The following is a 115,343-nucleotide window of genomic DNA, read 5'->3' as shown; positions in this document are numbered from 1 at the left end:
GCCTCGACGAGGTTGGGACCTTCGGCGAGGAAACGTGCGGCGTGGCGACGTCCCGCGGGACGCTGCAGCTTGATCGCGGCAGCTACCCGATTGGACTTTTCCGTGAGGGGTGTCAGGCGGCTTCGCCCGACGGTGCGTTGACATCCTCGGGCAGGGCTGCCTTGGCAACCTCGACCAGCGCGGTGAACGCGGCCGGATCGCTGATGGCGATCTCGGACAGGTTCTTGCGGTCCACCTCGACACCGGCGGCCTTGAGGCCCTGGATCAGGCGGTTGTAGGTGATGTCGTTGGCGCGGGCCGCAGCGTTGATGCGGGAGATCCACAGCTTGCGGAACTCGCCCTTGCGTGCGCGACGGTCGCGGTAGGCGTAGGTCAAGGAGTGCAGCTGCTGTTCCTTGGCCTTGCGGTACAGGCGTGACCGCTGGCCGCGGTAGCCCTTGGACGCCTTGAGTACTGTGCGCCGCTTCTTCTGAGCGTTGACTGCGCGCTTCACGCGTGCCATGAAAGTGTTCCTATTCGTACGGGGGAAAGTTGGTAAGAGCCACGGCTTTCGCCGTCGAGCCGAATCAGCCGTTCAGCATCTTCTTGACGCGGGCGGTGTCGTTGGCGGCAACGACGGTGCGGCCGTCGAGACGACGGGTCTGCTTGCTCGGCTTGTGCTCGAGCAGGTGGCGCTTGCCGGCCTTCTGGCGGACGATCTTGCCGCTACCGGTGACGCGGAAGCGCTTCGATGCGCCGCTGTGGGTTTTTGCCTTGGGCATGTGTCCTCAGTTCGTGTGGTGGATCAGTTCTGCGTGGGCTCGGTGGGCTGCGTCGGTTCAGCCTGTGCGGCCGGTGCCGCGGTGCCGCCGGAACGCGGTGTCGGGGCATCGGCGTCATGGGCCGCCTTGGCGCGGGTCTTCGCGCCGCGGTGCGGCGCCAGCACCATCGTCATGTTGCGGCCGTCCTGCTTGGCGGAGGTCTCGACGAATCCGTAGTCAGCGACATCGGCGCCGAGGCGCTGCAGCAGTCGGTAACCCAGTTCGGGACGGGACTGCTCGCGACCGCGGAACATGATGGTGACCTTGACCTTCGACCCGGCCTCCAGGAAGCGGACCACGTGGCCCTTCTTCGTCTGGTAGTCGTGATCGTCGATCTTCGGCCGGAGCTTCTGCTCCTTGACGACGGTCTGCTGCTGGTTCTTGCGAGACTCGCGCTCCTTGAGTGCCGTCTCGTACTTGAACTTGCCGTAGTCCATGATCTTGCAAACCGGAGGTTTGGCGTCTGGGGCTACCTCGACAAGATCGAGATCGGCGTCGACGGCGACGCGGAGAGCATCTTCGATGCGAACAATGCCTACCTGTTCGCCATTGGGTCCGATGAGACGGACTTCAGGTACGCGGATGCGCTCGTTGATGCGGGTCTCAGTGCTGATGGGGCCTCCTACGTTGTCTGCTCGTGCCACGACCGTATGGAGCGCCGGGCCAGCAGGGAGAAGCCACACCACCAGCATTTCCGCTCCGAAGAGCAGAACGGCCCTGCATGTAGCAGGGCCCGATGCCGACCGATCACGGCTTTCGCCGTCTGCGCGGATGCGCAGAACAGGACATCCGCAGATGCCTGTGACCGGACCGCTGGACCTGTACGGTCAACGGTGGGAGCGGGACTCCACTTGCTGTCCCTGGCGTTCGCCGGGACGGTCGATCGTGCAAGTCTAACAGGCATGACCGATGATCAGAAAACTCCTTCCGCCGCAGAGCCCCAGGTGAGGGAGCTCGCCGAGATTCCCGCCGTCGAGGTCATCACCCGTTCGGCCGTCATGCTGATGAGCGCGGCCGCCGAGAAGATCGGCCTGGGCGCCGAGGATCCCGACGACAGCCCGCACCGCGACCTCGACGAGGCCCGCCGGCTGATCACCGCCCTGGCCGGCCTGGTCACCGCATCCGCGGAGTTCCTGGGGCTGCACGCCGGCCCGCTGCGCGACGGTCTCAAGAGTCTGCAGCTGGCGTTCCGGGAGGCCAGTGCGGCACCCGACGAGCCCGGGCACGGCCCCGGGGAGAAGTACACCGGCCCGGTCTGGTGACCGCGCAGTCCTGGCCACACACCGCGCCCGGCGCAGGTAGAAGCGCACGATCCGGGCGTTGAGCGCATATTCTCGCGCCCTATGACGGTCACCACAGTCCCGCCCGCCAAGACCCGGCGTCCGTCCGGCTTCGCCTGGGTGCCGACCGCCGCGGGCTGGATCGTCGGCGTCATCGCGACGCTGTCCCTGGTGGCAAGCATCTCGTCGTTGGTGCGCTCGGCGATCCGGGTGCCCCGCGAGTTCGTCAACGACTACATCTTCAACTTCCCCGACACCAGCTTCGCCTGGGCGGTGGTGCTCGCCCTGCTGGCCGCCGCACTGGCCGCCCGCAAGAGCATCGCCTGGTGGATCCTGGTGCTCTACATGGTCGCTGCGGTCGGCGTGAACGTCGCCGACCTGCTCACCGGCGACGAATCGGTGCTGGCGGAGATCGGCGAGGTCATCGGGCTGGTGTTCCACCTGGCCGCCATCGGCTTCCTGGTGCTGGCCCGCCACGAGTTCTGGGCCAAGGTCCGCCGCGGTGCGTTGTTCAAGGCCGTCGGCACCCTGCTGGCCGGGATGGCGTTGGGCATCGGCATCGGCTGGGGTCTGCTGGAACTGTTCCCCGGCTCGCTGCAGCGCGACTACCGATTGGGCTATGCGGCCAACCGCGTGGTGGCCTTCGCCGGCGTCGACGCCGAGGTGTTCGACGGCCAACATCCCGGCGTCCTGATCAACGCGCTGCTCGGCCTGTTCGGCGCGCTGGCGCTGGTGACCGCCGCCATCGTGCTGTTCCGATCCCAGCGCGCCACCAATGCGCTCACCGGGCAGGACGAGTCGGCCATCCGGGGGCTGCTGGAACTGTTCGGCAAGAACGATTCGCTGGGCTACTTCGCCACCCGCCGCGACAAGTCGGTGGTGTTCGCCCCCAACGGCCGGGCCGCCATCACCTACCGGGTCGAAGTGGGCGTCTGTCTCGCCAGTGGAGATCCCGTCGGCGATCCGCGGTCCTGGCCGGCCGCGATCGACGCCTGGCTCAAGCTGTGCCGGTCCTACGGCTGGGCGCCCGGCGTGATGGGCGCCAGTGCCGCTGCGGCGCAGGCGTTTCGCGACGCCGGATTGAACGCGATCGAACTCGGCGACGAGGCCATCCTGTACCCGGACCGGTTCAAGTTGTCCGGCCCGGACATGAAACCGGTGCGCCAGGCCGTCACCCGGGCGCGGCGCGCGGGCCTGACGGTGCGCATCCGCCGGCACCGTGACCTGACCCCCGATGCGATGGCCGTGGTCATCGGGCACGCCGACGCCTGGCGCGACACCGAGACCGAACGCGGATTCTCGATGGCATTGGGCCGCTTGGGCGACCCCGCCGACGGTGACTGCCTGCTGGTGGAAGCGGTCCATCCCGGAGAGAACGGGGCCGACGATCAGGTGGTGGCCATGCTCTCGCTGGTCCCCTGGGGTTCCAACGGGGTGTCGTTGGACGTGATGCGGCGGTCGCCGCAGTCCCCCAACGGCACCATCGAGCTGATGGTCAGCGAGATCTGCCTGCAGGCCGAGGATCTCGGTGTCACCCGGGTCTCGCTGAACTTCGCGATGTTCCGGTCGGCATTCGAGCAGGGCGCCCAACTGGGCGCCGGCCCGATCGCCCGGCTGTGGCGCGCCCTGCTGGTGTTCTTCTCCCGGTGGTGGCAACTGGAGACGCTGTACCGGTCGAACATGAAGTACCAGCCGGAGTGGGTGCCGAGGTTCGCCTGCTATGAGGACGCCCGCGAGGTCCCTCGGGTCGGGGTGGCCTCGGTGATCGCCGAGGGCTTCCTGGTGTTGCCGTTCTCCCGCCGCAAGGAGCACACCGGCGAGCACGTCGCCGCACCGAAGAACCTCATCGACAGTGGACTGCTGCACCGGGACGGCAGTGCACCGGACTCCGCTGCGCTGCAACAGGATCTGCCCGCCGACGGGCGCAACCGGCTGCCCGAGCAGGTCCGGGTCCGGATGGCGAAGCTGAAGGCGCTGCAGGACAACGGCGTCGACGCCTACCCGGTCGGCGAGGCACCCAGCCACACCGTCGAACAAGCCCTGGCCACCACCGCCGCCGACGTCACCGTGACGGTCGCGGGCCGGGTCCTGCGGTTGCGCGACTACGGCGGCGTGCTGTTCGCGGTGCTGCGCGACTGGTCCGGTGACGTGCAATTGCTGCTGGACAATTCGCGGCTCACCCAGGGCAGCAACGCCGACTTCACCGGCTCGATCGACCTGGGCGACCTGGTCGAGGTGACCGGCACCATGGGGCACAGCCGCAACGGCACCCCGTCGCTGTTGGTGAACCGGTGGCGGCTGATCGGCAAATGCCTTCGGCCCCTGCCGGACAAGTTCAAGGGCCTGACCGATCCGGAGGCCCGGGTCCGGACCCGATATGTCGACCTGGCCATCAACACCGACGCCCGCGATCTCATCACCGCGCGCAGCCGCATCCTGCATGCCATCCGGGAGACCCTGGTCGGCAAGGGATTTCTGGAGGTGGAAACCCCGATCCTGCAGCAGATCCACGGCGGGGCCAATGCCCGGCCGTTCATCACCCACATCAACGCCTACGACCTCGACCTGTATCTGCGCATCGCCCCGGAGCTGTACCTCAAGCGGCTGTGCGTGGGTGGGGTCGAGCGGGTCTTCGAACTGGGTCGCGCGTTCCGCAACGAGGGCGTTGACTTCAGCCACAACCCGGAATTCACGCTGCTGGAGGCATATCAGGCGCACGCCGACTACAACGTGTGGATGCACGGCTGCCGCGAGCTGATCCAGCAGGCCGCCGAGGCCGCCAACGGTGCCCAGGTGGTGATGCGCCCCGGCCCGGAGGGCACGTTGACCCCGGTGGACATCTCGGGCGAATGGCCGGTGAAGACGGTGCACGGCGCGGTGTCCGAGGCACTGGGCGAAGAGATCGGCCCGGACACCGACCTGGACCGGCTGCGCGGTCTCTGCGACGGCGCGGGGGTGCCCTATCTGACGCACTGGGATGCCGGCGCGGTCGTCCTCGAGCTCTATGAGCGCCTCGTCGAGGGACAGACCGAGAACCCGACCTTCTACAAGGACTTCCCCACCTCGGTGTCCCCGTTGACCCGGCCGCACCGCAGCATCCCCGGCGTCGCCGAGCGCTGGGATCTGGTGGCCTGGGGCGTCGAACTCGGTACCGCCTACAGCGAACTCACCGATCCGGTGGAGCAACGCAAACGTCTGCAGGAACAGTCGCTGCTGGCCGCCGGCGGTGACCCGGAGGCGATGGAACTCGACGAGGATTTCCTGCAGGCTCTCGAGTACGCCATGCCGCCGACCGGCGGACTCGGGGTGGGGGTGGACCGGGTCGTCATGCTGATCACCGGCCGCAGCATCCGCGAGACCCTGCCGTTCCCGCTGGCCAAACCGCGCTAGAAGTCACAGCAACCTTTCAGCCGGGAGCGCCACCATGGTCTGGTGAGCGCGTGGGCATCGGTGTCGTTGACGCACGGCTGGGTGCCGGTGACCGCGCAGGTGCTCGCCGGACTGCTGCTGCTGACCGCGCTCCGGGTGCGCCGCCGCCGCACCGTGCGCCTGGGCCTGTCGGTGGCGGTCGGTGCATCGCTGGCGATGGCCGCGCACTGGTATGTCGACAATCAGGGGCTGGCCGGAGATCCGGCCCCGCACGCCCTGTGGTTGTGGATCGGGCTCACCGGATTCTCCGTCGCGGTACTGGTATCCGGCTGGCGCCGGGCCCGCTGGTGGCGGCGCGCCGCCGCGCTGACGGCCGTGCCGGTGTGCGCTCTGTGCGCGGCCCTGGCGCTGAACCTGTGGACCGGCTACCTGCCCACCACCCAGACCGCGTGGGACCAACTCACCGCCGGCCCGCTGCCGGATCAGACCGATGCGGCCACGTTGGCCGACTTCCACGTCGGGAAGGCATTGCCGCGCAACGGGTCCCTGATATCCGTGGATACCGGCGATGCCGGCTCCGGTTTCCGGCACCGCGGCGAACTCGTCTACCTGCCGCCCGCCTGGTTCGCCTCGGATCCCCCGCCGCGGCTACCGGCGCTGTTGATGATCGGCGGGGAACTGAACACCCCGCAGGACTGGGCACGGGCGGGGTCGGCGGTGCAGACCGCCGACAGCTTCGCCGCCACACACCACGGGAACGCGCCGGTGTTGGTGTTCGCCGATGTGGCGGGTGCCTTCAGCAACGACACCGAATGCGTCAACGGTGTCCGCGGCCGGGTCGCCGACCACCTCACCAAGGATGTTGTGCCCAGCGTGATCTCGAAGTTCGGGGTGAGTGCCGACCCGGCGGACTGGGGTGTGGTGGGCTTCTCGATGGGCGGCACCTGCGCGATCGACCTGACCGTCATGCACCCGGACGCGTTCTCGGTGTTCGAGGACATCGCCGGTGACCTCGCGCCGAACACGGGCACCCGGGAGCAGACCATCGAGCGACTGTTCGGCGGCAACGCGGCGGCCTACGCCGATTTCGACCCGGCCACCGTCATCGCCCGGCATGGTCGGTACACCGGCGTCTCGGGCTGGTTCGACGTCAACGGCGCCGGCGTCGCGCCCCCGCCGCCGCAGGCCGACGCCGCGCGGAGGTTGTGCGACCTGGGTACCGCGCACGGGATCGCGTGCACGGTGGTGACCAGGAAGGGCAATCACGACTGGCCCTATGCGGGAGCGGCCTTCGCCGATGCGTTGCCGTGGCTGGCCGCCCAGGTGCACACCCCCGCCGTCGCAAGCAGCCCGATGCCGGGTGCGTCACCGGGGCCCGCCACCCAGCCGGTCGCCCGATGGCGACCGGGTCAGTAGTCGGACTCGGCGGCCAACACCTCGGCCAGGAACGCGTCGTCGACCCCGGACAGCCGAGCCCGCGCGAAGGCCCGCAGCCGGTCGCGGAGCTGCGGATCCTCCCCCACGCCGGGAGCGCCGACGACCAGCTCTGTCGTCGTCCAATCCTGATTCCAGGCAGCAGATTCCGATATCCCCAGCGGCAGCGTCGCGGTGCCGTCGGCGGCGAGCACTCCGGCCGCGGTGATATCGGCGCACCGCAGCCGCACCTCGATACCGGCGGCGGAACCCCTGACCGCGGTGCGCACGGTGGCCACTGCGGAGCGGGTGCGGTCGGTGTGCACCGACCAGTCCACGTTGCCCTCGGCGGCTTCGAACACCGCAGGCGGCACCGAAGTCCAGGCGATTGTCGCGGTACCACCGGTAATCGCCGGCGGGGACGTGCCGTCGTCCCAGCCGTCGGTGAAGGCTTCCCAGCCGGCGACCAGCGCGTAGTCGTCGCGGCGCCGTTGGGTCGGCACCGCGTCGTCCACCGGTGCCGGCCAGTCCAGCAGTTCCGCACAGGCCTCGGCGAGTTCGGCCACCCGGGGGTCACCGTCGCGCCGGTAGGCGGCCAGGGTGTCGCGGTGCGGCTGCAGCAGCCCGTCGATGTCGGAGTCCAGGGTGTCCTCGGCGAAGAAATCCTGGGCAACCGTGGTCAGCAGCGCGACCTCGGCGTCCAGCACCGCCGCATCCAGGTCGACGATCGCATCCCCCACGCTGGCGGGCCACCACCGGCGCAGCCAATGCCCGAGCGCCAACCGCCGCAACGGGGCCGCGGCCTGCGCGTCCCAGGTCGCGTCCGGGATGTCGATGGTGGCCTGTGCGTCGGCCGGGACGCCGCGCACGGCGTCGAGCAGCGCGACGTGGCCGGCCTCGCCGATCAACCGCCACAACCAGTCGGCGGCCGCGATATCGGTGAACGTGACGTGTACCGGTGCCGCGGGCTCGTCGACCGTCCAGGCCAGCACGGCGCCCGCGACCTCGAGCACCGCCACGGCAGGCGGTTCGGCGAGCGGACCGCCGGTGGTCCAGAGTCCGTGTTCGGCGATCAGCCTCATCGAACCGCCTCCAACTCCAGCATCGCCTTGATGCGCTGCCGGTGATCCAGGCTGACCGACCGCGCCACACCCTCCAGCAGGGCGCGCATCTCGTCGACATCCGCGCAGCTTTCCTGCCAGACGTCCCGTCCGTGCAGCCGCGCCCAGAGTCGGCTCAGATACGGCCGGGCGAACGCGGCGAGCTCGTCGGTGACCTGCTGCTGGCGTGGGTGCAGCGGTTCGCCCGCGGCCAGATAACGGCGCGCGTGCAGCACATAGGCCTCCTTGCGCAGCCGCGCCTGGATCTGGGCGCCCAGCCGGTACGTCGGTGTCGTGGCCTCGGCCAGCGGCGCCAGCTCGACGGCCACCTCGATGCCCGCGACCAGCGTCGCCTGCATATCCTCGGCCAGCAGACCCCATGGGGCGCACGCCCGGTCAACCTCTTCGGAGCACAGCAACGGAACATCGGGCAGCTCATCACGGTCCAGGGCGCGGCGCAGGGTGGCCCGCACCCGGTCGACGACACTGCGGTCGAGTGGACGGTCCCCGTCGGTGCCACCGTGCACGGGCGGCGGCGGCTGCGGCAGCACCGAACTCAGCCCGATCTCGACGATCGACCAGGGCAGGTCTGGTGCCGGGCGCCGAGCCCGCGCACCGAGGTTGTAGGGCGTCGCGTCGGCGACCATCGCCGCCCAGACGCGTTGCCTGGCCGTCGACGCGTTGTGGCCGGCCGCGTCACCGAGCACGGTGGTCAGGCCGGCCAGGAATGGATCGGTGATGGCGGTCGACGGCCGCACATCTGACCAGCTGCGCTCGAGTTGGCGCGTCAACGCACCGAGCACCCGGTCGTCGGCGATGTACCGGTTGAGTACTTCGATGGCGGTGCGGTCGCGGTCGCTGTGTACCTCCCGCAGCACGGCTTCCGCGGTGGCCGAATCACCTTGTACTGGATGCCCTTTGGTGATCGCCAGCTCGAAGCACACCGGGAAGTACAACTCCTGCGCGTTGCCGGTGGTCAACCGCAGTTTGCGGCGGTGCGCCTTGAGCACCGCGAACCACGCTGCCGTGGCGCGCAGTTGGTCGCGGTGCGCCAGCAGGAGCTGGTGCATCTCGGCGGCGATCTCGCCGGACACCACCGGCGTCGAGTACTGCGGGTTGGACCGCAGCCTCAGTACCAGCGGGTCCAGGATGCGTTTCACGGTCCGGCTGAGCGGTCCGCCATCGGCACTGCTGAGCACCTGGACGCCCGGGCCGATGGCCCGCCAGGCCCGGTCGATGACGGCGCGGCGCGGCTGCGCCGGTGGCGCGTCGGCCATCCGCGGCGCGGCCTCCGGCACGGTGCTCACCCGCTCAGGATAGGCGGCAAAGTTGGGTTCGGTAGCCGGGTACCGGAGAGACGCTTGCGCCATGCCCGAGATGCTGTGGATCCTGCTGATGTTCGTCGCTGTGCACATCAGCGTGGCCGTGCTGCCCCACCGCCGATCCGTCCCCCCGCCCGCACCGGTGCCGATGGTCGGCGTCGGCACCGTCCGCACGATCACCGACCGGATCACCGTCGAAGTGGAAAGCGTGTGCGGGCAGCGGTTCACCGGCCGGCTGCGGGGCGGTCCGGATGACCCGGTGGTGGCCGAGATCCGGCCCGGCACCGTACTGCTGGTCACCTTCGACCCGGAGTCCCGCGAACAGCTGTCGCTGGCCGACGACATGATCGCCATCCGTACCGCATTCGACCGGATGCTGGTGGACAAGGGACTGGTCACCGACGCCCAGCTCGACCTCATCCGGCACGGCACCAAGGCTGCCGGACTGGTGACCGCGTCCCGCTGCACCGGTGCGGCGCGCGAGGACTACCGCGAGGTGGTGCTCGATCTGATGGTGCGCAGGCCCGAGGGCGGGCAGTTCCCGGCGCACGAGACCACCCTCATCCCCGCCACCTCGCTGGAAAGGGTCTGCCCCGGCAGCGTCGTCGACGCCTACTACCGGCGTGGCGACGAGTCCGCCGTCGCGGTCTCGGTGCCACCGGCCTGACCGGACACCGCGAAACTCACCAGCGCCGCCCAGTAGATCGGCGCGGCGGCAGTGTCCCCGGCCCGCCATTTCCGCAGCTGCGCACGCTGCCAGCGGTTGACCGCGCAGGCCGCGCCGAAATCGGTTTCGGACTGGTGCGCGGTGTCGATCGCGGTGACGACCTGCCCCATCGGGTCGTCGTGCTCGCCGGGCACGAACCGCCGGTAGCCGGCGCTGGTGGGCAGCGACCACAACGTGGCGGTGACGAGTTCGGCGCCGCCGAGCACCATCGCCGCGACCATGCCGGTGGCCTCGTCGAACCGGTAGTCGCCCCCGGAGGCGCAGGCCAGCAAGGCAACCCGGGTCGGGAACCGCAGTCCCGAGGCCATCAGGTCCGCCGCGGTCAGCGGGCGGTGATCCCCGACGGGATCGGCGTACCCGGGTGTCGAGGCGCGGCAGGACAGGTGCAGTGCGGCGCCCTCGGCGGTGCTGCCGCTGCTGGCGTGTCCGACGAACACCAGCCGCCCCGGTTCGGCGGCGAGCTCGCCGGCGAGCCACTGGCGGTCGGTGTCGGTGCGCCGGAACAGTTCGACCGCGGTCTCGGTGGGCGGCCGCACTTTTCGCCGGGTCATCAGGTCCGCGTAATGCCGGGCCACCACGGTGTCCGGGGCGGGCCGGCCCAGCACCGATCCGAGTGTCGAGTCGGCGCGCTGTCCGGGGACCCGCGGATCCAGGATGAGCAGCGGGTCCGCGTGTGCCCGGGGCATGGTGCGGCGCCGGGTGTGGGCGATGTTGGCCGGCACCGCCATCAGCGGCTCGACCAGTTCGACGAGCCGGAATCCTTCGGTGAGACCGCCGATCTCGCCGGACGGCCACGGGATCTGCGCGGGTTGTGGACCGTCGGCGGTGATGGCCTCCTGGCGGGCCACCAGCATCGCAGTCACCTCCGGACGCACCGCGGGCAACGCGAGTTGCCCCCACGGCACCCGACCGAGCCGGGCGCTGGGCGTCACGAACAATACCGCTCGCGGGTCGCTCACGGACTCCTGCAGCAGATCCCAACCCTCCGCGGAGATCAGCAGCACGCCCAGCCGGTAGGCCAGTGTCAGTTCGGCCTCGGCGCTGCTGAACGCGCCGTGCGACAGCGCGCGCTGCAGTGCCGCCACCGGCGTCTCGGCCTCGCGGGGGTCGGGCAGCGCGGCCGCGAGTTCCGCAAGTGCGGCCAGCAGGATCGTCTCCTCGACCACCCAGGTCACGGTGCGCTCGGGTTGCCCGATGACGCGCAGGCTGGCATAGGTGGCGATGCCGACGTCGGCGAAGCGCAGGACCAGGGTGGGCCGGTCGGTCGTCACCATGTGGGCCAGGCCGGGTCGTCGGTGGTGACGTGTCGCCCGTAGCGTTGCCGGGCCAGCGCCCGGTAGTGCCCGAGGATCGGATCGGCACCGGGTTCCATCTGAAGCGGCGGCAGCGGGCCAAGTCTGGTGAGCGTGGGAACGCCGGTGGAGATTCCGTACGCCACCTCGGCGAGTTCGGGTTCCTCGACGGTGGCGTCGAGAACGACGGCCGGGGCCGCCGCCCAGATCGGCGTTTCGGCTTCACCATTGCTGTCGGTGCTGAAACTTCCGCGGGCGCTGTGGTATTCGACCAGCTCGGCGGTCAGTGCGGTGTTCTCCCACTCCCAGGCGACCGCGAAGGCGCCGGCCAGCATGGGCGCCGAGACCCGGGCGGCCCACTGGGCGCGGGCATCGGCGTCGGCGATCGAGTACCGCACCGAGTCGACCGCCAGCGCGGCGGGAACCTTCAGCTCCGCGGCCTGTTCGAGCTTGGCCATCGCACGGCGGAAGGCGGGCGTGCCGGTTTCGGCGTCGGTGGTGCCCAGCGAGGCTTCGTGTTTGGCCGACACCTCGTCCCAACTGTCCTCGGGGTCACCGGATCCGTCGAATCCGAGATCGGCCAGGGCGTCCGCCCGCCACACCGTGCCCAATTGGTCGTCGAGCCGGGCATACTGCAACCAGGTGCTGCGCGGCCAGTCATCGAGCAGTGTGCGGGCCTGAGCGATCAGCTCGACGGCCTCCCCGTAGCGGCCGAAGAAGATCGGGATCCAGCTGCGCTGCAACAGTATCCGGTGCAGGTGGAGCGGTTTCCCGAGTTCGCGCCAGTGCCGCTCGGCGTGTTCCCAGCATTGGTCGGCCTCTTCTAGCTCAGCGACGGCGAGTCGGGTGTAGCCGCGGTAGAACCAGCACCGGGACACATCGTGCGCCCGTGCGTATCTGGCGATGACCGGGTATGCCGCGCCGATCAGCCGGTCCACGCCGTTGTGGTCACCGGCCGACCAGCAGGCGATCGCGCGTTCCAATTGCGTTCGGGCGGTGTCCAGTTCCCACCCGTGCGCCTCGGCGCGGGCACCGGCGCGGCGCAACCACGGTTCGGCTTCGGCGAGCCGGCCGGTCTGGATGCAGAAGCCACCGTATCCGATGCCGGCGAGCACCAGCAGCCGGTCATCGTGGCCGCCGTCGGCGGCGGTGAGGTCGAGCGCGTCGAGCACCTGTGCCCACAGCGGGACGGCGAGATGGTGCAGATCGTCGTCGGCGAGGGCGGTCGCGCACATCACCCGGGCATGGCCGAGCAGGTAGCGGTGCTCGTCGTCCAGGTCCTCGGGTCCATCCGAGTCGGCCAACGCCGTGAGCAGCACGGCCGCATCGTCGTGCTCGCCCCGGGCCGCGTGCAGACCGGCCTGCAGGAAATCGGCGCGGCGCGCGTACCGGATGAGCATGTGCTCGGTGTCCGGGCTGCGTTGCGGGAGTGCGGCGTAGGCGTCCAGGCAGTCCCTGATCCGCCGGATGCATTCGGCCACACCGTCGTACGCGGTGCGCACCAGATAGATCTCACCGAGCTGGGCGAAGACCTCCAGTGCCAGATCGTCGCGGTCGGCGGCTTCGATCGCCGGGAACAGCGACAGCAACAGTTCCTTTGCGCCCGTTTCGTCGGCGGCCCAGGCGAGCGTACGGGCCCGGTCCAGGTCGCCGGTGATCGACATCGCGTCATCATAGGACGGACGAAGACGGCGGACGCGTTTCCGCGTCCGCCGCTTCCCCCGTTCTCTGCGTCAACTAGCTGCAGCTGACCTTGATCTCGTACTTCTTGCTGATCATGCCCGCCATCGGGTTGGCCAGATCGGCACCGACGGCCTCACCGGTGATGGTGTACGTGCTGCCGTCGACCTCGACCTCCGCCGATCCGGAGTTCGCGCCGGCCATCGAGGCGACCGCGAGCGCGTTGCCGTCGACCACCAGGCCGAGCGACTCCACCTTCGGGTTCGCCTCGTCGGTCATGACCACGCCGAGACCCTGCTGACCACCGATGGCGCCGCTGGCCACGTTGATCTTGCCGCCCTGCTTCACGCAGGTCACCGAGTTCAGGTCCAGGCCGGCCAGGTCCTTGCCCTCCACCTTGACCTCGGAACCGCCTCCGTTGCTGACCTGCGTGGCGGGTTCGGTGGCCGTGGCCTTGTCGTCGGAGCATCCGACCAGCACAGCCGCGGTGGCGAGCATCCCGATCCCGGCGGCCAGAACGCGATTCTTCGTCATGTGTGTGTCCCCTTCATTCGCCCGCCGCCCCAGTGGCGCCGTCGTGCGGTAAGTACATCCGCGCCGGATTGCTACCGATCCCAAACTTCTCAGCGGGTACCGTGGCGTCATGCCCGATGACCAGCAGCCTTCCGAGGCCGACCCGCTCGATGCCGAGGTCGTTCCGGTCGAGCCGGCGCATGCCGAACCAGTGCCGACATCCCCCCGGACGGGCCACACCGAAACCGGCTATACCGAGGCCGGTGTGCCGACCTTCGACGCGGTGCGGGAGAAGATCGAGACCCGCTACGGCACCGCGCTGGGCGCGGCCGAACTCGCCGAGGAGACCCCGCAGGGCCGCTCGGTGGCCGAGCAGTACGAGGCCCGCCAGCAGGCCGCGGCCGAGAAGCTGAAGCAGATCCGCGAATCGATGAACCGCGACTAGTGCGCTCGTTCACCGTCGCCGAGCGGCGCGCCCGGCTGGCCCGGCGGCACTTCCTGGGCGCGCACAGCACCGATGTCACCGCGGTGACGGCCGACCTGGTCGGCCTGCACGCCACCGACCCCGCGACGCCGTATCTGTCGCTGTGGGCCCGCATTCCCGGTTTCGAGCGCACCGATCTGGACGCCGCGCTGTACGGGGACCGCACGGTGCTCAAGCACCTGGCGATGCGACGCACCCTGTGGGCCATCTGCACGGACTCGCTGCCCGCGGTACAGGCGGCCGCCAGTGACCGGGTCGCCGACAACGAGAGCCGCAAGCTGATCGCCGACGTGGAGAAGGCCGGTGTGGCCGCCGATGGCGCCGCGTGGCTGCAGACCGCGTGCACGGCGGTGCTCGCCTATCTGGAGGCCAACGGTCCGACCGGTGCGGCCCAATTACGCACTGCACTACCGGAATTGGCGGGGTCCTGGGACCCCGCACCCGGAAAGCCGTGGGGCGGCGCAACTCCCCTGTCACCGCGGGTGATCACGGTGCTCGCCGTTCGCGGAGCGGTCGTGCGCGGGCCGAATCAGGGCGGCTGGACGTCATCGCGTCCGCTGTGGGTGTCGACGGGTTCGTGGCTGGACGGTGCCGAGGCAGCAGGCCGGCCGGAACCGGATGCGGGCGGCGCGGAACTGGTGCGCACCTGGCTGCGGGCGTTCGGCCCGGCCACCGTGGCCGACGTGAAGTGGTGGTTCGGTCACACCCTGACCTGGACGCGGCGGGCGCTGGCCGATATCGGTGCGGTCGAGGTGGATCTGCACGGCACGCCGGGGGTGGCGCTGCCCGATGATCTGGAGCCCGAACCGGACGCCGAGCCGTGGTGCGCGCTGCTGCCGGGCCTCGATGTCAGCACCATGGGTTGGGTGGACCGGGACTGGTACCTCGACGGGCTGCGCGACCGGGTGTTCGACAACCGCGGCAACGCCGGCCCGACCGCGTGGGTGAACGGCCGCGTCGTCGGCGCGTGGCGCCAATCCGACGACGGCCGGGTGCTGCCGCGGATCGTGGCCGACGTGGACCGTGGAGCCCGACAGGAGTTGCAGCGCAAGGCCGATGCCCTCACCGAGTGGTTGGACGGCACCGTGGTCAAGCCGCGGTTCCCGTCGCCACTGACCAAGAATGCGGCGGTGTCCACGCACTGACTCAGGCCGCGCTGACTCAGGCCGCGCGGTGGATCGTGACCACATGGACGTCGCGGGTCAGGATGCGCATTCCGCCGGCGATTGGTGGCGCGGTGGAGCGGTAGACGGCCCCGGTGGGGGTGGTGTGTTCGGCGACGTGGCGCCCGCCCGGATCGAACAGGGTGCGGACTTTCCAGCCGGGCTGTTCCTTGACGTAGTTGCAGCGTTCGCAGCGGCCGTTGCCGTTCCGCGCGTTTGTCGGGCCGTGGTGGGCGTGCGGTTCGGCATGATCGATGTGACGGATCGGCGCATCGCAGTACGGCGTCCGACAGGTCTGATCGCGTAGCCGGATGAACTGGGTCAGTCCGGTCGGGAACGCCCGGGCCCGCGATTCCATGGCCACCAGTGCGCCGCTGTCGGGGGCGGCATAGAGGCGGCGCAGTTCGACCCAGCCCTGCTTGTCGATGGCGGCGGTAATGATCTGGCGGGCCACCGCGGCGGGGATCGGTTCGTAGTCCTGGATCGTCGCAGCGGCGTCACTCTGCCCGAGCAGGGCCTCATCGGGAAGCACCACGTTGACGGTGATCGGCACCGGTTCGGTGGCGGAGCGGCCGGTGACGCGTTCGTACAAGGTGTCGGACATGGTCTGCCCGCGCGAGCGTCCGTCGGGGTTGATATCGGCTTCGCGTTTGAGGCTGGCGTAAACCGAGATGCCCTGCGGCAGAGGCATCAGTGCGGTCACGTAGACCATGTTGTCGGGTGCGGGCCGGGTGGAGACGTTGCGGTCCTCGGGGGCCTTGGCGGCGCGATCCACGATGGCGTGCGGATCGAGCTCGTAGGCGATCTCTTTGGCCTTGGCGGTGATGCGCTTGTCGCCCAGACCGTCGAGAGCGGCAGGGTCGCCGCACATCCGATGGTCGAGCCGCCGACGATCCTCGACGGTCAGGCAGGCCGATTCCCGGACGATGAGGGTGGCCCGCCATTCCGAGAGCACACCGGCCTCCAGGGCGGCCAGGGTGTGCGGCATCTCGTTGGCCAGAGCCTTGGCGAACCCCAAATGCTGGTCGCCCTTCTTGGTCGAATCGCGGCGAGCCAACGCAATTTCCGAGGAGAGCCCGCTGCCCCGCTTCTTGACCGGTATCCCGGCCACGGCCTCGGCCGCCCGCCGTGTCGCCCACCACTGTGCGGTGGCCCGCGCCTGAGCGGCAGCGGCCGCGGACTTCATCCGTTCGAGGCGCTCGATCGCGTCCCGCAGCTCCTCCTCGGATGCCGCGGGATCGACGTCGAACAAACTTTCGAACATGCCTTGACAGTACACCTCGCCACCGACAAGCTGATGCGAAGAATGCGCCGCTACGCGCTGACCTTGCTGCGGCGTTTGCGCACCTTCGGTGCGGGCTCTACGGGAGCCACGTCGAGCATCTCGGCGAGGAACTGCCCGGTGTAGCTGCCCGGCGTCGCGGCGACATCCTCCGGGGTCCCGGCGGCCACCATGGTGCCGCCACCGGCGCCGCCCTCGGGCCCCATGTCGATGATCCAGTCCGAGGTCTTGATGACGTCGAGGTTGTGTTCGATGACGATCACCGTATTGCCCTTGTCGACAAGGCCGTTGATCACCTTGAGCAACTTCCGGATGTCCTCGAAGTGCAGACCGGTGGTCGGCTCGTCGAGGATGTAGACCGTCCGACCCGTGGAACGCTTCTGCAACTCCGCGGCCAGTTTCACGCGCTGCGCCTCACCGCCGGACAGTGTCGGCGCCGGCTGGCCGAGCCGCACGTAACCGAGGCCGACGTCGACCAGCGTCTTGAGATAGCGGTGGATCGAGGTGATGTTCTCGAAGAACTCCGCGGCCTCCTCGATCGGCATGTCCAGCACCTCGGAGATGGTCTTGCCCTTGTAGTGCACCTCCAGGGTCTCCCGGTTGTACCGGGCACCGTGGCAGACCTCGCACGGCACGTACACATCGGGCAGGAAGTTCATCTCGATCTTCAGCGTGCCGTCACCCGAACAGGCCTCGCAGCGACCACCTTTGACGTTGAACGAGAACCGACCGGGCTGATAGCCGCGGACCTTCGCCTCGGTGGTGGCGGCAAACAGGGTGCGGATCTTGTCGAATACGCCGGTGTAGGTGGCCGGGTTGGACCGCGGGGTGCGCCCGATCGGCGACTGATCCACGCGCACCAGCTTGTCGAGCTGGTCGATACCGTTGATCCGGGTGTGCCGGCCGGGCACCTGCCGCGCACCGTTGAGCTTGTTGGCCAGCACGGTCGCCAGAATGTCGTTGACCAGCGTCGACTTACCCGACCCGGACACCCCGGTGACCGAGGTGAGCACCCCGAGCGGGAACGCGATGTCGACCTCTTTGAGGTTGTGTTCGCGCGCGCCGACGACGGTGAGCTGACGCTTGCGGTCCACCGGGCGGCGGATGGCCGGGACCTCGATGCTCTCCTTACCGGAAAGGTAAGCGCCGGTGAGGGATTCCGGGTTCTTCAGCAGATCCTGGTAGGTACCGCTGTGGACGATGCGGCCGCCGTGCTCACCGGCGTACGGGCCGATGTCGACGACCCAGTCGGCGTGCGCGATGGTGTCCAGGTCGTGCTCCACCACGATCAGGGTGTTGCCGAGGTTGCGCAGCCGCACCAACGTGTCGATCAGCTTGCGGTTGTCGCGCTGATGCAACCCGATGGACGGCTCGTCGAGCACGTAGAGGACGCCGACCAGACCGGAGCCGATCTGGGTAGCCAGCCGGATGCGTTGCGCCTCACCACCGGACAGTGTGGCCGCCGCCCGGGACAACGACAGGTACTCCAGGCCGACGTCGAGCAGGAAGCCGAGCCGGGACTGGATCTCCTTGAGCACCTGCCCGGCGATCGCCTGTTCCCGCTGCCCCAGCGTGAGCGCATTGAGGAACACCGCGCAGTCGGCGATGGACAGTTCGGCGACCTCGGCGATGGACTTCTCACCGTGCACGCCCGCGGCCAGCGTGACCGCCAGGATCTCGGGCTTGAGCCGGGTCCCCTCGCACTCCGGGCAGGGGATGTCGCGCATGAAGCCCTCGTAGCGCTCCTTCATCTGCTCGGAGTCGGTCTGCTCCATCCGGCGCTGCAGGAAGGCCAGCACACCCTCGAAGTCGGCGTAGTAGGACCGGGTGCGGCCGTAGCGGTTCTTGTACCGGACGTGCACCTGATGGTCGGAACCCTCCAGGATGGCCTTGCGTGCCTTGGCGGGCAGCTTCTTCCACGGGGTGTTGACGTCGAAGCCCATCTCGTCACCGAGACCGGACATCATCCGGGTGAAGTACTCCGAGGTGTGACCCATCGACCAGGGGGCCACGGCGCCCTCGGCGAGGGTCAACTCGGGATCGGGCACCACCAGGTCCGGGTCGACCTCCTTCTTGATGCCCAGACCGGTGCACTCCGGGCAGGCGCCGTAGGGCGAGTTGAAGGAGAACGACCGCGGTTCCAGGTCGTCGACGGCCAGGGCGTGTCCGTTCGGGCAGGCCAGCTTCTCGGAGAACCGCTGTTCACGGTGCGGATCGTTGTCATCCCGGTCGACGAAGTCGAGCACCAGGATGCCGTCGGCCAGCCCGAGCGCGGTCTCCACCGAGTCGGTGAGCCGCTGCTTGCTGCTGGCCTTGACGGTGAGGCGGTCCACGACCACCTCGATATCGTGCTTCTCCTGCTTCTTGAGCTTGGGCGGATCGGTCAACGGGTAGACCACCCCGTCGACGCGCACGCGACTGTAGCCCTGGGTGTTGAGCTTCTCGAACAGGTCGACGAACTCGCCCTTGCGGGTGCGCACCACCGGTGCGAGCACCTGGAACTTGGCGCCCTCCTCCATGGCGAGCACCTGGTCGACGATCTGCTGCGGGGTCTGGCGCGCGATGCGCTCCCCGCAGACCGGGCAGTGCGGCGTGCCGGCCCGCGCGTAGAGCAGACGCAGGTAGTCGTACACCTCGGTGATGGTGCCGACGGTCGACCGCGGGTTGCGGTTGGTCGACTTCTGGTCGATGGACACCGCCGGGGACAGGCCCTCGATGAAGTCCACGTCCGGCTTGTCCATCTGCCCGAGGAACTGCCGGGCGTACGCCGAGAGCGACTCGACGTAGCGGCGCTGGCCCTCGGCGAAGATCGTGTCGAAGGCCAGCGAGGATTTCCCGGAGCCGGACAGGCCGGTGAACACGATCAGGGCGTCACGCGGCAGATCAAGATCGACGCCACGTAGATTGTGCTCGCGCGCGCCCTTGACGATCAGACGGTCAGACAACGGGGTTTCCTCCCAAGACAGAATTCACGGCCCATGCTAGGTGCCCCCACCGACAAGCTCGATAACGTGGCGGTATGAGCACCCTCGTCGAGAACTACACCGGCCACGTCGACCCGGGCAGCGCGGCACGACGCACCCTGCCGTCCGCGAGCATCATCAAGGCGTCGGTCGGCCAGATGGACAACAACGCCTACCTCATCACGTGTTCCGCGACCGGGAAGACGCTGCTGATCGACGCCGCCAACGACGCCGACCGGCTCATCGAGCTGATCAGGGAATATGCCCCCGATATCGCGCTCATCGTGACCAGCCACCAGCATTACGACCACTGGCAGGCGCTGACGGCTGTGGCCGGGGCCACCGGCGCACCGACCGCCGCGCACGCCTTGGACGCCGAGCCGCTGCCGGTGAGCCCGGACAAGATCCTGGCCGACGGGGACACCGTCACCGTCGGCAACCTCACCTTCGACGTGATTCACCTCCAGGGTCACACCGAGGGCTCGGTCGCGCTGGCGCTCACGGGCGCCGACGGGGACGTCACCCACCTGTTCACCGGGGACTGCCTGTTCCCGGGCGGGGTCGGCAAGACCTGGAAGGAGGGTGACTTCGACCGGCTGCTCGGCGACGTGTCGAACAAAGTGTTCGACGTATACCCCGATTCGACGGTGGTCTACCCGGGCCACGGCGACGACACCACCCTGGGTGCGGAGCGCCCGCACCTGACCGAATGGCGTGAGCGGGGCTGGTGAGGCGTCAGAGTTTGGCGATCACCTGCTCGCCGAACTGGGCGATCTCCTCGGTCGCGTGCGCCAGGCTGTCGCCGGGCACCTGCACCTGGATCCAGGTCACCCCCAGCGCGGCCAGCTGCTGCACACCGTCCAGGTAGGCCGCCGGGTCGAAGGAGTCCGCGCCGGGCACTCCGCCGACGGCGTTGCTGAAGGTGACGTCGACCGTCGCCGGATCCCGGCCGGCCTCGTCCAGGCGGCGGCGCAGATCATCGATGCCCGCCTTCAGGGTGTCCAGGGAATCCATCGGGTCGGTGCGGGCGGTCTGCGCCAGCACGCCGGCGGCCGGGAACGGGCACCATCCGTCGCCGTGCTGGGCGACGCGGCGGCGGGCGGCGGCGGTGTTGCCGCCGATCCAGATCGGCGGCGGCTCGGTCGGGCGGGGGTGCGCGGTGATACCGGCGGCGGTGAAGTGCCGGCCCTCGAAGCTGACATCGTCACCGGTCCAGATGGCCCGGATGACCTGCAGGGCCTCCTCCACGAGAGCCCCGCGTTCGTCGAAATCGACTCCGAGCGCGGTGAATTCACGCTTGAGATAGCCGACGCCGACGGCCAGGGTGAACCTTCCCGAAGACAACAGCGAAAGCGTCGCACCGGCTTTGGCGACCACGAACGGGTTCCGGTACGGCAGTACCACCACATTGGGTATCAAGCGCAGTGTGGTGGTGTGCGCGGCGGCGAAGCCCATGGCCACAAAGGGATCCAGCGCATCGTGCCCGCCGTGGTCGAGCCACTTCTGGGTGGGCGCAGGGTGATCGGTGAACCCGAAACCGGCGAACCCGGCGGCCTCGGCGGCGGCCGCCACCGCGGCGACCCCGGCCCCGTTGACCAATTCCGGGTTGTAGGGGTGGCTGTGCATCGGGTGGGTGAATGCGAATTTCATCGAGCTCCCTTCGGGGGCGCATAGACCGGCCGCGGCAATCCGAGGGCCTGCGCGGCAATCATGTTGCGGAACACTTCCAGGGTCCCGCCGTAGATACCGGTCGGGGACGCCAACCGGTAGATGTACTCGGCTCCCCCGCCATCGACGGCGCCGGCGGCACCGTCGGGCAGCGCGCCGGCCGTTCCGAGGATGTCCATCAGATCCGGCGCGATGTCGCGCATCGTCTGCGCGATGGCGACCCGGCCGTACATGTCCGGTGAACTCATGGCGGCCTCCAGTCGCGCCACGGCCCGGCCGAGCCGGAAGTCCGGTTCGGCGATACCGGCGATGCGGTCCACCGCGGTGGCCGTCAGCGTGATGTGCTCGGTCATGGTGGCCAGCTTCTGCAGGCCGCTGTCGTCACGGGCGACGGTGCCGTGCTCGACCTTCAGCGCCTCCCGCAGTACCGCCCAACCACCGTTGACCGGGCCGATGCGGTGATCATCGCCGACTCGGACGTCGGTGTAGAAGGTGATGTTGGTGCGGTCCCCGTCCACCGTGCGGATGGGCTGGATCTCCACACCCGGGCAGTCCAATGGCACCAGGAACATGGTGAGGCTCTGGTGCTTCGGGGCGGCCGGGTCGGTGTTGGTGATCAGGAAGACGTACTGGGCGTTGTGCGCGTTCGAGGTGAACATCTTGGAGCCGTTCACGATCCAGCCCGAGCCGTCTCTGATCGCCCTGGTCTTGCAGGTCGCCACATCGGAACCACCGTCGGGTTCGGTGTAGCCCAGGCAGAGACGCAGTTCGCCGGACAGCACACCGGGCATGATCCGCTCGACCAATTCGGGGGGCCCGAAGGCCTCTACCGATCTGGCCACCATCGCTGTTGTGCCCCAATGGAACCAGGGGGTGCCGGCCCGCCCGATCTCCAGTTCCCAGATGCGGCGGCGCACCGCGGTGAAGCCGCCCTCGGCCTCGGACCGGTAGTCGGCAGCGAGGTATCCGGCCGCGCCCAGCGCCAAATGCACTGTCTCGTCGAAATTCTCGCCGGTCTCACGGTCGCGGCGGATCACCTCGTCGGTGACCAGATCGGCGAGGAACTCGCGTAGCTCCTGCTGGAACGCCAAGTCCTCCGCCGACAGCTCGACGCGCGAGAAATCCACCCGCATACCGTGACACTTTCACGGCTATTTGTAAAGCTCTTCAGGATGGCGTCAAACGCCGAGGCCCGGCGCCACCGGATGAGGGTGGCACCGGGCCTCGGTCTGGTTGTCTGATGAGGTCAGGACGTGTGCACGATGAGCACGTCGACCTTGGACCGGCGGGCCACGTTGGCCGGCACCGAGCCGAGCAGTCGGCCCGCGATGGTGCTCAGGCCGACGTTACCGACGACCAGCAGGTCGGCCTTCTCGGATTCGGCGAGATCGACCAGGGCGTCCACGGGGGCACCGACCACAGCCTTCTCCACCACATCGGTGGCGCCAGCGGCCTTGGCCCGCTCGGTCGCCTCGCGCAAAATGGCGTAGATCGGGGCGTTACCGGTGGCCTTGTAACCCTCGTCCTTGAGAATGTCCGCCGCGTGATGGTCCTCGCTCTGGGGGAAGTACGCGGTCGCGACGACGACCTTCGCGCCCGATCCGGCCGCGATCTCCCCGGCGCGGTCAACTGCCCGCAGCGAAGAATCCGATCCGTCCGTACCGACCACCACGGTCTTGTAGGCGCTCATTCATGCCCTCCCAATGTCGATTGCCACATCGAATTTCAAGCCACCCGAGACCCTATCCCGATGCGCGACGGCCTTGGGTCCGATTCACGAACACGCGGCGCGTCGAACGGCCGTTGGGCGGCGCTGTTCAAGTGTCGATGCTAGCTGGTAACAGGGCTCCGATGACCTTTCCGTGAGCTATGTGACGCTGCCGTTTCCGCCGCGACCGCCATCACAGATCAGGTACGGCAGACGCCGCGACGATGATGTTGCCAGGACGGCAATTTCGCCCCACATTCGAGTCCGGTGACGCCGGCTTTATGGTGAGGGGATGGCTGACGCACCCGGAACATACGCGATCACCGGTTCGGCATCGGGCATGGGCTGGCATGCGGCCCGCAAGCTTCGCGAACAGGGACATCGGGTGATCGGTGTCGACCTCAAGGATGCCGATGTCATCGCGGACCTCTCGACACCGGAGGGCCGCCGGGCCGCGGCCGATGAGGTGCTGGCAGCGGCCGACGGTGTGCTCGACGGGGCCGTGCTGGCGGCCGGGCTGGGCCCGGGGTCCGGCGCGGGACGCAATCAACTGATCGCGCAGGTGAACTTCCTCGGTGTGGTCGAACCGCTGACGGCGTGGCGGCCGGCCTTGGCCGCCGCGGACCGCGCGAAGGTGGTGGTGATCGCGAGCAACTCCGCCACCACGGTTCCGGTGGTGCCCCGCCGCACGATCAACGCCCTGCTCGCACACGATCCCGACAAGGCGGTCCGCAGCATCCGACTGCTGGGGCAACAGGGTTCGGCCATCATCTATGCGGCGTCGAAGATCGCGCTCAGCCGCTGGGTCCGCGAGCAGGCGGTGTCCCCCGACTGGGCGGGCGCCGGAATCCGGCTCAACGCTTTGGCACCGGGCGCCATCCTGACCCCGCTGCTGGAGGCCCAACTGGCCCAGCCCATGGAGGGCAAGGCGGTTCGCAAGTTTCCGGTGCCGATCGGGGGGTTCGGTGCGCCCGAGCAGCTGGCCGACTGGATGTGCTTCATGCTGTCCGACTCCGCCGATTTCCTTTGCGGCAGCGTCATTTTCGTCGACGGCGGGACCGATGCGTTTTTCCGCACCGGAGACTGGCCGCGGCCCGTCCCGCTGCGCGGGCTTCCGCGCTACCTGTGGAAGTTCGCGCGCGGGCCGGTGAAACGCTGACCGGCTACAGGTGCCGGCCCAGGAAGTCGGCGATACTGCGCCGGAATTCCGCCATCGCGGGCGCCTTCGTCATCAACCCGTCCGCCGCGTGGTACATGCCCGGGACGGTGACCACCTCGCACGGCACACCGCAGGCCCGCAGTCGCGCGGCGTACTCGACCGATTCGTCATAGAGCAGGTCCAGTTCCCCCACCCCGACCCAGGCCGGCGCCAGCCCGGACAGGTCGTCGCGGCGCGCGGGCGCGGCGTAGCGCGGCGCGTCGGACAATCGCGGGGCCCGGCCCAGATATGAGGTCCAGGCGAAGGTGTTCGACTTCGCCGGCCACAGGAACCTGCCCCGGCCCGGTTGGTCGCGCAGCGTGGTCCGGTCGTCGACGGCCGGGTACGCCAGCGCCTGGGCGCGCAGCGTGATGCCCTCGTCGAAGGCGCGCTGGGCGACGGCCGCCGCCAGGCCGCCACCTGCGCTGGACCCGGTCACCGCGATCCGGTCGGGGTCGATGCCGATCTCGTCGGCATGCGCGCGCATCCAATGCAGGGTGGCCATGCAGTCGTCGAGCGCCGCCGGGAACGGGTGCTCGGGCGCCAGCCGATAGTCGGGTGACACCACGACGGCCCCCAGTTCGCGGGTCAGCGTTCCGCAGGTCGCGGCCTCGTTCCTGGGGGACCCGAAGATGAATCCGCCGCCGTGGATATGGAGCACACCGGGACGTGCTCCGGAATCGCCGGAGCTTGTCGGCCTGGTGATGAGCACTCCGAATTCGGGCGACCCGATCCGGCGCTCGACGGCCTCGACGCCGTCGCCGGGCTCAGATTCGATGTTGTTGAACCACCGCGCCAGGGGCAGCGAGCGTGGCCCGTGGCTCGTGGTGAGCAGCGGCAGCAGCGGATTACGCAGTTCGGGCGCCACCCGCGAGAGCTCCGGGCGCAGGGCCTGGTAGCGCCGCAGCGCCGACCAGCCACCGAGTGCGGCGAGCGTCGCCGTCGCGAACAGTATCTTCCGCACGGGCGAAGGTTAGCCCCTCCGGGACGTCGACGCCGGGTATCGCGTACACCGCGGCACGGCGCCCCACCCGACCGTGCGGGGCCGGGATGGGAAACCCTGCGTGTTCCACGGGATTTGGCGGTACGCCGAACCTACGTGGTTGCTGGAGCGAGTGACGGGAATCGAACCCGTGTAAACGGCTTTGCAGGCCGGTGCCTAGCCACTCAGCCACACCCGCAGCAGTGACCAATCTGCCACGGGGTGACCGAGCCGTACATCGTTGCGATCGCCGTGATTGCTATTCCGCGGACACCCGACGCGCCGCGGACTCCCGCCGTTCGGTGGCCGCGGTCCCGGCCGCGCGTACCTCGGATCGCCGCGGCCCGTCGTGATCGGCACTGGCCTTCGGGACCCCTGCGGTCCGCAACCGCGGCCCGGCCGTCGTGACCGAGCGGGTCGACTTCGACGGCGAATCCTGGCCGAGTTCCGGCGCCGACCCCTCGAAGGCCCCGGAGATGTCAGCCGGTGGATCCGACGGTGCGACGTCGCCGACGGTCCCGGTGGTGTCCTCGGTGTCATCGGTGGTCACCGGGTCGGTGGCGGGCACGTCGTCGGCCACCGGGGCGTCCACCACGGTGTCGGTCGGGGTCTCCTCGACCACCTCGTCCTCGGTGACGGTGTCATCGGACACCGGGACTTCGGACACGGGAACTTCGGTGACGACGTCCTCGGTCACCGGCACCTCGGTCACGACGTCCTCGGTCACCGGCACCTCGGTCACGACCTCTTCGGTCACCGGAACCTCCGTCACGACCTCTTCCGTCACGACCTCATCGGTCACCGGAACCTCGGCCACCGCCTCGTCGGCGACGACGACGTATTCGGTGACGGGCACCTCGGCCGCCACCACCTCCGCGCCGACGCTCACCTCCTCGGCTACCGGCTCGGCCGGCACCTCGGGAGCAGGTGCAGCACCGCTTTCCGGTGCCGCCGCCTCAGCTGCCGCTGCGTCCGCCTCCAGATCCGACGTCGCCGACATGGCCCGCAGAGAAGCCCCGATCGAAGCCCCGGAGGCCGCCGGCGTGCCGGTCAGCGCGCCCGTCAGCCCGCCCAGAACCGATCCGATCAGATTCGTGACCGCCTGCACGACGCTGGCCACCAGGTTCGGCACGACGCTGAGGATCTGCGTCACCACCTGCTGGATCGCCTGCAGCAACGCCGACACGGGGTTGGTCGGGTTGCCCGGCGCACATCCTTCCTGCAGACACCGGATCAATTTCTTGAGCTGCGCCAGCGCTTCGGCGTCCTTGGGATTCCCGAATTGATCGAAGATCCCGAAGAAACGCTCATCCCCCGCCGCATCCGGATCGTCCTGGATCGAGTAGAGGAATACCGGACCGGCCCCGGCGATCGATTGCCACGCAGTGAGAATGTCGCGCATGAATTCCAACTGGACCGCGGCCGACACCTGACTGGTGGGCAATCCGTATTCGGTGATCCAGATCTTCAGTTGCTCTTCACCCGGCTGCAGATGAGCATCCATCATTGCCCGGATCTGCTGAATCTGGAGCAGCGGCGAGAGCATATTCGCCTCCTGCTCGGAGAACTTCGTGACGAAGTCATAGGGATGGAAGGAGATTGCGTCGAAATAGCCGTGCGCACCGGCGGCGTACATCGCCGCGACGAACTCGACAGGACTCTTGGTCCACTCACCGATGGTGATACCGGGGCCGACGACCGCTCCGACCACCGTGATGTCGGGGCTGACCGCCTTCAGCGCGGTATAGGTGGCCTTCAGCATCTCGGTGTACTCCACCGGATCCACCGGATTCCAGAACAGCACGAAGTTCGGCTCGTTCCACACCTCATACGCGGTGATCTTGTTGAGGTACCGAGAGGCGACCGCCCCGGCGAAATCGGCGAGATACTGCGGATCCGAGGGATGACCACTGCCCGGAGGCCCATCGGTCGCCCAGGCCGGCGTCCACTGCAGCACTCCGAGAATGCCCAGCCCCAGTCGGTCCGCCTCGGCGACGATCGTGTCCAGCTTCGCCCAGTTCAGGTCGCTTTCCCAGTCGACAGGCTGACCGAGCGGGTCCTGCGTCTGGATCTGCCACCACGGCACCAGCAGGCGGATGTTCTTCACCCCGAGCGAGGCGGTCAGGGAGAGGCGGGCCAGCACCTCGTTGAGATCGTCGGCGAAATAGATGTTCGAGTCGGAGATCCCGACGGCCGTCGAGGAATCGTCGACCGCCGCAACATTGGTCACTTCATAGCTTGCGACGCGTTTCACCTCGGGCACCGAGAGGTGGCTACCGGTGGTCGCGACCACCGCGGCCGCGGTGACGCCGATTACGACCCGGCTCGCAATACCGCGAATCGGCCGCCGGACACAACTCCACATGTTTAACCACCGTTTCTGACACCGTGACGTCGGGCCTTCCCCAGCCCGACACTGCTAGAAAATTAGCCACAGTGAAGAGAAATTACGAAATCTACTTGTGAGTAAGAAAAGCCTTTTCCAAATGGCTTTTCCGGACAGATTCTTGGCAAAGAATTTACCGATCGGAAATATAAATATCCGCACCTGGTACTGCGATTCTGGCAAACGCCGTAAGTTTGCCGGTCAGGGGGATAGCCCCGGACTCAGCCTCCACAGGAGGCACATCGGTCCAGATAGGCATCGTTTCTCTCATCGGCAACAGTCATTGCCCCCAGCCACTCCAGCGCCCCAGCGCCACATCAGCCAGTCCTAGCAAATATTGGCTCAACAGTACGTTCCGCGAACAGAAGCCCCAGGCGTCGCTGCGGACAAGAGTTGTCCCGAGCGTAAATTCAGGTGCTCTCACCAGTGCTATCCCGAAATGTGGGACGGTCGGCCGGTCGGCTACTGATGGGGCATGCCGGCCGCGACCCCGCTCTGAGGCCAGCCGGCCGGCGAATCTTCCCACGGCTCCTGACGTCCGTAGGGAGTCAGATCCAGGAACGGGTATCCGACCGCGGTGTGGTCGAGTCCGCGGGCGTAGGTGGAATAGGTGTGGAAGACCTCGGCCCCGCGGCGCAGGAACACACTGGCGCCGGGCCAGTCCCCGCGCAGGTCGGCATCGGTCCAGCCGTCGCGGCGCAACTCGTCATAGGACTTGTAGTTGTATTGCACCGCAGCGCGGTTCGGGTCCAGCGTGACGTGAAAGTCATAACTGAAGTCCCCGTTACGGGTCGAGTACCAGGGGAAGCTCCAGCCGTGCGCCGCCCGGTACCGCTCGATGCTGGTGAACGGCGCCCGGGACACGCAGGCAAACGTCACGTCCTTGGCGTTCAGTAGGGTCCGATCGGAGTCGGTGAAGGTCAGATCCGCGGCGGCGGTGCAGCTGGGGCATCCTTGATCGATCTCGTCGAGCCACATGAAGTGATGGATGTAGAGCTGGGTGCGGCCCTCGAACAGATCGACCAGCCGGACCAGCCCGCGCGGACCCTCGAACAGGTAGTCCTTGTCCACCTTCACCATCGGCAGCCGTCGCCGTTCGGCGTTGACGGCGTCGCGCAGGTGAGTGGCCGCACGCTCGGCGGCCAGCAGCCGCAGGCGCGCCTGCAGCCACTGCTCGCGGGACACCTCGTCGGGGTAGGCGCTGGGCTGCGTCATCGGATGGCTCCTCACCGGATCGAAGGGGTCTACCGAGGCAGACTCCCCCGCGCCGGAAAACTCAGCGCCGCCCGGCGCGGAAGGAGGCGATGGCACCGAACGCCACCAGCACCGCGAATCCGCCGAACAACCACCGAGCCGCAACCGCGTCGCCGGTGGGGACCGTGTTGACCACCACGCCGGCGATCCCGGCGCCGAACGCGCCGCAGATCAGCTGCACCGTGTTGATCGCCGCGGCCGCCACCGGGCCCTCGGCCGGATCATCCACTTCGGTCATCGCCCACGCCGACAGATGCGGCCAGGCCATCCCGACCCCGAGACCGGCCACCACCATCGCCAGTCCCCACGCCACGGCCAGCCAGGCCGGCATGCCCTCGCGGACCAGCAGCGCGCAGGCGCCCAGGCCGACCGCCATCACCACCGGCGCGACGCCGACGATGCGGGCGACCACCGCACGTCGATCGACCGAGGCGCTGACGATCTCGCTCACCGTCCAGCCGATCGCCAGGGCCACCCCCAGGATGCCGGCCGCCGCGGGCGCCAAACCAGCCAGCTTCTGGCCGAACAACGGGACGTACATGACCACCATGGTTGCGGCCATCAGCGCGCCCAGCGTCAGGTAGATCCGCTTCAACGGACCCGGCCGGAACACGGTGGGCGGCAGCACCGGGTGTGCCGTAGCCCGGTCCACCACCAGAAACACCACGACCAGCGCACCGGCGAGCACCAGCAGGATCGTGGTCACGACGGCGTGCCGAGGCACACCGGCCACACTGACCACCAGCGCGGCCGCGCCGAGCAGTACCAGCGACCACACCGGAACCCGGATCGCCACCACCTCACCGGCACTCGACCGCGCCGGCAATGCCATCGGCACCAGCACCCCGATAGCGACGGTGAGGACCACCAGTACGACGAAAGCCCAACGCCACGAACCGAACTGGGCGAACAAGCCGCCGATGGCCGGCCCCAGGAAGGTACCCACGCCCCACATGGCCGAGACGAGCGCCGACGCTCGGGTCCACAAAGACTGCGGCAGTGCGGTATTGATGACCGCGTAGCCCAGACCTGCCAGCAGCCCACCTGCGCCGCCCTGAATCACCCTGCCGACGAGCAGCACCTCCATGCCGGGCGCCAGCGCACAGATCGCACTGCCTGCACCGAACACGGCGAGCGCGCCGAGGTACGTCGCCCGGGGCCCGAACCGCGCCAACAGCGAACTGACCAGCGTGGCGCCGGCCACCGAGGCGACCAGATAAACCGTCATCACCCAGGCGTAGTACCGCTGGCCGCCGATCTCGGTGACCGCACTGGGCAGCAGGCTGATGGTGAGGAACTCGTTGGTGGCATACAGCGCAACACCGCCGGCCAGGACGGTCGAGGCGCCGACGTTCTTCGGCCCCAGCAGTTCGCGCCAGCTCCCGCCGGTCAACGCATGCGTGTCGGTCACCCCGTCAACCTAGAAGCTCAACCGCGGTTGAGTTCAAGAGCCGCTATTTCAGGCCGGCGGCATCCATCCCGCGCAGTTCCTTCTTGAGGTCCTGGATCTCGTCGCGGATGCGCGCGGCGAGTTCGAACTGCAGATCGCGTGCCGCCGTCATCATCTGCTCGGTGAGGTCCTTGATCAGGTCGGCCAACTCGGCCCGCGGCATATTGCTGGTGTCGCGGCCCTCGACGATGCCGGCACTGACCGCGCGGCCCGGCTCGCCCTGGGCGCGGCGGCCGCGCGAGGCATTGCGTCCGGAGCCGCCGACCTCGACGTTCTCGGTGTCGTCGGCCTCGCGGTACACCTGATCGAGGATGTCGGCGATCTTCTTGCGCAGCGGCTGCGGATCGATCCCGTGCTCTTTGTTGTAGGCGATCTGCTTGGCACGGCGGCGATCGGTCTCGTCGATGGCCTCCCGCATCGAGTCGGTGATCTTGTCGGCGTACATGTGCACCTCGCCGGACACGTTGCGGGCAGCGCGGCCGATGGTCTGGATGAGGCTGCGCGGGGACCGCAGGAAGCCCTCCTTGTCGGCGTCGAGGATCGCCACCAGCGATACCTCGGGCAGGTCCAGGCCCTCACGGAGCAGGTTGATGCCGACCAGTACGTCGTACTCGCCGAGCCGCAGCTGCCGCAACAACTCGACCCGGCGCAGGGTGTCCACCTCGGAGTGCAGATAGCGCACGCGGATACCCATCTCGAGCAGGTAGTCGGTGAGGTCCTCGGCCATCTTCTTGGTCAGGGTGGTCACCAGCACCCGCTCGTCGCGTTCGGTGCGCAGCCGGATCTCGCCGATCAGATCGTCGATCTGACCCTTGGTGGGTTTGACGAGCACCTGCGGGTCGACCAGCCCGGTCGGGCGGATCACCTGTTCGACGAACTCGCCGCCGGCCTGCGCCATCTCATAGTTTCCGGGCGTCGCGGACAGGTACACCGTCTGACCGATCCGGGCGGCGAACTCCTCCCAGGTCAGCGGCCGGTTGTCGACGGCCGAGGGCAACCGGAAGCCGAAGTCGACCAGGTTGCGCTTGCGGGACATGTCACCCTCGTACATGCCGCCGATCTGCGGCACGGTGACGTGTGACTCGTCGATGACGAGCAGGAAGTCCTCCGGGAAGTAGTCGATCAGCGTGGCCGGCGCGGTGCCCGGGCCACGCCCGTCGATGTGCCGGGAGTAGTTCTCGATGCCTGAGCAGAAGCCGACCTGCTTCATCATCTCCAGGTCGTAGTTGGTGCGCATGCGCAGCCGTTGCGCCTCCAGCAGTTTGCCCTGGCCCTCCAGTTCGGCCAGCCGGGTCTCCAACTCGGCCTCGATGCTGGAGATCGCGACGGCCATCCGGTCCGGCCCCGCGACATAGTGGGTGGCCGGGAAGATACGCACCGAGTCCACCTGCCGCACCACGTCACCGGTGAGCGGGTGCAGGTAGTACAGCGCCTCCACCTCGTCACCGAAGAACTCGATGCGGACCGCCAGTTCCTCGTAGGCCGGGATGATCTCCACGGTGTCGCCCCGCACCCGGAACGATCCCCGGGTGAAGGCGATGTCGTTGCGGTCGTATTGGACGTCCACCAGTAGCCGCAGCAGCCCGTCGCGGGGTACCTCGTCGCCGACCTTGAGCTCCACCGAGCGGTCCAGATAGGACTGCGGGGTGCCGAGGCCGTAGATGCAGGACACCGAGGCCACCACCACGACATCGCGGCGGGACAGCAGGCTCGAGGTGGCCGAGTGCCGCAGCCGCTCGACATCGTCGTTGATCGAGCTGTCCTTCTCGATATAGGTGTCGGTCTGCGCGATGTACGCTTCCGGCTGGTAGTAGTCGTAGTACGAGACGAAGTACTCGACGGCGTTGTGCGGCAACATCTCCCGCAGTTCGTTGGCGAGCTGCGCGGCCAGCGTCTTGTTGGGCGCCATCACCAGGGTGGGTCGCTGCAGCTTCTCGATCAACCAGGCGGTGGTCGCGGATTTACCGGTACCGGTGGCGCCCAGCAGCACGATGTCGCGCTCGCCGGACCGGACCCGGCGTTCCAGCTCGGCGATGGCGGCCGGCTGGTCGCCCGCGGGTTCGTACTCGCTGACCACCTCGAACCTGCCGCCGGTGCGCACGATGCCGTCGACGGCGTCGGCGGCAGGTCGGTACTCCGACTGCGCGAGCACGGGATGTTCGGTAGCGAAAGCCATGGTCTCCAGGTTAAGCGTGGGGGCCGACAAGTTCATTCCCGCTTCGCTGCGCGCGTAGCCGACCGGCACGCTACCGTGGCGCCGTGTCCGAACCCGTACGCGTCGCGTCGCGCCTACCGGGCCCGGTCGCCCGCCCGCCGTGGCGCGGACGGGGCGTCCTCGACCTGCGCCGGTGGCGATGACCATTCACCCGCCCAAGCAGGAGACCTTCGACCTCGACGCCCGCACCAACACCGATCCCAAGGGGATCGTCCGCGCCGTCGACATCTACACGGTGCGGCCGTGGGGGCTGTACATGGCCCGGCCCACCCCGGGACGCGCCCAGTTCCACTACCTGGAATCGTGGCTGCTGCCGGCGCTGGGACTGCGGGCATCGGTCTTCCACTTCAACCCGGGCCACGAACGCGACCAGGACTTCTATCTCGATATCGGGAGGTTCACCGCCGACGGCGCGGTCTGGCACGCCGAGGACCACTACCTGGACCTGGTGGTGCGCACCGGCGCCGGGGTCGAGATCACCGACGTGGACGAACTGATGGACGCGATCCGGCACGGTCTGCTCAGCCCCGAGGCCGGCGAGCAGGCGGTCCACACGGCGGTGGCGGCCGTCGACGGACTGGCCCGCCACGACTACGACCTGGACCGCTGGCTTGCCACCCGAGGCGTGCAGCTCACCTGGAAATGATCACGATCCGTCACCGAACCGGCATCCCGTTCCTGTCGTCGGTGGCAGCCGGTGCAGCCGAGTCGGCCCCCGGGGCGACGAGTTCGGCGAGCGCCAGCGCGACCCGCAGCTCCAGGGTGCGCTTCTCCAGTGATCGCCCCAGCAGCTCCTCTGCCTGACGAATCCGGTAGGCGACGGTGTTCTCATGAATGTGCAGCCGCTTCGCGGTGCGTCCGCGGCTGCAGTTCTCGTCGAGATAGGTGCGCAGTGTGGCCGCAAGGCGGCGCGTGGTTTCATCCGTCGACTCCAGCCGACCCAACTCACGTTGCACGAACACCCGTGATTGTTCGACGTCGACGGTGGCGATCGCGCGTAACGAGACGTTGTCGTAGTGGGTGACGCTACCGACCGGCCGGCCTGCCAGCCGCGCGATTCGTTGTGCCTCGACCGCTTCGAGGTAACTGGAGCGGAAGCCCGCGAGGCCGCTTGCGGGCTCACCGATCGCGACGCGCACCCCGGGCGCGTTGGCCGTACGAAACCGTAACTCGTCCAACACTTTCGACGGAACCACACTGTGCGAGCTGATCCAGGCCGCGGCCGACAGAATTCCGAGGGGATGCACGAGGGGCCTTTGCGAACCGATCGCGGAGGCGATGTCGCGGATGGCCGCTTCGAGCACGGCCTGGGTGTTGCGCCCTTCCTCGTGGGATTCGAGCCAGGCGATCGCACCGACGTGTACCCGGCGGACGTCGTGGCGGAGCCGCCGGGTGGCGATGTCGATGTCGATGGGTTGTCCGGCCAAAATGGCGCCGACGGTCTCGGCCTGGCTGGCGGCCGCGCTGCGCAACCACCGGTCGCGCTCGGCGGTGTACACCTCCTCGACCAGACACAGCGCGGCGTCGACGTAGGCGAACAGCCAGGCCGAGGCCAACTCGGAGGCGAGGTTCAATTCGTCGGCACTGCCGGCGTGGCGGTCCAGGATCGCGTTGAAGTGGCGAGATGTCGCGGCATGCGCGAGCCGATAGGCGCGCATCAGCGTGGTCAGCGGCACGTTGTGGCGCGCGCCGTCCCGCGCATAGGCGAGCGTCGAAGACGGCAGGTGTGCCGCCTGGGCGGGGTCGCTGCCGGCCAAGAGCACCTCTGCGAAGTCACGGATGCTGGCCTCGGTGCTGGCGCGGTTGACCTCGAGGGCCTCCGCGTCGACGAGTAGGTCGGGCAACCGCTCGCTGGTGTAGTCGTTCACCGCGTCCGCGATCTCGCCGGCCCGCTCGGCCAGGTCGGCGGCGGCAGGTCGGAGCACCGCCGACCACACCCTGCGCTGGTCATCGCCGTGCGCGCCCGTCCAGGCCGGCTCCATGCACTGCACGGTATCGCCGCACCGGATCGATGGTGCGGATATTGGACAACGGCCGGGTTCGACGTTGGCGCACTCAGACAAGAAAAAGCCTGCGCCGACGACGGACGATCTTCGCATGCGACAACTGACCAGCCTCGACGCACAGTTCCTGGCCATGGAGAACGACCGTGTCCAGGGCCACGTCAGCGTGCTCGGCATCTACGACTCCCACACCACCGCGGGCCAACCACTGGACGCGGAGCTCGTTCGCCGGATCATCGGCGAGCGCCGGCACCTGCTGCCCACCTTCCGCTGGCGGCTCGCGCCGGTGCCCTTCGATCTCGACTACCCGTACTGGGTCGACGACGGCACCTTCGACGTCGAATACCACGTCCGTGAGCTCGCCCTGCCGTCGCCGGGCACCCAGCGGCAGCTCGCCGAGCAGGTGGCCCGGATCATCGGCCGGCAGCTCGACCGGGCGCGGCCGCTCTGGGAGGTGTACGTCATCCACGGACTCACCGACGGCGGTGTCGCGGTGCTGACGAAAATGCACCACGCCGCGGTCGACGGTGTGTCCGGGGCCGAGGTGATGAGCATCCTTCTCGATGACACCACCCGACCCGAGCGGCAACCGGCCCCCGAGGTCGTCGCGGAGAACTTCCCGTCCGAGGTGGAGATGCTCGGCCGCGGTCTGATCGGCCTGATGCGCCAGCCGCTGCGGGTCCTGCGCGCGGGTCCCACGGCGGTGCCGCATCTCGACGATGTGCCGACGATCCGCCATCTACCCGGCGTGAAATCCATTGCCCGCGGCGGCCGGCTGCTCAAGCGGGCGCTCAGGGCCGGAGCGTCGCTGCCGGGCAGCGACGTCACGGCGCCCCGGACACGATTCCAGGCGCGCGTGTCACCGCACCGCCGCGTCGCATTCGGATCGTTGTCGCTCACCGAGGTCAAGACGATCAAGAACACCCTCGGCTGCACCGTCAACGATGTCGTCCTGGCGATCTGCACGGCGGGGCTGAGGACCTGGCTCGACGAGCGCGGCGAGTTGCCCGCCGAACCCCTCGCGGGCTTCGTCCCGATGTCGGTACGCACACCGGAACAGCAGGGAACGTTCGGGAATCGGGTGTCGGTGATGATCACCGGGCTCCCGACCGATGTCGCCGACCCGGTACAGCGCGTGCACCGGATCACGGAAACGATGAGCGCCGCCAAGGAGCGTCACCGCGCGCTTCCGGCGTCGTTGCTGCAGGACGCGAACCACTTCATTCCGCCGGCCCTGTTCGCACAAGCGGCGCGGGCCACGTCCCGGTTGGCCGGCCTGCGCGGCCTCAATCAGCCTGCCAACGTCATGATCTCGAATGTCCCGGGACCGTCGACTCCTCTGTATCTCGGGGGCGCCCGGCAACGCGCACAACTCCCGGTCTCCGGGGTGCTGGACGGGATCGGCATCAACATCACCGTGATGAGCTACCAGGATTCGCTCGAGTTCGGCATCGTCGTCGACCGAGAACTCGTCGATGACCCGTGGCAGATCCTCGACGCCCTGCGCACCGGCCTCAACGAACTGCGTGACGCCGCCCAGGCCGCAGCGAGAACCGTCACCCCCATCCACCGTGAGAGCCCCAGCACCCGAAAGGCAACGTCATGAACCCGAACATGCTCAGCAGCAACAGCATGGACGACTACCCGCTCACACTGACAAGCATCGTCGAGCGCGCGGAGCGGTTCCACGCCGGTAAGGACGTCGTCTCGCGGCGCCCTTCGGGGGCGGTCTCGCGCACCAACTACGGCGAATGTTCCTCTCGTGCAAGGCGTCTCGCGGGTGCACTCAGCGCGTTGGGGGTGCGCCAAGGTGACCCTGTGGCCACGTTGTTGTGGAACCAGAGCGAACACCTGGAGCTGTACTTCGCCGTTCCCGCCATGGGTGCGGTCATCCACACGCTGAACCCACGCTTGTTCCCCGACGAGCTGGCCTTCATCGTCGACGACGCCCAAGACACCGTGATCGTCGTCGACGAGTCCCTGTTGGAGGTGTTCGAAAGCTTCCGCGCCGGACGCGATTTCAACCACGTCATCGTGGTCACCCACGAGGGTGAGGCCCCCGCCGGAATGCTGGACTATGAATCCCTGATCGCCGGTTCCGAGCCGGTCACCTGGCCCGATCTCGACGAGCGCAGCGCCGCAGCGATGTGCTACACCTCGGGCACCACCGGCCGCCCGAAAGGTGTCGTCTACTCGCACAGGGCACTCGTCCTGCACTCTCTGGTCGCCGCCCTGCCCGACCAGCTGGCGGTGTCAGCAAGGGACACAGTGCTTCCCGTCGTCCCGATGTTTCATGCCAACGCTTGGGGGCTGCCCTACGCCGCGGCAATGGCCGGCGCACGCCTCGTTCTGCCGGGTCCCCGGCTGGAACCGGAAAGCGTACTCGACCTGTGTGCCGGTGAGCGGGTCACCATGACGGCGGGCGTGCCGACCGTGTGGATGGGGATGCTCGCCGCGCTCGATGCCGGACCGGACAGGTGGGACCTGTCCGAGCTCAACCGGCTGATCGTGGGTGGAGCGGCGGTACCGCGGTCGATGTTCGAGGGATTTGACCGGCACGGGCTGACGGTCGTGCAGGCCTGGGGCATGACCGAGACCGCCCCGCTGGGTTCGGTGTGCCGGCTTCCGGCGGCTCTCGACGCCGGCGAGCGCGACGAACAGTACGGCTTCCGCACCCGGCAGGGCGTCGCGAGCCCGTTCTTCGACATCCGCGCCCGTGACGACGACGGTGAACTCATCGCCTGGGACGACGCCGCCATGGGTGAACTCGAGGTACGCGGGCCGTGGGTGGCCGCCAGTTACCACGGTGGCCGCGGCGCCGACAGTTTCACTGCCGACGGCTGGTTCACGACCGGCGATGTGGTGCGCATCGACCCGCACGGATGCATCCGGATCTGCGACCGCGCAAAGGATTTGGTGAAGTCCGGGGGCGAATGGATCTCCTCGGTCGACCTGGAGAACCAGCTCATGGCGCATCCCGCCGTCGCTCAGGCCGCCGTGATCGCGGTGCCCGACGACCGTTGGGGCGAGCGACCGCTGGCCGTCGTGTCGCTGCGAGACGGCGCCCAGGCAGCTCCCGATGAACTCCGCGAGCACCTCGCCCGGGAGTTCGCCAAGTGGCAGTTGCCGGACCGCTTCGAGTTCATGGCGGCGCTGCCCTGCACGGCCACCGGCAAGTTCAAGAAATCCGAGCTACGAACCCTGTTCACAACAGCCTGAAGGAAACCGGACATGAGTCGCTACGACATCACGCAGACCAACCGCGCCGTGGAGCGTTTGATCGAGATCACCGACAATCCACGGCACCGCTACCTGCTGCACGCCTACAACCGGCACCGATACCTGGAGATGGCCGGCCGCTACGAGGAGATCTTCGCCCCGGACATGACGGTCGAAAACCCGGTCTACCACTTCAACATGCTCGGTAAGAGCGTGACCGTGGAGGGCACCCAGGCAGTCAAGGCGCTCTACCACGCGTGGTCGGAAACCGCGCAGTGCATCTTCTACGCCGACGAGGAGAAGCTGGCGATCAGCGACGACATGATCGTGTCGACGTCGTTCATCTATCAGCAGACGCCGGGCACCATCCTGGCCGCCGAAGGGGTGCCGGTCGACCCCGACGTCACCTATCTGGTGAAGACCGCCGAGCACATGATCTGGCCCTACCACAACGGCCGGCTGGTCGGTGAGGACGTCTGGGAGTACGACGAGACGGCGCGGGAATTCATCCCGCTCGATCCGGCCGACATCCTCACCGTCGAGCAGTCCGCGAAGTTGCTCGATGCCTTGATCAAGCCGCTCCCGGAGGACAACCCGTTCCTCGGGTTCTGATCGCTTCGGCCGCCTGTCAGGTACCCAGTGCAGCCGGCTGGTCACCCGGGTCTGGCCCGGCACCGCTGTGACCTCGGTCGCTGGTCGACGGTGCATGACGTGACGCTGACCTGGCGGGCGTAAAGTCAAGATCATGAGTGTCACCAGGCGCGCAGGGCTGGCGGCTGCCACGACGGCCGCACTGCTGTTCGCGGCTCAGCTGCTGCCCGCGGCGGCATCCGCCGAACCCGGAACCGATACCCAGCCCGAGCAGCCGCAGACCGAGGCCACCGAGCCGGCTCCCCCGTTGCTGCACAACATCACCTACCGGGTACGCGCGGACGGCACGTCGCGCCGGGCCGTGGTCGCCTACAAGGCCGACGACCACAACATCAACAGCGAGCAACCCAACCTGCTGCCCGGCCAGACGTTCGAGGTGAACACGGTGATGACCGACCCGAACCTGGCCGGTCTGGAGCTGTCCATCGACTGGCCCTACGGGTCGAACCTGCACTGCGAGATCCTGGTCGACGAGCAGATCGTGGTGCAGGCCGACCAGTTCATCGCTCCCCGGTTGCTGCGCCCCAAGGACGACCCGCTCTACGGGGTGCTGCACTGCGGCGCGCCGCTGGACAACCCGGGAGCGTCCACGCCGTCCATCCCGGCACTGCCCGGTTACCCGGGCGAGCCGGCGCCGGAGGCACCGCCGCAGGCCTGACCGGTCAGGGCTTCCAGCCGGTGGTGTGGGCCCACTCCCAGGCGCGGTGGTACGCGTCGAGGAACCACGGTTCCTTGGCCGCAACGTAGTCCGGCTCGCTGAGCGCCGCCTTCTTGGCGGCCAGATAGTCTTGCTGCACACCGGGATTGGCCTTCAGCCAGTCCACACACAGCAGCGCGAACTGCTGGTTCGGCCAGCCGTCCACCCGGATGTGCACATTGGTGGGCCGGCCCGGGTCCGCGGAGGCGTGGAATCGCTTGCGCCACTGCGCCGGATCCTCACCGTGCGCGACATCGGCCGAAATACGTTCCACCCGTGGGTATCCCGCGGCCAGCAGGGACTCGGCCAGTTCGTCGGCGACCTCCAGCGAGGCCACCGTCACCTGCACGTCGATGACGTCTTTGGCGTCCAGGCCCGGTACCGCGGTGGAGCCGATGTGGTCGATCCGCACCGCCCGGTGCCCGCACGTCGTCTGCAGCCGGGCCACGATGCGGCGGGCCTGATCCGGCCAGTCGGGATCGGCGGGCACCACGGCCGGTTCGACGTGCGCGGGCCGGCGCTGCTGCAGGTTGTGCGCGAACGGCAGAATCCGGTCGTGCCACAGGCCGCGGGCCTGCTCCACCAGGGCCCCGGCCGTACCCGAATTGTCCAGCCACACATCGGCCACCGCCCGGCGCTGCTCCTCGGTGGCCTGCGCCGCGATCCGGGCCCGGGCGTCCTGCTCGGTGAAGCCGCGGTACTCGATGAGCCGCGCGACTCGCAGTTCCACATCGGCGTTGACGACGATCACCAGCGGGAACATCGGCGCCATCTGGGATTCGACCAGCAGCGGGATGTCCTCGATGATCACGGAATCCTCGTGCGCGGCATCGATCAGCTCGGAGCGGCGCCGCGCCACCAGCGGGTGCACGATGCCGTTGAGTGTCTGGCGCTTCTCCTCGTCACTGAAGGCGACCGCCGCCAGGGCGGGCCGGTTCAGCTCGCCGGCCTGCGGCCCATCGGCGTGCAGGATGTCGTGGCCGAAGGCGTCGACCAGCTTGGCCAGTCCCTCGGTGCCCGGTTCCACGACCTCCCGGGCGATGACGTCACCGTCGACGACGATGCCGCCGAGGTCGCTGAAGGTCGAGGACACTGTCGATTTGCCGGCGCCGATGCCACCGGTCAGTCCGATACGAAGCACCGCCACAGTCTGTCAGGGCACTGAAACAACGAACGCCCCGGCCCAACGGGCCGGGGCGTTCGAAGAAACGAACTGCTAGGCGTTGCCTGCGAGCTTCTCGCGCAGGGCTGCCAGCTGGGCGTCGCTGGCCAGCGACCCACCTGCGGACTCACCCTCGGAGCGCGAAGAGCTGCTGGAGGTCGACGGGCGAGCCGCTTCCTCCGCCTCGGCAGCGGCGAACTTCTCCATCTGCGCGGTGTGCATCTTGTGCCGACGCTCGGCCTCGGCGTACCGGGCCTCCCATTCGGTGCGCTGCTTGTCGAAGCCCTCGAGCCACTCGTTGGTGTCGGCGTCGAAGCCCTCGGGGAAGATGTAGTTCCCCTGCTCGTCGTAGCTGTCGGCCATGCCGTACTTCGAGGGGTCGAACTCCTCGGTGTAGTCCTCGTTGGCCTGCTTGAGGCTCAACGAGATACGGCGACGCTCCAGGTCGATGTCGATGACCTTGACCATCGCGTCGTCGCCGACCTGGACCACCTGGTCCGGGACCTCGACGTGGCGCTCGGACAGCTCCGAGATGTGCACCAGGCCCTCGATGCCCTCTTCGACGCGGACGAACGCACCGAACGGCACCAGCTTGGTGACCTTGCCCGGCACGATCTGGCCGATGGCGTGGGTGCGGGCGAAGTGGCGCCACGGATCTTCCTGAGTCGCCTTGAGCGACAGCGAAACCCGCTCGCGGTCCATGTCGACGTCGAGCACCTCGACGGTGACCTCGTCGCCGACGGTGACGACCTCGGACGGGTGGTCGATGTGCTTCCAGGACAGCTCGGAGACGTGCACCAGGCCGTCGACACCGCCGAGATCGACGAAGGCGCCGAAGTTGACGATCGAGGAGACGACACCCTTGCGGATGGCACCCTTGGTGAGCTGGTTGAGGAACTCGCTGCGAACCTCGGACTGGGTCTGCTCCAGCCAGGCGCGGCGCGAGAGCACCACGTTGTTGCGGTTCTTGTCGAGCTCGATGATCTTGGCCTCGATCTCCTTGCCGATGTACGGCTGCAGATCGCGGACGCGGCGCATCTCGACCAGCGATGCGGGCAGGAAGCCGCGCAGGCCGATGTCGAGGATCAGGCCGCCCTTGACGACCTCGATGACGGTGCCCTTGACGGCCTCGTCCTTCTCCTTGAGTTCTTCGATGGTGCCCCAGGCACGCTCGTACTGAGCGCGCTTCTTGGACAGGATCAGGCGGCCTTCCTTGTCCTCTTTGGTGAGAACGAGGGCCTCGACCTCATCGCCCACGGAAACGACCTCGTTGGGGTCGACATCGTGCTTGATGGAGAGTTCACGGGACGGGATGACGCCTTCGGTCTTGTAACCGATATCGAGCAGAACCTCGTCACGGTCGACCTTGACGATGGTGCCTTCGACGATGTCGCCATCGTTGAAGTACTTGATGGTCTTGTCGATCGCGGCGAGAAAGTCCTCGGCCGAGCCAATGTCGTTGATGGCTACTTGCGGCGAGGTGATGGAGGGACTTGGCATGTGGTGGGTTGCTCCGGACAGGTTCAATCGTAGGGACATTTATTGGTCTTGTACTGCGGTTTTGCTCCCCGCAGCGATACTGGACAGTTCAGCTCCAGGATTTGTGCGGTGTGCCCGCGGGGCCCGGGACATGACTGGGCACACAGGTACTGGTCAAGGGTACTCGAACGGGTACACGCTGGACAAACCCGGTCCCCGCAGGCAGTAGCTGGTTACCCTCCTGGAGTGTCCGCGATGCCGCACCTGCCGCACCCCCACCTGCCGACCTGGCCACCCACCGTCCGCAAGGCCGCCGCACCTCTGACTGTGCTGATCGCGCTGAGCGTCGTCGTGGGTCTGCTGATGATCCTGCTGACCGCGACGAACCCGGTCGGCACCGCCATCGGATTCGTGCTCTCCAGCATCGCGATCACCGTGGTCGTGCTCTGCTACCTGTGGCTGGACCGCTGGGAACCGGAACCGCCCCGCCTGCTGATCCTGGCTTTCCTGTGGGGCGCGTCCGTCGCGATCATCCTGTCCCTGGCACTGGAGCTGTGGGCCGACGCGGTGTTCCTGCCGACCCCGGGGCTGCCCGAGGGGTTCGAGTCGACGGCGCTGCGCGCGCCGTTGATCGAAGAGGCCGCCAAGGGTCTGTTCCTGTTGATCATGATGACCGGCCGGCGCCGCTACGAGCTGAACTCGCTGACCGACTGTCTGGTGTACGCCGGGTTGGTCGGCGCGGGTTTCGCCTGGTTCGAGGACATTCTCTACATCTCCAGCGGGGAGACCCTGGGCTCCTCGCTGATGACCGCCGCGCTGCGCCTGGTGATGGCGCCGTTCGCGCACTCGCTGTTCCTGTCGGTACTGGCGATCGGCGTGTACTTCGCGCTCAAACAGCGCAATACGGCGGCCAAACTGGCCTGCATCGGGGTCGGTTACGCCGGCGCGGTGATCATGCACGCGCTGTGGAACGGCTCGTCCGTGATCGGCGTCGAGGCGTACTTCCTGGTCTATCTGGCGTGGATGATGCCGATCTTCGGGTTGGCGATCTGGTTGGCCGTCATCAGCAGGCGACGCGAGCAGCAGGTGGTCGCCGCCAAGCTGCCCAATATGGTGGCCGCCAACCTGGTCACCGCCAACGAGGCCAGCTGGCTGGGTTCCATCCGCACCCGCAAGCAGGCCATCGCCGAGGCCACCCGGCTCGGCGGCAGCGCGTCGGGCAAGCGGGTCAAGGCGTTCGCCACCCAGGTGGTCGAGCTGGCGTTCGTGCGGGACCGCATCGATCGCGGCTTCGGTGACGAGCGGGTGCAGGCGTTGCTGCACGAGGAGTCCTACCGGGTGCACGCCGCCCGCGAGGTCGCGGGACCGACGCTGCAGGCGCTGGCCGGCTACCGGGTGCCCTGACCGGCCACCCGGGTGGTGAAGGTGCCGTGGTAGCTCATCGGCTGGTGGAACGGTAGCCAGGCCTCGGCCACCGGACCGTCCGCGACGTGGGCGGCGTCGAACACCATGAGCCGGCTGCGGTGCCGGGACTCGTCGTAACCGACGGTCAGCACCCAGCCCTCGTCGGCGCTCCCGCCGGGGCGGGCCACGAACACCGGCTCCACCAGCACGTGGCCGGCCGGACAGAACAGTTGCGCGGCACCACCGCCGTGATCGATCCGCGCGATGCCCTGCCCGGTGGCCGGGTCCTGCACCGTGACGTAGGAGATGTCGTGCCGCAGCGATGATCGACGCTGATCGATCTGCGGGAACTCGCACCCGAAATCGACCAGCGGTTCGGTGTTCACCCGCCCGGCGGCGGTGATGCGGAACCGGGTGAGTACGACGCCGTCCTGGGCGCCGTCGGTGATCTGCGCACTGTCGGAGCGGATGTGCGCGGTATAACTCTTCACCCCGGCGTAGGTGCTGGGCGCGAATCGCGGCAGGTCGACCACGACGTCGTCGCCGTCGTCGTAGGCGTTGACGTAGTGCCAGTGGAAGAAGGTGTCGGTCGGTACGGTGCGCACCGGGCCGCCGTCACGCGGCGCGAGCACGAAATAGGACGGCGTGTCGGATTTGTAGATCATCGTGTCCCAGAACGAGGCATACCCGGTGAGCGACAACGGATTTATCCGGATCGGTGACACCACGAAGACCGCGTATCGGCGGGTGAGCGCCATATCGTGCACCAACGCCAGGCCGGGGAGCGGCACCGCGCGCAGGTACCGGGTGACACCGCGCGCATCGGTCTCGTACAGGCGCAACCGCGGACGCGGCACCGCTTCGGCCGCCAGCTCGCGCAGCAGCCGCCGGCGTTGTGCACCGCGGGCGCCGCGCAGCACCCGGGGCAGATCGATCCGGGGGAAGTACGGGTCGAACCCGAAGTTGACCCTGGTGTCGGAGACCGGGTCATAGGTGTAATGCGCCGAAAAGCAGCCCACCGGGCCCTTCAGCACGCCGCCCAGGTCTGTCAGACCGACCGTGTCCAGGGTGTCCGGGTCCAGCGCGTGCGGGCGCCCGCCCTCCCACAACGCCAGTAGTTGACCGGGATTCACCATCACGCTGGTGTTCGCGGTATTTGCGGGAAGGCGAAACATGTTGGCCCGCAATCCACCCGGACGTTGCGAGCTGAAGCCGCGGGCCGCGGGCGCACCGGTCTGCAGGGTCTTCAGATAGTGCTTGGTGCGCACGAACCGGTTGCGGAACCGCACCGTGCGCCCGTCCAGGATGAACGCGCTGACCATACCGTCGGCGTCGTAGACGCTCTCGATCTGAGATCCGCCGATGTTCCAGCGGCCCGCCCCGTTGCGGTACAGCGTGCCGACCAGGTCCGGAGGAAGCGTTCCGGTGATGTCGGTGACCTCGATGTCGAACTCACCCGGGATGTCGTCCCAATAGCGCGATGGTGCGTCGGTGGAGCTGCCCAGATCAACCATAAAAGACAGTGTGTCTTTTATGGTTGCCGGTTGTCAATGCTCGCGATCTGTTCGGATCCGAACGGCATCGCCGCACCGCCCTCCCAGCACAGCGCGGTCAGGTGTCCGACGAGTTCCTCGCGCGTCATGGTCCCGCTGCGGCACCACCATTCCCCCGCGGTCACCGCCGAACCGACGATCGCCCGCGACCACGGCGCAGCCGCCGCCACCCGGGGATCCTCCGGACTCATCGAGGACACCAGCAGAAACTCCACCGAGGCCGCGAGGTCCTCGAAAACCCCCGCGCCCCGGTCCACGCTCAAGGCGCTGTGCAGGTTCGGCTCATCCGCGATCCAGCCGATGATGACGTCGAAGAACAGCGACATGCGCTGCCGCAGGTCCACCGAACCCGCGGCGCGGCGGGTGATCTCGGCCAGCAGCCGGCCGGCCGTCCGCTGCCCCAGCGCCATGATGAGGGCACTGCGCTGGGGAAACATCGCGTAGACGGCGGACCGGACGAAACCGGCCTCGGCGGCGATCTCGGCCAGCCCGACTGCGGGTCCGCCGGTGCGGATCGCGCGTTCGGCGGCGTCGAGCAGTGCCGTCCGTCGCTCGGCGGGATCCACCCGCGAACCTGTCGGTCGTCCCCGACCGCGTTTCTCGGATGCCACGTGGGAAGCCTACGAGTTCCCGCAGCCGGCGGGCGGCAACCGCAGCCTCAGGGCGCGGGCCGCCTGCGGAACCGGATCAACTGCCACAACACCAGGCCGGCCTGCAGCCCCAGGGCCACCGAGATCATCGAGATCACCGTGGCGGGGAAGGCGGAGTCGCCGTCGGCGCCGAACAGTTCGGTCACCCCGATCAGGCCCATCGACCCCGGCACCAGCAGCCAGAATCCCGGCAGGATCATCGCAATGGCCGGCGGTGCCGAGGGGCGCCGGGAGATCGTCAGGGCCACGACCGTGAGCACCAGTCCCCCGCAGAATCCGCTGGCGTAGCTGCCGAAGACAAGGTCGCCGAGAAACTGCCCGGCGAAGGCGGTGTAGACGATCAAACCCAGCCACGGCAGGAAGGACAGCGGTGGCGCCAGGAACAGCATCACGCCGACGGCGTACACCGCGACCCCCACCCACGGTGACCACGGCCCGATCTTGTTCACCACATCCGAGCTCAGCTGGGTGCCGTCCGCGCCGAGCAGCTGAGTGGCGATCAGGATGCCGAACGCCAACTGAGCGATCTGCATGAAACCGCTGATCAGTCGGCTGGATCCGGATATGACATCGCGAGCGGTCAGCTCCACGACCGCCAGCGTGATCGCCGCACCGGGCAGGAACACCGCCAGCGGCGGAATCAACGCACGCAGACTCACGTGGTCCAAACCCATCCGCTGGGCGCCGGCGATGCAGATCGCCGAGACCGCGAACGCGCTCACCGCCGGAACGAGGTGCTGCAACATCGGCAGCCGCCGGCCGGCCACACAGAAGACACCCACCATAAAACCGAGCACCGTCGCGATCACCAGGTTCAGCGGGGTCGGCTCCATGACCAGCGCCAGACCTGCACTCTGGATCCCGTAACCGAGGACGGCGATCACACTCGGGTACCGGTTTCCCATGGCCAGGATGGCGTCGAGTCTGGCCTCGCCGTCGGCCGGTGACACCCGCCCGTGCCGGGCGTCCGAGATCAGTCGGGCCAGCGGGAACGTCTGGTCGAAGCGCAGGTCGTGGTCGAGGTTCGCCGCCTGGACCACCGTGCCGCTGTCGGTGGACGGACCGACCACCTGAACGTAATTGGGCAGCGCGATGTAGTTGTTGGGCAGCCCGTAGGCGGCCGATGCGCGGGCCAGCATCTGGCGGATCAGGGTGACGGGGTAATTCGCCGCACCCATCGCCGCCCCGAGCCGAGCGATGAATCGGATCTGCTGTGCAACAGCGTGCTCGGTCATCGCGGCCGGATTCAGTGCGCCCGTGGCTGTCCCGCCGCTAGTGAGCGGCGGCGTCCCAGCTGCGTCCGTACCCGACCGAGACCTCCAGCGGCACATCGAGCGGGTAGGCGTTGCCCATGTGTTCGCGGACCAGCGCCTCCAGGGTGTCGCGCTCCCCCTCGGCAACCTCGAACAGCAATTCGTCGTGCACCTGCAGCAACATCCGCGACTTGAGCCCTGCGGACTTGATCGCCTCGTCGACGTTGATCATCGCCACCTTGATGATGTCGGCGGCGCTGCCCTGGATGGGCGCGTTGAGGGCGGCGCGTTCGGCGGCCTCGCGCACGTTGCGGTTGCTGCTGTCCAGCTCCGGCAGGTACCGGCGACGCCCGAGAACCGTTGACGTGTAACCGTCCTTGCGGGCCTGGTCGACGACGTCACGCAGGTAGTCCCGGATCCCGCCGAAGCGGTCGAAGTACTGCTCCATCTGGGTCTTGGCCTCTTCGGTGCTGATCTTCAGCTGGGCCGACAACCCGTATGCGCTCAGCCCGTAGGCCAGCCCGTAGGACATCGCCTTGACCCGGCGACGCAGTTCGGGGGTGACCTCGTCGATGGGCACGTCGAAGGCCCGCGAGGCCACGAATGAATGCAGATCCTCACCGGTGTTGAACGCCTCGATCAGGCCCTCGTCGCGGGACAGGTGCGCCATGATGCGCATCTCGATCTGGCTGTAGTCCGCGGTCATCAGCTCGCCGTACCCCTCGCCCACCACGAATCCGTCCCGGATCCGGCGACCGGCCTCGGTGCGGATCGGGATGTTCTGCAGGTTGGGCTCGGTGGACGACAGCCGGCCGGTGGCCGCGATCGTCTGGTTGAAGGTGGTGTGGATCCGGCCGTCGGAGGCCACCGAGTTCAGCAGCCCGTCGACGGTGACCTTGAGCCGGGTCGCGTCGCGGTGCGCCAGCAGATGCTGCAGGAAGGGATGTCCGGTCTTGTCGAAAAGACCTTGCAGCGCGTCGGCGTCGGTGGTGTAGCCGGTCTTGGTCTTCTTGGTCTTGGGCATCTCCAGTTCGTCGAACAACACCACCTGCAGCTGCTTCGGCGAGCCGAGGTTGATCTGCTTGCCGATCACCGCGTAGGCGGCCTCGGCCGCATCCCGGATCATGTCGCCGAACTCGCTCTGCAATCCCTCCAGGAATTCGACGTCGACGGCGATGCCGGTGCTCTCCAGCTCGGCCAGCACCCGCTGCACCGGCAGCTCCATCCGGCCCAGCAGCGAGGAGGAGTCGATGCGCGCCAGTTCCTCATCCAGTGCATCGGCGAGGTCCATGACCGCACCGGCCCGCAGCAACAGGGCCTGCACCGCCTGCTCGTCGACGCCCTCGTTGTCGTCGAGCAATGAAAGTTGTTGCTGTTCAGGATTATCCGCACGCAACTCCCGCTTGAGGTAGCGCAGCGAGAGGTCGTCGAGAGAGAAGCTGCGCTGCCCGGGCCGCACCAGATAGGCGGCCAGCGCGGTATCGGAGGTCACCCCGGCCAGCTTCCAGCCGCGCCCCTCCAGATCGTGCATGGCCAGCTTGGCCTCGTGCAGGGCCTTCGGCGGTCCGGGATCGGCCAGCCAGGACGCCAGCGCCGCCTCGTCGTCGGGATGCAGGGTGGTGGTGTCGATGTACCGGCCGTCGCCGTCGTGGGCGACGATCGCCAGGGCCGTGGCATCCGCGTCGAAGGCCAGGTGGGTGCCGACCACCGCGACACCGAACCGGTTACCCAGGCTGTGTTCGGACAGCCAGGCCGCCAGTTCACCGTCCTGCAGCGCACCGCCGCGCACCTCGAAGCCCTGGTCGACCTCCGGGTCGGCCGAGGCCAGCGTGTCGAACAGTCGATCGCGCAGCACCCGGAACTCCAGGTCGTCGAACAGCCGGTGGATCTGATCTCGGTCCCAGGGCAGCATGCGCAGCGTGTCCGGTGTGTGCGGCAGCGGCACATTCTTCACCAGTTCGGTGAGCTCCCGGTTGAGCACGACCGAAGACAGGTTGGCGCGCAACGCATCTCCCACCTTGCCCTTGACCTTGTCGACGTTGTCGACCAGGCCCTGCAGTGAGCCGTGCTCGACGATCCACTTGGTCGCGGTCTTCTCCCCCACGCCCGGAATGCCCGGCAGGTTGTCGCTCGGGTCCCCGCGCAGCGCGGCGAAATCCGGGTACTGCGACGGGGTGAGGCCGTACTTGGTCTGCACGGCCTCCGGGGTGAAGCGGGTGAGCTCGCTGACGCCCTTGACCGGGTAGAGCACCGTCACGTCATCACTGACCAGCTGCAGCGAGTCCCGATCCCCGGTCACCACCAGCACGCGGTAGCCCGCATCCTGGGCCTGGGTGGCCAGCGTGGCGATGATGTCGTCGGCCTCGAATCCCTGCTCGGCCAGGACGGTGATGCCCAGCGCGTTGAGCACCTCCTTGGTGATGTCGATCTGCCCGCGGAACTCGTCGGGGGTGGCCGAGCGCCCCTCCTTGTACTCCGGGTACTTCTCCTTGCGGAAGGTCTGCCGGGAGACGTCGAACGCGGCGGCGATGTGGCTGGGCTGCTCGTCGCGCAGCAGGTTGATCAACATCGCCGTGAAGCCGTAGACGGCGTTGGTGGTGAGCCCACCCTGGGTCTTGAAGTTCTCCGCCGGCAGCGCGTAGAAGGCGCGGAAGGCCAGTGAGTTGCCGTCCAGCAGCATCAACGTGGGCTTCTCGTCGACGCCGGGCGTCGTGTCGGCTTTTCCAGCGGCAGTCTTGGCGGGGCTCACGCACCCAACTCTAGGCACCGGCTCCGACAGCCCGGCGATCACTACCCTGGGCGGGCGGTCAGCGAAACAACCGTCCACCAACAGAACGCTCAGCGACGTGTGAGGGCCCGCTCGCGGAACAGCCGTGCCGCCGGGTTGGTCTGATCGCGCTGCCACGCCCACACCAGCCTCCCGCGCAGTGCCGGCACCAATCGCAGCGCATGCAACCCAGAGGTGTTGCGCGCCATGGAGGTGGGCAGGACCGCGACCCCCAGGCCGTGCCCCGCGAGCGAGGCGAGTTCGGACGGGGTCGTCGCTTCGAAGGCGATACGCGGTGTCAGACCCGCTGCCACACAGGCGGTATCGAGGCGGGTGCGCAGGCCGGTCCCGATCGGTAGGGAGATCAGCGGATACTCACACAGCATCTCCAGCGGCAGGGTCGCACGTCGTGCCAGCCGGTGATCGAGGGAGACCACGGCCTCGATCGCTTCATCGGTGATCACGTGCACATCAAGATCCGCCGGTTGATCGTCCACGTCGATGGACACGATGGCCAGATCAAGCCGGCCATCGCCCAGATGAACCAGCAGGTCTGCGGAACTATCTGCACCCAGGGTGATCTCGACACCCGGGTGCTCGGCGTGGAATCCGGCGATCAGTCCCGCCATGTCGACCGGGTGCGATGTCACCGTGCCGATGGCGACCGAGCCTCTGACCACGTCGGTGATGTCATCGACCGCCCGTTGGGCGTCCCTGATCGCGCCGAGTGCGGCGCGGGCATGGGGTAGGAAGGCTGTCCCAGCCCCGGTGAGTCGCACGTCACGGCTCGACCGGGTCAACAGCGGCTGACCGACCTGACGTTCGAGCCGCCGGATCTGCGCGCTGACCGCGGGTTGCGCGACGCGTTCGCGCTCCGCCGCGCGGGTGAAGCTTCGTTCCTCGACGACCGCGACGAAATACTGCAGTTGACGGAACTCCATAAGCAATAATTATAGGAATCAGTTCAGGATGATCTTGGACTTATCTATGCATGTCGCGCACGGTGGACGTATGACCAATTACGTGCTGATTCCGGGGATGTGTCACGGGGCGTGGTGTTTCGACGATCTCGCCGCGGCGTTGCGGGCCGAGGGTCACCGGGTGCTCGCGCTCACGCTGACCGGCGTGGCCGAACGCGCGCATCTGCTCCCCGGCGGCGTCAACCTGGACACCCACATCGCCGACGTGCTTGCCGCGGTCGACGCCTACTACACCGCCGAGGACGAACTGGTGCTGGTCGGCCATAGCTATGGCGGCATGGTCGTCACCGGTGTCGCCGACCGCATCCCGGCACGCGTCGATTCGCTGGTCTTCCTCGACGCCGTCGTACCTCAGGACGGGGAGTCCTGCTGGGATCTCGTCAACGACGAGGAACGCCGGTGGTACCTCGGCGTGGATGACACGGGCTTCGGAGTGCCGCCGATGGCGTTCTTCGACCCGCGTGCCACAGCGCACCCACTGGCGACCCTGCTGCAGCGTCTGCGACTAGGGGTCGATCCGAAACGGTTTCGGCAACGCATCTTCGTCTACGCCCTGGACTGGCCAGGCGGGTCACCGCTGCGGGCCTCCTATGACCGGGTACGCGACGACCCGGACTGGCTCGTCCATGAACTCGACGGTAAACACAATCTGATGCGCGACAAGCCCGACGATCTGTTGCGCATCTTGCTTTCGGCCGGCCGGCGGTGAGCACCAGTTGATCAGTTTCGCCCAGCCGCTGGCGTGCCGGCGATCCTCAAACTGCAACACGTTTCAGTTTTGCCCTCGATCTGGGTATCCTGACCCTCGTGCCAGCAGCATCGACAGCGCCCGCGATCGAAGGGTGGTTCGCCACCGACGACGCCGGTGACACTCACCTCATCGGCGGCAAGTGCACCCAGTGCGCGACCTATGTCTTCCCACCCCGGGAAAACAACTGCCCCAACCCCGGCTGCGACAGCGACGAACTGGCCCTGGTGCCACTGTCGCGGCGCGGCACGGTGTGGAGCTACACCGAAAACCGCTACGCACCACCGCCGCCCTACCCCTCCCCGGACCCCTTCGAACCGTTCGCCGTGGCCGCCGTCGAACTCGCCGACGAAGGCCTCATCGTGCTCGGCAAAGTCGTCGAAGGCACCCTGGCCGCCGACCTCAAGGTCGGCATGGACGTCGAACTGACCACCATGGCCCTGTATGTCGACGACGAGGGCGTCACCCGCACCACCCACGCCTGGAGGATCGCCGACTCATGAGTGAACCCGTCTACATCCTCGGCGCCGGCATGCACCCCTGGGGCAAATGGGGCCGCGACTTCACCGAATACGGCGTCGTCGCAGCACGGGCCGCCCTGGCCGAAGCAGACCTGGACTGGAAACAAATCCAACTCGTCGCCGGCGCGGACACCATCCGCAACGGCTACCCCGGCTTCGTCGCCGGCGCCACCTTCGCCCAAAAACTCGGCTGGAACGGCATCCCCGTCACCAGCAGCTACGCCGCCTGCGCCAGCGGTTCACAAGCCCTGCAGTCCGCGCGCGCCCAAATCCTGGCCGGCTTCTGCGACGTCGCCCTGGTCATCGGCGCCGACACCACCCCCAAAGGCTTCTTCGCCCCCGTCGGCGGCGAACGCCGCAACGACCCCGACTGGCAACGCTTCCACCTCATCGGCGCCACCAACACCGTCTACTTCGCCCTGCTGGCCCGCCGGCGCATGGACCTCTACGGCGCCACCCTGCAAGACTTCGCGCAGGTGAAAGTCAAAAACGCCCGCCACGGCCTCAACAACCCGTACGCCCGCTACCGCAAAGAAGCCACCGTCGACGACGTCCTGGCCTCCCCCGTCGTCTCCGACCCGCTGCGCCTGCTCGACATCTGCGCCACCTCCGATGGTGCGGCCGCGGTCATCGTCGCCTCCAAGGCCTTCACCGAAAAACACCTCGGATCCGTCGCCGGAGTCCCCAGCGTGCGCGCGGTCAGCCTGCAATCCCCCCAATACCCCCAACACCTACCCGAACTGCCCGATATCGCCACCGACTCCACCGCCGTCATCCCCGGCCCCGAACGAGTCTTCAAAGACCAGATCCTCGACGCCGCCTACACCGAAGCCGGCATCGGCCCCGAAGACCTGTCCCTGGCCGAGGTCTACGACCTGTCCACCGCCCTGGAACTCGACTGGTATGAACACCTCGGCCTCTGCCCCAAGGGCGAAGCCGAACACCTCCTGCGCAGCGGGGCCACCAGCATCGGCGGCCGCATCCCGGTCAACGCCTCCGGCGGCCTGGCCTCCTTCGGCGAAGCCATCCCCGCCCAAGCCATCGCCCAAGTCTGCGAACTGTCCTGGCAACTCAAAGGACAAGCCACCGGCCGCCAGGTCGAAGGCGCCACAGTCGGCGTCACCGCCAACCAAGGACTCTTCGGCCACGGCTCCTCGGTGATCGTCGCCCGGTAGGGCATCAGCACCGCGTCACCCAGCGCGGGGTGATCTTGCGGCCGTGCGCCAACCGGTTGGCGCAGGGCTGCAAATGCCCGTACTCGCAATATGTGGGTCCGGCCACGGGTGCAGCCAGTTCGGCTTCCAGCAGTACGGTCAGCGTGTCCCGTGAAGTTGCTTCTGTAGACATGTAGGCCCCCCGGCTGGACATGTTGCGAAACAGTGGTTTTCGATCCGTGTGTCCATCCTGGAGTGGTACGGCCGCGACGGCCACCGTGCGCACAACACGATCGGGGGTGGTGTGCACACCCCTATGCCTCGCTGGTGGCCGGTTCGTCCACGGTGGCGATGATCTGCGTGCCCCGCCCGGGCGCGGTCTCGACGGTCAGTGTGCCGCCGATCGCCGATAGGCGGTCGGTCATGTTCGTCAGGCCGGTGCCCGCCGTGGCGGCGTCGAAACCCGGTCCGGTGTCGGCGATGACGAACTTCAGGCCCTGTCCGTCGGACCGCCCGGTGATCGTCACGGCCGTGCCCGGACCCCCGTGCTTGGCCGCGTTCTGCAACGCCTCACTGCAGCAGAAGTACAGTGCCGCTTCGGTTGTCCGCGGGTAGCGGCCTATCCCGTCCAGGTCGAGATGCACCGGTATGGATGACCGCGCCGCGAGCGTCGGGAGCGCTTCAGGAAGGCCGCCGCTGACCAGCAGCGGCGGGTAGATGCCCTGGGCGAGCCTGCGGATCTCCGCGATGGCGGTATCCACCAGCTCGCCCGCTTCGTCGAGCAGTCGATGTTGCTGCGCGCCATCGCCGTTGCGCGCCAATTGGATCAGCACCGACAGGGCGACCAGATGCTGTTGTGCGCCGTCATGCAGATCGCGTTCGATGCGACGCCGCTCCCGGTCCGCGGCGGCGCTCAGCCGGGCACGGGAGGCCGCGAGTTCGGCGGCCCGTTCGGCAAGGTGGCTTTCCGATGTCCGCAGGGCTGCCGCGTTGTTCCACACAATCACCATCAGGTTCAAGCCGGCGATCGCCAGACCGGCGATCACGAAGGCCGACTCCACCCAGCGCGGTGAGTGCAACACCGCATCGTTGGGCGGGGTGAAGCGGGCCAACATGCCCGCACAGAGCAGACAGATCCCGGTGATCCCGACGAAGACCAGACCGCGCTGCCATCTGACATAGGGTTCGGCGAACGTGACCGGCAGGAAAGCCGCGATCACCATCACCGCGAGAAGCGGTGGAGAGACGTAGACGACGACCAGCACGCCGATCCAGTTGCCGATGCAGACCAGCGTGATCGAGAGTTCGTAGCGTTCCCGCCGGGCAAGCCGGATCGCGTACACGATCACCGCGGAATGCACGACCGAGACGCCGGCCAGCACGAGGAACCACGGCGACCGGTACATCCAGACGTACTCCCACGCGGGCAGCAGCACCCCGGCGCCGAACCACATGGCGAAATGGCCGACGAGGAACACCTGGAATCGCTCGGCACGGAACTGATTGATCAGGTCGTGCCCGAATCCCGTGGAGGACCGGACGAGGGCAAGGATCAGGATTTCCGGCGCGCGCCACCGTGGCACCGATTCGGCTGCCGCGCCGAGCGTCAACCGTCGCGACGCCATATCCGTCTCAGTGCGTCCGGACTCAGGCGTTCCTTGCGCAGGTACGTGGCCGCACCGCAATCGGCTGCGGCGGCGGGCAGGTCGTCGGCGTCGTAGGTGGACATCAGCACGATCATCAGGTCGTCACGCGCAGAGTGGATCCGTCGGGTCGCCTCGATTCCGCCGATCCCCGGCATGTGGATATCCATCAGCACGACGTCACCGCCGCCGGCCGGGATCCGCTCGACGGCGGCCTCGCCGGTCTCGCACTCACCGGCCATCACGAAATCGTCCATGGCGTCCAGCGTCGCCGCCGTGGCGCGCCGGAAGCTGGCCTGGTCGTCCACCACCCAGACCCGGATTTGCTGCCTCACCACGTGGCCATCCTTGTCCGGTGCGCGCATCCCGCACCATGGTGTACACACCACTACTCGCCGGCCGTGCGATCCTCGATGAACATCAGCACCGCCTTGACCCGCCGGTCAACGGCATCATCCACGGTCAGTTCGAGCTTCGCGAATATCGAGTTGATGTGCTTTTCCACCGCCCGCTGCGACAACACCAACCGCGCCGCGATGGTGCGGTTGCTGAACCCGGTCGCAAGTTCGCTGAGCACCTCACGTTCACGTGGCGTGAGCCGACTCAGCAAATCGGTCGAGCGCGGCTGAGCCAGGAGCACGTCCACCACCACCGGGTCCAGTACGGTGCCCCCGGCGGCCACCTGACGGACCGCCTCGGCTAGTTCGTCGAACCGCGCTATCCGCTCCTTGAGCAGGTATCCCCGCCCGGCGGTGCCCCCTTCGAGCAGCCGCGCCGCATATCCCGGTTCGGCGAAGTTCGACAACACGATCACGCCGACGTCGCGGTGCGCGGTCCTGACCCACTGGGCCAACCGGATTCCCTCGTCGCTGGACGTCGGCGGCATCCGGACGTCGGTCATCAAGATGGCCGGCCGGTGCGTGTCGATGAGCGCGACCGCGGAGTCGTAATCCTCGGCGACCCCCACGACGTCGACTTCGGGGATGGTGGACAGAGCGCGCGTGACGCTGTCGCGCACCAGCAGAGAGTCCTCTGCGATGACGATCGAGATTTGCTCACCCACGGTGCCGATTATCGCGGTCGGACCCCGATGATGCGCTCAAATGCGCAGTCGGGCGGGCAAGCGCTTGCGTTCGCGGCAAACTGCTCAGGCGACACCCAGGTAGGCGGCCCGAATACTGTCGTCCTTCAACAGATCCCGTGCCACCCCGGTCCGGGTGACCTCACCGGTCTCCAGAATGTAGGCCCGGTCGGACCTGCTGAGCGCCTGCTGCGCGTTCTGTTCCACCAGCAGCACCGTGGTGCCCTGGCTGTTGATCTCGGAGATGATCTTGAAGATCTGCGAGATCACCATGGGTGCCAGGCCCATCGAAGGTTCGTCGAGCAGCAGCACCTTGGGCCGGGCCATCAGGGCGCGGCCGATGGCGAGCATCTGCTGTTCGCCGCCGGACAGCGTGCCACCGACCTGGTTGCGGCGCTCGGCCAGTCGCGGAAAGGTGGTCAGCACCCAGTCGAGCTTTTCGTCGTGTTCGGACTTGGACGGGAATTTTCTTCCATAGCAGCCCATTTCGAGGTTCTCGATGATGGTCATGCCGGGAAAGACGCCGCGCCCCTCCGGAGCCTGGATCAGGCCGTCGGCCACCCGCCGGTGCGCCTTCACCTTGCCGATGTCCTGGCCGTCGAAGAGCACCGATCCCGATGTCAGCGGTAGCAATCCGGAGATCGCCCGCATCATGGTGGTCTTGCCGGCACCGTTGGATCCGAGCAGGGTGACCAGTTCGCCTTCGTGTACCACCAGCGAAACCCCGTGCAGGGCACGGATCCTGCCGTAGTGCACGACGATGTCCCGCACCTCCAGCAGGACCGGACGGTCGTCGGCCTCAGGCGAGTTCGTCATCGGGTACTCCCAGGTAGGCGGCGATGACCTTGGGGTCCTCGCGGATCTCGGCGGGCAGACCGTCGGCGATCTTGCGCCCGAACTCCAGCACCACGATCCGGTCGGTCACACCCATCACCAGACGCATGTCGTGTTCGATGAGCAGCACGGTGTAACCGTCGTCGCGGATCTTGCGGATCAGGTCGATCAGCGCCGATTTCTCGCTCGGGTTGAACCCGGCGGCCGGCTCGTCCAGGCACAGCAGTTTGGGCTCGGTGGCCAGCGCCCGCGCGATCTCCAGGCGACGCTGATCGCCGTAGGGCAGGTTCTTCGCCTTTTCCTCACCGCGGTGGGCGATCCCGACGAAGTGCAGCAGTGCAGCCGATCTTTCGACGGCCGAGCGCTCCTCGCGCCGGTGCCGCGCCGACCGGAACAACGCACCGGGCACCGAGGTGTGGTGGCGTGCGTCGGTGCCGACCATGACGTTCTCCAGGGCGGTCATCTCACCGAACAACCGGATGTTCTGAAAGGTCCGGGCAATACCGAGCCGGGTGATCTGGTGCCGCTTGATCCGGCCGATCGGTGAACCGTCGAACGTCACCGAACCCGAACTGGGCCGGTACACGCCGGTGATGGCGTTGAAGCAGGTCGTCTTGCCGGCCCCGTTGGGCCCGATCAGACCGAGGATCTCACCGCGCTTGATGTTGAACGTCACCGCGTCGAGTGCGGTCAGCCCACCGAACTGGACCGTGAGATCGTTTGTCTGCAGCAGGACTTCGCCTTCGTCGGCCTTGATCTCGCGGTGCACACCGGCGATCTCGGCGACGTTCTCCTCGAAGATCTCCTCGGGCTGTTCGGGGGCGCTCATTTCGCCGGCTCCGTATCGGTCGGCTGCTTGCGCAGGAGCTCGCGCGCGGCTCTGGCATAGGTCAGCAGATGCTGGCGTGCGGGGAACAACCCCTGGGGTCGGAAGATCATCAGCACCACGAGTGCGAGCCCGAAGAACAGGTACTTCAGATTGCCCATGTCGATGCCCGCGAAGTGCACCCCGAGCAGCCGGTTGGGCAGGTACACGATGATGAACGCCCCGAGGATCACACCGAGTTTGTTGCCCTGGCCGCCGAGGACGACCGCGCACAGGAACAGCATCGAGTTGATGATGTTGAACGTCGGCGGTGCGACGTACTGCACCTGGCCCGCATACAGCGCCCCGGACAGCCCGCCGATCGCCGCGCCGATGGTGAATGCCCACAGTTTGAACTTGAAGGCGTTGACGCCCATGACTTCTGCGGCGTCCTCGTCCTCACGGACGGCGATCCAGGCGCGACCCACCCGGCTGCGCTCCAGGTTGCCGACCAGCAGCAGGATGCCCACGATCAGGATCAGGCCGAGCCAGAACCACCAGGTGCCGTAGTTGGCGTCACCGCCGGAGTTGGAAACCGAGAACACACCCTCGGGATGCTGCTCGCTCTCCAGGAAGTGCGGGAAGGCAACCTCGTTGAGGCCGCGGGGGCCGTTGGTGATGTCGGCCAGGTTGTCGGCGAGCAACCTGATGATCTCGCCGAATCCGAGTGTCACGATGGCCAGATAGTCACCGCGCAGGCGCAGGGTCGGGGTCCCCAGGATCAGCCCGCTCAGCGCGGTCACGGCCATCGCGATCGGGACACAGGACAGCCAGGCCCACGGGGTGCTGAAGAAGGCCGAAGTACCCATCTGGTTCCACGGACTCTCCGGGCTGGTCAGCAGCGCCACCGTGTACGCACCGACGGCGTAGAACCCGACGTAACCCAGATCGAGCAGACCGGCCTGACCCACAACGACATTCAGGCCGATCGCGATGATGGCGACCATCGCGAACTGGGCCATGGTGCCGCCGAAGCTGATGCCCGGGGTGTCCAGGAAGGCCGGGGTGAACAGCGGCGACAGCGCGATCCCGGCGAACAGCACCAGGCCGAAGACCCATTTCTGGGCCCGGGTCAGTCCGTCCCACCAGTCCATCACCTTGGCGCGTGCACCGCTCATACCCGTGCCTTCCCGAGGCTCTCCCCCAGTATTCCCGTCGGCCGGATCAACAGCACCAGGACCAACAACACGAAGGCGACGACATCCCGCCACTGGGTACCGAACACCGCCTGGCCGTAATTCTCCATGACGCCCAGCAGCAGGCCGCCGAGCAGCGCACCGCGCAGATTGCCGATACCGCCGAGGACGGCCGCCGAGAACGCCTTGATACCCAACAGGAATCCGCCGGAGTAGATGATGCCCTGCGGCACCTTCAAGGTGTAGAGCAGAGCCGCGGCGCCGGCGAGCAGACCACCGATCAGGAACGTGGTCATGATGACCCGCTCCCGCGAGACGCCCATCAGTGTCGCGGTATTGGCGTCCTGGGCGACCGCGCGCACACCACGCCCGAGTTTGGTGCGATTGAGCGCCACATCGGTGAGCAGCGCCAACACCAACGCCGCGCCGATGATGACGATGGTGGTGTTGGAGATCGCCACGCCGAACAGCTCGAACTGGGTTTTCGGCTGGACCAGCACGATGGGCTGTTGCGCGTTCGGGCCGCCGTATCCCGGTATCAGTTTGGGCAGGATGAACAGCACGAACTGCTGCAGCACGAAGGACATGCCGATCGCGGTGATCAGGAAGGTCAGTGCCTTGGCATTGCGTTTGCGTAGCGGCCGGTAGGCGATGAACTCCAGACCCACCGCGGCCCCGCCGGAGACCAGCATCGCGAACAGCATTGCCACGCCGAGATAAAGGATCGTCAGCGCGACCCCCTTGTTGTAGGCGTTACCGCTGGGGGTGAAGCCCAACAGGATGTCCAGCGCGAAGTAGGCGCCGAACATGCCGAGCATGAAGATCTCGGAGTGCGCGAAGTTGATCAGCCGCAGCACACCGAAGACCAGCGTGTAGCCGACCGCGACCAGGGCGTAGATCGCGCCCCAGGACAGGCCGTCGATCGTCAACTGCCAGAAGCTGTCGAACAACGCTCCGACATTGAAGTTGATGTTGGCGGCCAAGTTCATCCGGTGGTGAGCTCCTCGCTGACGCGATGATCGTCGCTGTGGCGGCTGCGAAGACGAAAGCGCGTCCGAGGCATGCGCACTCGGACGCGCTTCGTCTCAGCGCTTACTTGACCTCGTACATCCAGATGAGGGTCGTGGTGAGCTCACCCTGCGGGGTCCACTCGTACTCGCGCGCCACGCCCTGTCCCTTGTAGTTGCGGACGAACTCCAACAGGGCCGGCCGGGTGATCGCACCCGAGTCGATGCCCTTGAGCAGGATCGTGCCCAGGTCGTAGCCCTCGGTGCTGTAGGTGCCGGGCTCGGTGTCGAACTTGGCCCGGTACTCCTCGGCGAAGTCCCCGGTCGCCGGACCGCACGGGCAGGCCAGCAGCGCGCCCTCCGACGAAGCGCCCGCCTGCTTGACGAACTCGTTGTCCTTGCTGCCGTCGGCGCTGACGAAGACGCCCTCGAAGCCACCGTCCTTGAGCTGCTGCACCAGCGGAGCCGCCTCGGCGTAGTAGCCGGCGAAGAACACCGACTCCGGCGCGGCGCCCTTGATCTGGGTGACGGCGGCGGAGAAGTCCTTGTCACCCTTCTTCACCGAGATGTTGCATGCCGGATCGGCGACCGGGCCGAGCGTGTCACGCACCGCGGTGGCCAGGCCCAGGCCGTAGTCCGTGCTGTCGTCCACGACGCAGATCTTCTTGTGCCCCAACGTGTTCTTCAGGTAGTTGGCGACCGAGGGTCCCTGCACACCGTCATTTGCCAGGCCGCGGAAGAAGGTCTTCCAGCCGTTCTCCGACAAGGTCACGTTGGTGGCCGACGCCGTGGTGGCGACCAGGCCCGCCTGGTCGAAAACGCCACCGGTGGCCTTGGTCTCGCCGGAGAAGGCGGGGCCGATCAGGCCGATCGTGTACTGGTCCTCGACGATCCGCGGGGCGATGTTGGAGGCCTTCTGCGGGTCGCCCTCGGTGTCGAACGGCTTGAGCTGCACCTGGCATCCCGGGTTCGCCTCATTGTGCTGGTCGATGGCCAGCTGGATGCCGTTCTTGATGTTGATGCCGAGCGCCGCGTCCGGGCCGTTGAGCGCACCGGCCATCGCGATGGACACCGGCGGGCAGGTGGCCTTGCCGTCACCGGCCGGGTCGGCGGGGGTGGCACCCTCGGCGGGTTTGACCTCGGCGCCGTTCTCGTCGATCTGCACCTTCTCCACGATCGAGAGATTCGTCTGTGACGCCTCTTCTTCGGGCGTGCTCTGGTTGCAGCCCGCAATCGTCAGAGCCATCAGGCCCGCGCTTCCGAGAGCAAATGCCTTGCGTGCCACGTGACCGCGCACGTCTCACCTCCGGTTCCTTGTCCAGGTCGGCATCTCGAACCGGTCGGGACGGCCGGGGCGGGGATGCTTCGCGGAGAAAACCATAACCAACCCATCGCCGCATCGCGTGCTGTTGGACCACGCGTTGCGCAGATCGATCAGGCCAGCCGGTCAAACGCCGGATCCGGAAACGAAGTTGTAACCCGCCATAGTGGCCGGAGCGGCTATTTCTCCGCGCTGGAGGCGTCTCCGGCCGGTGCGTCGAGGGTCTCCAGCACCACCTCGGCAACCCGCCTCATGGTGGTGCGCCGGTCCATCGCGGCACGCTGAATCCACTTGAACGCCTCGGGTTCGGTCATCCCCTGGTTCGCCTGCAGCAAACCCTTCGCACGCTCGACCAGCTTGCGTGTCTCCAGGCGATCGGACAGATTCGCGACCTCGCCTTCCAGGGCCGCGATCTCACCGAACCGGCTGACCGCCACCTCGATGGCCGGGATCAGATCGGTGATCGAGAACGGTTTGACCAGGTAGGCCATCGCGCCGGCATCGCGGGCCCGCTCGACCAGCTCACGCTGGGAGAACGCGGTCAGGATGACGATCGGGGCGATGCGTTTGGAGGCGATCTCCGAGGCCGCATCGATGCCGTCGCGCCGCGGCATCTTGACGTCCATGATCACCAGATCGGGCTTCAGGCTCTCGGCCAGATCGACGGCCTCCTGACCGTCCCCGGCCTGTCCGACGACCTCATACCCTTCTTCGCGCAGCATCTCGGCCAGGTCCAGTCGGATGAGCGCCTCGTCTTCGGCGATGAGCACGCGGCGGGGTGCGGGGGCCTCTGTCATCCCGACATTGTCGCGCGATTGGCGACTGAGGGCGAGCCTGGGGTTATCTCGTGCCTGCCGGTGAGAGGCCGTGCAGGCATCCACTATGGTGGTAGACCGCGACCGAGTCGCAGCCACGCCCTCGTATCCCAACTGGCAGAGGAAACGGATTCAAAACCCGTGCAGTGTGAGTTCGAATCTCACCGAGGGCACCACGCGAGTGAATCCTCGCAGGTCGAGGACACGTTCGGCGCTGAGGTGGCCGGACGGCAGGACGGTCCACCGCGCTATCTCGGTCACCCGTAGGCGGGGTAACGGTTCTCCCAGAACACCAGTTGCTCGGCGCGATGTCCTTGCGTGATTCCGGTCTCGGGGCCGAGCAGCATTGTCGCCCCGGAGGTGCCGGCATAACGTTCCCACGGCTGTCCGCCGCGGATGAACTCAAGCCACCGGTCCTGAACCGCATCCGACATCCGGCGCGCCGCCTCGTCGTCGCCGGCGAGGGAGGTCGCCGCGTGCAGATTGCCGAAGACCAGGGGCAGGCACGTGTCGTGGCAGGCGCCCAGCCCGGCGCGCGGCGAAGGCCATTGCAGTTCGTAACGGAACACCGGGTTGCCACGCTCGGCATGCGCCCGGACGAACTGCTCGGTCGGCGCAGTGAAGTGGTAGTCGGTGACCATCGCACTGGCGGTATCCCGAAGGTTCTTCTGCTCGGCGCGGTACGCCGCCACCGCAGTGTCCGCGACGTCTCCGTCGGCCAGCAGTGTGCGCGCCCGCTCCCGCACGTACTGCTCGGTGAAGACCTCCTCGCCCAGCGCCGCGTCGAATATCCGCCACTCGTCACGCGTGGTGCCGGCGAGAACGGGCACCGGCGTCATCGCGCGGGTCCGGGCGGCCACCAGCGGATGCTCCTCGATGACGTCGCCATCGATGCACGGATGGAACGGGCCCTGCGGTGGCACGAACCCGGGATCGATTCGACGTTGTGCGGCAAGAATGTCCTCGACGGGTGGCTCGTCGGTCCCGAAAAGATCGACCAGTTGCGCGGCGACGGCAGCGGCGGCCTGTCGTGAACGCACGCGTTCCAGCCCACCGCTCTGCAGGATCACCCGATCGAAGAGGCGGCATCCTGCGGCCAGCATCGCCGATATCGCGACCGCCCCGGAGGACTGACCCGCCACCGTGATCGAGCTCGGGTCGCCGCCGAAAGCGCCGATCTCCTGGCGCACCCAGCCCAGCGCGTGGCGCTGGTCGCGCAGCGTCAGATTGGTGGCGCCCACCCCGAGCCGGTCCGGCGCGTACAGCGTGCCCAGCACGCCGAGCCGGAAGTTCACCGTCACCACCACGATGTCACCGCGGCCGGCGAGCCGCGCGCCGTCCAGGAGCGGAGCAGATCCGTGTCCCTGCGCCTGTCCGCCGCCGTGCAGGAACACCAGCACGGGGCGACGGTTGTCGTCGGCCGCGGGCGTCCAGATGTTGAGTGTGAGACAGTCCTCGCTCATGGTGAGGCCGCGCTTGGCGAGCCGCTCGGCCGAGATGTCCTGCGGTGCGATCGGACCGAACGCCGTCGCGTCCCGCACGCCTGTCCAACTCGGCGCGGGCTGCGTTGGGCGCCAACGCCGCTCGCCAGTCGGCGGCGCCGCATACCGCACGCCGCGGAAGGCGACGACGTCTGCCGCCGGGTCCCCGCGCAACGCACCGTACGAGGTGTGCGCGATGGCGGTCACGGGCGCTCTGACAAAGGGGAAGTCAGCGGATGGGCTGCCGCCATCTCACCGTCGAGCACGCGGGCCATGAAGTCGCGGCCCTTGAAGCTCACCACCTCGACGCGGAGCCCGCTGCTGGGGTCGCGCAGGAACGCAACTCCGGCACCCGTGCGCTCCAACTCCCAACCGTCGCCCTGCAACCTCGCGACATCATCACGCCAGCGCTGCGCGTAATAGCCGAGGTGATGCATGCCGCCCAACGCCGGTTCGGCGAAGATCGAGTCAGCGGCCGCAACGACCTCGATCAGCTCAAGGTAGGGCGGGCCGGACGCGGAGAACGCAATGCGTACGGTCTGGTCGTCAGCGGAGCCGTCCGGACGGACGAAGCCGCTACGCATTTCGAACGGCGGCGCCCAGCTGATCTGCATGGCGTCGCCGAGGGTCCGCATCGCGGCCGAGAGATCGGGGACGAGATGGCCGATGTGATAGACGTTGTCGAAGGCCGACGCAGCGAGCGTCTGCAATGTCGGGTCCATGTCAGATCCTGTACCTGCGGCGGATGGCGTCGAAGCGTGCGTGCAGTTGTCCGGCCCGTTCCTCGGGCGTGACGCGCCGGGTATCGGCCGGCAGGACGGTGTCCAACTCCGCGACGTCGACGACCGCGGTGCTGACCTCGGGCAGCTGCCGGCTCCCGATGACGCGCATCGTGAGGTAGCCCGCACGGAAACCTTGCGTGTCGATCCAGTTGTGCACACCAGGGTCGTTGTGGGCCATCACCATTCGCACACGACCATCGGAGTCGACCGCGGACCTGCTCGGCGTGTGGCTCACCGGCCGGTACAGGTAATCCATGCTGTTCCAGAACGCTCCCATGTTGGTCAGCATCCAGAACTGCCCGTCGTCGGCGAACTCGAAGATCAACGCTTGGTCCGGACCGAGACGCCACGGCATCGTGACGATGAGCCGGCCGCGACGGGTATCGCGTTGCTCCGCCGCGCCGGCGAAACGCGCGCCGGGAAACACGTTCGGCTCGGGCTCGCCATACAACGCGCCGATCTGCAGCTCACGGTCCGGCCAGTCCGTCATCACCCCGGTGAGGAAGTCACCGGCCCACCGCATCGAGGCGATCAGATCCGGCGGCGTCGGCACGGGACGTGGCTCGTCCATGTCGATGCGCTCGATACTGAATTGCGCGGAGCGTTCCTCCCAGGAGTCGAACCCCTGACGCATGAACAGTTTTCGCGACCCTGGGGTGGTCGGCAGCCAGTTCGTCTCCCGTGGCGCACCACCGATGTGAAGTTCGAAGCTACCGTCGGGCTCGACCACCAGGTCGTCACCGGTGATGTTCGCCTCGGGGGTGTCACCGAAGGGCTCGTGCAGGTTCGGGTGGTCGGCGCCGTAGTAGACGTCCTTGTCGGGCCGCGGGCCCTGGACGGTGAAGTTGATGAAGCGAGCAGTACCCCGGTCTCCCGTGATCCGGTACGTCGACGCGCCGTCGATCCATGCCTGCAGATAGACGAAATCGGCATTGTCGCCGCCGAGTTTCCGGTTCGGCCCGCAGAAGGGGTGGATCATCGGATACCGGGTGTTTTTGGTCTCCAACGCGAGATCATAGGCCTGGCCGAGGTTCTGGGTCAGGTATCGGAACGCATCGGCGCGCTGCAGCGCGTTCGCCGGCGAAGTGTCCTTGAACGCGAGATCTCCGGCGGCCTTCAGCCGGTCACAGAAGTCATGCCACGCCGCGCGCAGGGTCTCGTCGTGGTCGGTGTCACCGAAGGCCATCAGTGCCTCGTCTCGATGTCGATGCCGAAGCGCTCGCGATATGCGGCGAATTCGTCGTGCAGTTGCGCCACCGGCACCGGCAGGACATCGGTGGAATAGGTGAACTTGCCGTACCGGTCGCTGCGGTTGGTGGCGAGGTAGGTGCGCATGGCCTTCTCGGCGTCCGCGGTGAACGGCACGCCGGCGAAGTCGTAGAAACCACTGATCGTGGCGACCGGGTCGGTGACGAAGTCGCGGTAACGGACGTGGTGGATGCGCGCATCGTCGACAAGCGGGTCGGTCAAATAGGAGTGGAAGTTGACCCGCGACCCCTCGTAGGTGGCCTTGGCGTATTGCGTCCAATCCAGCGTCCCGGCGAGACATTCGTTGATCTGCCCGAAGGCCACGATCTGGGAGGCGAGGACCTGCACGGGTTCGCGGTGCACCCAGACGATACGGGCGTCGGGATAGGTGTCGAACAGCGCACGCAGTCGACGACCGTGAAAACCTTTGAGCACCCACCGTTTCGGCGTCCGGGCATACTGGATGTGTTGCAGCGTCATCCGATGCAGGGCGTACTGGGCGTGGTGATCCTGCGGAAAGTTCTGGATCGTGAGCGGTACCCGCCACCACGCACTCGGGTTCATCGCACGGAAGTCGAAGGCCCAGGTGCGCTCACACTCGGGCAGTCCGTCGCCGAGCAGATCGTTGTAGGGATGGCTGACGATCCACGGCGGGATGCGGTCGAGGATCTCGCGCCAGTCGCCGTCGGCCTGTGCGCGACGCGGATCGTCGGCGCGGGCAGGCCCGGGTGGCGGCGACGGGTACATCACCTCCCAGAACCGCAGGGCCCGCGAGTCCTCGTCCTCGGCAAGCAGCGCGTGCAGCAACGTCGTGCCCGATCGGGGCTCACCGGTGGCGAAGAGCGGGGCGGTGATTCGTTCTTCGGCGAGCGGCAGGCGGGTGCGGTCGGCCATGAAGCGCAGTCGGCTGATCAGCAGTCCGGTGATGGTGTGCGCCGCTGCCCGCGAACCTTCGTCGTGGAGGTCCGCGCTGTTGAGGCGGTCGACGACCAGCGCCACACGCGCGGAAAGGGTTTCATCACCGAAGTCCTCGAACCCCGCAGATGTGCGTGCCTCGGCGATGAGAATCTCGGCGTCCAAGAGTGTCATGTCCCGCTTCCTGTGAGCTGTGATAGGGCATCCTCGACCTCGCGGACCTTGCGCGCCGAAGACGTGGCGTAGTCCTGCCCGGCCATGCCGCTGTAGTCGAGCACGGCGACCACCCGGGCGCCGGCGTCGCCGAAGTCGGCGACCTGCGCCGCCACCTGCTTGGGCGTGCCGTGTGGGACGACCGACAGGATCGCGGCCGGTTCGAACTCCTCGAAGAGGGTCAGCAACCGGTCGCGGGTCAGCACGCGTGGGTCGATGTCCTGGATGCCGCGCCAGTCCGGCCCCATCGGATGACGGTGCCCAGCGGCTGCCAGGACCTCGGCCGTCAGCTGCAGCACCAGCGACTTCACCAGGGGGCGTTGCAGAATCTCGGCGAGTTCGTCGGGTTCCCCGATCAGGCAGACCACCATCTTCGCCGCCGTGATCGACTCCGGATCGCGCCCGGCCTGTTCGGCCGCCGCCCGGATGCATGTCAGCTGACGGGCATACGTCTCGGGTCCGGCGCTGCCCGTGGGCCACCAGCCGTCACCCAGTTCACCCACCAGTTGAAGCATGCGGGGGCCATCGGCGCCGATCCAGATCGGCGGTGCGCCGGTGCTGTGCAATTCTGCGTCCAGTCGCGCATGCTCCAGCGTGAAGAACCGTCCGGCGAAGTCGATCGGCCCCTCGGCGCTCCACAGCAACCGGATCAACCGGACCGCCTCGTCGAAACGGCTGACCGTGCGCCGGTGCTCGAAACCGTACGGGGCCAGGTTTTCTCGCTCGCCGGCGCCGAGACCCAGGATGAACCGGCCGTCGGAGATATGGCTGAGGGTCAGAGCCGACTGGGCCAGCATCACGGGGTGACGGCGAACGGTGTCGAGGACGCTCGTGGCCAGCCGGGTGCGTTGTGTGCGTGCCGCGACGGCTCCGGCCAGAGCAAGGGCGTCGAGATGGCGGTGCGGCGACGGCGAGGCCTTCGCGAGGTCGGTGAACTCGGGGGTCCAGATCGAGTCCGGCCAGAAACTCACCAGGTGGTCCGGCATCCAGATGGAGTGATATCGCGCGTCGTCGAGTGCGTCCAGCCTGCCGAGGTCCAGTGGCAGCGTGGTCTTCAGGAACGTGGCCAACTCCAGAGGCATGCAAGCCAAACTAGCGACGAAAAGCGTCTCCGTCCCCGTTTTGCTGTGCATCTGCACAGCACGATCTTCCGACTCCCCCGCGGAACCATCACAGCGACCGCTGTACTGTTTGCTGAACATCCGGTATCAGGCGCGCACGGCGCCCGGCAACGACCACGCCACGCAGCAGAAAGATCGGACGCGTCCGATGCCAAGGCCGCGAAAAACACATTCCGCTGCTGATATGCCGCATACCGACCCGACGTCCGCCGATCGGATGAACGCGAGAAAACCTCCGACCCATCGGCTGTGCTGTGGTAAGAAATCCTTACGACAACGTCAATAACTTCGCCAGATGGGTCCTGGCGAGCTTCGACTGCACACGGAGACAGCACTGCCAATGGGAGCCCATCACCGTCCCGGCCATGCCCGTAAGCGATCGGGATACCGGGGCCGCGGACGACATCGCGCCAAGACCCAACACACCTGGATGGTGCCCGTGACGGCCACCACCCTGTCGCTATCGCTGATGGCGCCGGTCACCGCGCATGCGAGCACGCTGATATCGATCGGCGCAACGGGGTCGTGGACCAACACCCCGGTGACCGGCCTGCAGCGATGGCCGGTCACCAACAATTTCGCCGACGATCCGGTGACCGCCACCGAGGTCGTGGAGTACCCCGCCTCGCTCGGGTTCGTCGGCATGTCCATGGAGGACTCGGTCCTCGAGGGCGCCGCCGCACTTCTGCAGGCCATCGGGTCGATATCCGGCAGGAAGATCGTTGCCTGTGAGAGTCAGGGCTGCCTGTCGGTCACCCAGCTGCTGATGCAGTTTGCGGCCGATCCCGGCATCGCTCCGGCCCGCGACGATCTGATCATCGTGATGATCGGCAACCCCGCCACCGCGGGCACCGGTGCGTCGTCCCAGAACGCCGGCGAGTACGAGCCGTTCTTCCGCATCACCTTCCCGGGCGCCACGCCCGAAACCCAGTACGAGACCGTCAATGTCACCCGGGAGTACGACTTCTTCGCCGATCGCCCGAGCACCGACCCGTCCGTGCTGGCGGTCCTGAACAACTTGGTGGCGTTCCTCGTCGTCCACCCGTTCTACGCCGATGTCGACATGGACGATCCGGACAACCTGATCAAGGTGGTGGGAAATACGACGTACGTCCTGATCCCGACCAAACAACTGCCGATGCTGCAGTCGCTCTACGATGCGGCCCGTGCCTGGCAGCGGCTGACCGGCCAGACGGACCTGCTCGAGGACGTGGAGGCGCTCGACGCACGACTGCGCGCCATCATCGACCGGGACTACGACCGCAGCGGCTATGTCCCCCAAGGCTCCCCGCAGGAGCCCGAGGACGCCGATGCCCCGGAGGCCGAGGACCAGACCACCGCCACGTCCGAGGACGCCGTGCCGGCGCAAACCATCGAGGACCAGTCCCGGCAAGTGGATTCCGAGTCGGCGAACTCGCCTGAGCCCGAACAGAACACGATCGACACCGAGGACGTAGACGCCGAATCGGCAGAGGACGAGACGTTGGCCGACGCCGAAGCCGAAACCAAGGACGAAGCCCAAGTCGAGGAATTGACCGAAGCCGAAGCCGAAGACGATGCCGCCGATCTTGCGAACGACAAGGACGAGCCGGACGACTCCGAGCCGGCCGGCACGCCGGCCCCGTCCGGTTCAGCGCCGGAGACGAATTCGACGTCCGACTCCGCGGGTGCCGAGTCCGGGAGCGGCGGCGCGGCTTCGATCTGACCTCACCGCGGCGGCCCCCAGACACGAAGCTGCCGCTGTGGGAATGTCCGAGTTCCCACAGCGGCAGTGCCTCGCCCCTACCGGCAGCTAGTCGTCGCTACCCGAGCCCGATCCGACCCCGGCGCTCTGGCGAGCCGGCGACCGTGACTCCTGGTTGCTCTCGCTGTCGGCCCGGACGGCCTTGCGCAGTCCACGTGGGGTGCGCGAGTTCAGCTCCTGACGGGCCTTCAGGCTCGGCCGGCTGGTCTCCCGCACCTCCGGGGAAGCGGTCTCCGTCGAGTCGGCGGCCGCGAGGTCGTGCTTGTCGGTGACCGACTTCTCCACCACGGTGCCGGCGTCCTCGGACCCCTCGGTGACCGTCTCGGTGACATCCGCCTCGGGCTGGGTGGCCGGTTCGGACACGACGTCCTCGGATTCGGTCACCTCGTCGGCCGGGACCTCGTCGGCGATCTCTTCGGTGACGTCCTCGACCGGAACCTCGACGGGAGCCTCCTCGGCGGGAACCTCTTCGACGACCGGCAGCTCCTCGACGACCTGCTCCTCGGTGACGACCTCGACGGCACTGTCCTGGACCTGCTGCACCGACTTCACATCTGCGACGGAATCCTTTGCATCAGTGACGGTTTCGAGCTCGGTGCCGACATCCTTGATGGCCTCGGCGGACCCATCGGTGACCGACTCCGCAGCCTCATCGGGCAGGGCCCCGGCAGCGGCCGTCCGAGCGCTGAGCGCGGTGGTGGTCGCGGTCTTCTTCTTGCCGAAGAGTCCACCGAACAGGTTGTTCAGGGCGCTGCTGAACGCGGTCGCCAGGTTCGGGAACACGTTGAACACTCCGCTGACGGCCTTCTGGATCGCCTTCATGAACGCGGCGACCGGGTTGCTGGTCCCGGCGCCCGCACCCGGCCCCTGGCCGGGGCCCGGGCCCGGGTTCTCCCCCGGATTGGTCAGCAGCTCGACCAGTTCCTTGATGATCTGCCCGACCGGCTTCATGGTGCCGTCCGGCCGGAAGATGCCGAAGTGGGCCTCGTTGTTGTTGGCCTCGCCGTTCAGCCAGTCCTTGATGGTGTAGAGGAACACCGGACCGGCACCGGCGATCGTCTGCCAGGTCTCGATCATGTCCTTGATGAACTCGGCCTGCTTGGCCTCGGTCATCACGTTGGTCGGCATGCCGTACTCGGTCATCCAGATCTTGATCTGCTCCTGGCCCGGCTGCAGTGCCGCATCCAGCAGCGCGCGGATCTTGTTGAGCTGCGTCAACGGCGCGTCCTGCCATGCGTTGCCCTGGGTCTGCGAGAACTTCCAGGTCATGTTGTACGAGTGGAAGGACAGCGCGTCGAAGTACCCGCTGGCGCCGGCTTCGAGCATCTTGCGGACGAAGTCCACCGGGTTCATGGTCAGACCGTTGATGCTCATCCCGGCACCCACGACGCCACCGACGACGGTGATCTCGGTGCCGAGTTGGGCCGCGGCCTGCTTCAGCGCGGTGTAGGTGACCTTGAGCATCTCGGTGTACGCGGTCGGGTTCAGCGAGTTCCAGAACTGGACCGAGTTGGGCTCGTTCCACACCTCGTAGGCCGAGATCTTGTCGCCGTAGCGCAGCGCCACCTTCTTGGCGAAGTCCGCGAACCGGTTGAAGTCCGTCGGGGTGCCGTTGATGGGCATGTTGGCGCTGGCCCACACCGGCGTCGAGTTCAGGACGCCGAGGATGCCGATGCCGCGCGACGCGGCGGCATTGACCACCAGGTCGAGCTGCTCCCACCGGATCCCGCCGAGCCCGAACGGGGTGTCCGGGTGCAGTGGCTGCATGTTGGCCCACGGCACCAGGATGCGGATGTTGGTCACGCCGAGTGACTGCATGAGGTCGAGGCGCTCGTTGATCTCTTCGAGGCTGCCGGCCCAGTACATGTCGGAGTCGGAGATGCCGATGGTCGACGGTGCCTCGTCGATTTGCGCGACCTGCATCACGTTGTATGACCGCTGTTTGGTCAGCGGCAAGACCTGTTGGCTTGCTGTAGCCGCGAAAAGTGATGCAGCTATCAAAGCGATCACTCCTCGGATGGCAACGTGACGGATCGGCTTACGCATCTGATCCCACATGGCGACTCCCGTTCTTACAGGCGCAAGTTCGGACCTTGACCTCGCGCTGAGCAAGAAATTAACCCATGCGGTAGCAAATTGCGAAACTTTCGAATAAGTCCAGTTTGGAGGCATTTTGTTACGCGCTATTACCTATTTCTAGCAAACTCGCGACAGGGGGTGTCGTAATCAAATCGAGACATCGGCGCGCGAAGCTGGCAAAGAATTTTCGGAACAAGATCGAGGCGCGCCCGAGATGCAACTGTGACCTGTTTCACATTGGTTTGCTGGTCGGAGGCCGTTTATCGCCCCGAAGCGACCGTTCGGCGATGCAGCCGCCGGTCGTTGGCGAATATTGACGACAACGTTAGCTAATATCCCGCCGTGTCCCCCGATTGGCGGACATTGCGCATCCGTCAATTTCTGGAGAAACATCGCCCACCCTCCGCGCAGATCAGCCCGATCGGGCCCTTTTGGTCAACCGACCGGGAGTACGCTCCGAAGGTGGCTGTCACGGGGCCTCGCGGGTGCCTTCCCGACCTTCCAGAAGGCCGTCTGGGCTATGAAGATGCGGCGAGCAGACGCCGCGCGACGCTGACGATCAGCACCCGGATCGCCGCCACCATCGTGGCGGCGTACGGCCTCGCCGAGATGATCCTGATACCGCAGGCGACCCACATCTGGCTGGTAAACCTGGGGACGGCCGCCGTTTTCACCGCCATCCCGTTGCTGTACCGCTTCGGCTCGCTGGTGGCCGCCACGGTTTTCGTGACGTTGGCGTACGCCTTCACCGCGTACGCGTGCAGCCAACTCGGCACCGACACCGGGTTGCAGTTCTACTTCTTCGTCGGGGCGGCGCTGATCATCCTCGTGATCGGCAGCGACCATCTGGCCATCGCGTCGGCAATGGCCGCGTCGGGCGCCGCTCTCGCGATCGCCCTGGAATGGCTCGTCGTCCCGAACACCGGGGTCTTTTCCGCCGCCCAGATGCAGGTCAGTTTCGCCGTCACGGTGGCCTCAGCAAGCGTGATGATGCTCATCGTGGTCGGGTCGGCGATGCTCCGGATCGACCGCGCCGAGAATGCGCTGAGGCTGGAGTTCGCGAAATCGGAGGCCCTGTTGTCGAATATCCTCCCGGGCACCATCGCCACCCGGCTCAAGGACCGCGACGACACGATCATCGCCGACGGGTACGAGGATGCCTCGATCCTGTTCGCCGATATCGCCGGATACACCAAGCGCGCCAGCGATACCGACCCGGCCGAACTGGTGTTGTTCCTCAACCGCCTGTACACCGATTTCGACGCCCTGGTCGACCGGCACGGTTTGGAGAAGATCAAGACCAGCGGCGATTCCTACATGGTGGTCAGCGGCGTCCCACAGCCCCGGCCCGATCACCTGGAGTCACTGGCCTGTCTGGCCCTGGACATGGCGGCCGCGGTCGACGGTCTGCGCGATCAGCAGGGTCGCGCGGTGCCGTTGCGGATCGGAATCGCCGCCGGCCCGGTGGTGGCCGGGGTGGTCGGCTCGCGCAAGTTCTTCTATGACGTTTGGGGTGACGCGGTCAATGTGGCCTCCCGGATGGAGAGCACCGACGTGGAGGGGCGCATTCAGGTGCCCCAGGACGTCTATGACCGCATCAACGCCAGTTATGTGTTCGAAGAGCGCGGCGAGGTGGACGTGAAGGGCAAGGGGCCGATGCACACCTGGTACCTCGTGGGCCGCCGCCCCGCGACCGCGAACGGTCGCGGGCCCTCCGCACCCGCCGCCCGCACCGACGGGATCACACCTTGTGGTTCTCGGCCCTGATCAACCAGGCCAGCTTCTCCAGACCCTCGATCAGCTGGTGCAGGATGTCCGCGGTGGTGGGATCCTCGGCATCCACCCCGTCGTGCACGGCACGCAGAGTGTCCACCGCGGCATGGATACGGGCGCTGATCAAGTCGACGACCTCGGCGGTATTGCGTTCGTAGGGCGGGAACTGCGGCAGCGTGGTGGTGGCCGCCACGGTGTCGGTCCGGCCGTCCGCGGGTGCCTGTAGCGCCCGCATCCGCTCGGCGATGGTGTCGCTGCCTTCGCGCGCGAAGTCGACCAACTCGTCGAGTTGCAGATGCAGGTCGCGGAAGTTGGTGCCCACCACGTTCCAGTGCGCCTGCTTACCCTGCAGATGCAGTTCGATCAGTTCGACCAGAACCTGCTGCAGACTTGCCCGCAGCTCGGGCGATGCCTGGAAGCCTTGGATGTCGGAATCGGTGCGTCGGGTGCTCGGTGAAGTGGTCATGCACGGTCCAACCAGATCTTTTCTGGAATCATTCCAAATTAAGTTGTTCTCTTCGCTGCTCGTCCTGCTGGCTCAGCAGCCGGGCATAGCCGGCGCCCATCCCCAACAGGACCAACCCGACCACGATGAACACCGCCACCCGGAAGATGCCGTCGAGAGTGCCCAGATCGAACAGGAACAGTTTGGCCACCGCCGCCGTCACCCACGCCATCCCGCCGCCGAGGGGCACCGACCGGTCCGCCCGATCCAGCCTCGCCGCGGACCAGAACAGCCACGCCGCCAACATGATCCAGCAGATGGTGGCCGCCATGTGGCCGGCCAAAAAGCCGCCTCCGGTACCACCGATCAGGACGCCCGCGGTCACGGTGAACACCGTTACCGCGTAACCGATCACCACCGCGGCGGCGGCGATCAGCAGCCGCCCGGTGTCCGCGTCGCCGCGGCGGCTCAGCGCCCAGGCCTGCGCCAGCGCGTAGAGCGTCAGCAGCACGCTGGACACCAGCACCGAAACGGCTTCCGGGTTCGCCAGGACGGTCGGTGACGTCAATGTCCGCGGGGATGCCAGCGCGAGGTAGTAGGTCCCGCCGACGGCCCCGAAGGCCAGTGCCGCGCACTGCGCCGGGACGCTGTGCCGACCGGCGACGGCCACCACGACCGCCAGCGCCAGCAGCATCGGGCCGGCCACCTCGCCGTCGAAGGCGACGGTGACCGCGACCAGTGCGGCGACCGCGGCCAGCGCCGACCAGACCTGCCGGACACCGGGTGTCACACCCGGCCATCGCCCGGCCGACAACACGACGGCCAGCACGGCCGCTGCCATTGCCGCGATGGTCATCGCGGCGGGCGCCCGGCCGACGGCCGCGGACACCCCGAGCACGGGCGCCGCCCCCGCCGCCGCGAGCAGCGCGAGACCCGTGCGATGGGTGGAGTGCGGCAGCAGGACGAATGCCGAACCGATCGACAGCAGTGCCGCGATGGCGGCCGCTGCGGCCAGCCAGGGGCGGTGGTCGGACCCGAACGCCGCGGCGAGCAGGGCCAGTAGCACCGGCCCGCTGCCGGCCGCGACCCGCGCGGCGAACAGCGCGGTCCAGTCCCGGCCCAGTTGCACCGGCAGGGTGACCGCCGAGAGGGCCAGCATGAAACCGACCAGGAGCAGCGTGATGTCGCCGGTGACCACCGGTGCGAGGACGGTCAGCGGCACCAGCACCAGCAGACCGAGATGTTCGGAGTTCCAGCGCCGGGCCAGTGTCAGTCCACCGCCGGCAATCACCGCCGAGATCGATAGCCCGGCCACCGGAGGCACCCACGCGTAGATGGTCGTGACCGCGATGACATCTATATAGGCGGCGGCGATCCCGGTGGCGGCCAGCGCGATGGCGCCGACCCGCCCGCCTGGGCGGGTGACCAGTCGCAGGGCAACCCCGACGAGCCCGCCGGCGAGCACCGCACCGGCGAACACCCGGATGGGCGGGGCCAGCAGGCCGGCCTGGGCGGCGAGTACCACGAGCAGGACAACACCGATCAGCGTCACTGCGACACCCGCCGCGGCCAACGCCTTGCCGATCCAGTTCTGCGGGGGCTGGTCCGGGCGCTGCGCGGAGGCCGCCTGGGGCTGGGCCGCCGAATGCACGGGAGCGGGCTGGGCCGCGGGCTGGGGGTACTGGGCCTGTGGGTACGGGGCCTGCGGGTACTGGGCTTGCGGGTACTGGGAGTAGTAGTACTGCGCGTACTGCTGGTATTGCGCCCCGGTCCAGGCCGGCTGCACCGGGGCCGGGCCGGTGACCGGTGGTGTGGCCTGCATGGTGCCGGCCAGTTGCGTCAATTCGGCCGACGCCCGGGTCATCATCTGTGACAGCGTCACGAACTCCGCGGACAGCCGCGCGAGCACCTGCTGAGGTTCGGTCATGGGCTCATCGTCGCGTATCGGGATGCCCGAGGAGATGAGTAGGACTACTCGACTATCTGACCATCTACTGGTCGAGTCCGTGCTCGATGGCGTACCGGGTCGCCTCGACCCGGTTGGCGACCTGAAGCTTGCGGAAGGTGGCCTGCACGTGATTCTCCACCGTGCGGTGGCTCAGCGACAGCCGCTGCGCAATCTGCTTGGCGGTCAGGCCCTTCGCGACGTGACGCAGGATCTCGGTCTCCCGATCGGTCAGGCTCGGCACGGCCGAGGTGCCGGAGTCGGCGTCCCGGCCGGTCCGGGCGATCCGCCGGTACTCCCCCAGAACCAGTCCGGCCAGCCCGGGTGTGAAGACCGCCCGTCCCGCGGCCGTCGCCCGAACCGCTTCGCTCAGTTCGGTTTTCGAGGCGCTCTTGACGAGATAGCCGGTCGCGCCGGCCTTCACCGCCTCCAGCACGTCGGCGCGCTCGTCGGACGCCGAGAGCACCAGCACCCGCGAGGACGGGGAGACCGCCAGCACTTCCACGGTGGCCTCGGCCCCGGTCCCGTCGGACAGCTGCATGTCCATCACCACGACGGCGGGCCGCACCACCTCGGCCCGGCGGCGGGCGGCGGCCACCCCGTCCGCGGTGGCCACCACGTCGAAACCGGCCTCGGCGAGATCCCGGGCCACCGCATCGCGCCAGATCGGGTGATCGTCGACCACCATCACGGTGGTCATCGCGTCCCTCGCGGCACCGTCAGCTCCCATTCGGTGCCCCCGCCCACCGAGGTGGTCAGCTCGGCCCGGCCACCGAGCGCCGCCATCCGGCCTCGAATCGATTTGCTCACGCCCACCCGTCCCTCGCCGACCGCCTCTTCCAGTCTGCCCGGCGGGATTCCGGGCCCGTCATCGCGGATGCTCACCACGACCTCGTCACCCAGATCCTCCAACAGCACATAGGCGCGCGCCCCCGCACCGGCATGGCGTTCGACGTTGGTCAGCGCGTTGATCGTGGCGGCCTCGACTTCCGCGGCCACCCGGGGATCGAGGTGAACCGCGTCGGCCGGCACGCTCACCGATACCCGGTCGGTGGCGTGCCGGCGCAACAGCAATCCGAGATCGCTGTCGGCGGCCGCCGGTTCGGTCTCCACGGCACTGAGCAGCCGCCGCAACGCGCGCTCCTGCTCGCCGGCCGCCTCAGCCAAATGAGCTGTCTCGCCACCGATCTCGCGGCCCCGGCGGGCGACCATCGCCAGCACCTGCAGCACGCCGTCGTGGACATGCCGGGACAGCCGCTCCCGCTCGGCCAGCACCGCACCGAGCCGGGCCGCCCGTTCCACCTCGGCGTGCGCCCGGCGCGCGGTGTTGGCTGCCATGCCGATGGCCAGGCCGACGCTCAGCTCGATGAGGATGGTCGGACTGCGCACCAGATCCACGGCGATCGCGCCCTTGAGCGCGGCGGCGGTCGCCATCACCGCCAGCCCCATGCCCATCCCGGCCACCGGCCCGGCCAAGACCGCCGCCGACACCACCGCGTTGGTCGCCCACAGCGTGGTGGGCCACGACTGGTTGGCCAGTGTCCACTGCGGTGACGCGACCAGTACGGTGCTGCCCATCAGCGCGATGACCAGCGCGGCCTCGGCCAGCACCCAGGCCCGCCGGCGGCCGAACCCCAACAGGTAGGCCGCCCCGCACGCCGCGGTACCCACGGTGAGCACCCCGAACAACACCCAGCCCAGCACCGGGCGATCGAGCTCGGCGTTCTTCGACACCTGGAAGTACAGCGCGTAGATCCAGCTGAGCAGCCGAAAGACCTGCGCGGCCCGCCACAACGGCGCCACCGGGTCGACCGGTTGTTGCGTGCGCACCGCCCTACATCACCTTGGACAGAAAGGCTTTCGTCCGCTCGTGCTGCGGGTTGGACATCATCTCGCGCGGGTCGCCGCTCTCGACGATCACGCCGCCGTCCATGAACACCAGCTTGTCGGCCACCTCGCGGGCGAACCCCATCTCGTGGGTGACCACCACCATCGTCATCCCCTCGGCGGCAAGCTTCTTCATCACCGCGAGCACCTCGCCGACCAGTTCGGGGTCCAGCGCCGAGGTCGGCTCGTCGAACAGCATCAGCTTGGGGTTCATCGCGAGTGCCCGGGCGATCGCGACCCGCTGCTGCTGCCCACCGGACAGTTGCGCCGGATACGCGCCGGCCTTGTCCGCCAGTCCGACCTGGGTCAGCAGGTCCATGGCCCGCTCGGTCGCCTGCTTCTTGTTGACGCCCTTCACCTGGATCGGGGCCTCGACCACATTGCCCAGCGCGGTCCGGTGCGGGAACAGGTTGAAGTGCTGGAACACCATCCCGACGTCGCGGCGCTGCTTGGCCACGTCGCGCGGCTTCATCTCGTGCAGCTTGCCGCCCCGCTCGTGGTAGCCGACCAGGGCCCCGTCGACGTAGAGCCGTCCCGCGGTGACTGTCTCCAGGTGGTTGATGCAGCGCAGGAACGTCGACTTGCCGGAACCCGACGGCCCGACGAGCACCAGCACCTGTCCTTTCCGGACGTCCAGCGTGACGCCCTTGAGCACCTTGAGCGGGCCGAAGTTCTTACAGACCAGCTCGGCCTTGATCATCGGGTGATCAGCGTTGTCGGACATCACACACCCGTACCCATCTGGGCCTTCGCCAGCGCCTCGAGTTGTTTGGGGCTCAGCTTGCGCGACGCGCCCCTGGCGAAGTACCGCTCCAGGTAGAACTGACCGACCATCAGGATGCTGGTGATGATCAGGTACCAGGTGGCGGCGACCAGCAGCAACGGCACCGGCTCGAAGATCCGCGCGGCGATCTCACGGGTGGCGATGCTGTACAGATCCAGGGCATAGGGCACGGCCGTCACCAGCGAGGTGGTCTTCAACAGGCTGATGACCTCATTGCCGGTCGGCGGGATGATGACGCGCATCGCCTGGGGCAGCACCGTACGGCGCATCGCCAGACCCCACGACATACCGAGTGCGGTCGAGGCCTCCAGCTGGCCCTCCGGCACGGAGGTGATGCCCGCCCGGACGATCTCGGCCATGTAGGCGGCCTCGTTGAGCGCCAGGCCGATGACGGCCAGTGCGAACGGGAACGACAGGTTCTGCAGATCGAAGTGCAGCAGCGACGGACCGAACGGCACACCGAGCGCAATGTTCTGGTAGATCGTCGGGATCAATCCCCAGAACGCAAGCTGGACGTACACCGGTGTGCCACGGAAGATCCAGAGGAACACCCAGGCCACCGCGCTGAGCACCGGATTCTCTGACAGTCGCATCACGGTCAGCACGACGCCGAGCACGATGCCGATGACCATCGAGTAGACGGTCAGTTGGAGTGTGTTGAACACCCCGAGCAGAATCCGTTCGTGGAACATGTATTCCGCGAATGTCGACCACCCGTAGGCCGGGTTGGTGGCCGCCCCGTACAGGAACAGTCCGACCAGGACGATGATGACAGTCGCCGCCACCCACCGCCAGGGATGTCGCAGCGGAACCGCATCGATCGTCTGCGGGCTGCTCGATCCTGGCGAGGGCTGCGGTGACGAACCGGCGTCACTCATTGATGCTGCGATCTCCTACGAGACCGCGCCGTTGATCACCGGTTTGTCGATCATGCCTTCTTCAAGACCCCAGTTCGCCGCGATCTCCTTGTACTTGCCCGTGTCGATCAGGTGCTGCAGGGCCTGCACCAGCGACTGTGCCAGCGGTGAATTCTTCTCGACCGGCCAACCGTAAGGCGCGGAATCAAAGGTCTCACCGGCCTGCTCGAGCTTTCCGTTGGTCTGCTTGATCGCGTACAGCGTCACCGGGGAGTCCGCGGACATGGCGTCGGCCTGCCCGAGCACAACGGCGTTGGTGGCCGCGTCCTGGCTGTCGAACGGGATGATCGTGATGCCGGGCTTGCCCTCATCGACGCACTTCTTGCTGCGGGCCGGCAGTTCTTCGGTTTCCTGGACCGTGGTGGCCTGCACCGCGACCCGCTTACCGCAGGCATTCTCGGGGTCGATGTCACCACCGGCCGGCTGCGCCCACAAGGTGCCAGCGGAGAAGTAGGTGACGAAGTCGACCTGCTGCTCACGCTCCTTGCTGTCGGTGAAGGAGGACATGCCGACGTTGAACGTGCCGCCCTGGATGGACGGGATGATCTTGGCGAAGTCGGACTCGCGGTATTCCGGTGCCAGACCGAGGGTCCCGGCGATGGCGTTCATCAGGTCGACGTCGAAGCCGACGATCTTGCCGCTCTCATCCTTGAACTCGTTGGGGGCGTACGGAATGTTCACACCCACGATGAGTTTGCCAGAGGACTTGATCGCCTCGGGCACGGTATTGGCGATGGCCTCGACCTTCTCGGCGGATGCAGCGGTGGGGCTCGTCGTCGGCTCCGCGCTATCGGTGTTGCTCGAGCAGCCGGCCGCGAGCAGGGCTCCGCTCGCCGCGAAGGCCGCTGCCAGACGCCACGTCCTGCTCCGGCGGTTCTTACATCCAGCTGACACGGTTGCCTCTTTCTCGTGGGATCGGGCGTCATCCACCGTCACGTCCGTCATCTTCAAACCGAGATGACGATAGTGACCCTGGATCAAGCGCGCACTGTCGTAATCGAAGATTAACGACGTTCTGATCACGGTGTGTCGATATCGCCCAGTGGCATTTGACGCTGTGGGACACTTCGCGCATGACGACTTTCGCTCCCCCAAGCCTGTTGCCCCAGCTGTGGAAATCCACATTGATCTCGGGCGTTTTGGCGGTGGCACTCGGCATCGCGGTGTTGGTATGGCCGGGTAAGACCATCCTGGTGACGGCGATCTTCTTCGGCGCCTACCTCCTGGTCACCGGAATCGCCCAGATCGTGCTCGCCTTCAGCCTGAAGGTGGCCAAAGGTGGTCGGGTGCTGCTGTTCATCAGCGGTGCCGCCTCCGTGGTTCTCGGGGCGCTGGCGCTCATCCGGATCACCGACGCGGTGCTGCTGCTGGCCATTTGGATCGGCGTGGGCTTCATCTTCCGCGGGGTGGGCACCGCGGTCTCGGCGATCAGCGATCCGACGCTGCCCGGACGGGCGTGGAACATCATCGTCGGCGTCATCAGCCTGATCGCGGGCATCATCGTGCTCGCCGCGCCGTTCGAGTCGCTCGGCACCCTGGCCCTGGTCGGCGGGTTCTGCCTGATCTTCATCGGTGTCTCGGAAATCATCACCGCGTTCGGCATCCGGTCCGCGGCCAAGAAGGTGTCCTCCGCCGCCTCGGCACCGGTGGCCGGGGATCCGACCGATCCGCCGACTCCCCCGGTGGCCGCACCCGCCAGCTGAGTAATTCGCGCCACGATTTCTGGGCTGCGGACAGGAGGACTACTACACTCTGTCGTAGTTGAGCAATGAGGCTCTGCCCGCATCCCAGGAACTGGTGCACATGGACGCTCTGGATGTCGCACGGTGGCAATTCGGAATCACCACCGTCTACCACTTCATCTTCGTGCCGCTCACCATCGGTCTGGCCCCGCTCATAGCGGTGTTCCAGACCCTGTGGGTGGTCACCGACAACACGGCGTGGTATCGGCTCACCCGCTTTTTCGGCAAGCTGTTCCTGATCAACTTCGCCCTCGGCGTGGCCACCGGCATCGTCCAGGAGTTCCAGTTCGGCATGAACTGGAGCGAGTACTCCCGGTTCGTCGGTGACGTCTTCGGCGCACCGCTGGCCATGGAGGGCCTGGTCGCGTTCTTCTTCGAATCGACCTTCCTGGGGCTGTGGATCTTCGGCTGGACCCGGCTGCCCAAACTGGTGCACCTGGCCTGCATCTGGATCGTCGCGTTCGCGGTCAACGCCTCGGCGTACTTCATCATCGCCGCGAACTCGTTCATGCAGCATCCGGTCGGCGCGCGGTACAACCCGGAGACCGGGCGCGCCGAGCTGACCAGCATCACCGAACTGTTCACCAACAACACTGCGCTGGCCGCCTTTCCGCATGCGGTGGCCGGGGCATTCCTGGTGGCCGGAACGTTCGTGGCGGGCATCTGTTCCTGGTGGATGGTCCGCGACCCGGACAACCCGGACGCGGCCACCATGCACCGGCCGGCCACCATCCTGGGTTGCATCATCGCCTTCGTCGCCGCCGGCGCGCTGGCCTGGACCGGTGACGTGCAGGGCAAGCTGATGTTCCAACAGCAACCCATGAAGATGGCGTCCGCGGAATCGCTGTGCCACACCGAAACCGATCCCGACTTCTCCGTGCTGACCGTCGGCACGCACAACAACTGCGACAGCGTCACCCACCTCATCGAGGTGCCCTATGTGCTGCCGTTCCTGGCCGAGGGCAAGTTCAGCGGTGTCGAACTGCAGGGTGTGCAGGATCTCCAAGCGGAGTACGAGCAGAAATTCGGACCCGGCGACTACCGGCCCAACCTGTTCGTCACCTACTGGTCGTTCCGCGCGATGATCGGCTTCCTGGCGGTGCCAATGCTTTTCGCCATGGCCGCACTGTGGCTCACCCGCGGCGGCCGGATACCCCGGCAGCGCTGGTTCGCCTTATTTGCGCTGGCCACCCTGCCCACGCCCTTCCTGGCCAACAGTGCCGGCTGGGTGTTCACCGAGATGGGCCGCCAGCCATGGGTGGTCGCACCCAACCCGACCGGTGATCCGGTACTGCGGCTCACCGTTTCGCAGGGGGTCTCGAACCACTCCGCGGGCATGGTGCTGATGTCGCTGATCATCTTCACCGCGATCTACGCGGTGCTTGCGGTGATCTGGTTCTGGCTCATCCGTCGCTACGTCGTGGAGGGCCCGCTGGAGCACGACACCGAACCCATCCCTCCGGCACCACCCGGCGAGGACGAGGTCAAACCGCTCTCGTTCGCGTATTAGGAGGCGCGCCATGGACCTTCAACTCTTCTGGTTCGTCACATTGGCCGTCCTCTTCGTCGGCTTCCTGGTACTGGAGGGCTTCGACTTCGGCGTCGGCATGCTGATGTGGTTCTTCGGCCGCAGCGCCGCACGGGTCGCACAGGGTGATCCGCCACGAGACCCGGAAAAGCACCGCCGTGCCGCGCTGAACACCATCGGCCCGGTGTGGGATGGCAACGAGGTCTGGTTGATCACCGCGGGCGGCGCCATGTTCGCGGCGTTCCCCGGCATGTACGCCACCCTGTTCTCCGGCCTCTACCTCCCGCTGCTGGCCATCCTGGTGGCCATGATCGTGCGGGTCTGCGCCATCGAATGGCGCGGAAAGGTCGACGACCCGGTCTGGCGGCGGCGGGCCGACATCGCCATCGCGGTCGGGTCCTGGGTGCCCGCGGTGCTCTGGGGGGTCACGTTCGCCGCGCTGCTGCGCGGGCTGCCCGTCGACGCCGATCACCAGATCGCGCTCCGCGTCGGTGATGTGCTCAACCCGTACACGATTCTGGGTGGCCTCGCCACGTGCGGATTGTTCCTGTTGCACGGTGCGGTGTTCCTGGCTCTGAAAACCGAAGGCGCCGTCCGCTCCGATGCGCGTCGCTACGCGATCCGGCTGGCGGTGCCGGTGACCGTGGTGCTGGCCGTCTTCGGTCTGTGGACCCAACTGGCGCACGGTAACGACTGGACCTGGCTGGTCCTCGGTTTCGCGGTGGTGGCCCAGCTGACCGCGGTGATGCTGGTGCTCGCCGACGCCGGGGACGGATTCGCCTTCGCATCCACCACCGCCGTCGTCATCGCCGTGGTGACCCTGGTGTTCGGCTGCCTGTACCCCGACCTCATCCCGTCCACGCTAGACCCGGCCTGGAGCCTGACCATCGAGAACGCATCGTCCTCGCCGTACACCCTCAAGATCATGACCTGGGCGGCGCTGGTGGTCACTCCCCTGGTTCTGGTGTACCAGGGCTGGACGTACTGGGTTTTCCGGCAACGCATCTCGGCCGAGCGGATACCTGATCCGGCGGGTTTGTCACCGCGGATACCGTGAATTGGCACTCGTCGCCGGGCATGCGCCGCTATCTCGGCGCGGCGGTGCTGTGCGGTGCGGTGATCAGCGCGGCGACGGTGGCCGGTGCCGTCGTGCTCGCGCGTGTGGTCGCCGGGGTGATCACCGATCCGGCCACCCGCACCCTCGGCTACTGGAGTACCGAACTGATCGGCCTGGCCGTGCTGTGGGCGGTCCGGGCTCTCGCCCAATGGATGCAGGCCGGCCTGAGCCAGCGGGCAGCCACCAGACTGATCGGTGATCTGTCCGCGCAGGTCCTGCGGGCGGTGACGACGCTGCCGCCGCACCGGTTGCACGGTGTGCGCGACGAGGCCACCGTGGTCGTCACGCGCGGCCTGGACGGGTTACGCCCCTACTTCACCGGTTACCTGCCCGCGGTGATCCTGGCCGGGATCCTCACTCCGGCAACGGTGGTCGTGATCGCCGCGACGGATCTGCAGTCCGCGGCCGTGGTGGCCGTCGCGCTGCCGCTCATCCCGTTGTTCATGGTGCTCATCGGCAAGCTGACCGCGGACCGGTCCGCGGCGGCGCTGACCGCCATGACCACGCTGCAGTCCCGGCTGTTGGACCTGGTGGCCGGAATTCCGACCTTGCGGGCTCTGGGCCGTGCGGCCGGGCCCGCCGGTCGTATCGCCGAACTGAGTGCCGCGCACCGTCGTTCGGCAATGCAGACGTTGCGCATCGCCTTCCTGTCCGCCGCGGTGCTGGAGTTGATCGCCACCCTGGGCGTGGCGATGGTCGCGGTGAGTGTGGGCCTGCGTCTGGTCTTCGGTGAGATGAGTCTGGTCGCGGGATTGACCGCGCTGCTGCTGGCCCCGGAGGTGTTCTGGCCACTGCGCCGGGTGGGCGTGCAATTTCACGCCGCCCAGGACGGCAAGGCAGCCGCCGATGCCGCACTGCACCTGTTGGACGCCGAACCGGCGCCGACCGGCGGGACCGCGCTTCCCGCCGAGCGTGGCATCACCATCCGGCTGGAGGACCTGTCGGTCGCCGGCCGGGACGGCAACGCGCCCGATGCGCTGACCGCCGATATCGCCCCCGGACGGGTGAGTGTGCTCACCGGGCCCAACGGAGCCGGCAAGAGCACTGCCGTGGCCGCCATCCTGGGACTGGCGGCACCGAGTTCGGGCCGGATCCGCATCGACGGGCGCGACCTCGACGAGATCGATCTGGCGCTGTGGTGGCGGCGCGTCGCGTGGTTGCCACAGCGCCCCGTGCTGCTACCCGGCACGGTGCGCAGCAACCTGGAACTGTTCGGCCCGCTGACCGATATGGACGACGCCTGCCGCGCTTCGGGATTCGATTCGGTGCTGGCCAACCTGGCGGGTGGCCTGGACGAAGTCATCGGGCGGGGCGGGACCGGCCTGTCACTGGGCCAGCGTCAGCGCCTCGGCCTGGCGCGGGCACTCGGCTCCGGGGCGCCGGTGCTGTTGCTCGACGAACCGACCGCGCATCTCGATGAGGCAGCGGAAGCCCATGTGCTGGACGCAATCTCGGCACGGGCCCGGGCGGGCGCCACCGTGCTGGTCATCGGCCACCGCGCGCCGGTGCTCCGCATCGGCGACACCGTGGTGACACTGGGAGCCGCACATGCCGTTCGGTGAGGTGTGGAGACTGTTGCAGCCCCGGGTTCCCCGACTGCTGCTTGCGGTGGCCTTCGGAGTGCTTGCCCTCGGCAGTGCACTGGCGCTGGCCACGGTCGCCGCTTGGCTGATCAGCCGGGCGTGGCAGATGCCGCCCGTGCTCGATCTGACGGTGGCGGTGGTGGCCGTCCGCGCGCTCGGCATCTCCCGCGGCGTGTTCAGCTACTGTGAACGGCTTGCGGTGCACGACACCGCGTTACGCGCCGCCGGGCAGGCTCGGGTGGGCCTGTACCGACGCCTGACCGAGGTCCCGCCGGAGACGGCGCTGCGTCTGCACAGCGGGGACCTGGTTGCCCGGGTCGGCGCCTCGGTGGATGATCTGGCCGATGTGCTGGTGCGTGCGGTCGTGCCGATCTGCGTGGCCACGGTGTTGTCCGGGGCCGCCGTCGTCATCATCGCGCTGATCTCGCCGCCGGCCGCCCTGATCCTCGCGCTCTGCCTGTTGGTGGCCGGCGTGGCCGCCCCGTGGTTGGCGGGCCGGGCCGCCGCCGCGACCGAAATGCTGGCAGCCCGACACCGCAGCGCCCGTGACACCGCCACCCTGCTGGCCCTCGAGCACGCCGCCGAATTGCGGGTGGCCGGTCGACTGGAGCGGGTCATCACCGAATCCGTGGCCGAGCACCGCGATCTGGGCCACGCGCAAGACCGTGCCGCGGCGCCGGCCGCGGCCGCGGGTGCGGTTTCGACCGTCGCGACGGGTGTTTCGGTTCTCGGGGCCGTCCTCGTCGGAATCATGGTCTCCGGCCACACCAGCCCGATGTCGCTGGCCATTCTGATGCTGGTGCCGTTGTCGGCGTTCGAGGCGACCGCCGCACTGCCCGGCGCGGCCGCGCAGCTGGTGCGTTCGCGCATCGCCGCCCGCAGACTCACCGACCTCACCGAGACGGCCCCGCCGAGGTCTCGGCCGGCGATGCCACCGGTGCGGCTGCAGCCGGGCGACCGGGTGGCCGTCCTGGGCCCGAGCGGCTGCGGAAAGACCACCCTGCTGATGAACCTGTCCACCGAGCACGCCGCCGACACCGGCAACCACGAGAAGCCGGTCACCGCAGCGTTCTTCGCCGAGGATGCGCATCTGTTCGACACCACGGTGCGGGACAACCTGCTGGTCGGCCGGGGGGATGCGACCGACGCGGAGTTGACCGAGGCGCTCGAGGCCGTCGGGTTGGGTGAATGGTGCGCCGCGCTGCCCGACGGGCTGTCGACCATGCTGCGCGGCGGGGCGGCGGCGGTGTCGGCAGGTCAGCGCCGACGGCTGCTGCTGGCCCGCGCGCTGATCTCCGATTTCCCGGTGGTGCTGCTGGACGAACCGACCGAGCATCTCGACGCCGACGACAGTGACCGGCTGCTCACCGCACTGCTGACCCCGGGCGCGCTGTTCGCCGCCGACCGGACCGTCGTGGTGGCCACCCACCATCTGCCGCCCGGCCTGCACTGTACCGAGATCCGCCTCGAAGACCGAGCCGCCGGCGCGCGGGTAACCTCACCGCCATGAGTTCCCCTGGTCCGTACCCGGTGCCGCCGCCGTACTACGCCGGGTACCCGGTGCCCCCGTCGGGGCCGCGTAACGGGCTGGGCAGCGCGGCGCTGATAGTCGCCGTGCTGGCATTGGTGTTCTCCTGGAGCGTCATCGGCGGCATCGCCGGCGGTGCGCTCGCGGTGGTGCTCGGCGCCGCCGGGCGTGGCCGGGCCCGGCGCGGTGAGGCGGACAACGTCCCCATCGCCAACGCCGGGATCGGTCTGGGCGCACTCGCAGTCGTCGTCGGAGCGGCCTTCGTCCCGATCTGGATCGCATTCCTGTCCGAGGCCGGGATGGGCGACTACATCGACTGCATGCAGCGGGCCGGCACCGATCGCCCGGCACAGGTGCAGTGCGAGAACACCTTTCGCGAGCGCGTCCAGCAGGACTACGGTCTGCCCGATGGCCTGTCCGGGCGTTAACGGCCCGGGAAGTACTTGACGATGCCCTCCTGGACCACGGTCGCCACGGCCTCGCCGGCCTGGTTGAAGAAATGCCCCGACCCCAGCCCGCGGGAATCGGCGGCCACCGGCGACGAGGTCGAGTAGAGCACCCACTCGTCGAAGCGGACCGGCCGGTGGAACCACACCGAGTGGTTCATGGTGACCGCGAAGATCCGGTCGAATCCCCAGGACAGGCCGTGCGTGGTGATGATCGAGTCGAGCACCGTGGTGTCCGAGGAGTACACCAGCGCCGCGGCATGCAGCACCGGGTCCTCGGGCATCGGGCCGTCGGCGGTCAGCCACACCCGGTTGTGCTCGAGTCGGCCGCCCTTGTCCCGCATCACCCAGGCCGGGTCGTTGGTGTAGCGCCACTGGATGGGCCGCAGCGCGCTGACGAAGTGCGGCACCGTCTCCTCGTAGCCCACCAGCAGTTCGTCGATGGTGGGCAGCGAGTCGGGTGCCGGCACCTGCGGCGCGGGGAGATTGTGTTCCAGCCCGCGGCCGCCGGCGAGATGGGAGACCAGTGCGGTGCCCAGCAACACACCGTCCTGGGTGACGTCGACCCGCCGGTTGGCGAACCGGCGCTCGTCGCGTAGCCGGACCACCTGGAACTCCAGGTCCCTGTCCGGGTCGCCGCCGGCGATGAAATGCATCGACAGGGTGCTCGGCGGCAGCTTTTCGCTCACCGTGCGGCTCGCGGCGACGAACGCCTGCGCCATCATCTGGCCGCCGAAGGTGCGGACCGGGTTCCGGCTCGGGTGCGTTCCGGTGAACGCATCCTCGCCCACCCGGGTCAGGTCGAGAACCGTCAGCAGTTCCTTCAGATGCTCCGCCGACAACGTTGTCCCCCGGTCCGCCCCGCAGGGCTAGTGGTCGTCCTCCCCGATCCGGTGCACGTGGATCAGGTTGGTCGAGCCTACTGTGCCGGGAGGCGCACCCGCGACGATGACCACCAGGTCCCCGCGCTTGTAGCGGCCCAGTTCCAGCAGCGACTTGTCCACCTGGCGGATCATGCCGTCGGTGGTGTCCATCTTGCCGACGATGAACGTCTCGGTGCCCCAGGTGAGCGACAGCTGGCTGCGGACCTCGGGCAGCGCGGTGAACGCCAGCAGCGGCAGCGGCGTGTGCAGCCGGGCCAGCCGGCGCACGGTGTCGCCGGACTGGGTGAACGCCACCAGGGCCTTGGCCTCCAGTCGCTCGCCGATGTCGCGGGCGGCGTAGGAGATGACGCCCCGCTTGGTGCGCGGCACGTGGGTCAGCGGCGGAGCCTCTGTGGACACCGCCTCGACGGCGCTGACGATGCGCGCCATGGTGCGCACCGCCTCCAGCGCGAACTTGCCCACCGACGTCTCACCGGAGAGCATCACCGCATCGGCGCCGTCGAGCACCGCATTGGCCACGTCGGAGGCCTCCGCGCGGGTGGGGCGGGAATTCTCGATCATCGATTCGAGCATCTGGGTGGCCACGATGACGGGCTTGGCGTTCTCGCGGGCCATCTGGATGGCGCGCTTCTGCACCAGCGGTACCTCTTCGAGCGGGAGCTCGACGCCGAGATCGCCGCGGGCCACCATGATCGCGTCGAAGGCCAGCACGATGGCCTCGAGGTTCTCGATGGCCTCCGGCTTCTCCAGCTTGGCGATCACCGGCACCCGGCGCCCCACCCGGTCCATCACCTCGTGGACGAGTTCCACGTCGGCGGGCGAGCGGACGAAGGACAACGCCACCAGGTCCACGCCGAGTTTCAGCGCGAACTCCAGGTCCTCGATGTCCTTCTCCGACAATGCCGGCGCCGAGACGTTCATCCCGGGCAGCGACATGCCCTTGTTGTTGCTGACCTTGCCGCCCTCGGTGACGGTGCAGACCACGTCGTCGCCGTCGATGTGTTCGACGACCAATCCGACGTTGCCGTCGTCGACCAGCACCCGGTCACCGGGCTTGGCGTCCTGGGCCAGCCGCTTGTAGGTGGTGCCAACACGGTCGTGGCTGCCGAGGCAGTCCTCGACGGTGATGCGGATCGTCTCGCCGTTCTCCCAGACCGTCGGCCCGTCGGCGAAACGGCCCAGCCGGATCTTGGGTCCCTGCAGGTCGGCGAGCACGCCCACGGCATGGCCGGTGGCGTTGGACGCCGCCCGCACCCGCTGGTAGGACTCCTCGTGGTCGGCGTACTCACCGTGGCTGAAGTTCAGTCGTGCTACATCCATTCCGGCCTCGACCAGGGCCCGCACCGATTCATCGGTGGAGGTCGCCGGGCCGAGCGTACAGACGATTTTTCCGCGTCTATTCACGTCTCACGAGCATAGTCGTTAATCGATTCAGATGACGGCCAGAGGTAGCGCGCCGGGCCGGACCGGCGCCGGCAGCTCCGACTCCCCCATCAGGTAGGCGTCCACCGCGTGCGCGGCGCTGCGCCCCTCCGCGATGGCCCACACGATCAGCGAGGCGCCGCGGTGGGCGTCCCCGCAGACGAACACGCCAGGCTCCTCGGTCTGCCAGTCCGAGCCACAGGACAGCGTGCCGCGGCCGTTCAGCTTCAGCCCCAGCCCGTCCAGCAGCGGCATGTGCTCGACGCCCTCGAAACCGATCGCGAGCAGGGCGAGATCGCAGGGGATCTCGATCGGCTCGCCGACCGGCTGGATGTGGCGCCGGCCGAACTCGTCGCGTTCCACCTTGACCTCGGCGATCTGCATGGCCCGCAGCTTCCCGGTGGTGCCGTCCGGTCCGTCACCGATGAACCGCTGCACGGCCACTTCGAAGCGCCGTGCCCCGCCCTCGGCGTGTGCCGGTGAGGTACGCAGCAGCAGCGGCCAGGTGGGCCACGGGGACACCGAGTCGTCCCGGGTCTCCGGCGGCTCCGGGTTGTAGTCCAGCTGGGTCACCGACAGCGCGCCCTGCCGGTGCGCGGTCCCCAGGCAGTCCGCGCCGGTGTCGCCGCCACCGATGATCACCACATGCTTTCCGGCTGCGGTCAATTCGGCGGGACCGTCGCCCTCGCACTCCTTGTTGGCCGGCACCAGGTGCTCCATCGCCAGGTGGACACCGTCGAGGTGTCGGCCCTCGACGTCGTTGTCCCGGCCGCGCAGCGCGCCGACGGCCAGCACGATCGCGTCGTGCTGGGCGCGCAGCGCCTCGATGGACAGGTCGACCCCGACCTCACACTCGATGACGAATCGGGTTCCCTCGGCCCGCATCTGCGCCAACCGCTGGTCCAGCGTCGCCTTCTCCAGCTTGTACTCCGGGATGCCGTACCGCATCAGCCCGCCGATGCGGTTGTCCCGTTCGTACACGGTGACGTGGTGCCCGGCCCGGGTCAGCTGCTGGGCTGCGGCCAGCCCGGCCGGACCCGAACCCACCACCGCCACACTGCGACCCGAGGCGATGGCGGCGGGCTGGGGCTCCACCGATCCGGTCGCCCACGCATGGTCGGCGATGGTCTGCTCGATGCGCTTGATCGTGACGCTGCCGCCGGTGGTCTCCTCGGCGATGGACAGCACACAGGCCGCCTCGCACGGCGCCGGGCACAACCGGCCGGTGAACTCCGGGAAGTTGTTGGTGGCGTGCAGCCGGTCGATGGCGGCGTCCCACCGGCCACGCCGCACCAGGTCGTTCCACTCCGGGATCAGATTGCCCAGCGGGCAACCCGCCGAACCCGAGTGGCAGAACGGGATCCCGCAGTCCATGCAGCGTCGGGCCTGCTGGGACACCTCACCGGCCCGGGCCCGGGGGTCCCGGCTCTCGTACACCTCACGCCAGTCCCCGATGCGTTCGTCCACCGGCCGCTTGGCGGCCTCCACCTTGGGAACCCTCAAGAATCCGTTCGGATCAGCCACGGCTGGCCTCCATGATCGCGGTATCGACATCGCGCCCTTCGGCTTTCGCCATCCGGGTGGCGCGTAGCACCCGTTCGTAGTCGGTGGGCATGATCTTGGTGAACTGGGCGCTGCGCCGTGGCCAGTCGGCCAGCAGCGAGCTCGCCACGGTGCTGCCGGTGACCTGCGCGTGCCGCGCCACCACATCGTGCAGCCAGCTGAGGTCCTCGGCCTCCAGCCGCTGCAGCTCCACCATCTCGGTGTTCACCTTCGCCGGGTCGAGGCCGAGCACGAACGCGATACCGCCGGACATCCCGGCGGCCATGTTGCGTCCGGTGCCCCCGAGTACGACCACCCGACCGCCGGTCATGTACTCACAGGCGTGATCGCCGACACCCTCGACGACGGCCAGCGCGCCGGAGTTACGGGCGCAGAACCGTTCTCCGACCCGGCCGCGCAGGAAGACCTCCCCGGCGGTGGCACCGAACACCAGGGTGTTGCCGGCGATGACGTTGTCCTCGGGCAGGAACAGCACATCGTCGGGTGGGCGCACGATCACGCGTCCACCCGAAAGGCCCTTGCCGACATAGTCGTTGGCGTCACCGATCAGATCGAGGGTGATACCGCGGGGCAGGAAGGCGCCAAGTGACTGGCCGGCCGATCCGGTCAGTGTCACGTGGATGGTGTCGTCCGGCAGTCCGGAGGACCCGTAGCGGCGGGTCACCTCCGAACCCAGCAGCGTGCCCACCGTGCGGTTGACGTTGCGCACCGGCAACTCCAGCCGCACCGGGTGGGCATCCTCGAGCGCACCCTCTGCCAGCGCCACCAGCGTCCGGTCCAGTGCCTCGGCCAGACCGTGGTCCTGTTCGCGCACCCGGCGACGCTGGGTCGGTTCGGCGCCGTGTGCGTCGGTGGGCACCGCGAAGATGGGGCTGAGGTCGAGGCCTTGACTCTTCCAGTGCGCGACACCGGCCGCGGTGTCCAGCAGATCGGCGTGCCCGATCGCCTCGTCGAGGCTGCGGAAACCCAACTCGGCGAGCATCTTCCGGATGTCCTCGGCGATGAACTGGAAGAAGTTCTGCACGAACTCCGGCTTGCCGTTGAAGCGGGCCCGCAGTTCCGGGTTCTGGGTGGCCACTCCGACCGGGCAGGTGTCCAGATGACACACCCGCATCATGATGCAGCCCGCCACCACCAGCGGCGCGGTCGCGAAACCGTACTCCTCGGCCCCGAGCAGCGCGGCCACCATCACGTCCCGCGCGGTGCGCAGACCGCCGTCGCACTGCACGGTGATGCGGTCCCGCAGTCCGTTGAGGACCAACGTCTGCTGGGTGTCGGCCAGCCCGATCTCCCACGGGGCCCCGGCATGTTTGAGGCTGGTCAGCGGCGCCGCACCGGTGCCCCCGTCGGAACCGGAGATCAGCACCACGTCGGCGTGCGCCTTGGAGACGCCCGCCGCGACCGTGCCCACGCCCACCGAGCTGACCAGCTTGACGTGGATGCGGGCCTGGTCGTTGGCGTTCTTCAGATCGTGGATCAACTGGGCCAGATCCTCGATCGAGTAGATGTCGTGGTGCGGCGGCGGCGAGACCAGACCCACGCCCGGGGTGGAATGCCGCGCCTTAGCGATGTTCGGATACACCTTGTACCCCGGAAGCTGACCGCCCTCACCGGGTTTGGCGCCCTGGGCCATCTTGATCTGGATGTCGGTGGCGTTCACCAGGTAGTCGCTGGTGACACCGAACCGCCCGGAGGCGACCTGCTTGACCGCGCTGCGCCGCTTCGGGTCATAGAGCCGGTCGGTTTCCTCGCCGCCCTCACCGGAGTTGGACCGGGCCCCGAGGCGGTTCATGGCGATGGCCATCGTCTCGTGTGCCTCGGCCGAGATCGAGCCGTAGCTCATCGCACCGGTGTTGAACCGGGTGACGATGGCGTCCGCGGACTCCACCTCCTCCAGCGGCACCGGGGGGCGCACCCCCTGCTTGAACTCGAACAGGCCGCGCAACGCACCGCCCTCCCGGGACAGCCGGTTGACTTCCTCGGAGTATTGAGCGAACACCTCGCTGCGCCCGGTCCGCGTCGCATGCTGCAGCAGGAACACGACTTCCGGTGTGAACAGGTGTAGTTCGCCGTCGCGGCGGAACTGGTATTCGCCGCCGACCGAGAGCCGCCGGTGCGCCCGCTCGGTCGGGTTCTCCGGGTACGCGCGGCGATGCCGGAACCGGACCTCTTCGGCGAGCACATCGAGGCCGACCCCGCCGAGCTGCATGGGGGTGCCGGTGAAGTACTGGTCGATGACGCTGCGGTCCAGCCCGATCGCCTCGAATGCCTGCGCGCCGGTGTAGGAGGACACCGTCGAGATGCCCATCTTGCTCATCACCTTCATGACGCCCTTGCCGAGCGCCTTGAGGTAGTTCCGCACCGCGGTGGACGCCTCGATCCCGGTGAGTTCACCCTCGCGGATCAGATCCTCGATCGATTCGAAGGCCAGGTAGGGGTTGACCGCGGCCGCGCCGAAGCCGATCAGCATCGCGATGTGGTGCACCTCGCGGGCGTCGCCGGATTCCACCACCAGCCCGACGCTGGTGCGTTGTTTGGTGTCGACCAGATGGTGGTGCACCGCGGAGACGGCCAGCAGCGACGGGATAGGGGCCCGGGTGTGGTCCGAGTCTCGGTCCGAAAGTACCAGCGTGCGAGCGCCTTTCGCGATTGCCTCGCCGGCGCGGATGCACAACTCCTCCAACGCCTCGGCCAGACCCTCGCCACCGCGCTCGACGTCGTAGAGCGCGCGCAGCACCGCGGTGCGCAGTCCGGGCTGCTCACCGTCGTCGTTGATGTGCACGAGCTTGTTCAGATCGTCGTTGTCGAGAACCGGCCAGCCCAGCCGGATCTGGCGACACGAGGCTGCGGAAGGTTCCAGGAGATTTTCTTCGGGACCCATCACCCGGGCCATGGAGGTGACCACGGCTTCCCGGATGGCATCCAGTGGCGGATTGGTGACCTGCGCGAACAGCTCGACGAAGTAGTCGTAGAGCAGCCGGGACCGCTTGGACAGCACCGCGATCGGGGTGTCGGTGCCCATCGAGCCCAGCGGCTCGCTCCCGGAGGCCGCCATCGGCGTCAGCAGGACCCGCAACTCCTCCTCGGTGTACCCGAACGCCACCTGCCGGCGCACCACGGATTCGTGATTGGGTTGCACCCGCGCGCGATCCGGCAGCGTCTTGAGGTCGAGCAGCCCCGAGTGCAGCCATTCGCCGTAAGCGTGCGCATTGGCGAGGTCGTCCTTGATCTCATCGTCGGGGATGACGCGGTGCGCGGCCGTATCGACGAGGAACATCTTGCCGGGCTCGAGGCGCCCCTTGGCGACCACCTCGGCGCTGGGCACGTCCAGCACGCCGCTCTCACTGGCCAGGATGATGCGGTTGTCGATGGTGCGCCACCAGCGGCCGGGGCGTAATCCGTTGCGGTCCAAGACCGCACCCACCACGGTGCCGTCGGTGAACGTGACGCAGGCCGGGCCGTCCCACGGCTCCATCAGCGATGCGTGGTACTGCCAGAACGCCCGGCGAGCCGGATCCATCGTGGTGTTGTTCTCCCACGCCTCCGGGATCATCATCAGGACCGCATGCGGCAGGCTGCGCCCACCGAGGTGCAGCAGCTCGAGCACCTGGTCGAAGGATGCCGAGTCCGAACCGTCACGCGGGCAGATCGGCGAAAGTCGGCTCAGGTCACCGGGAATGAGTTCGCTGGCGAGTTTGGCCTCGCGGGCGTGCATCCGGTTCCGGTTACCCCGAACGGTGTTGATCTCGCCGTTGTGCGCGACGAACCGGAACGGGTGGGCCAGCGGCCAGGACGGGAAGGTGTTGGTGGAGAACCGGCTGTGCACGATCGCGATGGCGCTCATACACCGCTCGTCGCGCAGATCGGTGAAGAACTGCGGCAGCTGCATCGTGGTGAGCATGCCCTTGTAGGCGATGGTCCGGCTGGACAGGGTCGGGAAGTAGACGCCGAGAGTCTCGTCCTCGGCGGTCTCGGCCCGCTTGCGCAACGGATACACCCGGCGGTCGAGGTCGACACCGCCGCAGCGTTCGGGCGCGGCGACGAACAGCTGGGCGAAATACGGCATGCAGCCCAGGGCCGTGGCGCCCACGTCGGCACCGTCCGGGTCGATCGGAAGGGCGCGCCAGCCAAGGATTTCCAGGTCCTCCTCGGCGGCGATGGCCTCGATGCGTGCGCAGGCAGCGGACCGGTTGTCCTCGTCCTGCGGCAGGAAGCAGATGCCGGCCGCGTAGGTGTTCAACCCGTCGGCGGTGGGGGCGGGCAGGTCGAAGTCGACGGCAGCGGCGAACAGTTCGACCGGAAGCTGCAGAAGGATCCCGGCACCGTCACCGCTGGTGATCTCGGCGCCGGCCGCGCCGCGGTGCTCCAGGTGCTCCAGGGCGGTGAGGCCGTCCACCACGATGCTGTGCGAGCGACGGCCCAAGATATCGGCGATCATGGCGACACCGCATGAATCCGACTCGTTGTCCGGGTCGTAGAGCCCTTGGGCGTTGGGAAGTGCCGAGAACAGCAAGCGAATCTACCTCCGCAGTCTCCGTACTGATGTGTGGAGGGACTGCACCGGCCCGAAACGCCACTATATCAGCGCGTCCGCGCAGGTATCCAGCAGCGCGAACGTGCCGCTAGCCAGACAGGAGGGTGGGCACCAGCGGGAACCCCGGCCAGTTGCGCAGCACCGTCCAGGCCACCGCGGCGGCGACGACGGTGACCGACGCGGCCACCGGCATCAAGGGTCGCCCGCGTCGCCACCGCACCAGCAGCCACAACGCCAGCAGCGGCAGACCGACCAGCAGGAACACGTTGTCCATCACGGCGGCGCCCAGATCGCCGTGCAACAGGTCGTGGGTCATCCGCAACCCGCCGCACGCCGGGCAGTCCAGGCCGGTGAGGGCCTTGAACGGGCAGGCCGGGAACAGGAACCCGGGCCGGTGTGGGTCGGCCAGCCCGATGTAGGCCAGCGCACCGGCCAGGGCCACCCCACCGCCGATCAGCGCGGCGCGGCCCGAGGCGGCCTCAGGTGCCATCGCGCAGCGGACGGCCGTGCGGGTCGCGCACCCTGTCGGTGAGGATGAGGACCGCGTCGACGATGCCCCAGATGATCGCGCCGATACCGCAGGTGATCAGCCCGACCAGCAACTGGGCGATGCCCAGGCCGGTGTAGCCGAGGTAGATCCGGCCGACGCCGACCAGCCCGAACATTCCGAGCAACTGGAGCAGACCCGCGATCACCTTGGACTTGTCCGAGAACGGTTCGCCGGTGATCGGGTGGCGACCGTACGGGGCGAAGGGGTCGGGATAGCCACCGGGATAGGCGGGCGGCGGATACGCGCCGCCGCCCTGCGGCGGCGGCGGGGGCACGTTGGCGCCCGGCTCGAAACCGTAGGGCGGCTGCTCGCTCATGAATTCAGGATGCCAGAAGGTCGGCGGGAACGCGGTGACTCCAGGTGGACTCCCACTGCTGCGGAAAACAGCGCTGCAGCAGGTCGATCATGATCGGCACCGCCGTGGACGCACCCGGTGAGGCGCCCAGCAGACCGGCGATGCTGCGGTCCGCCGAGACGACCAGCTCGGTCCCCGACCGCAGGACCCCGCGGCCGCCGACATCCCGGGTGACCAGCTGGGCGCGCTGCCCCGCGCCGATCAGCTCCCACTGGGCCGGGTCCGCGTTCGGGTAGTACCGGGTGAGGGCGGCGTGCCTGCGCTTGCGGGTGGCCAGCAGTTGGCCGATCAGATAGCGGATCAGGGCGAGGTTCGACCATGCCGCGGTCGCCAGCACCGTGACGTTGTGCCAGCGCACGGTGGCGAAGAAATCGGTGAGCCGGCCGTGTTTGAGCAGTTTGGTGCTGAAGGTGGCGTACGGGCCGAACATCAGGTGTCCGGTGCCGTCGACGATGCGTTTGTCCAAGTGCGGCACCGACATCGGCGGCGCACCCATCGGAGCCTGTCCGTAGACCTTGGTGTCGTGCCGCGCGACGATCTGCGGGTCCGAGCACCGCAGGAAGGCCGCGCCGACCGGCAGCACCCCGTAGCCGCGCACCTCGGGGAGCTCGGCGCGCTGTAGCAGCCGCAGCGCATTGCCGCCTGCCCCGACGAACACCATGCGGGCGCCCAGCTCGAAACGCCCGTCCCGGTTGCGGCCCGAGACCTGCCATGTCCCGTCGGCGTCCCGGCGCAGTCCGCGCACCTCGTGACCGAGCAGCACCGCGCCGCCCCGGTCGGTGAGGATGTGCACCAGGGCGTGGGTGAGCGCGCCGAAGTCGACGTCGGTGCCGGCTGGATGCCGGGTGGCGGCGACCCGTTCGGCCGGGTCGCGGCCCTCCATCACCAGCGGCGCCCACTGCGCGATGGTGGCCGGGTCCTCGGAGTACTGCAGTCCGCGGAATCGCGGGTTTGCCCGCAGGGTCTCGAAACGCCTACGCAGATAGGCGATATCGCGCTCTCCGAACACGACATCCATGTGCGCAGCGGTGTGCAGGAAAGCGTCCTGGTCGAGTAGGCCCTGCGCGCTCAGGTAGTCCCACCAGCGCCGCGACACCTCGAACTGTTCGGCGATGCCGGCTGCGGCGGACCCGTCGGCCGGGTCGGGCATGTAATTCAACTCGCAGTACCCGGAATGCCCGGTCCCGGCGTTGTTCCAGGCCTGGCTGCTCTCGGTGGCCACCTCCTCGGCGCGTTCCACCATGACGATCCGCCATTCGGGTTCCAGCGACGCCAACATGGCGCCCAGCGTTGCCGACATGATGCCACCGCCGATCAGCACGACATCGGCCGTCTCGTTCTCGTTCATGCCTCCACGATCGTCGCTGCGGATCTATGCGTCCAATGAATGTTTGGAGGAATATGATCCGAATATGGATCAATGGTTGAGCCTGCTCGCGCCGCAGTTGCGCGCGTTGGACGAGCTGGCCGCCCAGGACGGACACATGACCCGGGCCGCCGAGCGGCTCGGGATCCCGCAGTCGTCGATGAGCAGGCGCATCCACGCCTTGGAGAAGACCCTCGGGATTCGCCTGCTGGTCCAGGACGGTCGCATCGTACGGCTGACACCGGCGGCGGCCCGGCTGGCCGAACGCGCCCGAGATCCACTGCACGCGTTGGAAGCCACCATCGAATCGATCGCCGGAGAGGCCGATGCCGAACACGGCACCGTCCGCCTCGGTTTCCCACTCACCATGGGATCTGGCCGGCTGCCGACGCTCCTCGCGGAGTTCCATCGCCGGACACCGGGTATCCGGTTACAGATCAAGCAGGCTCACGGATCCCAGCTGACGGCCGACCTGAAGGCCGGTGAGCTCGACGTGGCGGTCATGATCCCGGCGTCGGATGAGCTGCGGCACACGGTCATCGGGACGCAGACGATCCATGCGGTGCTTCCGGCGTCACATCACCTCGCGGCCCGGAAGCGGCTGCGACTGTCCGAGCTGCGCGACGAGCCGTTCATTGCGAATCCGGTGACCTACAACCTGCGGCAGCTCACCGAAACATGGTGCAGAAAGGCGGGATTCGTCCCCCGCATCGCGGTCGAGATCACCGAGTTCGCCACCATGCACGAGCTGATCGGCCGCGGGCTCGGCATCGCGCTGCTCCCCCACGACGAACGTCTGCCACCCGGCACCGTCGAGGTGGCGCTGACGCCGTCGGGGTACGAGCGTGAGATCGCGCTGGCCTGGGGCCCGACGGCGGTCACTCCCGCCGCGCGGCGACTGCTGGGGTTCCTGCGGGAACGGTTCTGATCAGCTCGGAACGTTCGCCTTGACCGTTGCCAGTGCCGCGCCGGCCAGCCGGGCGAGCTCCTGCGCTTCGGCCGGATCGAGCGCCTCTTCGACCAGTTCGGCCATCCGGCGGTTGGTGGCCCGCTCGGCGTCCTCGTACCGGTCCCTCTTGTCCGCGCCGTCGGCGTAGGGTTCGGGCCAGCCGAACATCGCCGCGTACTTCGGGCCCTTGTTGAGCATGTGCGCCTCGATCGGGCTGACACCCGACAGACTGAGCGCGTTGAAGTGCAGGCCGGCACGCAGCTCGCGGAGCACGAACATCACCTGCAGGGCACGCGCCGGCGCATCCTCGGCCAGCGGCATCGCCCGCCAGCCCGCGTACAACGGTGCGGCCGCGATGGGCGCCACCGCGATGAGCTTCTCGCCGAGCGCGGCAATCCGGTCCACACCCTCCGCGTCGGCCAGGTACTTGCGACCGAATTCCGCCGCCTGGTTCCAGTAGACCTCGGCGGCACCGGCGGCACCACGCACCGCGATGCCTTCCTCCCACATCGCCGACAGGCCGGTGGGCTCGAACACCGCGAAAGCCGCGCTGACGGTCGCCCCCGTCGCGTCCCCGAGCACTCCACCCCGGCCCGCCACGTAGCCGGCCAGCGGGTTCTCGTAGCCGGCGGCGACGCTTTCCCCGTAGGTCTGCGGGTGCAGCATGAACACGGCCACGGCCTGCTCGATGGCTGCTCCCGCAGTCGCCGTGGCTTCAACGAGATCGGGATTGCTCATTCGGTGTCATCTCCTCGGTGGTCCGGCAGCGTCAGCAACGAACACTAGTGGCCCGCCGGAATCGAATGGGTGACACCGTGAACATTCCGGGTCCGCCTCGCCGCTGCGTCGGGCGGGGATATGAAAGTGCCTACCTCGCAGCGACATTCGCGCGACTTCTTGTCTCAGAAATTTCTTTGACCCCTTTTGTCTCTGGTGTCACATTCTGCCGTTTTCTGTCGGTGGTCGAACGTATGTTCTAGCCATGAAGATCGATGTGGTGGCGAGCCGGGAGACGGTGCAGCACGCCCTCTCCGATCACGCCGCGTCGGTCAAGGCTCTGTTGGATGCCGATTTCACGGTGTTCGACACCGCGGAGTTGTTGGCCATCCAGTCCGAACGCGAACTGCGCGCCCGCGCCGAGGCGGTGATCGACCACCGCATCCAGGCCGCGCTGATGGACCGGGCCACCCCGCACGAGATCGGCGGGAAATCCTGGATCGATGTGCTGGCCACCCGGATGCGGATCAGCCGCGCCGAGGCTGCCCGCCGCGTCCGCGACGCTGAGGTGCTCGGGCCGCGGCACGCGATGAACGGCGACGTGCTCGCCCCGGTGTTGCCGGCATGCGCGACCGCGCTGGCCGAGGGCAGCATCGCCGCCGGGCACATCGCGGTCGTGCGCGCGACATTAAAGTCCGCGTCGGAGCGGATGAGTGGTAGCGACCTCGCCGATTTGGAGGCCAGCCTGGTCGCCGCGGCCAAGACCACCAGCCCGGAAACGTTGAAAGAAGCCGCCACCCGGGTGCTCTACAAACTCAATCAGGACGGTGACGGCCCGGATATGGCGAAACACCGGCGCGGGATCACCCTGGGCGCGCAGGACGCCGACGGGCTGGTCCGCATCACCGGCTGGGTGGATGCCGAGTTGGCCGCCTATCTGGGCACCGCGCTAGAAGTCTGGGGCCGGCCCGGGATCAACAACCCCGACGATCCCGAACCCAAGCTCAACCCGGACCCCAACCCACTCGACGAGGTCGTGCCGGAGGCCGATCCGGCCGGCGACGTAGAACCCGCAGATGCTGAAGGCGAAGAAGCACCCGCGGACACCACCGGCGGCGGCGAAGACCCCCGCCCCGCCGATTTCGGGGCCCTGGCCGATCTGGCCACCGGCGATACCCGCACCCGCGCCCAGCGCCACCACGACGCCCTCAAAGCAATCCTGCGCGATGCCCTGATGGCCAAAAACCTCGGCCAACACAACGGCATCCCCATCACCGTCGTCGTCTCCACCACCCTCGCCGAACTCGAAGCCGGTGCGGGGATCGCGGTCACCGGCACCGGCACCCTCATGCCCATGCCCGACCTCATCCGCCTCGCCGAGCAGGCCTACCACTACCTGGTGGTCTACCGAAAACACACCGCCGAACCCCTCTACCTCGGCCGCACCCGACGCCTGGCCAGCAAGGCCCAACGCCTACTGCTCTACAACCGCGACCGCGGCTGCACCCGCCCCGGCTGCACCCAAGCCGCCTGCCACTGCCAGGCCCACCACGCCCAGCCCAGCTGGAACAACGGCGGGCGCACCGACGCCCCCACCCTGGCCCTGGGCTGCGGACCCGACAACCGACTCGCCGAAATGGGCTGGACCACCCGCATCGACCCCGACACCGGACGCACCCACTGGTACCCACCCCCACTCATGGACACCGGCCAAGACACCCTCAACCACCACTTCCACCCCGAAAACATACTCAGGGTGGAAGCGGAGGACGACGATGGCTGAGGCGGATCAGAACTCGGAAGGCTTCACCGCCAGAACGGGTTTCGGGCATTCCAGGATCAGCTTCTGTGCAACGCTGCCGAGTAGCAGCTTGCCGACCGGGCTCCGGTGCCGGATACCGATGACCAGGAGTTGTGCGGTCGGACGCTCCATGGCCGCCAGCAGTTCCTCGGCCGCGTCCACACCGACCGGCTGGGTCAGCTCGAAGGCGACACCGCACTCCTCCAGGAGCGCCTCCAGGTCGTCGACCTCGCCGGCACCGGCGAAACGCGAGTCGACATAGGACTCCCCCGCCGTGGAATTGATGACGAGCAGGTGCAGCTTACGCAGTTTGGCCTCGTCGATCCCTTGCCGCAGGGCGGCGTAGCCGAACGCATCTGCGGTGTACCCCACGACAACCATCGGTGTATCGGTCACAGCTGGCCTGCCTTCGTCTTCTGGTCCCGATCGTCCTCCACGATCAACAACGATTCCTCACTGCGATGCATCAACCGCAGCACCAGGGGCGCCAGCAGCAGCAGCGCCATCAGCACATAGGTGACGATCGCCACCGGCTCGGTGAACAGGTTGCTCCAGTCCCCACCGCCGAGCTGCAGACTCTGCCGCAACTGCCGTTCGATCCGCGGCCCCAGGATCACCCCGATGATCAACGGCAGCACCGGAAGTCCGAACCGGCGCATCATCAAACCCATCAGTCCGAAGACCAGCAGCAGAGCCAGATCCAGCGGTTGCAGGTTCACCGCGAACGCGCCGAGCGCGGCGAAGAACAAGATGCCCGCATACAGGTACGGCCGCGGAGTACGGAGCAGCTTCGCCCACAGCGGCGCCAGCGGCAGGTTCAGCGCCAGCAGCATCGCGTTGCCGATGAACAGGCTCGCGATCAACGTCCAGATCAGCAGCGGTTCCTTATCGAACAGCGTCGGCCCGGGCTGGATGCCATACGACACGAACGCGGTCAGCATCACCGCGGCGGTGGCATTCGTCGGCAGACCCAGCGACAACATCGGCACCAAAGTCCCTGCGGCCGAGGCATTGTTGGCGGCCTCCGGACCGGCGACGCCCTCGATGGCGCCCTTGCCGAACTCCTCGGGATGCTTGGACAGCTTCTTCTCGGTGATGTAGCTCAGGAAGGTCGGCAGCTCCGCGCCGCCCGCGGGCAGCGCGCCGAACGGGAACCCGTACGCCGTCCCGCGCAACCACGGCTTCCAGGACCGCTTCCAATCGCTGCGCCCCATCCACGGCCGTCCGACCGGGATGACATCGGCGGGCCGACGACGCAGATGCGCCGACACCCACAACGCCTCACCGACCGCGAACACCGCCACCGCGATGACGACGATGTCGATGCCGTCGGCCAACAGCGGCACCCCGAAGGTGGCGCGCGGTTGACCGGTCAGCGAGTCGATGCCGACGATGCCGATCGCCAGCCCCAGCAGCAGTGAGATCAAGCCACGGATCTTCGAGGATCCCAGCACGGCTGTGACCGCGACCAACGCGAACAGCATGATCGCCAGATAGGACGGCGCACCCAGGGTGACCGCGAACCGGGACACCGCAGGCGCGAAGGCGGCCAGCAGCACTGTGCCGATAGCCCCGGCCACGAACGAGCCGATGGCGGCGGTGGCCAGCGCCTGCGCGGCCCGGCCGGCCTTGGCCATCTTGTTGCCCTCGATCGCGGTGATCACCGACGACGATTCTCCTGGCGTATTGAGCAGGATCGACGTCGTCGACCCGCCATACATACCGCCGTAGAAGATTCCGGCGAACATGATGAACGCCGCGCTGGGGCTGACGTTGTAGGTGATCGGCAGGAGCAAAGCCACCGTCATCGCCGGGCCGATACCCGGCAACACCCCGACCGCGGTCCCCAGCAGCACACCGATCGCCGCGTACAGCAGGTTCATCGGAGTGGCCGCCTCGGCGAACCCCTGGAGCAGCCAGTCGAAATTCTCCATCTACAGAATCCCATCCAAGATGCCTGCGGGCAGCGGGATTCCGAGCCCGGAATAGAACGCATAGAAGCTGGCCAGCGCCAGCACCACACCGATCGCGATGTTGCGCACGTAATGCCGGCTGCCCAGCACGGTGGCGCACCCGGCGAAGAACAGCGCGCTGGTGATCGCCCAACCGAGCGGGTTGACCAGGACGATCAGCATGACGAACAACCCGATCAGCAGGCCCACGGTCCGCCAGTCGCTGGGCATGTCGGGGTCGATATCCTCCCCGGCGTCCGCCTCGCCGGTGGAGCCACGCGGAATCGCGATGGCCAGGACGACCGCCATCACCAGCAGTCCCACCCCGATGACGATCGGGAAGAACCGCGGCCCAACGGGATCCACTTCGGCGTAACCGCCCGGCATGGTCAGCGCGTCGTAGAGCAGGAACGCACCGACGGCCACCATCACCGCACAGACGACGTACTGCGCGTAGTCGGGCCGAACCCGCTCGGCCACTTCCGGTTCGGTACTCACACCAGCCCCAGATCGGTCAGCGTCGTCTCGACGCGCCGGTCCTGCTCGGCCAGGAACTCCTCGAATGCGGGGCCGGTCAGGAAGGCATCGGTCCAGCCGTTCTTCACCAGCGCCTCCTTCCATGCGTCGGTTGCGTGCAGCTCTTCCAGGATCCTGACCATGGCCGCCCGGTCCTCGTCCGAAATACCAGGCGGGGCAAGGATTCCGCGCCAGTTGGTGAAGGTCAGGTCGATCCCCGCCTCGCGCAGGGTGGGCGCGTCGACACCTTCGACCCGTTCGTCGCCGGACACCGCGAGCACCCGAACCTGTCCGGCCTCGATCTGGTCGACGTATTCGCCGAGACCCGACGTGCCGGCGGCGATCTTGTTGCCCAGCAGAGCCGTCAGCAGGTCACCGCCGCCGTCATAGGAGACGAAGTTGACCTTGGTCGGGTCGACGCCGACGGCCTTGGCGGTCTCCATCGGGAACAGGTGATCGGGGCCGCCGGGGTTGGATCCGCCGCCGACGGTGACCTTGGCCGGATCGGCCTTCCACGCGTCGACGAAGTCCTGCACCGTCTTGAACGGTGAGTCGGCGGGCACCAGGATGCCCTCCTGCTCCTCGACCACCTTGGCCAGCGCAGTGGCGTCCGAGGCCCGCGCCGTCGACCCGTTGGTGAACACCGCGCCGACCACGCCGAGACCCATCATCATCATGAGATCGCCGTTGCCGCGCTCGTTCATCAGCCGCGCCATCGCGACGGTGCCGCCGGCGCCGATCACGTTGAACACCTCGACGCGACCGGTGATCTCGTCGTCCTCCATGATCTTGACCGCGGTGCGCGCGGTGAGGTCGTAGCCACCACCCGGGCTGTTGGGCACCATCATGCGCAGACGGTGCAGGCCGGTTTCCTCGCCGCGGGTCACGCCGCAGCCGGCGAGCAGGAGCGCAGCGATCAAGGCGATCAGGACGCCCTTCTTCGCGTGACGCCGATCGAACATGTCGTCCCCAATCACTTGTGTGTGATGCTCAGCAATACTGGACCCGGCACGTGACTCAGGTCACTCATGTGGACGCAAAGGAAGTTGTGGTCATTAAGAACACGAGCTGGAGCCGCAGCCTCGCCGGGCAGTTCCTGGCGTTTCAGCTGATGGTGGTCGCCATCGTGTTGATCGCGGTGGCGGCCGTCTCGGTGGCACAGTCGACCAGCGAATTCCGCGAGGTCCGCGGCCTGCGGATGATCGCGGTGGCCGAGAACATGGCGTCCACCCCGATCGTGCGGGACCGGTACTCCGATCCGTTCGCGGAGAAGCTCCTGGCGCCCGAGGTCGACCGCGCGGTGGCGCTCTCCGGCGCCAGTCTGGCCGAGATCCTGGGCCCGGACGGCACCGTGCGAGCCTCATCCGACCCGTCCCGCATCGGGGCCCGGACCGACCTGGGGCCCAGCCGCGCCGACGAGGGACGGGCCTGGTTCGGCGACGCCGAGGTGGACGGGACGCACAGTCTGATCGGGCAGGTGCCGATCCTGTCCAGTGCCGGAGACGTGCTGGCGGTCGCCTCGGTCAGCGAGGGCTATCCATCGGTGTGGCAGTCGCTCGCGGGCGCCGGGGAACGCCTGGTGGTGTACCTGGGCCTGGGTGCACTGCTGGGCATGGCGGCATCCTGGCTGTTGTCGCGGCGCATCAAGCGGCACACCCGCGGACTGGAGGTCACCGAGATCGCCGGCCTGGCCGACCATCGGGAAGCCTTGCTGCACAGCATCCGCGAGGGTGTGGTGGCGGTGAACCCGGACGGGGTGATCACGGTGCTCAACGACAGCGCCCAGGACCTGCTGGGCATCGGAGCCGACGCCGTGGGCCGGCGCGCCGACCAGGTCGGGTTGGAGCAGGCCGTGGTGGATTTCCTGCTGTCCCAGGCGAACAACCCGAATGGGAACGGTGCCGACGAGAACGATGTGGTGATCGCCACCCGCAGCCGAGTACTCGCGCTGAATCGGCGTGCTGCCAGCAGCCAGGGGCGGCGGATCGGTACCGTGACCACGATGCGCGACAGCACCGAGTTGGCGGCCCTGCAGGCCCAGTTGTCCTCGCACCGTAGTGTCACCGACACGCTGCGGGCGCAGACCCACGAGTTCGCCAACCAGCTGCACACCATCTCCGGGTTGGTCCAGCTCGGAGAGTTCGATGCGGTGCACGAGCTGGTCGGCACCCTGACCCGGCGCCGCGCGGAGATCAACGATGCTGTCACGCAACGGGTGTCCGATCCCGCGGTGGCCGCGCTGTTGATCGCCAAGACCTCGCTGGCCGGGGAGAGCGGGGTGACGCTGACCCTCGACGAGGACAGCCGGCTGCGTGCCCTGCCACCCGCCCTGGCCACCGACGTGATCACCGTGCTGGGCAACCTGATCGACAATGCCGTGGACGCCTCGGTGGGTTCGGCACCGGCGCGGGTGACCGTTCGGATCGAGGACACCGACGGGCTGCTGATCGCGGTCACCGATTCGGGTCCCGGTGTGCCGCTGGAGCTTCGGGAATCGGTGTTCGCCCGCGGGGTGACCTCCAAACCGGACGGTGCCGGCGGGCCAGCGGAGAAGCGAGGGATCGGACTCGCGCTCGTCCGGCTGGTGACGGCCCAGCACGGCGGGCAGGCGCAGATCGGTGACGCACCCGGCGGTGGCGCGTCCTTCGTGGTGCGGCTGCCGGCATCGGCTCTGGCGGCGTCCCGTGCGTGAGGTGCTGATCGTCGACGACGATTTCATGGTGGCCGAGATCCACCGCCGCTTCGTCGAGCGCATCGACGGGTTTCACCCGATCGCGGTGGCGCGCACCGGAGCCGAAGCGCTGGCCGCCGCCCAACAGCACCGGCCGGACCTGATCCTGCTGGACGTGTATCTCCCCGACATGACCGGCCTCGACGTGCTGCACCGGCTCCGGGCCGAGGGTGATCACGTCGGCGTCATCATGATCACCGCGGCCCGTGAGTTGGACACCGTCCGCGATGCGCTGGACGGCGGTGCGGCCGACTACTTGATCAAGCCCTTCGAGTTCGACCAGTTGCAGGCCAAGTTGGTCGCCTTCGCCGCCCGGGCGGATGCGCTGGCGGCCGACGGCGGGGCCGACCAGTCGATGATCGACGCCCTGTTCGGCGGTCCGGCGGTAGCCCCCGCCGCGGATGCACTGCCCAAGGGGCTCGGGGCCGAGACCGGACGACTGGTGCTGGAGGCGGTCGGCAAGGCCGAGGAGGTTTCCGCGGCCGAATGCGCGGATCTGGTCGGCATCTCCCGGGTCAGCGCCCGCCGTTACCTGGAGCACTACCTCGCCGCCGGCCTGCTCGAACTGCGCCTGCAATACGGCGCGGGCCGCCCGGAACGCCGTTATCGCCCGGCCGGGTGCGCACAGTAGATTCATCGGGTGGCGCCGACAGTCCTGTTCCTCTACAACGATCCGATCGCCCCCGAGGCCATGCTCGGTGAGGCCTTCACCGACGCCGGATACGACGTCAGCACCTTCGAGGTGGTACCGGCCTCCCATGTTGGCCGCCCTGCGCTCGACGTCGATTTCCCCGACCCGATGGCCTACGACGTCATCGTCCCGCTGGGCGCACGCTGGTCCGTGTACGACGATGCGCTGCGCTCCACGTGGGTCGGCGCGCAGACCCGCATGCTGCTGGCCGCCGCCCAGTCCGGTGTGCCGACGCTTGGCATCTGCTTCGGCGGCCAACTGCTGGCCCAGGCCTTCGACGGCAGCGTGCAGCGCTCCGGCACGCCCGAGATCGGTTGGTACGACGTCGAATCCGATCGGCACGAACTGATACCGCCGGGCCCCTGGTTCGAATGGCACTTCGACCGGTGGACCGTGCCGCCGGGGGCCACCGAGATCGCCCGTACCCCGGGCGCCTCACAGGCTTTCGCGATCGGCCGGGCGGTGGCCCTGCAGTTCCATCCCGAACTCGACCCCGCCCTGCTCGAACTGTGGCTCGAGGATGACCTGGAGGCCGAGGAGGCCGCCATGGTCGGCCGTAGCCATGACGAATTGCGTTCGGCCACCGGGGAACTGCGCGATGATGCGGCCCGCCGCATCCGGCAGCTGGTGCGCGGGTTTCTGGCGTACACCAGCCGTCAGCCGTGCCCCAGTTCGTGAGCCAGCGCGGCCTCGATCTCCGGGCGCCGGAAGGTATGTCCCAGCCCCTGTAGTTTGGCCGGGACCACCCGCTGGTCGGCTTCGGCAAGCTCATGTGCCCCTTGCGAACCCAGCAGCAGCTTGGGACCGAAGGACGGCACCGGCAGCAGTGCGGGCCGGTTCAGCACCCGCCCGAGTGCCGCGGTGTACTCGGTGTTGCGCACGGGGTCGGGCGCCACCGCGTTCACCGGGCCGGTCAACCGGGTGTCATAGAGCGCACGGTGGTAGACGTCGAGCAGATCATCCAGACCGATCCAGGCCAGCCACTGGTCACCACTAGCCAGACGGCCGCCCAGTCCGGCCGCGAACAGCGGGCGCAGCAGCCGCAGCGTGCCGCCGCGCGCCGATTGCACCACCCCGGTCCGGACGTTGACCACGCGCAGCCCGGCGGCCGTGGCGGGTTCGGTCGCGGCCTCCCAGTCCGCCACCACATCGGCCAGGAAACCGTCACCGCGGGTGGCGTCCTCGGTGAGCAGCGAATCACCCCCTTCGTAGCCGTAGTATCCGATCGCCGACGCGCTGACGAACACCTTCGGACCGTCCGGCCCGCGCGCGGCGGCCTCGGCCAGCGCCCGCGTCGGCCCGATGCGGCTGTCCCGAATGGCTGCCCGGTGCGAGTCGGTGAAGCGCCCCGCGATCGAGGCACCGGCCAGGTGCACCACGGCGTCCACCCCGGCCAGCAGATCGGGTGCCGGACGCTGCGGATCCCATTGCCGCTCATCGGCATTCGCGGGCGCGCGACGCACCAGCCGGATGACGCGATGGCCGCCGGTGCTCAGGAACGCGGTCAACGCGTCGCCCACCAGGCCACTGGCGCCGGTGACGGCAACCACCATCGGGGACAGCCCCGCCGCTCGGTGCGCGGCGAGGTCCTGCGCCAGTTGGGTGTGCCGGTAGACGAACATCTGGCGCAGCGCCGCGGCCGGGACGACGGCGTCGATGCGGTCGTACAGTCGGGTACCGCTGCCCGCGGCGGCGAACTCGTGGGTATGGGTCCAGGTGCCGATCACCCGGGCGGGCCAGGAGGCGGGCCCGTCGGTCGACAATGTGTCGACGAAGCGGTGCGGCGGGTCGAACTCCCCCGGCTGGTGTGCAGCCACCCAGCGCAGCCTGCCGGGCAGCCCGAGCACGGCTCGACCGTCGGCCAGATTGTCGGCTTCGGCGATCACTTTCATCGGCTGCCAGGGCGGCACCAACCGGCGCATCGCGCCGGGCCTGGTGTGCCAGGCGAAGACCGCATCGAGCGGATGGTCGATGACGCCCACGTATTCGATACCCATGCGTGATTGCTCCCCTCCGCGCCGGGGTACCCCCGGGTCGTATCGCAGAAACTGGCCTGGAGACTGCCATGCCCAGACGACACCGTGGTGGCCACGCCACCATCTTCCGGAATCGCCGAACCGCCGGCCGGGTGCTGGCCGACGAGTTGTCGCATCTGGCCGGCGAGCCCGGATTGACGGTACTGGGGTTGGCGCGCGGAGGCGTCCCGATCGGCTGGGAGGTGGCGGCCGCGCTGAACGCCCCGCTCGATGTGTTCCTGGTCCGCAAGCTGGGGGTGCCGGGCTGGCCCGAATTGGCGATGGGCGCACTCACCTCCGGCGGTGCGGTGGTGCGCAATGAGGAGCTGGTCCGCAATCTGGACGTCAGCGAGAAGCAGTTGCAGCAGACGATCGACCGGGAAACCGGGGAACTACGCCGCCGCGAGGCCGCATACCGCGGGGATCGCCCGGGTCCGGAGATCCGCGGGCGCACCGTGGTACTGGTCGACGACGGGATCGCCACCGGCGCCAGCATGCTGGCCGCGGTGCGGGCGGTACGGCAGGGCGGTGCGGCCCGGGTGGTGGTCGCGGTACCGGTGGGTGCCGCGGCGGCGTGCCGCCGGATCGGCGCGGAGGCCGACGAGTTGGTCTGCCTCAGCCAGCCGGCCGATTTCCAGGCGGTCGGGCAGGTGTACGAGGATTTCACCCAGACCACCGACACGGAGGTGTGCGCGCTGCTGGGCGATCAGCCCGGACGTGCCGATCCGGACGGTTAGTCCTTGGAGGAAGCGTCCTTGGCCGGGACGTCGCCGGGCTCGGCGTCGGCGGGCGGGGCCTCGGGATCCGGTGAGATCTCCACCGCGCCGCCCTCGTTCTCGTCGGAGTCGGCCGGACCACCGTCGGTGTCGGTGACCCCGGTGGGTTCGACCGCTTCGGTCTCGGGTTCTTCGGTTTCGCTCACGGCGTCGGCTTCCGTCTCGGGCTCGGGGACGGTCTCGACCACCTCGGTCACCGGCTCGTCCGGGTAATCGTGCACCTCGTGCTGATCATGCGCGCCGACCCCTCCGCCATCGGCGTCGTCGGTTGCGGCGGCGGCGTCGTCACGGCGGGAACGCAGCGCATCGGCGATGAGCAACAGCACACCGATGACGCTGGCTCCGATGCACACCCAGGCAATCAACTCGTTGCTGGTGACGACGGCGGCCACCAGTGCGGTCAGACCGATGACGGCGAGGACGAGCGCGATGATCAGCATGGATCGTATTCAGCCGAGATACGGGCCGTCAGTTGTTGCCGCGGCTGAACTGGTTGAAACCGCCGCCCTCGTTGCCCGCCGAGGAATCGACCGGCGCGGCGGAACCGCGCTGGCCCAGCTCTTCGAGCTGCGACTCCAGGTAGGTCTTGAGGCGGGTGCGGTACTCGCGCTCGAAGGTGCGCAGCTGCTCGAGGCGGCCCTCCAGCACGGTGCGCTGCTGGTTGATGGTGCCCATGATCTCCGAGTGCTTGCGTTCGGCGTCGGCCTGCAGGGCGTCGGCCTTCTCCTGCGCCTGACGCAGCTGCGTCTCGGAGCGGGTCTGGGCGTCGGACAGCAGCGCGTCGGCCTTGGCGCGGGCCTCGGCGACCGTGGTCTCGGCGGTCTGCCGCGCGTCGCTGACCAGGGCGTCTGCCTGGGCGCGCGCATCGGCGAGCAGCTTGTCGGACTCGGCCTTGGCGGTGCTGGTCAGACGGTCCGCGGTGTCCTGGGCCAGGCTGAGCACCTTGGCGGCCCGCAGATGCGAATCCTCGGAGGCCGGGGCGGCGGGTGCCGCGACGGGCGCAGGGGCTTCGTACACGGGCTGAGCCGGTTCGGGCTCGGGCTCGGGCTGCGGCGCCTGGTACGGAGGGATGGTCTGCGTAGCGGCGACGCCTCCCCCGGCACGCGCCCCGGCCAGCTCCGAATCGAGCTCGGACACCCGCTGACGCAGGTCGGCGTTTTCCTCGATGAGCCTGGTCAGCTCGTTCTCGACCAGGTCGAGGAAGGCGTCGACCTCGTCCTCGTTGTAGCCGCGCTTGCCGATCGGCGGCTTACTGAAAGCGACGTTGTGAACGTCGGCTGGAGTGAGCGGCATTGTCTGCCCCCTTGGAGTCTGGACCGTCAACCGGTTTCAAAGTGTAGAGCGTCAGTAGGAAGTAACTGGCGTCCATCCTGTCACAGCAGACTCTACGGTTGCAGAGGAGGTTGGTAATTAAGAACGAATTTCAATGTTCTCGTGACATGCGGGAATGCCGCTCGACCCTGCCTCATCCGGCCCTGAGCACCGGATTCTCCACAGAAAACGTCAGTTGAGAGCGCTCGCGGCAGCCCCGAAAGCCAGCTGCATACCGATGAAGGCGAGCAGCAACAGGACCATGATCGACAGATCGAATCGCACTGCACCGATGGTCAGCTGCGGGATGATCCGGCGCAGCAGCTTCACCGGCGGGTCGGTGACAGTGAGGATGAGTTCCAGCACCACCACCGTCGCGCCCCTGGGCTGCCAGTCACGGCTGAACGAGCGGATGAACTCGACGACCACGCGGGCGATGAGCAGCAGCCAGAAGACGAACAGCACAAAACCCAGGATTTGGAAGACCATCGACAACTGAAGCCGACCTCACTACTGCTGAATCAGCGGGCAGGTACCACGCAGGTACGGGGACATTCGAGCAATCGGGACGGGGGTGCCGACCCTGGACCTCAGCCTACCTGGCAGGTCGCAGGGCTCGGCCGGCCCGACTCCCGGTCGCCGGCCGCCCGCTACTGGTAGGAGTAGAACCCGGCCTCGGCGATGCGGCGACGCTCCTCGGCGCTGACGTCGATGTCGGCGGGCGAGAGCAGGAAGACCTTGGTCGCGACCTTGTCGAAGGAGCCGCGCAGCGCGAACGCCAGGCCGGCGGCGAAGTCGACCAGACGCTTGGCGTCGGCGTTGTCCATCGACACCAGGTCCATGATCACCGGGGTGCCGTCGCGGAAGCGCTCACCGATGGTGCGGGCTTCGCTGTAGTCCTTGGGGCGCAGCGTGGTGATCTTGGCCAGCGGGCTGCCTTCCTCGAACAGTGCCGCCATCCGGCGGGGCTCCATCGCGAGCGCGCTCGCGCCACGGGTCGGCGGTGCGAAACGCGGTCCCGCACGGTCGAATTCGGGGCGCGGGGCACGCAGTCGGCCCTCGAAACGGGGCGCGTCGGCGTAGCCGCCGCGGTACGCGCCGGGCAGATCGTCGTACTCGCGGGCGGGCATGCGGTCGTCGAAGCCGCGCGGCTCGCGGCCGTAACCCTCGTCCTCGAACCGCTCTTCGGCCCCGCGGCGCGGGTAACCGCCACGCGCCGGACGTTCGTCGTCGTAGTACTCGTCGTCGTAATCGTCCATCGGCGCCATACCGAAGTAGGCCTTGACCTTGTGCAGAGTGCTCATCGCCTGCCCCTTCTAACGACTTCTGTCTGTGTTGTCTGTGATGAAGATGTGACTGGAGTGACTACTCAGGGTGACGTTAGAGGACGTTGACCCATCAACGCGGTTCCGACACGCACACAGGTGGATCCGTATCTCACCGCGATCTCCATGTCCCCGGACATCCCCGCCGACAGTCCGAGCCGCTGGGAGTAGGACTGCTGAACCCGGTCACGCTCGGCCTGCAGCCGGGCGAACGCATCCTCGGGGTCCCAGTCCAGCGGCGGGATACCCATCAGCCCCGCGAACTCCAGTGCGTCGATGGCATCCGTTGCGGCACAGAGCTCGTCGATCAGATCGGGGTTGGCGATATCGACCCCGCCACGGGCCGGGTCCCCGTCCAGGCTGATCTGCAGGTAGACCCGCAGCGGCTCGGTGCGCCGCCCGGCGCTGAGCTCCTGCTCCGCGCCGCCGCCGAGCGCGGCGATCAGCCGGGCACTGTCCACCGAATGCGCGGCGTAGGCCCAGCGCGCGATGGCGCGCGCCTTGTTGCGCTGAATGTGGCCGACCATGTGCCAGCGGATGGGGTCGTCCGGGAACTGTTCGGCGACCTGCTCGACTTTCTGGGCGGCCTCCTGCTCACGTGACTCGCCGAACTCCGAGCAGCCCAGCCGGCGCAGGATGACGACGTCGGAGGCCGGGAAGAACTTGGTGATGGGCAGCAGCTCGATGTCACGGACGGGCCGGCCCGCAGCCTCGGCGGCATGTGCCAGCCGGGTCCGCACCGCCGCCAGCGCGCCGGCCAGTTCGACGTCGCGATGGGTCTCGCCGGTCATTCCAGCCACACCAGGGACGCCAGCCGCCCGGTCGGTGCAGCGCGGCGGTGACTGAACAGTCTGGTGTCCTCGACGGTGCAGCGCGGATCGATGTCCACGGCCGTCACCCCCAGACCCGCCAGCTGTCGCGCCAGTCCGGCGCGGATGTCCAGACCCGGTGTCCCCTTGGCGGTGCGGCAGCGACTGCCCGGCAGCGCGGCCTCCACCTCGGCGGCCATCTCCGCGGGCACCTCATAGTTGCGTCCGCTCACCGCGGGACCCAGGAGCACCGAGATGTCGGCGACCGAGGCGCCCAGGGCCACCATCTGTTCGACGGTGCGCGGCACGATGCCGAGTTGGGCGCCGACCCGTCCCGCATGCGCGGCGCCGATGACGCCGGCGCGCGCATCCGCCAGCAGGACCGGGACACAGTCGGCGGACACCACCGCCAGTGCCAGCCGCCGGTTGGTGCTGACCAGGGCGTCGGTCTGGTCGACCGCGGTGGCGCGGGGTCCGTCCACGACGGCGACATTGGCCGAGTGCACCTGGTTCATCCAGACCACGGCGTCCTCGGCCAGTCCGAGGGCGGTGGCCAGTCGCCTCCGGTTGGCCGCGACCGCGGCCGGATCGTCGCCGACATGGTCACCGAGATTGAAGGTGTCGAACGGCCGCGCGGATACACCGCCCGCACGGGTGGTCGTCACGCGCCGAACCCGAACGGACACGGGAATCAGTGGCGCATGAACGGCGGCACGTCGACGTCGTCGTCGGAGATACCACCGTCGTCCGGACCGCCGATCTTCACCGTCGCGCCGTTGGTCTGCGCCGGGACCGAGATGGCGTCGGCGGGCTCGAACACACTGGAGCGCACCTTGCCTGCCGTGCCCGGCGCCACACCCGTGCCCGAAGCGCCTTCGCCGACAACCGGTTTGCGGCTGGGTCCGGTGCTGTCGAAGCCGGCGGCGATCACGGTGACGCGGACCTCGTCGCCGAGCGAATCGTCGATCACGGTGCCGAAGATGATGTTGGCCTCGGCGTGTGCGGCCTCCTGGACCAGCGAGGCGGCCTCGTTGATCTCGAACAGGCCGAGGTCACTGCCACCGGCGACCGAGAGCAGCACGCCCTGGGCACCCTCCATGGAGGCTTCCAGCAGCGGGGAGTTGATGGCGATCTCGGCGGCCTTGAGTGCCCGGCCGTCGCCGCGGGCCGAACCGATACCCATCAACGCGGTGCCCGCGCCACTCATCACACCCTTCACGTCGGCAAAGTCGACGTTGATCAGGCCGGGGGTGGTGATCAGGTCGGTGATGCCCTGCACACCGTTGAGCAGTACCTCGTCGGCGCTGCGGAACGCGTCCATCAGCGAGACGGCGGCGTCACCCATCTGCAGCAGCCGGTCATTGGGGATGACGATGAGGGTGTCGCAGCTCTCGCGCAGCGCATTGATGCCGTTCTCGGCCTGGTTCGAGCGGCGCTTGCCCTCGAACGAGAACGGCCGGGTCACCACGCCGACGGTCAGCGCGCCGAGCTTGCGGGCGATCGTGGCGACGACCGGCGCACCACCGGTGCCGGTGCCGCCGCCCTCGCCGGCGGTCACGAACACCATGTCCGCGCCGCGCAGCAGTTCCTCGATGTCGTCCTTGGCGTCCTCGGCCGCCTTGCGACCGACCTCCGGGTCGGCGCCGGCACCCAGGCCACGGGTGGAGTCGCGGCCCACGTCGAGCTTGACGTCGGCGTCGCTCATCAACAACGCCTGCGCGTCGGTGTTGATGGCGATGAATTCCACGCCCTTGAGTCCGTGCTCGATCATCCGGTTGACGGCGTTCACGCCGCCGCCGCCGATGCCGACCACCTTGATAACGGCGAGGTAGTTATGCGGGGGGGTCATCGCGGTCGCCCTTTCCTGCCCTGATGTCGATGTCTCTGATGTCGGTGCCTCTGAGCGAAACCCTCAACCTCAACCATAGGCTTAGAGTTATGTCAAGTAGTTCCGTGCAAACAGAACGGTAGGGCGACGCGGCGCAGGATCATCGCAGGCGCGCCGAAACGCCGAGACAATTTCTGTGTTCACCGCACCCGTTTCGGGGCCCGGCTACTTGACGGTCGGCAGATCCGGGCTGGACACGTCGTAGATCTGCCCGGGTTGGGTGAGCAACGCGGCGAGCTTGAGCGCCTTCTCCTCAGTGCGGTCGGTGGTGCCCCACACCACTTTCCGGCCGTCGAACAGGATCAGCGTGATGGCCGCCACCGAGGGCGCCTCGACCCGGCTCACCTGACCCGACACCTCCGGCGGCAGCGAGATGAGGACCTCGAGCGCGGCCTTGGTGGCCGGATCGTTGGGGCCCGGCGTCTCGGTGTCTATATAAGGAAGGCCGGGCGGCGGCGGGGCGGTCACGAAGTCGACACCGTCGCGGTCGAACAGGTGCGGTCCGTCCGGATAGTCCTTGACCACCATGGGGATCCGCTCCTCCACCGTGATGCGCAGGGTGGACGGGTACTCGCGCTGCACCCGGGCGCTGGCAACCCGCCGGATCGAGGCCACCCGCTCGGCCACCGTGTCGGTGTCGATCTGCAGCAGCGGCGTACCGGGTCTGACCGCGGCCGCCTCGCGGACCTCGTCCTCGGTGATCGCGGCCAGGCCGGTG

General features: G+C 68.0%; 102 protein-coding genes and 2 tRNA genes (2 of these 104 running past the window's edge). 32 read left to right on the top strand and 72 right to left on the bottom strand.

Going from position 1 to position 115,343, the window contains the following annotated elements; translation table 11 throughout:
• The 4 genes from V4U86_RS10905 to infC all read right to left on the bottom strand — a co-directional run.
• Positions 1-116 carry the 5' end (the start) of a TrmH family RNA methyltransferase gene (locus tag V4U86_RS10905; RefSeq protein WP_395312003.1) on the bottom strand. 655 nt of this gene lie to the left of the window's left edge, so only the first 116 of its 771 coding nucleotides appear in the window; it begins with the start codon at positions 114-116; its stop codon lies beyond the left edge, outside the window.
• On the bottom strand, positions 113-502 hold the full coding sequence (gene rplT / locus V4U86_RS10900; RefSeq protein ID WP_073859353.1) for a 50S ribosomal protein L20: 390 nt from the start codon (positions 500-502) through the stop codon (positions 113-115). The genes V4U86_RS10905 and rplT overlap by 4 nt, the downstream gene beginning before the upstream one ends.
• A 64-nt stretch (positions 503-566) precedes the next feature.
• A complete protein-coding gene (rpmI, locus tag V4U86_RS10895) occupies positions 567-761 on the bottom strand; it encodes a 50S ribosomal protein L35 (protein ID WP_073859354.1) in 195 nt (64 codons plus the stop codon).
• Between the two features lie 23 nt (positions 762-784).
• Entirely contained in the window at positions 785-1,414 is a 630-nt protein-coding gene (gene infC / locus V4U86_RS10890) for a translation initiation factor IF-3 (RefSeq protein ID WP_395312002.1), read from the bottom strand.
• A 288-nt stretch (positions 1,415-1,702) separates the two neighbouring features.
• On the opposite strand from infC, the gene V4U86_RS10885 reads away from it, so the two are divergent.
• The 3 genes from V4U86_RS10885 to V4U86_RS10875 all read left to right on the top strand — a co-directional run bounded on the left by V4U86_RS10885 (position 1,703) and on the right by V4U86_RS10875 (position 6,865).
• The gene (locus V4U86_RS10885) at positions 1,703-2,062 is read left to right on the top strand and encodes a DUF1844 domain-containing protein (RefSeq protein ID WP_395311236.1); all 360 of its coding nucleotides are present in this window, start codon (positions 1,703-1,705) and stop codon (positions 2,060-2,062) included.
• A gap of 81 nt (positions 2,063-2,143) precedes the next feature.
• Positions 2,144-5,470 (top strand): bifunctional lysylphosphatidylglycerol synthetase/lysine--tRNA ligase LysX, encoded by a 3,327-nt coding sequence (gene lysX, locus V4U86_RS10880; RefSeq protein ID WP_395311235.1) that lies wholly within the window; start codon positions 2,144-2,146, stop codon positions 5,468-5,470.
• Positions 5,471-5,512: 42 nt separating this feature from the next.
• On the top strand, positions 5,513-6,865 hold the full coding sequence (locus V4U86_RS10875) for an alpha/beta hydrolase (RefSeq protein ID WP_395311234.1): 1,353 nt from the start codon (positions 5,513-5,515) through the stop codon (positions 6,863-6,865).
• Here V4U86_RS10875 and V4U86_RS10870 read toward each other — a convergent pair.
• On the bottom strand, positions 6,859-7,944 hold the full coding sequence (locus tag V4U86_RS10870; RefSeq protein ID WP_395311233.1) for a hypothetical protein: 1,086 nt from the start codon (positions 7,942-7,944) through the stop codon (positions 6,859-6,861). The two genes, V4U86_RS10875 and V4U86_RS10870, sit on opposite strands and share 7 nt — an antisense overlap.
• The gene (locus V4U86_RS10865; protein WP_395312001.1) at positions 7,941-9,239 is read right to left on the bottom strand and encodes a hypothetical protein; all 1,299 of its coding nucleotides are present in this window, start codon (positions 9,237-9,239) and stop codon (positions 7,941-7,943) included. Before V4U86_RS10865 ends, V4U86_RS10870 begins: the two co-directional genes overlap by 4 nt.
• A gap of 91 nt (positions 9,240-9,330) precedes the next feature.
• On the opposite strand from V4U86_RS10865, the gene V4U86_RS10860 reads away from it, so the two are divergent.
• Entirely contained in the window at positions 9,331-9,951 is a 621-nt protein-coding gene (locus tag V4U86_RS10860; RefSeq protein ID WP_395311232.1) for a hypothetical protein, read from the top strand.
• Here V4U86_RS10860 and V4U86_RS10855 read toward each other — a convergent pair.
• From V4U86_RS10855 to V4U86_RS10845, 3 genes are all read right to left on the bottom strand, one after another.
• Positions 9,900-11,285 (bottom strand): CHAT domain-containing protein, encoded by a 1,386-nt coding sequence (locus tag V4U86_RS10855; RefSeq protein ID WP_395311231.1) that lies wholly within the window; start codon positions 11,283-11,285, stop codon positions 9,900-9,902. The genes V4U86_RS10860 and V4U86_RS10855 overlap by 52 nt on opposite strands.
• On the bottom strand, positions 11,279-12,967 hold the full coding sequence (locus V4U86_RS10850; protein WP_395311230.1) for a hypothetical protein: 1,689 nt from the start codon (positions 12,965-12,967) through the stop codon (positions 11,279-11,281). Before V4U86_RS10850 ends, V4U86_RS10855 begins: the two co-directional genes overlap by 7 nt.
• A 73-nt stretch (positions 12,968-13,040) precedes the next feature.
• Positions 13,041-13,517 (bottom strand): lipoprotein LpqH, encoded by a 477-nt coding sequence (locus V4U86_RS10845; protein ID WP_395311229.1) that lies wholly within the window; start codon positions 13,515-13,517, stop codon positions 13,041-13,043.
• A gap of 109 nt (positions 13,518-13,626) precedes the next feature.
• Between V4U86_RS10845 and V4U86_RS10840 the strand changes: the two genes are divergently transcribed.
• Together V4U86_RS10840 and V4U86_RS10835 are read left to right on the top strand one after the other, a co-directional pair.
• Positions 13,627-13,941: a hypothetical protein gene (locus V4U86_RS10840; RefSeq protein ID WP_395311228.1), complete on the top strand. Its 315-nt coding sequence runs from the start codon at positions 13,627-13,629 to the stop codon at positions 13,939-13,941.
• Positions 13,941-15,125: a winged helix DNA-binding domain-containing protein gene (locus V4U86_RS10835; protein ID WP_395311227.1), complete on the top strand. Its 1,185-nt coding sequence runs from the start codon at positions 13,941-13,943 to the stop codon at positions 15,123-15,125. The genes V4U86_RS10840 and V4U86_RS10835 overlap by 1 nt, the downstream gene beginning before the upstream one ends.
• 16 nt (positions 15,126-15,141) lie before the next feature.
• Here the strand turns inward: V4U86_RS10835 and V4U86_RS10830 are convergent, their stop codons facing one another.
• Complete coding sequence (locus V4U86_RS10830; protein ID WP_395311226.1) at positions 15,142-16,407, bottom strand: HNH endonuclease; 1,266 nt, start codon at positions 16,405-16,407, stop codon at positions 15,142-15,144.
• 50 nt (positions 16,408-16,457) lie between these two features.
• The gene (uvrA, locus tag V4U86_RS10825; protein WP_395311225.1) at positions 16,458-19,370 is read right to left on the bottom strand and encodes an excinuclease ABC subunit UvrA; all 2,913 of its coding nucleotides are present in this window, start codon (positions 19,368-19,370) and stop codon (positions 16,458-16,460) included.
• Positions 19,371-19,444: 74 nt separating this feature from the next.
• Here uvrA and V4U86_RS10820 point away from each other — a divergent pair, with 74 nt between their 5' ends.
• Positions 19,445-20,119 carry an MBL fold metallo-hydrolase gene (locus V4U86_RS10820; RefSeq protein WP_395311224.1) on the top strand — a complete coding sequence of 225 codons (675 nt, stop codon included), beginning with the start codon at positions 19,445-19,447 and terminating at the stop codon, positions 20,117-20,119.
• Positions 20,120-20,123: 4 nt separating this feature from the next.
• Here the strand turns inward: V4U86_RS10820 and V4U86_RS10815 are convergent, their stop codons facing one another.
• The 3 genes from V4U86_RS10815 to V4U86_RS10805 form a co-directional block, all read right to left on the bottom strand.
• Positions 20,124-21,038 (bottom strand): LLM class F420-dependent oxidoreductase, encoded by a 915-nt coding sequence (locus tag V4U86_RS10815; RefSeq protein WP_395311223.1) that lies wholly within the window; start codon positions 21,036-21,038, stop codon positions 20,124-20,126.
• Positions 21,035-22,183, bottom strand: a complete 1,149-nt coding sequence (locus V4U86_RS10810) for an acyl-CoA dehydrogenase family protein (protein ID WP_395311222.1) — start codon at positions 22,181-22,183, stop codon at positions 21,035-21,037. Before V4U86_RS10810 ends, V4U86_RS10815 begins: the two co-directional genes overlap by 4 nt.
• 119 nt (positions 22,184-22,302) lie before the next feature.
• Positions 22,303-22,746: a universal stress protein gene (locus tag V4U86_RS10805; protein ID WP_395311221.1), complete on the bottom strand. Its 444-nt coding sequence runs from the start codon at positions 22,744-22,746 to the stop codon at positions 22,303-22,305.
• Between the two features lie 310 nt (positions 22,747-23,056).
• Here V4U86_RS10805 and V4U86_RS10800 point away from each other — a divergent pair, with 310 nt between their 5' ends.
• Positions 23,057-23,923, top strand: a complete 867-nt coding sequence (locus V4U86_RS10800) for an SDR family oxidoreductase (RefSeq protein WP_395311220.1) — start codon at positions 23,057-23,059, stop codon at positions 23,921-23,923.
• Positions 23,924-23,927: 4 nt separating this feature from the next.
• Here V4U86_RS10800 and V4U86_RS10795 read toward each other — a convergent pair whose 3' ends face one another.
• The 6 genes from V4U86_RS10795 to uvrB all read right to left on the bottom strand — a co-directional run bounded on the left by V4U86_RS10795 (position 23,928) and on the right by uvrB (position 32,210).
• The gene (locus tag V4U86_RS10795; RefSeq protein ID WP_395311219.1) at positions 23,928-24,926 is read right to left on the bottom strand and encodes an alpha/beta hydrolase; all 999 of its coding nucleotides are present in this window, start codon (positions 24,924-24,926) and stop codon (positions 23,928-23,930) included.
• 143 nt (positions 24,927-25,069) lie between these two features.
• Positions 25,070-25,143: transfer RNA gene (locus V4U86_RS10790), tRNA-Cys, on the bottom strand.
• Between the two features lie 60 nt (positions 25,144-25,203).
• Positions 25,204-27,309 carry a GH39 family glycosyl hydrolase gene (locus V4U86_RS10785; RefSeq protein WP_395311218.1) on the bottom strand — a complete coding sequence of 702 codons (2,106 nt, stop codon included), beginning with the start codon at positions 27,307-27,309 and terminating at the stop codon, positions 25,204-25,206.
• 483 nt (positions 27,310-27,792) lie between these two features.
• The gene (locus V4U86_RS10780) at positions 27,793-28,545 is read right to left on the bottom strand and encodes a DUF899 domain-containing protein (RefSeq protein WP_395311217.1); all 753 of its coding nucleotides are present in this window, start codon (positions 28,543-28,545) and stop codon (positions 27,793-27,795) included.
• A gap of 61 nt (positions 28,546-28,606) precedes the next feature.
• Positions 28,607-29,995, bottom strand: a complete 1,389-nt coding sequence (locus V4U86_RS10775) for an MFS transporter (protein ID WP_395311216.1) — start codon at positions 29,993-29,995, stop codon at positions 28,607-28,609.
• Positions 29,996-30,038: 43 nt separating this feature from the next.
• Complete coding sequence (uvrB, locus tag V4U86_RS10770; protein ID WP_395311215.1) at positions 30,039-32,210, bottom strand: excinuclease ABC subunit UvrB; 2,172 nt, start codon at positions 32,208-32,210, stop codon at positions 30,039-30,041.
• A 178-nt stretch (positions 32,211-32,388) separates the two neighbouring features.
• Between uvrB and V4U86_RS10765 the strand changes: the two genes are divergently transcribed.
• Positions 32,389-32,895 carry a DUF402 domain-containing protein gene (locus tag V4U86_RS10765; RefSeq protein ID WP_395311214.1) on the top strand — a complete coding sequence of 169 codons (507 nt, stop codon included), beginning with the start codon at positions 32,389-32,391 and terminating at the stop codon, positions 32,893-32,895.
• 10 nt (positions 32,896-32,905) lie between these two features.
• Here the strand turns inward: V4U86_RS10765 and V4U86_RS10760 are convergent, their stop codons facing one another.
• A complete protein-coding gene (locus V4U86_RS10760; RefSeq protein WP_395311213.1) occupies positions 32,906-34,231 on the bottom strand; it encodes a PucR family transcriptional regulator in 1,326 nt (441 codons plus the stop codon).
• Positions 34,232-34,346: 115 nt separating this feature from the next.
• Between V4U86_RS10760 and V4U86_RS10755 the strand changes: the two genes are divergently transcribed.
• The 4 genes from V4U86_RS10755 to V4U86_RS10740 all read left to right on the top strand — a co-directional run bounded on the left by V4U86_RS10755 (position 34,347) and on the right by V4U86_RS10740 (position 38,780).
• Positions 34,347-35,858, top strand: a complete 1,512-nt coding sequence (locus tag V4U86_RS10755; protein WP_395311212.1) for a WS/DGAT/MGAT family O-acyltransferase — start codon at positions 34,347-34,349, stop codon at positions 35,856-35,858.
• Positions 35,855-37,471, top strand: a complete 1,617-nt coding sequence (locus V4U86_RS10750; RefSeq protein ID WP_395311211.1) for a long-chain fatty acid--CoA ligase — start codon at positions 35,855-35,857, stop codon at positions 37,469-37,471. Before V4U86_RS10755 ends, V4U86_RS10750 begins: the two co-directional genes overlap by 4 nt.
• A 12-nt stretch (positions 37,472-37,483) precedes the next feature.
• Entirely contained in the window at positions 37,484-38,083 is a 600-nt protein-coding gene (locus tag V4U86_RS10745; RefSeq protein ID WP_395311210.1) for a hypothetical protein, read from the top strand.
• A 133-nt stretch (positions 38,084-38,216) separates the two neighbouring features.
• Positions 38,217-38,780 carry a hypothetical protein gene (locus V4U86_RS10740; RefSeq protein WP_395311209.1) on the top strand — a complete coding sequence of 188 codons (564 nt, stop codon included), beginning with the start codon at positions 38,217-38,219 and terminating at the stop codon, positions 38,778-38,780.
• 4 nt (positions 38,781-38,784) lie between these two features.
• Here V4U86_RS10740 and coaE read toward each other — a convergent pair whose 3' ends face one another.
• Positions 38,785-39,960, bottom strand: a complete 1,176-nt coding sequence (gene coaE / locus V4U86_RS10735) for a dephospho-CoA kinase (RefSeq protein WP_395311208.1) — start codon at positions 39,958-39,960, stop codon at positions 38,785-38,787.
• 75 nt (positions 39,961-40,035) lie between these two features.
• Positions 40,036-41,481 carry a 30S ribosomal protein S1 gene (gene rpsA, locus V4U86_RS10730; protein ID WP_395311207.1) on the bottom strand — a complete coding sequence of 482 codons (1,446 nt, stop codon included), beginning with the start codon at positions 41,479-41,481 and terminating at the stop codon, positions 40,036-40,038.
• Positions 41,482-41,715: 234 nt separating this feature from the next.
• Here rpsA and V4U86_RS10725 point away from each other — a divergent pair, with 234 nt between their 5' ends.
• Positions 41,716-42,864 (top strand): PrsW family intramembrane metalloprotease, encoded by a 1,149-nt coding sequence (locus tag V4U86_RS10725; protein WP_395312000.1) that lies wholly within the window; start codon positions 41,716-41,718, stop codon positions 42,862-42,864.
• Here the strand turns inward: V4U86_RS10725 and V4U86_RS10720 are convergent.
• The 5 genes from V4U86_RS10720 to V4U86_RS10700 form a co-directional block, all read right to left on the bottom strand.
• A complete protein-coding gene (locus V4U86_RS10720; protein ID WP_395311206.1) occupies positions 42,849-44,378 on the bottom strand; it encodes a carotenoid oxygenase family protein in 1,530 nt (509 codons plus the stop codon). The two genes, V4U86_RS10725 and V4U86_RS10720, sit on opposite strands and share 16 nt — an antisense overlap.
• A gap of 17 nt (positions 44,379-44,395) precedes the next feature.
• Positions 44,396-45,028 (bottom strand): TetR family transcriptional regulator, encoded by a 633-nt coding sequence (locus V4U86_RS10715; protein WP_395311205.1) that lies wholly within the window; start codon positions 45,026-45,028, stop codon positions 44,396-44,398.
• 47 nt (positions 45,029-45,075) lie between these two features.
• Complete coding sequence (locus V4U86_RS10710) at positions 45,076-46,302, bottom strand: threonine/serine ThrE exporter family protein (RefSeq protein ID WP_395311204.1); 1,227 nt, start codon at positions 46,300-46,302, stop codon at positions 45,076-45,078.
• A gap of 37 nt (positions 46,303-46,339) precedes the next feature.
• Complete coding sequence (gene polA / locus V4U86_RS10705; RefSeq protein ID WP_395311999.1) at positions 46,340-49,000, bottom strand: DNA polymerase I; 2,661 nt, start codon at positions 48,998-49,000, stop codon at positions 46,340-46,342.
• Positions 49,001-49,158: 158 nt separating this feature from the next.
• A complete protein-coding gene (locus V4U86_RS10700; protein WP_395311203.1) occupies positions 49,159-50,028 on the bottom strand; it encodes a LysR substrate-binding domain-containing protein in 870 nt (289 codons plus the stop codon).
• A 70-nt stretch (positions 50,029-50,098) separates the two neighbouring features.
• Here V4U86_RS10700 and V4U86_RS10695 point away from each other — a divergent pair, with 70 nt between their 5' ends.
• The 3 genes from V4U86_RS10695 to V4U86_RS10685 all read left to right on the top strand — a co-directional run bounded on the left by V4U86_RS10695 (position 50,099) and on the right by V4U86_RS10685 (position 52,511).
• A complete protein-coding gene (locus V4U86_RS10695; protein ID WP_395311202.1) occupies positions 50,099-50,776 on the top strand; it encodes an alpha/beta fold hydrolase in 678 nt (225 codons plus the stop codon).
• 98 nt (positions 50,777-50,874) lie between these two features.
• Entirely contained in the window at positions 50,875-51,318 is a 444-nt protein-coding gene (locus V4U86_RS10690; RefSeq protein WP_395311201.1) for a Zn-ribbon domain-containing OB-fold protein, read from the top strand.
• Complete coding sequence (locus V4U86_RS10685) at positions 51,315-52,511, top strand: lipid-transfer protein (protein WP_395311200.1); 1,197 nt, start codon at positions 51,315-51,317, stop codon at positions 52,509-52,511. The genes V4U86_RS10690 and V4U86_RS10685 overlap by 4 nt, the downstream gene beginning before the upstream one ends.
• A gap of 4 nt (positions 52,512-52,515) precedes the next feature.
• Here the strand turns inward: V4U86_RS10685 and V4U86_RS10680 are convergent, their stop codons facing one another.
• The 10 genes from V4U86_RS10680 to V4U86_RS10635 form a co-directional block, all read right to left on the bottom strand.
• Positions 52,516-52,683, bottom strand: coding sequence for a hypothetical protein (locus tag V4U86_RS10680; protein ID WP_395311199.1), 168 nt, complete (start codon positions 52,681-52,683; stop codon positions 52,516-52,518).
• Positions 52,684-52,804: 121 nt separating this feature from the next.
• Positions 52,805-54,115: a sensor histidine kinase gene (locus tag V4U86_RS10675; RefSeq protein ID WP_395311198.1), complete on the bottom strand. Its 1,311-nt coding sequence runs from the start codon at positions 54,113-54,115 to the stop codon at positions 52,805-52,807.
• Entirely contained in the window at positions 54,097-54,471 is a 375-nt protein-coding gene (locus tag V4U86_RS10670; RefSeq protein ID WP_395311197.1) for a response regulator, read from the bottom strand. Before V4U86_RS10670 ends, V4U86_RS10675 begins: the two co-directional genes overlap by 19 nt.
• A gap of 50 nt (positions 54,472-54,521) precedes the next feature.
• Entirely contained in the window at positions 54,522-55,196 is a 675-nt protein-coding gene (locus tag V4U86_RS10665; protein ID WP_395311196.1) for a response regulator, read from the bottom strand.
• 84 nt (positions 55,197-55,280) lie between these two features.
• Entirely contained in the window at positions 55,281-56,030 is a 750-nt protein-coding gene (locus V4U86_RS10660) for an ABC transporter ATP-binding protein (RefSeq protein ID WP_395311195.1), read from the bottom strand.
• Complete coding sequence (locus V4U86_RS10655) at positions 56,014-56,877, bottom strand: ABC transporter ATP-binding protein (protein ID WP_395311194.1); 864 nt, start codon at positions 56,875-56,877, stop codon at positions 56,014-56,016. The genes V4U86_RS10660 and V4U86_RS10655 overlap by 17 nt, the downstream gene beginning before the upstream one ends.
• Positions 56,874-58,031, bottom strand: a complete 1,158-nt coding sequence (locus V4U86_RS10650) for a branched-chain amino acid ABC transporter permease (protein ID WP_395311193.1) — start codon at positions 58,029-58,031, stop codon at positions 56,874-56,876. The genes V4U86_RS10655 and V4U86_RS10650 overlap by 4 nt, the downstream gene beginning before the upstream one ends.
• On the bottom strand, positions 58,028-59,038 hold the full coding sequence (locus V4U86_RS10645) for a branched-chain amino acid ABC transporter permease (protein WP_395311192.1): 1,011 nt from the start codon (positions 59,036-59,038) through the stop codon (positions 58,028-58,030). The genes V4U86_RS10650 and V4U86_RS10645 overlap by 4 nt, the downstream gene beginning before the upstream one ends.
• A gap of 103 nt (positions 59,039-59,141) precedes the next feature.
• On the bottom strand, positions 59,142-60,353 hold the full coding sequence (locus tag V4U86_RS10640) for a branched-chain amino acid ABC transporter substrate-binding protein (protein WP_395311191.1): 1,212 nt from the start codon (positions 60,351-60,353) through the stop codon (positions 59,142-59,144).
• A gap of 203 nt (positions 60,354-60,556) precedes the next feature.
• Positions 60,557-61,174, bottom strand: a complete 618-nt coding sequence (locus tag V4U86_RS10635) for an ANTAR domain-containing response regulator (protein WP_395311190.1) — start codon at positions 61,172-61,174, stop codon at positions 60,557-60,559.
• Positions 61,175-61,291: 117 nt separating this feature from the next.
• On the opposite strand from V4U86_RS10635, the gene V4U86_RS10630 reads away from it, so the two are divergent.
• Positions 61,292-61,368 (top strand) — tRNA-Leu (locus tag V4U86_RS10630).
• A gap of 81 nt (positions 61,369-61,449) precedes the next feature.
• Here the strand turns inward: V4U86_RS10630 and V4U86_RS10625 are convergent.
• The 5 genes from V4U86_RS10625 to V4U86_RS10605 are packed head-to-tail and all read right to left on the bottom strand — an operon-like array spanning position 61,450 to position 66,913.
• Positions 61,450-62,880: a carboxylesterase/lipase family protein gene (locus tag V4U86_RS10625; RefSeq protein WP_395311189.1), complete on the bottom strand. Its 1,431-nt coding sequence runs from the start codon at positions 62,878-62,880 to the stop codon at positions 61,450-61,452.
• On the bottom strand, positions 62,877-63,395 hold the full coding sequence (locus V4U86_RS10620; protein WP_395311188.1) for a VOC family protein: 519 nt from the start codon (positions 63,393-63,395) through the stop codon (positions 62,877-62,879). Before V4U86_RS10620 ends, V4U86_RS10625 begins: the two co-directional genes overlap by 4 nt.
• Position 63,396: 1 nt before the next feature.
• Positions 63,397-64,641, bottom strand: a complete 1,245-nt coding sequence (locus V4U86_RS10615; RefSeq protein ID WP_395311187.1) for a DUF1214 domain-containing protein — start codon at positions 64,639-64,641, stop codon at positions 63,397-63,399.
• Positions 64,641-65,792 (bottom strand): sulfotransferase family protein, encoded by a 1,152-nt coding sequence (locus V4U86_RS10610; protein WP_395311186.1) that lies wholly within the window; start codon positions 65,790-65,792, stop codon positions 64,641-64,643. The genes V4U86_RS10615 and V4U86_RS10610 overlap by 1 nt, the downstream gene beginning before the upstream one ends.
• Positions 65,789-66,913: an LLM class flavin-dependent oxidoreductase gene (locus V4U86_RS10605; protein WP_395311185.1), complete on the bottom strand. Its 1,125-nt coding sequence runs from the start codon at positions 66,911-66,913 to the stop codon at positions 65,789-65,791. Before V4U86_RS10605 ends, V4U86_RS10610 begins: the two co-directional genes overlap by 4 nt.
• Before the next feature lie 478 nt (positions 66,914-67,391).
• Between V4U86_RS10605 and V4U86_RS10600 the strand changes: the two genes are divergently transcribed.
• Positions 67,392-68,657: a PE-PPE domain-containing protein gene (locus tag V4U86_RS10600; protein WP_395311184.1), complete on the top strand. Its 1,266-nt coding sequence runs from the start codon at positions 67,392-67,394 to the stop codon at positions 68,655-68,657.
• Positions 68,658-68,744: 87 nt separating this feature from the next.
• Here the strand turns inward: V4U86_RS10600 and V4U86_RS10595 are convergent, their stop codons facing one another.
• Complete coding sequence (locus tag V4U86_RS10595) at positions 68,745-70,619, bottom strand: cellulase family glycosylhydrolase (protein ID WP_395311183.1); 1,875 nt, start codon at positions 70,617-70,619, stop codon at positions 68,745-68,747.
• 618 nt (positions 70,620-71,237) lie between these two features.
• On the opposite strand from V4U86_RS10595, the gene V4U86_RS10590 reads away from it, so the two are divergent.
• A complete protein-coding gene (locus V4U86_RS10590; RefSeq protein WP_395311182.1) occupies positions 71,238-72,542 on the top strand; it encodes an adenylate/guanylate cyclase domain-containing protein in 1,305 nt (434 codons plus the stop codon).
• Here V4U86_RS10590 and V4U86_RS10585 read toward each other — a convergent pair.
• The 7 genes from V4U86_RS10585 to V4U86_RS10555 all read right to left on the bottom strand — a co-directional run bounded on the left by V4U86_RS10585 (position 72,517) and on the right by V4U86_RS10555 (position 79,471).
• A complete protein-coding gene (locus V4U86_RS10585) occupies positions 72,517-73,014 on the bottom strand; it encodes a Dps family protein (protein ID WP_395311181.1) in 498 nt (165 codons plus the stop codon). The two genes, V4U86_RS10590 and V4U86_RS10585, sit on opposite strands and share 26 nt — an antisense overlap.
• A gap of 28 nt (positions 73,015-73,042) precedes the next feature.
• The gene (locus V4U86_RS10580; RefSeq protein ID WP_395311180.1) at positions 73,043-74,920 is read right to left on the bottom strand and encodes a DUF2339 domain-containing protein; all 1,878 of its coding nucleotides are present in this window, start codon (positions 74,918-74,920) and stop codon (positions 73,043-73,045) included.
• Between the two features lie 64 nt (positions 74,921-74,984).
• The gene (locus V4U86_RS10575; RefSeq protein ID WP_395311179.1) at positions 74,985-75,638 is read right to left on the bottom strand and encodes a response regulator; all 654 of its coding nucleotides are present in this window, start codon (positions 75,636-75,638) and stop codon (positions 74,985-74,987) included.
• Complete coding sequence (macS, locus tag V4U86_RS10570; RefSeq protein ID WP_395311178.1) at positions 75,635-76,768, bottom strand: MacS family sensor histidine kinase; 1,134 nt, start codon at positions 76,766-76,768, stop codon at positions 75,635-75,637. The genes V4U86_RS10575 and macS overlap by 4 nt, the downstream gene beginning before the upstream one ends.
• A gap of 4 nt (positions 76,769-76,772) precedes the next feature.
• Positions 76,773-77,525, bottom strand: coding sequence for an amino acid ABC transporter ATP-binding protein (locus tag V4U86_RS10565; RefSeq protein WP_395311998.1), 753 nt, complete (start codon positions 77,523-77,525; stop codon positions 76,773-76,775).
• A 23-nt stretch (positions 77,526-77,548) separates the two neighbouring features.
• Positions 77,549-78,487 carry an amino acid ABC transporter permease gene (locus V4U86_RS10560; RefSeq protein WP_395311177.1) on the bottom strand — a complete coding sequence of 313 codons (939 nt, stop codon included), beginning with the start codon at positions 78,485-78,487 and terminating at the stop codon, positions 77,549-77,551.
• A gap of 15 nt (positions 78,488-78,502) precedes the next feature.
• The gene (locus V4U86_RS10555) at positions 78,503-79,471 is read right to left on the bottom strand and encodes an ABC transporter substrate-binding protein (protein WP_395311997.1); all 969 of its coding nucleotides are present in this window, start codon (positions 79,469-79,471) and stop codon (positions 78,503-78,505) included.
• Positions 79,472-79,599: 128 nt separating this feature from the next.
• Between V4U86_RS10555 and V4U86_RS10550 the strand changes: the two genes are divergently transcribed.
• From V4U86_RS10550 to V4U86_RS10525, 6 genes are all read left to right on the top strand, one after another.
• A complete protein-coding gene (locus tag V4U86_RS10550) occupies positions 79,600-80,229 on the top strand; it encodes an HdeD family acid-resistance protein (protein ID WP_395311176.1) in 630 nt (209 codons plus the stop codon).
• 100 nt (positions 80,230-80,329) lie between these two features.
• Positions 80,330-81,778, top strand: a complete 1,449-nt coding sequence (locus tag V4U86_RS10545) for a cytochrome ubiquinol oxidase subunit I (protein ID WP_395311996.1) — start codon at positions 80,330-80,332, stop codon at positions 81,776-81,778.
• Positions 81,779-81,788: 10 nt separating this feature from the next.
• The gene (gene cydB / locus V4U86_RS10540) at positions 81,789-82,853 is read left to right on the top strand and encodes a cytochrome d ubiquinol oxidase subunit II (protein ID WP_395311175.1); all 1,065 of its coding nucleotides are present in this window, start codon (positions 81,789-81,791) and stop codon (positions 82,851-82,853) included.
• A gap of 20 nt (positions 82,854-82,873) precedes the next feature.
• Positions 82,874-84,475: a thiol reductant ABC exporter subunit CydD gene (gene cydD / locus V4U86_RS10535; protein ID WP_395311995.1), complete on the top strand. Its 1,602-nt coding sequence runs from the start codon at positions 82,874-82,876 to the stop codon at positions 84,473-84,475.
• The gene (locus V4U86_RS10530) at positions 84,462-86,006 is read left to right on the top strand and encodes an ATP-binding cassette domain-containing protein (protein ID WP_395311174.1); all 1,545 of its coding nucleotides are present in this window, start codon (positions 84,462-84,464) and stop codon (positions 86,004-86,006) included. Before cydD ends, V4U86_RS10530 begins: the two co-directional genes overlap by 14 nt.
• Positions 86,003-86,452: a DUF4190 domain-containing protein gene (locus V4U86_RS10525; RefSeq protein WP_395311173.1), complete on the top strand. Its 450-nt coding sequence runs from the start codon at positions 86,003-86,005 to the stop codon at positions 86,450-86,452. Before V4U86_RS10530 ends, V4U86_RS10525 begins: the two co-directional genes overlap by 4 nt.
• Here the strand turns inward: V4U86_RS10525 and V4U86_RS10520 are convergent.
• From V4U86_RS10520 to mqo, 7 genes are all read right to left on the bottom strand, one after another.
• Positions 86,449-87,312, bottom strand: a complete 864-nt coding sequence (locus V4U86_RS10520) for an acyl-CoA thioesterase II (RefSeq protein ID WP_395311172.1) — start codon at positions 87,310-87,312, stop codon at positions 86,449-86,451. The genes V4U86_RS10525 and V4U86_RS10520 overlap by 4 nt on opposite strands.
• A 27-nt stretch (positions 87,313-87,339) precedes the next feature.
• Positions 87,340-88,758, bottom strand: a complete 1,419-nt coding sequence (gene pyk / locus V4U86_RS10515) for a pyruvate kinase (RefSeq protein WP_395311171.1) — start codon at positions 88,756-88,758, stop codon at positions 87,340-87,342.
• Between the two features lie 27 nt (positions 88,759-88,785).
• Positions 88,786-90,300: a glutamate synthase subunit beta gene (locus V4U86_RS10510; RefSeq protein WP_395311170.1), complete on the bottom strand. Its 1,515-nt coding sequence runs from the start codon at positions 90,298-90,300 to the stop codon at positions 88,786-88,788.
• The gene (gltB, locus tag V4U86_RS10505; protein ID WP_395311169.1) at positions 90,293-94,852 is read right to left on the bottom strand and encodes a glutamate synthase large subunit; all 4,560 of its coding nucleotides are present in this window, start codon (positions 94,850-94,852) and stop codon (positions 90,293-90,295) included. Before gltB ends, V4U86_RS10510 begins: the two co-directional genes overlap by 8 nt.
• Positions 94,853-94,961: 109 nt before the next feature.
• Complete coding sequence (locus V4U86_RS10500; protein ID WP_395311168.1) at positions 94,962-95,363, bottom strand: DUF2752 domain-containing protein; 402 nt, start codon at positions 95,361-95,363, stop codon at positions 94,962-94,964.
• On the bottom strand, positions 95,353-95,739 hold the full coding sequence (locus V4U86_RS10495; protein ID WP_395311167.1) for a TM2 domain-containing protein: 387 nt from the start codon (positions 95,737-95,739) through the stop codon (positions 95,353-95,355). The genes V4U86_RS10500 and V4U86_RS10495 overlap by 11 nt, the downstream gene beginning before the upstream one ends.
• A 4-nt stretch (positions 95,740-95,743) precedes the next feature.
• Complete coding sequence (gene mqo / locus V4U86_RS10490) at positions 95,744-97,126, bottom strand: malate dehydrogenase (quinone) (RefSeq protein ID WP_395311166.1); 1,383 nt, start codon at positions 97,124-97,126, stop codon at positions 95,744-95,746.
• A gap of 64 nt (positions 97,127-97,190) precedes the next feature.
• Here mqo and V4U86_RS10485 point away from each other — a divergent pair, with 64 nt between their 5' ends.
• Entirely contained in the window at positions 97,191-98,072 is an 882-nt protein-coding gene (locus V4U86_RS10485; RefSeq protein ID WP_395311165.1) for a LysR family transcriptional regulator, read from the top strand.
• Here V4U86_RS10485 and V4U86_RS10480 read toward each other — a convergent pair whose 3' ends face one another.
• On the bottom strand, positions 98,073-98,831 hold the full coding sequence (locus V4U86_RS10480; protein ID WP_395311164.1) for an SCO6745 family protein: 759 nt from the start codon (positions 98,829-98,831) through the stop codon (positions 98,073-98,075). It abuts the gene before it with no gap.
• A 244-nt stretch (positions 98,832-99,075) separates the two neighbouring features.
• Between V4U86_RS10480 and V4U86_RS10475 the strand changes: the two genes are divergently transcribed.
• Complete coding sequence (locus V4U86_RS10475; RefSeq protein ID WP_395311163.1) at positions 99,076-100,593, top strand: HNH endonuclease signature motif containing protein; 1,518 nt, start codon at positions 99,076-99,078, stop codon at positions 100,591-100,593.
• Positions 100,594-100,599: 6 nt separating this feature from the next.
• Here the strand turns inward: V4U86_RS10475 and V4U86_RS10470 are convergent, their stop codons facing one another.
• The 4 genes from V4U86_RS10470 to V4U86_RS10455 all read right to left on the bottom strand — a co-directional run bounded on the left by V4U86_RS10470 (position 100,600) and on the right by V4U86_RS10455 (position 104,041).
• Positions 100,600-100,992 (bottom strand): universal stress protein, encoded by a 393-nt coding sequence (locus tag V4U86_RS10470; RefSeq protein WP_395311994.1) that lies wholly within the window; start codon positions 100,990-100,992, stop codon positions 100,600-100,602.
• An 11-nt stretch (positions 100,993-101,003) separates the two neighbouring features.
• Positions 101,004-102,545, bottom strand: a complete 1,542-nt coding sequence (locus tag V4U86_RS10465) for a tripartite tricarboxylate transporter permease (RefSeq protein WP_395311162.1) — start codon at positions 102,543-102,545, stop codon at positions 101,004-101,006.
• Positions 102,546-102,992 (bottom strand): tripartite tricarboxylate transporter TctB family protein, encoded by a 447-nt coding sequence (locus tag V4U86_RS10460; protein ID WP_395311993.1) that lies wholly within the window; start codon positions 102,990-102,992, stop codon positions 102,546-102,548.
• A gap of 65 nt (positions 102,993-103,057) precedes the next feature.
• On the bottom strand, positions 103,058-104,041 hold the full coding sequence (locus V4U86_RS10455) for a Bug family tripartite tricarboxylate transporter substrate binding protein (protein WP_395311161.1): 984 nt from the start codon (positions 104,039-104,041) through the stop codon (positions 103,058-103,060).
• A gap of 149 nt (positions 104,042-104,190) precedes the next feature.
• Here V4U86_RS10455 and V4U86_RS10450 point away from each other — a divergent pair, with 149 nt between their 5' ends.
• The 3 genes from V4U86_RS10450 to V4U86_RS10440 are packed head-to-tail and all read left to right on the top strand — an operon-like array spanning position 104,191 to position 107,179.
• Positions 104,191-105,771 (top strand): sensor histidine kinase, encoded by a 1,581-nt coding sequence (locus V4U86_RS10450; RefSeq protein WP_395311992.1) that lies wholly within the window; start codon positions 104,191-104,193, stop codon positions 105,769-105,771.
• Entirely contained in the window at positions 105,764-106,441 is a 678-nt protein-coding gene (locus V4U86_RS10445) for a response regulator (RefSeq protein ID WP_395311160.1), read from the top strand. Before V4U86_RS10450 ends, V4U86_RS10445 begins: the two co-directional genes overlap by 8 nt.
• Before the next feature lie 9 nt (positions 106,442-106,450).
• The gene (locus tag V4U86_RS10440) at positions 106,451-107,179 is read left to right on the top strand and encodes a type 1 glutamine amidotransferase (protein ID WP_395311159.1); all 729 of its coding nucleotides are present in this window, start codon (positions 106,451-106,453) and stop codon (positions 107,177-107,179) included.
• On the opposite strand, the gene V4U86_RS10435 is transcribed toward V4U86_RS10440, so the two are convergent.
• Complete coding sequence (locus V4U86_RS10435) at positions 107,158-108,498, bottom strand: TIGR01777 family oxidoreductase (RefSeq protein ID WP_395311158.1); 1,341 nt, start codon at positions 108,496-108,498, stop codon at positions 107,158-107,160. The two genes, V4U86_RS10440 and V4U86_RS10435, sit on opposite strands and share 22 nt — an antisense overlap.
• Positions 108,499-108,566: 68 nt before the next feature.
• On the opposite strand from V4U86_RS10435, the gene V4U86_RS10430 reads away from it, so the two are divergent.
• Positions 108,567-109,253 (top strand): phosphoribosyltransferase, encoded by a 687-nt coding sequence (locus tag V4U86_RS10430; protein ID WP_395311157.1) that lies wholly within the window; start codon positions 108,567-108,569, stop codon positions 109,251-109,253.
• Here the strand turns inward: V4U86_RS10430 and V4U86_RS10425 are convergent.
• The 8 genes from V4U86_RS10425 to V4U86_RS10390 form a co-directional block, all read right to left on the bottom strand.
• Positions 109,250-109,732, bottom strand: coding sequence for a hypothetical protein (locus V4U86_RS10425; RefSeq protein ID WP_395311156.1), 483 nt, complete (start codon positions 109,730-109,732; stop codon positions 109,250-109,252). The genes V4U86_RS10430 and V4U86_RS10425 overlap by 4 nt on opposite strands.
• A 28-nt stretch (positions 109,733-109,760) precedes the next feature.
• On the bottom strand, positions 109,761-110,585 hold the full coding sequence (gene wag31 / locus V4U86_RS10420) for a DivIVA-like cell division protein Wag31 (protein ID WP_395311155.1): 825 nt from the start codon (positions 110,583-110,585) through the stop codon (positions 109,761-109,763).
• Between the two features lie 210 nt (positions 110,586-110,795).
• Positions 110,796-111,098 (bottom strand): YggT family protein, encoded by a 303-nt coding sequence (locus tag V4U86_RS10415; protein WP_087024410.1) that lies wholly within the window; start codon positions 111,096-111,098, stop codon positions 110,796-110,798.
• Positions 111,099-111,253: 155 nt separating this feature from the next.
• Complete coding sequence (locus tag V4U86_RS10410; protein WP_395311154.1) at positions 111,254-111,907, bottom strand: cell division protein SepF; 654 nt, start codon at positions 111,905-111,907, stop codon at positions 111,254-111,256.
• Positions 111,908-111,972: 65 nt separating this feature from the next.
• Positions 111,973-112,719 carry a YggS family pyridoxal phosphate-dependent enzyme gene (locus tag V4U86_RS10405; RefSeq protein ID WP_395311153.1) on the bottom strand — a complete coding sequence of 249 codons (747 nt, stop codon included), beginning with the start codon at positions 112,717-112,719 and terminating at the stop codon, positions 111,973-111,975.
• Entirely contained in the window at positions 112,716-113,423 is a 708-nt protein-coding gene (gene pgeF, locus V4U86_RS10400) for a peptidoglycan editing factor PgeF (RefSeq protein ID WP_395311152.1), read from the bottom strand. Before pgeF ends, V4U86_RS10405 begins: the two co-directional genes overlap by 4 nt.
• A gap of 5 nt (positions 113,424-113,428) precedes the next feature.
• The gene (gene ftsZ / locus V4U86_RS10395; protein WP_395311151.1) at positions 113,429-114,586 is read right to left on the bottom strand and encodes a cell division protein FtsZ; all 1,158 of its coding nucleotides are present in this window, start codon (positions 114,584-114,586) and stop codon (positions 113,429-113,431) included.
• Positions 114,587-114,790: 204 nt separating this feature from the next.
• Positions 114,791-115,343 carry the 3' portion of a cell division protein FtsQ/DivIB gene (locus tag V4U86_RS10390; protein WP_395311150.1) on the bottom strand. 410 nt of this gene lie beyond the right edge of the window, so only the last 553 of its 963 coding nucleotides appear in the window; its start codon lies beyond the right edge, outside the window; its stop codon occupies positions 114,791-114,793.

Source organism: Mycobacterium sp. AMU20-3851 (genome assembly GCF_043974665.1).
Taxonomy (GTDB): domain Bacteria; phylum Actinomycetota; class Actinomycetes; order Mycobacteriales; family Mycobacteriaceae; genus Mycobacterium.
This window is presented reverse-complemented; position numbering and strand designations above follow the sequence as displayed.

Excerpts from the sequence above, each read along its gene's own strand:
- rplT (WP_073859353.1), bottom strand. The coding sequence starts at position 502 with ATGGCACGCGTGAAGCGCGCAGTCAACGCTCAGAAGAAGCGGCGCACA.
- rpmI (WP_073859354.1), bottom strand. The coding sequence starts at position 761 with ATGCCCAAGGCAAAAACCCACAGCGGCGCATCGAAGCGCTTCCGCGTC.
- V4U86_RS10885 (WP_395311236.1), top strand. The coding sequence starts at position 1,703 with ATGACCGATGATCAGAAAACTCCTTCCGCCGCAGAGCCCCAGGTGAGG.
- lysX (WP_395311235.1), top strand. The coding sequence starts at position 2,144 with ATGACGGTCACCACAGTCCCGCCCGCCAAGACCCGGCGTCCGTCCGGC.
- V4U86_RS10870 (WP_395311233.1), bottom strand. The coding sequence starts at position 7,944 with ATGAGGCTGATCGCCGAACACGGACTCTGGACCACCGGCGGTCCGCTC.
- V4U86_RS10865 (WP_395312001.1), bottom strand. The coding sequence starts at position 9,239 with ATGGCCGACGCGCCACCGGCGCAGCCGCGCCGCGCCGTCATCGACCGG.
- V4U86_RS10860 (WP_395311232.1), top strand. The coding sequence starts at position 9,331 with ATGCCCGAGATGCTGTGGATCCTGCTGATGTTCGTCGCTGTGCACATC.
- V4U86_RS10855 (WP_395311231.1), bottom strand. The coding sequence starts at position 11,285 with ATGGTGACGACCGACCGGCCCACCCTGGTCCTGCGCTTCGCCGACGTC.
- V4U86_RS10850 (WP_395311230.1), bottom strand. The coding sequence starts at position 12,967 with ATGTCGATCACCGGCGACCTGGACCGGGCCCGTACGCTCGCCTGGGCC.
- V4U86_RS10845 (WP_395311229.1), bottom strand. The coding sequence starts at position 13,517 with ATGACGAAGAATCGCGTTCTGGCCGCCGGGATCGGGATGCTCGCCACC.
- V4U86_RS10840 (WP_395311228.1), top strand. The coding sequence starts at position 13,627 with ATGCCCGATGACCAGCAGCCTTCCGAGGCCGACCCGCTCGATGCCGAG.
- V4U86_RS10830 (WP_395311226.1), bottom strand. The coding sequence starts at position 16,407 with ATGTTCGAAAGTTTGTTCGACGTCGATCCCGCGGCATCCGAGGAGGAG.
- V4U86_RS10820 (WP_395311224.1), top strand. The coding sequence starts at position 19,445 with ATGAGCACCCTCGTCGAGAACTACACCGGCCACGTCGACCCGGGCAGC.
- V4U86_RS10815 (WP_395311223.1), bottom strand. The coding sequence starts at position 21,038 with ATGAAATTCGCATTCACCCACCCGATGCACAGCCACCCCTACAACCCG.
- V4U86_RS10805 (WP_395311221.1), bottom strand. The coding sequence starts at position 22,746 with ATGAGCGCCTACAAGACCGTGGTGGTCGGTACGGACGGATCGGATTCT.
- V4U86_RS10800 (WP_395311220.1), top strand. The coding sequence starts at position 23,057 with ATGGCTGACGCACCCGGAACATACGCGATCACCGGTTCGGCATCGGGC.
- V4U86_RS10785 (WP_395311218.1), bottom strand. The coding sequence starts at position 27,309 with ATGTGGAGTTGTGTCCGGCGGCCGATTCGCGGTATTGCGAGCCGGGTC.
- V4U86_RS10780 (WP_395311217.1), bottom strand. The coding sequence starts at position 28,545 with ATGACGCAGCCCAGCGCCTACCCCGACGAGGTGTCCCGCGAGCAGTGG.
- uvrB (WP_395311215.1), bottom strand. The coding sequence starts at position 32,210 with ATGGCTTTCGCTACCGAACATCCCGTGCTCGCGCAGTCGGAGTACCGA.
- V4U86_RS10765 (WP_395311214.1), top strand. The coding sequence starts at position 32,389 with ATGACCATTCACCCGCCCAAGCAGGAGACCTTCGACCTCGACGCCCGC.
- V4U86_RS10760 (WP_395311213.1), bottom strand. The coding sequence starts at position 34,231 with ATGGAGCCGGCCTGGACGGGCGCGCACGGCGATGACCAGCGCAGGGTG.
- V4U86_RS10755 (WP_395311212.1), top strand. The coding sequence starts at position 34,347 with ATGCGACAACTGACCAGCCTCGACGCACAGTTCCTGGCCATGGAGAAC.
- V4U86_RS10750 (WP_395311211.1), top strand. The coding sequence starts at position 35,855 with ATGAACCCGAACATGCTCAGCAGCAACAGCATGGACGACTACCCGCTC.
- V4U86_RS10745 (WP_395311210.1), top strand. The coding sequence starts at position 37,484 with ATGAGTCGCTACGACATCACGCAGACCAACCGCGCCGTGGAGCGTTTG.
- V4U86_RS10740 (WP_395311209.1), top strand. The coding sequence starts at position 38,217 with ATGAGTGTCACCAGGCGCGCAGGGCTGGCGGCTGCCACGACGGCCGCA.
- rpsA (WP_395311207.1), bottom strand. The coding sequence starts at position 41,481 with ATGCCAAGTCCCTCCATCACCTCGCCGCAAGTAGCCATCAACGACATT.
- V4U86_RS10725 (WP_395312000.1), top strand. The coding sequence starts at position 41,716 with ATGCCGCACCTGCCGCACCCCCACCTGCCGACCTGGCCACCCACCGTC.
- V4U86_RS10720 (WP_395311206.1), bottom strand. The coding sequence starts at position 44,378 with ATGGTTGATCTGGGCAGCTCCACCGACGCACCATCGCGCTATTGGGAC.
- V4U86_RS10710 (WP_395311204.1), bottom strand. The coding sequence starts at position 46,302 with ATGACCGAGCACGCTGTTGCACAGCAGATCCGATTCATCGCTCGGCTC.
- polA (WP_395311999.1), bottom strand. The coding sequence starts at position 49,000 with ATGCTGCTGGACGGCAACTCACTGGCCTTCCGCGCCTTCTACGCGCTG.
- V4U86_RS10700 (WP_395311203.1), bottom strand. The coding sequence starts at position 50,028 with ATGGAGTTCCGTCAACTGCAGTATTTCGTCGCGGTCGTCGAGGAACGA.
- V4U86_RS10695 (WP_395311202.1), top strand. The coding sequence starts at position 50,099 with ATGACCAATTACGTGCTGATTCCGGGGATGTGTCACGGGGCGTGGTGT.
- V4U86_RS10685 (WP_395311200.1), top strand. The coding sequence starts at position 51,315 with ATGAGTGAACCCGTCTACATCCTCGGCGCCGGCATGCACCCCTGGGGC.
- V4U86_RS10680 (WP_395311199.1), bottom strand. The coding sequence starts at position 52,683 with ATGTCTACAGAAGCAACTTCACGGGACACGCTGACCGTACTGCTGGAA.
- V4U86_RS10675 (WP_395311198.1), bottom strand. The coding sequence starts at position 54,115 with ATGGCGTCGCGACGGTTGACGCTCGGCGCGGCAGCCGAATCGGTGCCA.
- V4U86_RS10660 (WP_395311195.1), bottom strand. The coding sequence starts at position 56,030 with ATGACGAACTCGCCTGAGGCCGACGACCGTCCGGTCCTGCTGGAGGTG.
- V4U86_RS10655 (WP_395311194.1), bottom strand. The coding sequence starts at position 56,877 with ATGAGCGCCCCCGAACAGCCCGAGGAGATCTTCGAGGAGAACGTCGCC.
- V4U86_RS10650 (WP_395311193.1), bottom strand. The coding sequence starts at position 58,031 with ATGAGCGGTGCACGCGCCAAGGTGATGGACTGGTGGGACGGACTGACC.
- V4U86_RS10645 (WP_395311192.1), bottom strand. The coding sequence starts at position 59,038 with ATGAACTTGGCCGCCAACATCAACTTCAATGTCGGAGCGTTGTTCGAC.
- V4U86_RS10635 (WP_395311190.1), bottom strand. The coding sequence starts at position 61,174 with ATGACAGAGGCCCCCGCACCCCGCCGCGTGCTCATCGCCGAAGACGAG.
- V4U86_RS10620 (WP_395311188.1), bottom strand. The coding sequence starts at position 63,395 with ATGGACCCGACATTGCAGACGCTCGCTGCGTCGGCCTTCGACAACGTC.
- V4U86_RS10615 (WP_395311187.1), bottom strand. The coding sequence starts at position 64,641 with ATGGCCTTCGGTGACACCGACCACGACGAGACCCTGCGCGCGGCGTGG.
- V4U86_RS10610 (WP_395311186.1), bottom strand. The coding sequence starts at position 65,792 with ATGACACTCTTGGACGCCGAGATTCTCATCGCCGAGGCACGCACATCT.
- V4U86_RS10605 (WP_395311185.1), bottom strand. The coding sequence starts at position 66,913 with ATGCCTCTGGAGTTGGCCACGTTCCTGAAGACCACGCTGCCACTGGAC.
- V4U86_RS10595 (WP_395311183.1), bottom strand. The coding sequence starts at position 70,619 with ATGCAGGTCGCGCAAATCGACGAGGCACCGTCGACCATCGGCATCTCC.
- V4U86_RS10585 (WP_395311181.1), bottom strand. The coding sequence starts at position 73,014 with ATGACCACTTCACCGAGCACCCGACGCACCGATTCCGACATCCAAGGC.
- V4U86_RS10580 (WP_395311180.1), bottom strand. The coding sequence starts at position 74,920 with ATGACCGAACCTCAGCAGGTGCTCGCGCGGCTGTCCGCGGAGTTCGTG.
- V4U86_RS10575 (WP_395311179.1), bottom strand. The coding sequence starts at position 75,638 with ATGACCACCGTGATGGTGGTCGACGATCACCCGATCTGGCGCGATGCG.
- V4U86_RS10565 (WP_395311998.1), bottom strand. The coding sequence starts at position 77,525 with ATGATCAAGGCCGAGCTGGTCTGTAAGAACTTCGGCCCGCTCAAGGTG.
- V4U86_RS10560 (WP_395311177.1), bottom strand. The coding sequence starts at position 78,487 with ATGAGTGACGCCGGTTCGTCACCGCAGCCCTCGCCAGGATCGAGCAGC.
- V4U86_RS10555 (WP_395311997.1), bottom strand. The coding sequence starts at position 79,471 with ATGACGGACGTGACGGTGGATGACGCCCGATCCCACGAGAAAGAGGCA.
- V4U86_RS10550 (WP_395311176.1), top strand. The coding sequence starts at position 79,600 with ATGACGACTTTCGCTCCCCCAAGCCTGTTGCCCCAGCTGTGGAAATCC.
- V4U86_RS10545 (WP_395311996.1), top strand. The coding sequence starts at position 80,330 with ATGGACGCTCTGGATGTCGCACGGTGGCAATTCGGAATCACCACCGTC.
- cydB (WP_395311175.1), top strand. The coding sequence starts at position 81,789 with ATGGACCTTCAACTCTTCTGGTTCGTCACATTGGCCGTCCTCTTCGTC.
- cydD (WP_395311995.1), top strand. The coding sequence starts at position 82,874 with ATGCGCCGCTATCTCGGCGCGGCGGTGCTGTGCGGTGCGGTGATCAGC.
- V4U86_RS10530 (WP_395311174.1), top strand. The coding sequence starts at position 84,462 with ATGCCGTTCGGTGAGGTGTGGAGACTGTTGCAGCCCCGGGTTCCCCGA.
- V4U86_RS10525 (WP_395311173.1), top strand. The coding sequence starts at position 86,003 with ATGAGTTCCCCTGGTCCGTACCCGGTGCCGCCGCCGTACTACGCCGGG.
- V4U86_RS10500 (WP_395311168.1), bottom strand. The coding sequence starts at position 95,363 with ATGGCACCTGAGGCCGCCTCGGGCCGCGCCGCGCTGATCGGCGGTGGG.
- V4U86_RS10495 (WP_395311167.1), bottom strand. The coding sequence starts at position 95,739 with ATGAGCGAGCAGCCGCCCTACGGTTTCGAGCCGGGCGCCAACGTGCCC.
- mqo (WP_395311166.1), bottom strand. The coding sequence starts at position 97,126 with ATGAACGAGAACGAGACGGCCGATGTCGTGCTGATCGGCGGTGGCATC.
- V4U86_RS10485 (WP_395311165.1), top strand. The coding sequence starts at position 97,191 with ATGGATCAATGGTTGAGCCTGCTCGCGCCGCAGTTGCGCGCGTTGGAC.
- V4U86_RS10480 (WP_395311164.1), bottom strand. The coding sequence starts at position 98,831 with ATGAGCAATCCCGATCTCGTTGAAGCCACGGCGACTGCGGGAGCAGCC.
- V4U86_RS10475 (WP_395311163.1), top strand. The coding sequence starts at position 99,076 with ATGAAGATCGATGTGGTGGCGAGCCGGGAGACGGTGCAGCACGCCCTC.
- V4U86_RS10470 (WP_395311994.1), bottom strand. The coding sequence starts at position 100,992 with ATGGTTGTCGTGGGGTACACCGCAGATGCGTTCGGCTACGCCGCCCTG.
- V4U86_RS10465 (WP_395311162.1), bottom strand. The coding sequence starts at position 102,545 with ATGGAGAATTTCGACTGGCTGCTCCAGGGGTTCGCCGAGGCGGCCACT.
- V4U86_RS10460 (WP_395311993.1), bottom strand. The coding sequence starts at position 102,992 with ATGGTGGCCGTCGGTGCGTTCCTGCTCTACGACGCGCTGACCATGCCG.
- V4U86_RS10455 (WP_395311161.1), bottom strand. The coding sequence starts at position 104,041 with ATGTTCGATCGGCGTCACGCGAAGAAGGGCGTCCTGATCGCCTTGATC.
- V4U86_RS10450 (WP_395311992.1), top strand. The coding sequence starts at position 104,191 with ATGGTGGTCGCCATCGTGTTGATCGCGGTGGCGGCCGTCTCGGTGGCA.
- V4U86_RS10435 (WP_395311158.1), bottom strand. The coding sequence starts at position 108,498 with ATGGGTATCGAATACGTGGGCGTCATCGACCATCCGCTCGATGCGGTC.
- V4U86_RS10430 (WP_395311157.1), top strand. The coding sequence starts at position 108,567 with ATGCCCAGACGACACCGTGGTGGCCACGCCACCATCTTCCGGAATCGC.
- V4U86_RS10425 (WP_395311156.1), bottom strand. The coding sequence starts at position 109,732 with ATGCTGATCATCGCGCTCGTCCTCGCCGTCATCGGTCTGACCGCACTG.
- wag31 (WP_395311155.1), bottom strand. The coding sequence starts at position 110,585 with ATGCCGCTCACTCCAGCCGACGTTCACAACGTCGCTTTCAGTAAGCCG.
- V4U86_RS10410 (WP_395311154.1), bottom strand. The coding sequence starts at position 111,907 with ATGAGCACTCTGCACAAGGTCAAGGCCTACTTCGGTATGGCGCCGATG.
- V4U86_RS10405 (WP_395311153.1), bottom strand. The coding sequence starts at position 112,719 with ATGACCGGCGAGACCCATCGCGACGTCGAACTGGCCGGCGCGCTGGCG.
- ftsZ (WP_395311151.1), bottom strand. The coding sequence starts at position 114,586 with ATGACCCCCCCGCATAACTACCTCGCCGTTATCAAGGTGGTCGGCATC.